A 110,889-nucleotide genomic window follows, 5' to 3' on the forward strand; every position below is an offset into this window, starting at 1 on the left:
GGCCGTCGCCGCCGCGACACCGGCGGCGACGGCCTGCCGGACGGCGTCCCATCCGCTCGGGCTCGCGGAGATCTCGTCGGGGGGTGGGCAGGCGCGCTCGGGCGCCTGCTGAGCAGTCGTCATGGGCACGAACATTAGAGATCACCACCGACAGATCGAGGAGGGGCTTGCCGGAGGCGGGAGCGGGTAGGAACCGGCGCGCCCGGCCTTCCGCCCGCACCGGGACGGAGGCGCCAGGCGTTCGCCGCGGATGGATGCCGAGTGGGGGAGCACGGTTGGCGCACGAGTTCCGGGTGTGGGCGCCTGAGCGCGAACGGGTGGAGCTGGTCCTCGGGGAGCGCCGGCTCCCCATGCGGCCTGCCGCCGGCGGCTGGTGGGAGCGCACGGTGGAGGAGGCCGGGCCGGGCACGGACTACGCGTACGCGCTGGACGGCGGCCCGCCGCGGCCCGATCCGCGCTCGGCGTACCAGCCGCACGGCCCGCACGGGCCCTCCAGGATCGTCGACCACGCCGCCTTCCCCTGGACCGACGCCGCCTGGCGGGGCACCCCGCTGCCCGGCGCGCTCCTGTACGAGCTGCACGTCGGCACCTTCTCGCCCGAGGGCACCTTCGACGGCGTGATCGAGCGCCTGCCGCACCTGGCCGCGCTGGGCGTGGACGCGATCGAGCTGATGCCGGTCGCCGAGTTCTCCGGCCGCCGCGGCTGGGGCTACGACGGCGTCTCGCTGTACGCCCCCCACCACGCCTACGGCGGCCCCGACGGCATGAGACGCCTGGTGGACGCCTGCCACGCGCACGGGATCGGCGTCGTCGTGGACGTCGTCTACAACCATCTCGGCCCTTCCGGCAACTACCTGCCGGAGTTCGGCCCGTACTTCACCGGCCGCCACACCACCAACTGGGGCGACGGGGTCAACTTCGACGGGCCGGGCAGCGGCGAGGTCCGCGCGTTCGTCATCGACAACGCCCTCATGTGGCTGCGCGACTACCACTGCGACGGCCTGCGGCTCGACGCCGTGCACGCGATCGCCGACCACTCCGCCGCGCACGTGCTGGAGCGGCTCGCCGAGGAGGTCGCGGAGCTGGCCGCGCACGTGCGCCGCCCGCTGTTCCTCATCGCCGAGAGCGACCTCAACGACCCCCGCTTCGTCCGCTCCCGCGAGAGCGGCGGCTACGGCCTCGACGCCGCGTGGGCCGACGAGTGGCACCACGCCCTGCACGCGGCGCTGACCGGCGAGCGCGACGGCTACTACGCGGACTTCGGCCCGCTCGGCCTGCTCGCCAAGGCCCTGCGCCAGGCTTGGGTGTACGACGGCACGTGGTCGCCGCACCGCGGCCGGGTGCACGGGAGGTCACCGGCGGGGCTGTCCGGGCACCGGTTCGTCGTGTGCGCCCAGAACCACGACCAGGTCGGCAACCGGGCGCGGGGCGAACGGTCCGGCGCGCTCATGAGCGAGGGACGGCTGCGGGTCGCCGCCGCGCTGCTGCTCACCGCCCCCTTCACGCCGATGCTGTTCCAGGGCGAGGAGTGGGGGGCGCGCACCCCGTTCCAGTACTTCACCGACCACGAGGACCCCGAGCTGGGCCGCGCGGTCAGCGAGGGCCGGCGCAGGGAGTTCGCGGCCTTCGGGTGGGAGCCCGGACAGGTGCCCGACCCGCAGGACCCCGCCACGTTCGACCGCTCCCGCCTGGACTGGGACGAGCCCGGCGAGGAGCCGCACGCCGGGCTGCTCGCCTGGCACCGCGAGCTGATCGCGCTGCGGCGGCGGCTGCCCGCGCTCACCGACGGCCGCCTCGACCGGGTCCGCGCCGACTGCGACGAGGCCGCCGGGCTGGTGTCCGTCGAGCGCGGGCCGGTCCTGGTCGCCGCCAACCTCGGGGACAGTACGCGGGTCGTGCCCGCCCGTGGCCGTGCCCGGCTGCTGGCCGCGTCCGATCCGGGGATCACGCTGTCCGGGGACGACCTGACCCTGCCACCCGACACCGTCGCGATCCTGGGAGGCTGAGCCGATGACCGACGCGTGGGGGATCGACCACGAGTACGAGGACGCCGCCGGCCGCCACCAGCGGGTGCCGCCCGAGACGGTCGCCGCCCTGCGCGCCGTCATCGGCGCCCCGCCCGACCTCGGCGGCGACGGCCCGGGGGAGCCGGGGGTCGGGGGCCGCGGCGGTCCTGGGGAGCAGGGGACCCGGGCGCGGGGGCGCGGCGGCCCTGCGGAGCCGGAGACCCTGGTGATGCGGCGCGGCGACCAGATCGGGATCGCCGACCTCGTCCTGGAGGACGGCGCCGAGCTGCGCGTCGACGGCGCGCTCCCGCCCGACCTGCCGTACGGCTACCACACGCTGCGCCGCCCCGGCGAGGACACCGCGCACCGGCTCATCGTCAGCCCCGGCCGCTGCCGGCTGCCCGACCGCAGGGCCTGGGGGTGGGCCGTGCAGCTCTACGCGGCGCGGTCCCGTACGAGCTGGGGCGTCGGCGACCTCGCCGACCTGCGCAGGCTCGCGGGCTGGGCGGCGGGGCACGGCGCCGGGTTCCTCCTGGTCAACCCGCTGCACGCCACCGCGCCGGTCGTCCCCGTCCAGCCGAGCCCGTACTATCCGGCAAGCCGCCGCTTCCACAGCCCGCTCTACCTGCGGATCGAGGACGTGCCCGGCGCGGCGGCGGTCCTGGACGAGGAGACCGCGGCCCGCGGGCGCGCGCTCAACGACCGGCCCGAGCTCGACCGCGACGCCGCCTGGCGGCTCAAGCTCGCCGCGCTGGAAGGCATCTATGCCGCCGCGCCGCCCGGCGGCGACTTCGAGCGGTGGCGGGCCGGCCGTGGCCGGGCGCTGGAGGAGTTCGCCACGTGGTGCGCCCTCGCCGAGCGGCACGGGCCGAGCTGGCGGGCCTGGCCGGCCGAGTACCGCCGCCCGGACGGCCCCGCCGTGGCCCGCTTCGCCCGCGACCACGCGGACCGGCTCCGCTTCCACGCCTGGCTGCAGTGGCTCGTCTCGCGGCAGCTCGCCACGGCCGCCGCCGAGCTGCCGATCATGCAGGACCTCCCCGTCGGCGTGGACCCGGACGGCGCCGACGCCTGGTCCTGGCAGGATCTGCTCGCCGAGGGCGTCAGCGTAGGCGCGCCCGCCGACGAGTTCAACGCGGCCGGCCAGGACTGGGGCCTGCCGCCGTTCGTGCCGTGGAAGCTGCGCCGGGCCGGGTACGCGCCGTTCGCCGAGAGCGTCCGCGCCGCCATCGCCGCCTCCGGCGGGCTGCGCATCGACCACGTGATGGGCCTGTTCCGCCTGTGGTGGATCCCTGCGGGCGAGAGCGCAGGACGGGGCGCCTACGTCCGCTACCCGGCCGGCGACCTGCTCGACATCGTCGCCCTGGAGAGCCACCGGGCCGGCGCGCCCGTGGTCGGCGAGGACCTCGGGACGGTCGAGCCCGGCGTACGCGAGACGCTCGCCGGGCGCGACCTGCTGTCCTACCGCCTGCTCTGGTTCGAGCGGGACGACCCCGCCTCCTGGCCGGAGCGAGCGATGGCCGCCGTCACCACCCACGACCTGCCGACGGTCGCGGGCCTGTGGGACGGCGGCGACCTGGCCGAGCAGCGCCGGCTCGGGCTCGAACCCAACGAGGACGGCTCGCGCGCCCTGCGCGGCGCGCTCGCCGCCCACGGCGGCCTCGAACCGGACGCCGGCGCCGCCGACGCCGTCCTGGCCGCCTACCGGCGGCTGGCCGAGGCGCCGTCGCTGCTGCTGACGGCCACCCTGGACGACGCCCTCACCGCGCCCGACCGCCCCAACATCCCCGGCGCCGACGGCCTGCGCCCCAACTGGCGGCTGCCCCTGCCGGTGCCGCTGGAGGAGCTGGAACGGCTGCCCCTGCCCCGCGAGCTGGGCGAACTACTGTCCGGCGCGGTCCGCGGCAGCGCGAAAGGCGCTCTCGGGCGGTGAACGGCCCCGGTCAGCCGATGTTCCAGACGGAGGAGATCCGGTCGTTCCAGCCGCTGGGGACGAGGTTGGGGACATCGGTGTTCGGCGGGACGAAGAAGGAGCTGCCGGAGAAGTTGATGTGCTCGTAATAACGGACGGCGCAGTTCGTGCCGCCCAGTGAGCTGATCTCGTCGTTCCAGTCGTGGACGTGCAGCGGCCCGTGGTGGACGCCCCTCAGGTCGTTGTACGCATGCCCCGCCGCCAGCCAGAACCAGTCGCCGCCGTAGTCGACGTGCTCGAACATCTGCACCTCGCCCTGCGTCGGCGGACGGGGGTCGGCCATCGCCGCCCGCAGCTCCGCCGCCGCCCACAGGGCGCCGTTGAGCGCGCTGTCGTCGGTGAGCGCGACGAGCCGGTTGGCCCCGTAGACGTAGGTGAGCGGCCGGCCGTCGTAGCGGGACAGGTCGGCCGGATCGTGCTCGACGCCGTCGAGGACGACGGCCATGGCGGGCGCCCGGTGGGTGACGGGCTGTTCCGTCCCGGCGGAACGGGACAGCACGCGGGCGGGGTCCATCCGCGCCGGCGCGGCCGAGCGGGGCGCGGCGAGCGCCTTGCCGACCAGCTCCTGCAGCGTGCCGATGCCCTGCTCGCGCAGCAGCGCCAGGACGTCGTCCTCGGCGAGGCCGCCGACGTGGCCGGAGAAGTCGAGGAACCGCTCGACGTGGCGGCGGGCCTCGGGGGTGATCTGGGTGGCGGTCATGAGTGCCTCCTTCGTGGCTGGTGTCGCTCCTTCATGGTCGGGAAGGCGGGCGTCCGGGACAGCCCCCCAACATTGGGGATGGCGTCAGGCGGTGAAGGCCGCCATGAGCTCGTCCCTGCCGCCCGCCCCGGTCTTGCGGAACAACGCCTTGAGGTGGTCGTGGACCGTGTGCGCCGACACGCCGAGCACCCGGGCGACCTGCTTCGGGGCCGCGCCCCGGCACAGCAGCTCCAGCACCTGGCGCTCGCGGGGGGTGAGGCCGTACCAGTCGCAGAAGGAGGGCAGCACCAGCGCGCCCGCCGGCGACTGGATGACGACGGCCACCTCGCCCTCGCCCGCCGCGTCCAGGGGCTGGGCCTCGATCATCAGCCAGCGGCCGAAGCCGGCGGGCGGCGCGCACACGAACGGGCGCCCCCCGCCGGGCCCGCCACCGACGTTCTCCCGGGCGTTCTCCCTGGCGTCGAGCGCGAGGGCCGTCACCAGCGCCGGCATGAGCCAGCCCGGCGTGCCGGGCCCGTCCGGGCCGCTCATCCGGTCGAACCAGGCCCGGGCCTGCGGCGTCACCGTGCGGATGCCCTGGCCCTCCGCCACGATGACCAGCCCGGCGGGGAGCGGGGGGACCGTCGGCGCGAGCGGGCCCGCCGTGACGTGCCGGCGCAGCAGCGCGATCAGCGCCGGGCCGAGCCGGACCGCCCGGCGCGCGTCGTCCGCCGAGAACGGGCGGGAGCCTTCGGCCCGCACCAGCCCGAGCAGCCCCCACACGCCGTGGCCGTCCCGCAGCAGCAGCCGGAGCTCCGCGGCGGCCCCGCCCGCCACGAACGCCGTCCGCGCCCCCGCGCTCTCTCCCGCCGTCCCGCCGCCCGCTCCTTCCGCCGTCCCGCCGGCGATGCCGACCGGGGCGGGCCGATCGGCCAGGGCCGACGGGCGGCAGGGGTCGCCGTGCGCGGAGCGGTGGGCCAGCAGGGACCGCACCAGCTCCTCCTCGTAGCGGTGCCAGAAGCTGAACGACCCCTGCCCGAGCCCGGTCGCCGGGCTGGTGCCCACCAGGCGCAGCGCGTCGTGGCCCACCCAGGGCCGGATGGCCGCGGAGATCGCCGCCCTCAGCTCGCCGGCGGCGATGCCCCGGCCCGTCATCGTACGCAGATCATGAAGCAGGCGATCCGGTGTCACCCGGTCAGGTGAACACGGACGGTCACGCTCCGCAACCGGATTGTCGCCGACGGAATATGGTGACGTTCCAAAATGAGGTTTTTGCGCAAAACCACCGAGTGTTGTTCGATCTTGCTCCATCCTGGCCCGTGACGACGCCGCCACGTAAAGGAGCTCAATGATCAACCGACATCGGACGCTGCTCACGGCAGTGACCGCCCTGGTCACGCTGGGGACCGTCGCCGTCGCCCCGGCGCGGGCGTCCGCGGCCGCGCCGGTCAGCGTGACCTTCGCCGCGACGGAGGACGTCTTCGTCAGCCAGGCCGAGCCCGCCAAGAGCTTCGCCACCGCCACCTGGCTGAGCGTGTGCGGCTCCGGCTGCGGCAGCGCCACCGCGGGTCAGCGCCTGGCCCTGGCCCGCTTCAAGGTCATCGGCATCCCGGCGGACGCCGAGGACGTCAAGGTCACCCTGGACGTCGTCTCGGCCAGGACGACCGCCACCACAATCTCCGCCCGCGAGGTCACCGGCTCGTGGACCGAGGCGGCCACGACCTGGAACACTCGCCCGACCGTGGCCTCCGAGGTGGCCGGCTCGCACACCGGGTTCACCGCCGGGGCGACGGCCAAGCTGGACGTCTCCTCCGCCGTGGACGGCGACGGCACCTACGACTTCGCGCTCACCGGGACCTCCGACACCACGACCGTGCTCATGTCCTCCCGCGAGACCGGCGACCGCGGGCCGAAGCTGACGGTCACCTACACGCCGGGCTCCGGGGACGAGCAGACCTCGGGGCCGCTGCCGTTCACGCTGCCGGGCACGGCGGCGCTGCGGGCCTCGGGCAAGAAGGTGTTCGCGCACTACTTCACGCCCTACCCGGTCTCGCTCGACAACGCCGCTCCGGAAAACGATTACTACGCCCGCAACTACCTCAAACCGGAAGGGGAGAGCGGCAAGCACGCCGCCTACGGCGGGCTGCTGCGCGACCGGCCGGCCGGCCGCGCCCCCCTCACCGGCGACTACGCGCTGGCAGACCTCAAGACCGAGGTCAAGCAGGCCATCGCCGCAGGACTGGACGGCTTCACCGTGGACATCCTGTCGGTGACCAGCGCGCACTGGACGCGGGTGCAGAACCTCGTCAAGGCCGCCGAGGCGGTCGACCCCGGCTTCAAGATCGTGCTCATGCCGGACACGAACGGCCTGGCCTCGGTCGACGCCGCCACGCTCGCCGCGGCCATCGCCAAGCTGGCCGGCTCGAAGTCGGTCCTCCGGCTCGCCGACGACCGCCTCGTCGTGGCCCCGTTCAAGGCCGAGGGGCGGAGCGCCGCCTGGTGGGCCGACTGGATGAAGACCATGGAGAGCGCGCACGGCATCAAGGTCGCCCTGGTGCCCTGCTTCCTCGACTTCGGCAAGAACCGCGACGCCTTCGCCCCGATCAGCTACGGCTTCTCCAACTGGGGCGGCCGCAACCCCGCGGCGAACGCCAACCTGACCGCCAACATCACCACCGCCCACGGCCTGGGCAAGATCTGGATGCAGCCGGTGTCCGTCCAGGACGAGCGGCCCAACCAGGGCGTCTTCGACGAGGCCGGCAACACCGAGAACCTACGGGCCACGTGGAAGGGCGCGATCGACGGCAAGGCCGACTGGGTGCAGCTCACCACCTGGAACGACTACTCCGAGAACACCCAGTTCGCCCCCTCCAGGAACGCCGGATGGACCTACCTGGACATCAACGCCTACTACCTGACCTGCTACAAGCTCGGCTGCCCGAAGATCACGAATGACGTGGCCTACCTCACCCACCGCGTCCAGCCGGTCGCGGCGGCGCCCGCGTACGCGCAGACCAAGCTGATGAAGCTGCGTGGCGGCAGCACCGCGGCCCGCGACACGGTCGAGGTGCTGAGCATGCTCACGGCCGCGGCCAGGGTGTCGGTCACGGTGGGCGGCACGACGCAGACCTACGACGCGCCCGCCGGGGTGTCGGCCCGGACGTTCCCGCTCAAGCCGGGAACCGCTTCGGCCACCGTCACCCGGAACTCGGCGACGGTGGCGAAGGTCGTCTCGCCGTACACGATCAGCGCGACGCCATACGTCCAGGACCTGCACTACCGCGCCGTCTCCAGCGACCGCTGAGCTGATCTACAACGTAAAGGCGGCCGCCGGGTGATCACCTTCGCCTGGCGGCCGCCAGGTCCGGTGGCGGGCTCGCGGTGATCTCGCCATCCAGCAGGGCCGTCCCCAGCGGGGTGCGGGTGTGCAGGACGGCGGTGCCGTCGCGGCGGGTCTCGATCAGCCCGGCCTCGCGCAGGACGGTGGCGTGCCGGCTGGCGGTGGCGGGGGAGACGCCCAGCATGCGGGCGAGCTGGGTGGTGGTGGCGCCGTGGTCGAGCGCCTGCAGCGCGGCCGCGCGGCTGGCGCCCATGAGCGCGCTCAGGCCCGCGCCGGTCCGCCGGGCGGCCGGCCGCCACCGGTGCCGCTGCTGGATCGGGTAGATCAGCACGGGCGGCAGCCCGGGGTCGGCCATCGACAGCGGCGTGCGCTGGCAGAAGTACGACGGCACGAGGCGCAGCCCGCGTCCGCCCAGCGTCAGGTCCTGGTCCACGACGTAGTCGACCTCGAGGACGGGCGGCGTCCAGCGCACCAGCGGCCCGAGCCCGGCGAGCAGCGCTTCGACGCCGCCGCCGAGCACGTCCCTCGCCCGGCTTTCGCGGTCGGCGGCGAACGCGGCGTCGATGGATTCCTGGAACGGGGCGACGGCGGCGGCGTGGTAGTCGCGGAGGGCGTCGGCGAGCCCGCCGACCGCGCCGGTGTCGCCCTCGGCGAGCGGCCTGGCCCAGCCGGGCAGCGGCCGGTGCCGGGCGAGCCGGCCGAGCTCGGTGGCCAGCCGCCGCCTGGGGGTGCGGCGCAGCGCCTCCAGCCCGTGGCCGAGGCCGCGGCCGGCCTCGTACGGGGTGAGGAAGTCGGGGAAGTACGGCCCGGCAGGCGCGAGCACGTCGAGCAGTTGCGCGCCGGACCGCATGCGGGCGGTCCTGGCCGGCTCGGCGTGCAGGGCCGAGAACCAGGGACGGAAGGTCAGCGGGCGCACCCGGTCGCGGAGCCGGAAGCGGGTGAAGACGACCTCCCAGAGGGGGTCGGGCTGGTCGGCGAGGGTGACGCGGGCCAGGTCGCCGGCGGTGAAATGGATCCTCAGCGTCCCCATCCGGTCCCTCACGCCTTGACTGCGCCTGTCACCTCGTACGACACCATGGGCGCACTGGACCGTCAACCCGAAATATGGCATTTGTCGTGTTTGCGGCCAGAGGTAAAGGCTCTACCGCACGGCCCCTCCCGCCGGACACCATCGATCGCGTCGGAAGGAGGCGACCCCCCGTGAGGATCCCGCGTTCCGCCCGCCGCCTGACGGCCGCCGTGGCCGCCGTGTGCGGGCTCGTCCTGGCCCTGGCTCCCCCGGCGGCCGCCGCGCCCGCCCCCGTCACGGTCGGGCCGCTGCCCGTCAGCGCCGTCGCGCCGATGGGCGCCGAGGCCGCCGCGCAGACCGCCCGCGCCCGCGCCGGCCGGGCCCGCGCCGCCACCCCCGCCGGCGCCGCGCGGGAAGGGCACGCGGGGACACTGGCCGCCCGCCGTTTCCACGAGCTCCAGCTCAACCTCTGCAACAGCGGGCACGCGGGCTGCTATGCCGGGGGTCAGGCCGTCTACGAGGGCGGCGACCTGATCTACTACCTGGCGCCCGACCTGGTGACGCTCAACGAGATCTGCGCGGGCGACCTGCCGGCCTACCTTCAGCCGTCGCTCGCCGAGGCGTGGCCGGACGACTGGACGTACTCGCTGTTCTACCCGGCGCTGAACAAGCAGACCGGCGCGCCGATCACCTGCACGAACGGCGACAGCTTCGGCAACGCCGTGCTCGGCCGGGTCCCGGCCGCGCTCTGGCAGGGCGTCAACGGCTGGGCCGGCGAGTACACCACGCAGGACGGCGGCAACGAGAAGCGCACGTTCGCCTGCGCGTACGCGATCGGCGACCACCTGGCGTGCGCCACCCACCTGAGCTCGTCCAGCGAGCCGATCGCGCTGGCGCAGTGCCGGGCGCTGATGTTCAGCGCGGTGCCGGCGATCAGGTCGGCGGAGGGGATCTCGGGCCGGACCGTCGTCGGCGGCGACTTCAACCTCGAGTACGACACCTCGGACCCGGAGAACGCCCAGAACTGTGTGCCGGCCGGCCACGTCCGCAAGGGCGACGGTGACGTGCAGCACGTGATTTTCAGCAACGACCTCACCTTCGGCAGCACCGGCAAGTACGGCCTGAGCCACACCGACCACGACGGCTTCCTGGTCCGCCTGACGAAGCCTTAGACGCGGTCTTGGACGCGGCCTCGGAGGCGGCCTCGGAGGCGGGGGCGGGCGTGAGCCCGGGGCGCGCGGACGGCGCGACCCCGGGCTGCGCTCATGCGCCGCTCTCGGCGGCCACCGGAACCGGGACCGCGGGAACCGCATCCACGGAGTCCGAGTCCGCGGTAGTCGAGTCCGCCGGAACCGACGCCGCGGGAACCGGGTCCGACGGGCGCGAAAGGACGGGATGGAGGGCCCGCCGCTCGGGACGGCGCGGGCGCGGGATCGGCAACCGGTGCGTCGCCCGGTGTCGCGGGCGCCGGCGCGGGGCGTGCGGAGTGCTCGCGGTGCCAGCAGTGCTCGGGGTGCTTGGGGTGCTCGCGGGGGAGCCGGGGCGTTCGACGTCCGCGGGAGCCGGGGAGCCGGTTCCGGGGGAGACGCCTTCGGGGGTACGGGGGCCGGATGCCGGGGCGGAGGAGTCCAGCAGCGTCTCCTCCAGGACCTGCATGAGCATCAGGCCGATCAGGGCCAGGATCGGGATGGCCAGTGCCACGACGAGGATGATGTTCACCTCCCACGGAACGTCGCGTCTTCGCCCGCCCTGCCGGCCGGGCGTCGTGCGGCCACTACCTCGGATAATTCCAAATAAACCGGACATTTTGCGGGAACGAGGAGAGCCCTGCCCCAGGACACGAAGAAGGAGCCGACATGGCCGAGCAGCGTGACGTCATCGAGGTGCTGACGCACGACCATCGCGAGGTCGAGCAGATGTTCTCCGAGCTCGAAGACATGCGGGGCGCCATCGGCGAGCGGCCCAAGCTGCTGGCCGAGAACGTCGTCATCGAGCTCGTCCGCCACTCCGTCGCCGAGGAGCAGTACCTCTACCCGGCCGTGCGCGAGCACGTGCCCGGCGGCGACGAGCTGGCCGACGACGAGATCGCCGAGCACGCCGCGGCCGAGCGGACGATGAATGACCTCGAGCACCTGGAGCCCGGCGACGACCGGTTCTGGCCCGTGCTGGACCGGCTCATGGCCGAGGTCCGCCACCACCTCCGCGAGGAGGAGGACGAGCTGTTCCCCCGCCTGCGCGCGGCCTGCGACCAGGAACAGCTCGAAGAGCTGGGCGCGAAGGTCGAGCGGGCCAAGAAGACGGCCCCGACCCGCCCCCACCCCTCCGCGCCGGACACCCCGCCGGTCAACCGCCTGCTGATGCCCGGCGCCGGGCTGGTGGACCGCATCCGCGACGCCCTCACCGGCCGCGGCCGGTCCTGACCGGGCCCGGGGTCACCACGTCCCCGGCGGGGGACCGACGATCGGCTCCGAGGGGCGGCCGTCCACGCCGACCGGGACCTCGCCGTGCAGCATGACCCGGTGCATCACGCGCGGCTGCGCGAGATGCCCGGTGTCGGCGGGCGCGAGGTGCATGGTGGCGCGGTTGTCCCAGAACGCCACGTCGCCCGGCTCCCACCGGAAGCGCACGGTGTACTCCGGGCGGGTCGCCTGCCCCAGCAGCAGCTCCAGCAGCGGCCCGCTCTCCAGCCTGGAGACCTCCGCGACGCGCTCCAGGTAGTAGCCGTTGACGAACAGCACCCGTTCCCCCGTCTCCGGATGGACCCGGACCAGCGGGTGCAGGGTCGCGATCTGGTGGGAGAGCAGGTGCCGCAGGTAGGCGTCGTCGCGGGCGCGCGGCTGGTAGCCGACGCCGAGGCGGTGCTCGGCGCGCAGGCCGTCCACGAAGCGGCGCACCGGCTCCGAGAGCCCGGCGTAGGCGGCGGCCAGGTTCGCCCACGTCGTGTCGCCCCCGTACGCGGGCACGCTCTCGGCCCGCAGGATCGTCGCGGCCGGCGGGTCGATCCGCGCGCCGTGGTCGCAGTGCCAGCCCCGCAGGTGCGAGTGCCGCCGCCGCTCCAGCCACTCCTCGCGTTCCATGCCGTACCGGCCGGCCAGCTCCAGCCGGTCGGCGGTGGTCTCGACCTCGGGGAACCCCTCGGGCGACGCCGAGCCGCGCCGGCTCAGGACGATCGGCTCGCCGAAGCGGCGGGCGAGGGCGACGTGCCCGGCGTGGTCGAGCCGCTGCCCGCGGAAGAACACCACCTTCCACCGGTGCAGCGCCTGCCTGATCGCCGCGACGGCCGCGTCGTCCGGCCCCTCCGCCAGGTCCACTCCGTCGATCTCCGCGCCGATGTGCCCCGCCACCGGCCTGACCCGTACGCCCGTCTCCGCCGTCACGCGGCATCTATACCCCGCCGCTTTGCCGGAACATGCACCCGTACGGGCGGGTCGATGGTTTTCCGTCGATCTACGGCCGGGAACGGGACGATCTGCGACCCACGGACGAGACGGACGAGGCGGAGGCGGTGACATGCCGAGCAAGGAGCAGGTGCTGCGGCTGCTGGGCCTGGGGCACGGCTACGGCGAGATCGCCCGGCGGCTGGACGTCCCCGCCGGGCAGGTGTACCTCGTCGCGACCGGCATCCCGGCCGACGGCGGCGGCACCGTCACCCGCGCCCAGCGGCAGCGGCCCGGCATGCTGCGCTCCCGCACCCAGCGCCTGGTCAACCCGCGTGAGGTCAACCCCGTCGCACGGGAGGACGTGCACGCCTGGGTCCGCAGCAGGGCCCGGAGCGAGCGGGCCGCGGAAGCGGGCCGATGACGATGAAGCTACCTGGGAAGCTACCTGGCGGGCTGGGCTCCTGGCCGCTCCTGCGGCAGCTCACCGGCCCCGACCGGACCGGCCGGGGCGCGGCGGTGCGGTCGGCGCGCACCGACCACCTCACGGCGCGTACGGCCACGGCCGACCGCGTGGTCAAGTCGGTGTGCCCGTACTGCGCGGTTGGCTGCGCGCAGAACGTCTACGTCAAGGACGAGCGGGTCGTGCACATCGAGGGCGATCCCGACTCCCCGGTCAGCCGGGGCCGGCTGTGCCCCAAGGGCGCGGCCACGCTCCAGCTCACCACCGGCGAGAGCCGTATGTACCAGGCGCTCTACCGGCCGCCGGGCGGCGCCGACTGGCAGGAGATCGACCTCGACCAGGCCATGGACATGATCGCCGACCGGGTCATCGGCACCCGGCGGGCGACCTGGGAGTGGGAGAAGGCCGGCAAGCGCACCGCCCGCACGATGGGCATCGCCAGCCTGGGCGGCGCCACGCTGGACAACGAGGAGAACTACCTCATCAAGAAGCTGCTCACCTCGCTCGGCGTGGTGCAGATCGAGAACCAGGCCCGCGTGTGCCACAGCTCCACCGTGGTCGGGCTCGGCACGTCGTTCGGGCGCGGCGGCGCGACCACGTTCATGCAGGACCTCCAGCACTCCGACTGCGTGATCATCCAGGGCTCGAACTTCGCCGAGGCGCACCCGGTCGGCTTCCAGTGGGTGATGGAGGCCAAGGCGCGCGGCGCGGTGATCATCCACGTGGACCCGCGCTTCACCCGTACCAGCGCGCTGGCCGACCTGCACGTGCCCATCAGGGCCGGCTCCGACGTGGCCTTCCTCGGCGGGATCATCAATCACGTCCTGAGCAACGAGCTGTACTTCCGCGAGTTCGTCCTCGCCTACACCAACGCGTCCACCATCCTGCGCGAGGACTACCGCGACAGTGAGGACCTCGACGGCCTGTTCTCCGGCTTCGACGCGACCCACCGCCACTACTCCAGCGAGACCTGGCAGTACGACGGCATGCTCACCGTGGCCGCCTCCGGCCGGCGTGACGAGGCCTACGACACCGACTACGACGAGCACGTGGCCGGCGGCTCCGAGACGCACGGCGCGATCGGCCACTCGATGGAGGGCACCCCGCGCCGCGACGAGACCCTGACCGACCCGCGCTGCGTCTTCCAGGTGCTGAAGCGCCACTTCGCCCGCTACACGCCGGAGCTGGTCGAGCGCGCCTGCGGCATCCCGCCGGAGCTGTTCGAGCAGGTGTGCCGCCACCTGACGGAGAACTCCGGGCCCGAGCGCACCGCCGAGTTCGTCTACGCGGTCGGCTGGACCCAGCACAGCGACGGCTCCCAGTTCATCCGCACCGCCTGCATCCTGCAGCTCCTGCTCGGCAACATGGGCCGGCCCGGCGGCGGCATCCAGGCGCTGCGCGGGCACGCCAGCATCCAGGGCTCCAGCGACATCCCGACCCTGTTCAACCTGCTGCCCGGCTACATCCCGATGCCGCACGCCCACCGGCACGAGACGCTGAACGCCTTCCTCATGGCCGACGCCGCGCACAAGGGCTACTGGGCCGACATGCCCAACTACCTGGTCAGCCTGCTGAAGGCGTGGTGGGGGCCGTCGGCCCGCGCGGACAACGACTTCCGCTTCGACTGGCTGCCCAGGCTCACCGGCAGCCACAGCACGTACGACACCGTGATGGCCCAGCTCGAAGGCTCCTGCAAGGGCTACTTCCTGCTCGGCGAGAACCCCGCCGTCGGCTCGGCCAACGCGAAGATGCAGCGCCTCGGCATGGCCAACCTGGACTGGCTGGTGGTGCGCGACTTCAGCCTCATCGAGTCGGCCACCTGGTGGAAGGACGGCCCGGAGATCGAGACCGGCGAGCTGCGCACCGAGGACATCGGCACCGAGGTGTTCTTCCTGCCCGCCGCGACCCACACCGAGAAGAGCGGCAGTTTCACCAACACCAACCGCATGCTGCAGTGGCACCACCAGGCCGTCGAACCGGCCGGCGACGCCCGCAGCGAGCTGTGGTTCATGTACCACCTGGGCCGCATCATCCGGGAGAAACTGGCCGGCTCCACCGACCCGATGGACGCGCCGGTGCTCGACCTCACCTGGGACTACCCGGTCGAGGGTGACCACGGCGAGCCGGTCGCCGAGGCCGTGCTCGCCGAGATCAACGGCTGGAACGAGCACGGCGACCCGCTGCCCGGCTACTCCGCGCTCAAGCCGGACGGCTCCACCTCGTGCGGCTGCTGGATCTACTGCGGCGTCTACAAGGACGGCGTCAACCAGGCCGCCCGCCGCAAGCCCGCCGAGGAGCAGAACTGGATCGCCGCCGAATGGGCCTGGGCCTGGCCGGACAACCGGCGGCTGATGTACAACCGGGCCTCCGCCCGGCCCGACGGCAGCCCCTGGAGCGAGCGCAAGAAGCTCGTCTGGTGGGACGCCGCCCAGGGCCGCTGGACCGGCTACGACGTGCCCGACTTCGACGCCACCAAGCCGCCGGACTACCGGCCGGCCCCGGACGCCACCGGCCACGACGCGCTCTCCGGCATCGACCCGTTCATCATGCAGGCCGACGGCAAGGGCTGGCTGTTCGCCCCGTCCGGGGTGGTGGACGGCCCGCTGCCCGTCCACTACGAGCCGCAGGACTCGCCGGTGCGCAACCCGCTCCACCCGGACCAGCAGCGCAACCCGGCCCGCATGCTGTTCCCGCACGAGCACAACCGCGCCAACCCCAGCGGCGACGACCCCGGCGCGGCGCTCTACCCGTACGTCGTCACCACCTACCGGCTGACCGAGCACTTCACCTCGGGGGCAATGAGCCGCACCGTGCCCTACCTGGCCGAGCTGCAGCCGGAGATGTTCTGCGAGGTCTCGCCCGAGCTGGCCGCCGAGCGCGGGCTCGTGCACGGCGACTGGGCCACGATCGTCACCGCCCGCAACGCCATCGAGGCGCGGGTGCTGGTCACCCGCAGGATGCCCGCCCTGCACCTGGACGGCAAGGTCGTGCACCAGATCGGGCTGCCGTTCCACTTCGGGCCCAACGGGGTGGTCACGGGCGACGCCGCCAACGAGCTGTCGTCGATCACCCTCGACCCGAACTCCCACATCCAGGAGGTCAAGGCGTTCTCGGCCGACATCCGGCCGGGCCGCCGCCCGCGCGGCCCCGGCCTGACCTATCTCGTCCGTGACCAGCAGCTCCGGGCGGGCGTCACCGAGCACACCGGCATGGAGATCTGATGAGCGCCGACCCGGCGACCGCGAGCGGCTACACCACCCACCCGCAGCGGATGGGCTTCTTCACCGACACCAGCGTCTGCATCGGCTGCAAGGCGTGCGAGGTGGCCTGCAAGGAGTGGAACCACGTCCCGGACGACGGGATGACCTTCACCGGCATGTCCTACGACAACACGCTGAGCCTGAGCGCCGACACCTGGCGGCACGTCGCGTTCATCGAGCAGCCCGAGCCGCTCGGCCGCCAGGAGCCCGGCGTCGGCGGGATGGACTTCCGCTGGCTCATGGCCTCCGACGTGTGCAAGCACTGCACCCACGCGGCCTGCCTGGACGTCTGCCCCACCGGCTCGCTGTTCCGCACCGAGTTCGGCACCGTCGTCGTCCAGGACGACGTCTGCAACGGGTGCGGCTACTGCGTGCCCGCCTGCCCGTACGGGGTGATCGGCAAGCGGGAGAGCACCGGTGTCGCGGCCAAGTGCACGCTGTGCTACGACCGGCTCGGCGTCGGCCAGGAGCCGGCCTGCGCCAAGAGCTGCCCCACCGACTCCATCCAGTTCGGCGAGCTGGACGAGCTGCGCGAGCGCGCCGCGCGCCGGCTGGAGCAGGTGCGCGCCGCGGGGGTGGACTCCGCCCGCCTGTACGGCCACGACCCGGACGACGGCGTCGGCGGCACGGGCGCGTTCTTCCTGCTGCTGGACGAGCCCGAGGTGTACGGGCTGCCGCCGGACCCGGTGGTGACGACGAGGGACCTGCCGTCGATGTGGCGGCAGGCGGGCATCGCCGCGGCCGTGCTGCTGGCCGGCATCGCCGCGGCCACATGGGGGAGCCGTACGTGAGCGAGGACCGACCGGGCGACCAGACCGACGTCCGCATGGACGACGACCTCGCGCTGCGGCCCGAGCGCGAGGCCGTCGTGGGCTCGGCGGGCGGACGCGAGCCGCGCGGCGACGGGCGGCGCGACAGGCGTGAGGGCCGGTGGCGGGGTGATCGGCGGCGCGGCGAGCGGGCGATGGTTCCTGAGGCCGACTTCCGTTCCTACTACGGGCTTCCGGTGCTCAACGAGCCGACGTGGCACGACTACGACATCGCCGGCTACCTGTTCCTGGGCGGCCTGGCGGGCGCCTCCTCGATCCTGGCGGAGGCGGCCGAGCTGACCGGCCGGCCGCTGCTCGCGCGGGCCGGCAAGGTGGGAGCCCTGTGCGCGATCGGCGGCTCCTTCTACGCCCTCATCCACGACCTCGGCAAGCCGGCCAGGTTCGTCAACATGCTGCGGGTGTTCAAGGTGACCTCGCCGATGAGCGTCGGCACCTGGATCCTCAGCGCGTACGGCCCGCAGGCCGGGCTCGCCGCGGTCACCGCCGTCACCGGCCTGTTCCCGCGCCTCGGCCGGGCCGCGAGCGCCGGGGCAGGGCTGACCGGGGCGGCGGTCGCCACGTACACGGCGGTGCTGGTCGCCGACACCGCCGTCCCGCTCTGGCACGACGGGCACCGCGAGCTGCCGCTGCTGTTCGCCGGGTCGGCCATGGCCGCGGCCGGCGGGCTCGGGCTGCTCGCCGCGCCGCTCGCCGAGGCGGGCCCGGCCCGCGGCACGGCCCTGCTCGGCACCGCGCTGGAGGCCGCCGCGGCCCTGCGCATGGAACGCCGGCTCGGCCCGGTCGCCGAGCCGCTCAAACAGGGCAAGGGCCGCCTGGCCCGGCTCGGCGAGGTGCTGTCGGCGGCGGGGGCACTGCTCGGCGCGACCGCCGGCCGCCGCAGCCGGGCCGCCGCCGTCGTCGCGGGCGCCGCGCTGCTGGCCGGCTCCGCCTGCACCCGGTTCGGCGTCTTCCACGCGGGCGTCGCCTCGGCGAACGATCCCGCGTACACGGTGGAGCCGCAGCGCGCCCGGCTGGCCGCGCGGGAACGGCAGGAGAACGGCGTGCGTGAGTAGGCGTTTCCCGGGCAGGAACCATCGCCATGGACCCCCTCGGCATCCTCGCCCTCGTCGCCCTGCTCGCCGGCATCCTGGTGGCGCTCTCGCAGAAGGTGTGGCCGGTCGCGCTGCTGTGCACCGGCCTGTTCCTCGCCGTGCTCTCCGACGCCGGGATCATCGCCGGCTGACCCCGCCGCCGGGGCGGCGGCGCTCTCCTCGGGCGAACGTGCGCCGTACGAGGTTGACGACGACCACGCCCAGCAGGAACCCCTCCATGAGCTTGCCGAGCAGCCGCCACGGCCCGTCCGGCGGCGCGTCCGCGTCGCGGCGGGCGGCCCGCCCCTTCGTGTCCCCGGCGTTGCCCATCAGGCCCCCGTTCCCCCGGCGTGCTTCTCCCCATCCGGTAGCCTGCCCCGCCTGACCGGCCGCATGCCGGGGCCGGGCGGCTCGCCACGCCAGCGATCTGGGGAAACTTGTCCCTGCTTGCCCGAGACGCGATCATGGAACTGCTTCCCCCGCCGACCTCGTCACGGGAGGAAGCCGTGCCCGCGAGCCGAATCGAGCGAACGTGACCGCCGCGCTCGGCACCGCCGCCCTGGGGTGCGGGCTGGCGGCCTCGCTGGTCTCCGCTCTCGCCTGGCATCGCGGCCGTCCCGCGGCCCTCGCCGTACGGGCCGGGCGGGCCGCGCTCGGGTGCGCGGCGCTGGCCGTGGCGCTCCAGGTGGCCGGGCTGATCGGGCACGAGCCGAGCGGGCACCAGGGGCACGGAGTGCCGCTCTCCGACACGGTGACGAGCCTGTGGTCGGCGCTCGAAGCGTCGCTGCTGCTGTGGCTGCTCGCCCTCACCGGCGTCGCCGCCGTCGCGGGGCGGCGGCACCGGCCTGGCGACCGGCTCCGGTCCGTCGCGATGGCGTCCGTCATGCTGGTGTGCGCCGTGTTCTTCGCCGTCAGCGCCCTCACCGGGCGGCCCGTCGTCCCGGCCGCCGCCGACGGGCCAGGCCCCGGCGCGCTGCTGCACCTCGGCTCGGCCGCGCTCGCCGTGCCCTTCGGCCACGGCGTGGCCTGCCTGGTGACCGGCCGGACCGAGATCGGGACGATCCGGCGCTGGACGCTGGCCGCCTGGGTGCCGCTGACCGCCGGGATCGTGCTCGGGGCGTGGTGGTCGTACCGGGCGCTGGGGTGGGGCGGCTCCTGGGAGTGGGACCCGGCCGAGAACGGGGCCCTGATGCCGTGGCTGCTGGCCACCGCGCTGCTGCACGCGGCCCCGTCACGCGCGATGCGGCCCTGGGTGGCGCCGCTGGCGCTGGCCGCGTTCCTGCTGGTGCCGCTCGGGATGTTCCTGGCCGCGAACGACGCCACGCCGCCCGGGACGGCGCTGCCGGTGACCGTGCTGCCGGTGACCGCGCTCGCGGGGGCCGCCCTGCTGGGGGTGCTGGCGGTGACGCTCGTGGGGGCCCGCGCGCTGCTCGCCCGGCGCGAGCCCCGCCACCCCGCGTGCCCGGATCCGCTGCTGCTGCTCGGCTGCACGCTGCTCGCCGTGCTGGCCGGGACGGTGCTGCTCGGCCTCCTGCTCCCGCCGGCCGTGGAGCTGCTGCGGGGCGAGCGGCCGGAGGCGGGACCGCCGTACTACGAAGGGACCCTGGTCCCCGGCCTGCTGGCCCTGCTCGCCCTGATGGGCGCCGCCGCCCGCGTCCGCCACCCGCGCGACGGCACCGCCGCGGGGGAGCGGCATGACGGCACGGCCGCGGGGGAGCGGCATGACGGCACGGCCGCGGGGGAGCGGCATGACGGCACGGCGCTGGGGGAGTGGCGCGACGGCACGGCGCTGGGGGAGCGGTTCGGGGGCGCCGCCGCAGGGGTGGGGCGTGGGCTGGCCTGGCCGCTGGGCGTGGGTGCCGGCACCGTGGCCGCACTGGCGTTCACCGGGCCGCCGCCGGTCATGGCGCTGGCCGCGTTCGGGCTGGCGGCGTTCGTGCTGGCCGCGGTCGCCGGGCGGCTGCTCGCCCGGACCGGCGGCGAGCCGATGGGGCTGCGCCGCGCGGGCGGGCTCGTGGCGCACGCCGGGATCGCCCTGGCCGCCGTCGCCGTCGCCGCCTCCTCCGGCTACGCCGAGGAGGCCACGGCCCGGGTGTGGACCGGCGGATCGGTCCTGGCGGGCGGCTACACCGTACGGCTCGAAGCGGTCGAGCGCGACGCCCACGCCGCCGCGACGACGATCATCGCCGTGGTCAGCGCCGCCCGCGAGGGCACGGTCGTGGACGTCCTGCGCCCGTCGCTGACCACCTACCCCGCGAGCGGCGGCCCGCCGGTCGCCCGCCCGGCCGTCCGCAGCGTGCTCCTCCACGACCTGTACGTCTCCGTGACGGACGCCGGCGAGGACGGCAGGACGGCGGTGCTGCGCGTCGCGGTCAACCCGTTCATGAGCCTGCTCTGGGCGAGCGGCGCGATCATCGCGCTGGGCGGCCTCCTGGCGCTCATCGGCGGCCGGGGCCGCCCCCGCACGCCGCCTCCCGGCCCAGCCTCGGTGCCGCGCCCACGGCGGGCGGCGGCGATGTGACGCGGGACGCGTGGGGGCCGTCAGGCGCAGGGGGTCCTGGCGTCGTCCGGGCTCGTCAGCAGCGACGCGGCGGCGGCGACGTCCTCGGCGGCGCGGAAGTGCTTGTCCAGCCCGGTCACGAGCAGGAGCCGCGACAGCCGGGGACGCAGCCCGCTGAGCACCAGCCGCCCGCCCGCGGACTCCACCGCGTTCGAGGCCCGGATCAGCGCGTTGAGCCCCGAGGAGTCGCAGAACTCCACCGCGGCCATGTCGGCCACGACCAGCGGCGGCGCGGCCTGCGCGATCGCCTCCGACAGCCCGTGCTGGAACTCGTCGGCCGAGGCGAGGTCCAGATCTCCTGCCGCGCTCAGCACGGCGACGCCGCCCTGTTGAGTGACGATCCAGGAGAAACCGGATTCATCCGCGTCTGCGTGCATCATGACGTTCCTCCGTCTAGCCGGCCTGCCTGCACCGGTGCGCGGCGGCCTGGTCCATCTTTGCACAGTGCAATAAGGGCAACGAGGACGAACGCGCACGCGCCGCCCTGTCGAGACCGGGTCACGGCTTCGTCCTCACCAGCTCGGCGAGCGCCTCCTCCAGCGTTTCCCGCGTCTCCACACCGTCGAGCGGCCGGGCCGGCTCGGGCTGGGCGGCGACGATCAGCCGGCCGCCGGCCTCGCGGGCGTGCCGCCCGGCGGCGGCGATGATGAGCAGGGCCTCGGCGTCGATCTCGCCCGCCCTGCGGGCGTTGAGCACGACGAGCGGGACGCCGCGCAGGGCCAGGGCCGTCGTCAGGCTCCGCCGCAGCACGAGCACGTCCGGCCCGGTGAACGAACCGACCAGGTCGAGGACCACGACCGTGCCGCACACCCACGGGCGCACTCGGGACGAGGTGCCCTCTCCGTGTGCGGAATCGGATGTCATCGTGAGCTTCCTCTGCGGGCACGGCGAAACGACGCCGACCAGACTTCCCGGCTCACCTGCAAGCCACCGTAGCAGAGCATTGCCTGATGCAAGAATGCCCGCCTCCGGTGCGTTCCCGCGTTTCCGCTGGTGCACATGGGGCAGTCGGCGCTCGTGCAGGACGACGGGGTACAGGGCGACGGGGTACAGGACGACGTGGTGACCGTGACGCCGTGCGAGGACGGTCCGCTGCTGGTCCGGGGCGCGTTCATGCTGGTGACTCAGGACGGGGAGCCGATCGACCCGGGGCGGGCCACGGTGGCGCTGTGCCGGTGCGGGGGCTCGTCGACCAAGCCGTTCTGCGACGGCACGCACAAGGCGATCGGCTTCCGCGCCTCCAGCGCGCCGGACCCGCCCCCCGCCGCCTGACGGCGCAGCCATCGCGGCGAGTGGGCGGCGACCTTGAGCCTGCGCCCGGCGTACGGGACCCCGCCGCGCAGCGCGGCGGCGACGGCGAGCCAGCTGCACGTGCCCCGCTCCAGGATCCACACCGGGGCGAACAGCGACGCCTCCCACGGGAACATCCGCCGGCCGCCCGCGCGCCGCCGTCCCGCCTCGGCCAGCGCGACCGCGACGGCGGCCCCGGCGGCGGGCAGCCCCGGCCTGCCCCGCAGGAGCGCGGCGGCGCAGGCGGGCAGCACCGACAGGAACAGCGCCAGCCGCACCGGCTGCGCCAGGTCGTCGTACGCCTGCCGGACCCGCTGCCCCCAGAAACGGGACGCGGCGGGCGGCAGGCGGCGCACGTACAGGCCGGGAGGCGCCAGCTCGACCCCGCCGTGGGCGCGGACGGTGCGGATCAGCTCCAGGTTCTCGAACAGCACGTCGCCGTCGTAGCCGCCCATCCGCTCGAAGAAGGAGCGGCGCACGCCGAACGTGCCCGGGTAGTCCGTTCCCACGGCCCGGTTGAGCAGGGTGCGGGCGGTGTCCCAGCGGGCGTGCCAGGGCAGCGGGGAGAAGTAGTTCTGGGGGCGTACCAGGTCGGCGTGGCCGAGCAGGCGGCGGACGGCGGCGAGCCCGTCGGCGTCGTAGCGTACGTCGTCGTCGGCGATCACCACGTGCTCGGCGCCGGCCAGCCGCATGCCCGTCAGCACTCCGGCGACCTTGCCGTTGGCGCAGGTCAGGCCGGGGTCGGGCGGCACGTGGACGGCGAGGCCGCGCCAGCGGCGGGCGTGCCGGGCGAACAGGGCGGGCGGGCTGCCGTCCACGACGACGATCGCGGCGTGCCGGGACAGGCGGCGTAGGTACGCGGTCAGCTCGTCGAGGCCGTCGTCGTCGTCCCAGCGCAGCGGCAGGACGTAGGCGAGCTCCGGCGGGCGAGGGAAAGGCGTCGGACGGCGGAAAGGCATCGGACGACGGGAGGGCATCGGGCGGCTCCGGGCAGGCGGCGGACGGTCGTGTGCGTACGGCGCCGGACCGCCCCGGGGGGTCGGCGATGCTCCTGCCGTCTGGCGATACGGCCTGCCCGGGCACGAACCGCCCAAACGGCTATGATCTTCGCCATGACCGCCCTGCGCCCGCTCACGGACGCCGACGCCGCCGTGATCGCCTCCTGGATCGACAGCGGCGACGCGCTCGTCCTGTGGTCCGGGAAAGCCGGCTTCACCTGGCCGTTCGACGGCGGGCAACTGCTCGATTTCCGCGCCGCCGACCCCGCCCGCCGGCTCCTCGTCGCGCCGGGGCCGGACGGCCGGCCGGTCGGCCACGTCATGCTCCGCCCCGACGGCACGCCCCGTTCGCTCCGCCTCGGCCTGGTCCTCGTCGCCCCCGGGTCCAGGGGGCGCGGCCACGGCGAGGCCCTGGTCCGCGCCGCACTCGATGCCGCCTTCTCCGACCCGGACGTCGAGCGGATCACCCTGGGCGTCTACGCGCACAACCACGGCGCCAGGCGGCTCTACGAGCGGCTCGGCTTCCGCGAGGAGGAGGTCCACGCCGGCTCCGTCCAGGTGGGGGAGACGTGGTGGACGTCCGTCACCATGGCCCTGTCCCGGCCGGCCTGGCTCAGCGGGTGAGCACCTCGAGGTCGCCGGAGTCGCTGGAGACCTTGATCGAGCGCGGCGCCGACGCGTCGTTGGCGGCGGTGATCCGCTTGTCGCCGGAGTCGGTCCTGGCCTCCACCCGGTACGGCCCCGCGGGCACGCGCACCACCGTGTGGCCGGAGTCGGTCTCGGTCGTCACCGCGTCCGGCTGCCCGGCGAACTCGAGCGTCATGTCCCCCGAGTCGGACGTCGCCGTGACCCGGCCGCCCGCGAGGCCGTCGGCCTGGATCGTCCCCGAGTCGGAGCGCACCCGCACCTCGCCGGACAGCCCCGTCAGCGTCAGGTCCCCCGAGTCGGAGCCGACCTCCACCCGCACGCCCTTCGGCACCTCCACGCGGTAGCTCACCTCGCACTCGACGCCGACCGCGCCCAACCCGAACGTGTCGGGGCAGTCGTAGGCAAGATCCAGCGTGCCGCTCCGCACCTCGTGGCGGGTCTCCGGCTTGTTCTTGCGCCAGTGAAGCCGCTCGGTCACCCGCACGGTGCTCCGGTCCGAGCCCAACAACTCCACGGTGCCCGAGTCGACCTCGACCCGCAGTCCCGTCACCTCGCCGGGCACCTCGTAGGAGGACCTGGCCTGGGACGCGGGGCCCGCGATCCCGCATCCGGCCGCCGTCGCGGTCAGCCCCAGCACGCCTGCGATCAAGGTCGTCCTCTTCATGGTCATGTCGCTCGATTCTGGCTCGACGGACCGTACGTCACCGACTCTAGGGACGGGCCGTCGAGCCCGGCATTGCCGCCGTCCCCCGATGGATGGTAGGGAAAGCCCTACCATGGGCGCGGCTGGGCGCGCAGCCGGCGCAGCATGCGGGCGTCCTGGAAGCCGACCGCGCGGGCGGCCGCCTCTACCGTGGCGCCCTGGCCGATCAGGTGCTCGGCCCGCTCGCGCCGCAGGAGCTGCTGGTAGGCCAGCGGCGTCAGGCCGGTCGCCCGCGTGAACAGCCGGGTGACCGTGCGCGGGCTGCATCCCGCGGCGGCGGCGAGGCCGGACAGGGGGAGCGGCTCGGTGAAGCGGGCGTCGATGAGGTCCTGGACGCGGTGCACGGCGTCGCTGAGGTGGGCGCGGTGCCTGAGCATGGCGCTGGCCTGCCGCTCGTCGCCGTTGCGGCGGGCGTAGACGACCATCTCGCGGGCCACCCGGGCGGCCGCGCCGGGGCCGTGGCGGGTGGCGACGAGGTGCAGGGCGAGGTCGATGCCGCTGGCGATGCCCGCCGAGGTGATGACCCTGCCGTCCTCGACGTAGAGGACGTCGCGCACGACCGTCGCCTTCGGGTAGCGGGCGGCCAGCTCGTCCTGCAGCTCGTGGTGGGTGGTGCAGCGCCGCCCGTCGAGCAGCCCGGCGCGGCCCAGCGCGTCGGCCCCCGCGCACACGCTGGCCACCGTGCCCCCGGCCGCGTGGTGGGCGCGCAGCGCGTCCAGCGCGGCCGGGCCGAGCTCGCCCCATCCGGCCGGCGTGGGGCTCGCCCGCCAGCCCGGCACGACGAGCAGGTCGCCGGCGGCCGGCTCGGGCCAGGTCGTCCCCGCCGTCAGCGTGAGCCCCTGCGCGGTGGGGACGGACGCGCGCTCGGCGACGTAACTCAGCGTGTAGCCGAGGCCGAGGTCGCCGGCCGTGGAGAAGACCTGGGCGGGGCCGGCGAGGTCGAGCAGGTGCAGCCCGGGCACGAGGACGAAGGCGACGCGGGTCACGATCCGGTCAGCCTACCGGGCTCGGCGCCCCGGTCAGCTCGGCGACCGTCCTGATCGTGGCGAAGCGGCCGGCGAGCGCGTACTCGGTGCGCTCGACGATCGCCTCCACGCCGAGCGTGCGGGGGTCGGCGAGGATCTCCTCCACCGACGCCCCGGGCGGCGCGTCGCGGTGCGGGATCGGCGTCGTCGCGGTCGCGTCCGTGACGAAGGAGACGCCGAAGCCGAGGTCGTTGCCGATCCTGGCGGTCGTCTCGCAGCACTGCTCGGTGCGGATGCCGCACACGACCAGCTCGCCGACGCCGTGCCGGGTGAGGATCTGCTGCAGGTTGGTGGTGGTGAAGCAGTTGTGCGAGGTCTTGGTTATCCGTTCCTCGCCGGGCAGCGGGGTCAGGCCGTCCATGAGCCGGACGTACCCGAGCGCCGGGTCGAAGGCGTCGCCGGTGCCGGGCTCGCTGTGCAGCACCCAGACGACCAGGTCGCCCTCGGCGCGGGCCACGTCCACCAGCCGGGAGACCGGCCCGGTGATCCCCGGGTTGTACGCGGCCCGCCACAGGGGCCGCCGCAGGAAGGACTGTTGCACGTCGATGACGAGAAGCGCTCTGTTCACGCACCCAGTCTCGGCCGCGCCGCCGCCCCGCCGTAAGGCAGGATCGGGCCCCGATGCGGACGGATCCGGTCACGGCATCGGGGCTGTGCGAGGATCACGGACGACCAGGAAGGAACTCCTTGCCATGCCGACACCCTGGGCCACGCACCTCGACGGCCGCCCGGCGACCGCCGAGGACCTCGCCCCGCTCGCCTTCGCCGGCGACGCCCACTTCACCGCCATGCAGGTCCGCGGCGGCCGCGTACGCGGTCTCGACCTGCACCTGGCCCGGCTGCGCCTGGCCTCCGCCGAGCTGTTCGGCCGCGACCTGGACGACGAGCGCGTGCTCTCCTGCCTGCGGGCGGCCGTCGCGGCCGGCCCGCCCGATCTGTCGCTGCGGGCCACCGTGTACGCCGCCGAGCAGGGCTCGGGACTGCGGATCCTGGTCCGCACCGGGCCGCCCGCGACCCCGCCGGAGGGCCCGCTGGCGCTGGCGGTGGCCGAGCACGAACGGTTCCTCCCCGCCGTCAAGCAGACCGGCGAGACGGCGAAGGCGTACTTCCAGCGCCGCGCCGTGGCGGACGGCTACGACGACGCCGCCTTCGTCGACCGCCGGGGCCGCCTCAGCGAGGCCACCATCTGGAACCTCGCGTTCTGGGACGGCTCCGCCGTGGTGTGGCCGGTGGCCGGCCGGCTGGAGGGCGTGACGATGGCGATCCTGCGCCGCCGGCTCGCCGCGAGCGGCGTCCCGCAGGCCGACCGCGAGGTCACCGTCGCCGATCTGCCCGGACTGTCCGGGGCCGTGGTCATGAACTCCTGGACGCCCGGCATCCCCGTACGCCGCGTCGGCGATGCGGACCTGCCCGAGGCCGGGGCGTTCGTGAAACTGCTGCACCAGGCATATCTGGACGAGCCGCTCGCCGGACTGGAAAAATCTTGCTCCCCCCGATGAGTTTTTCTGTCAGCGCGGGTCCATAGAGTGCGAGCGTTTCTCATAGGAGGCAATGATGCGAGACTTCAAGACCCACACCCTTGACGTGCCCGGCGCGGTCCTGCACTACGAGGTGCGCGAAGCCGTCGAGGAGTCGGGCAAGCCCGTGCTGCTGCTGGTCGGCTCGCCCATGGGGGCCGCGGGGTTCGCCGCACTGGCCGAGCGGCTGCCGGAGCGCACGATCGTCACCTACGACCCGCGCGGCGTCGGCGAGAGCCGCAAGACCGGCGAGCCCGGCGAGAAGTCCACCCCCGAGCAGCACGCGGACGACCTGCACCGGATCATCGACGAGCTCGGCGGCGGGCCCGTCGACCTCTTCGGCAGCAGCGGCGGCGCGGTCAACGCGCTGGAGCTGGTGTCCCGGCACCCTGAGCAGGTGCGCACGCTCGTCGCGCACGAGCCGCCCGCCGCCCAGGTCCTGCCCGACCGCGAGCAGGCGCTGGCCGCCATCAAGGGCATCGGCAGGACCTACGAGCGGGACGGGTTCGGCCCGGCGATGGCGCAGTTCATCACGATCGTCGGGCTGAAGGGCGAGATCCCGGCCGACTTCGCCGACCAGCCCGCGCCCGACCCGGCCATGTTCGGGCTGCCGGCCGAGGACGACGGCAGCCGCGACGACGCCCTGCTCGGGCAGAACCTCATCAGCTGCACCCACCACGAGCACGACTTCGCGGCGCTGCGGGCCGCCTCGACCCGCATCGTCATCGCCGTCGGCGCCGAGTCGGAGGGGGAGATGGCCTGCCGCGGGGGCCTGGGGGTCGCCGAGCGCATCGGCGTCGAGCCCGTCACCTTCCCCAGCAACCACGGCGGCTTCCTCGACGACACCTTCGGGATGCCGGGCGACCCCGACGGCTTCGCGCTGAAGCTGCGCGAGGTGCTGGAGGGCTAGGAGCTCGCTGCCCGGGGCCGGAGGACCACTCCGGCCCCGAGCGTGATAACGGGTGGGCCGGAGCGTCTGGGTTCTCTAGGGTTGGGCGTGGTTCGACCATGTCCCCCCTCCTAAGGAGACGTTCGCGTGAAGAACAAGCTTCTCGCCCCGCGAACCGGCCTCATCGCCGCCTTCGCCATGGCCGCCACCCTGGTCACGGCCTCCCCGTCCGGCGCCACGACGGTGAGCACCACCACCAGCGCCACCACGGCGAGCACCACCACGACGGCCGCGGCCCGCCCGCGCAACGGCGCCATCCTGTTCGACCGCATCAGCGGCGGCCGGGGCGTACTCAAGATCAAGAACGGTCTGCGGACCGACGGCGTCGTCATCCTGGTCCGGGGCAAGACCAAGGCCATCAGCATCTACGTCCGCGCCAAGTCGACGGCGAGCATCAAGGACGTGCGCGACGGCACCTACCGGCTCTACTTCACCACCGGCTACGCCTACAGCAAGTCCCGGCACCGCTTCACCCGCGCCGCCACCTACCAGCGCTTCAACGACCGGCTGCGCTACTACACGACCGCCACGGCCTCCCGGATCTACACGCTGACCCTGCACCCGGTGCGGGGCGGCAACGCCGGCACCCAGCACGTGAACCCGAAGGACTTCCCGGCCTGATAGTACATTTCCCGCATGCTGACCCATGAGCGGGAGATCACCGAGCCCGTGGACCTCTGCCTGCCCGACGGCCGCCTCAATCCGGCGGCCGTCGGCTGGACCCGACGCCCCCTGCACCGGGCCGAGCTGCGCGGGTGGGGCCGTCGCAAGCGCTGGGAATACTGGGGGATCGTGACGCCGACCCACATCATCGGGCTGGTGGCGTCGTCGCTCGACTACGCCGGCGTCCACGGCGTCTACGTGCTCGACCGCGCCTCCCGCGCGGAGGTGAGCCACGACGCCGTGGTGCCGCTGGCCCGCGGCGCGCGGTTCCCGCAGGTCAGCGGGGCGGGCCCGGTCCGGGTCGCGGGCGGCGGCGTCCGCGTCGAGATCGACCAGGAGCCGGGCGGCACCCGGCTGCGGGCGTACGCGCCCGATCTGACTCTGGACCTGGAGATCCCGCTGCCCGAGGGCCACGAGTCGCTGGGCGTCGTGGTCCCGTGGGGGCCGCGGCGCTTCCAGTACACCGTCAAGGACGTCGGCCGGCCGGTGCGCGGCCGGCTCGTGCTGGGCGGCGCCGAGCACGAGGTGGGCGAGGGCGCGTTCGCGGTCCTCGACCACGGGCGCGGCAAGTGGCCGTACTCCGTGGTCTGGAACTGGGCCGCCGGCCACGCCCCCGGGCTGTCGGTGCAGCTCGGCGGCAAGTGGACCGACGGCACCGGGTCGACCGAGAACGCGCTGTTCGTCGACGGCCGGCTGCACAAGATCGGCGCGGAGCTGGAGTGGGTCTACGACCGCTCCGACTGGCTCAAGCCCTGGCGCATCGCGGGCGATGGCGTCGAGGTCGAGTTCACCCCGTTCCACGAGAAGATCTCGCGTACGGAGCTGGGCGTCGTCGGCTCCGAGACGCACCAGTGCTTCGGCCACTTCGGCGGCCGGGTCAGGGCCGGCGACGGCTCCTGGGTGACGCTCGACGGGCTCACCGGCTGGGCCGAGGAGGCACGCAACCGCTGGTGACCCGCCCCCGCGCGGCAGCGGCGGGCGCGGGCCGTATGCTCGCGCCAGGGAGCGGCCGCACGGCCGCGTCCGGGTCCGATGGAAGTCCGCGGGACGCACCGGTCGAAACCCCGGGGCGGGCCCGCGGGAAGTCTGCGGGAAAAAGGAGCGCCGTGACCGACATGCTCGCCGCCCGGCTGCACGTGCCCACCAACGAGCTGCGCATGGAGCGCGTCCCGGTCCCGGAGCCCGGCCCCGGGCAGGTGCGCGTCGCGGTGCGCGCCGCCGGGGTGTGCCTGTCCGACGTGCACCTGCTGGACGGCACCCTGCGGCCCGCGTGGCTCCCCGGCGACACGGTCACGCTCGGGCACGAGGTGGCCGGCGTGATCGACGCGCTCGGCGCGGGCGTGGACGCCTGGACGACCGGGCAGCGGGTGCTGCTCCAGGCCGGGGAGCTGGACCTGCGCGGCGTCGTGCTCACCCGCGGCGTCGACTACGACGGCGGCTACGCCGAGTACGCCCTGGCGAGCGCGACGACCGTGGTGCCGATCCCCGACGGGCTGCCGTTCGAGCAGGCGTGCGTCATCCCCGACGCCGTCTCCACGCCGTGGGCCGCCGTGACCACGACCGCCGCCACCCGGCCGGGCGACGCCGCCGCCGTGTGGGGCGCGGGCGGCCTCGGCGCGCACGCCGTGCAGCTCCTGCGCCTGGTCGGCGCCGCCCCGGTGATCGCGATCGACCCGCTGCCCGCCGCCCGCGAACGGGCGCTCGCGCTCGGCGCCGACGCCGTGCTCGACCCGGCCGACCCGAAGCTCCGCGACACCGTCATGGACCTGACCGACGGGCTCGGCCTGGACGTCGCCCTCGACCTCGCCGGCGTCCCGGCCGTGCGCGAGCAGGCGCTGACGGTGCTCGGCCCGGCCGGCCGGCTCGTCGTCGTGGGCCTCGCCGGGCAGCCCATCACCATCCCGAACGACATCGGCCTCGCCTACTTCCGCCAGTCGGTGCTCGGCCACTACGGCTCCGCGCCGCAGGACGTCCAGCGCCTGGTCAGGCTGGCCGGGCGGGGGCGGCTGGACCTGAGCGGGTCCGTCAGCGACGTGCTGCCGCTCGCCGAGGCCCCGGCCGCGCTGGACCGGCTGGCCCGCAAGGAGGGCGACCCCGTCCGGCTCGTGCTCGTCCCCTGACCCGGCGTCTGACCCTGCGCCGCCGGGATCAGGGCTGGTCCTCGTCCGCCCGCGTCAGCAGGTCCTGCTCCAGGACCGCGTCGAGCTGGAGCTCGCGGTAGCCCGCCTCCTCGAACAGCACCGTCAGCCGGTCCTCGCCGCGCTGGATCACCTGGCCGGGACCCCACGTACGGTGCTCCACCCGCGCGTGCAGCGGGAACGGCCCGCCGCCGGGCGCGGGGGGCCGCGCGGCCGTTCCCGCCCGGCAGTTGTCGCAGTTGCCGCACGGCTCCGGCAGGTGCTCGCCGAAGTAGCCGAGCAGGAAGCGGCGGCGGCAGTCCTCGGTCTCGGCGTAGCGGCGCATCATCTCCAGGCGGGTGCGCTCCACCTCGCGCCGCCGCTCGGCCAGCTCCCGCGCCAGCGCCGCGGCCTCGGCCGGCTCGGGCGCGCCTGGCACGGGGTCCACGCGCCGGGTGCCGAGCCGGGCCGTGCCCACCCGTTCCAGCAGGTCGAGCAGACCCGTCAGGCGGCGCGGGGACAGGCCCGTACGCTCGCGCAGCTCCTTGCGCCCGGCGCCGGGCCCGGCCGCCACGACCGCCGCGGCCACCTCGGCCAGCGTCCCGGCGTCCGGCACGCCGCCGGTGAAGTAGCGCTGCAGCCCCAGGTCCTCCGGACGGTAGAACAGCACCGCGGCGGCCGGCTCGCCGTCCCGTCCCGCCCGGCCGATCTCCTGGTAGTACGAGTCCGGCGACCCCGGCGCCTCGGCGTGGAAGACGAACCGCACGTCCGGCTTGTCGATGCCCATCCCGAACGCGTTCGTCGCGACCACCACCTCCAGCCCGCCGCCCATGAACCGGTCGTGCACCTCGTCCCGCTCCCGGCGGCGCATCCCTGCGTGGTAGGCCGCCGCCCGCACGCCCGCCTCGTTCAGCAGGTCGCTCAGCTCGCCGGTGCGGCGGCGCGTGGTCGTGTACACGATCCCGGGCCGCTCCTGCTCCGCCACCGCCGCGACGATCTCCGGGGCCGGGTCGGCCAGCATCCGGCGGACCTCCAGCGAGATGTTCGGCCGGTCGAAGCCCTGCACGAGCTCCACCGGGTCCCGCATGCCCAGCCGCTCGACGATCTCCGCCCGCACCGGCGGGGCGGCGGTCGCGGTGAGCGCGGCGATCACCGGCCGGCCCAGCGCCTCGGCCACCGACCCGAGCCGCAGGTAGTCGGGGCGGAAGTCGTGCCCCCACGACGACACGCAGTGGGCCTCGTCCACCACCATGAGCGACGGGCCGGCGGCCTTCAGCTCGTGGATCACGTCGGGCCGGGCGAGCTGCTCGGGCGCGCAGAACAGGAACTCCGTCTCGCGCGCCCGCAGCGCCTCGAACGTGGCCGTACGCTCCCGTGCCGAGGTGCGGGCGTCCAGGCTGGCCGCGTCCTCGTCGTGCTCGCGCAGCGCCTCCACCTGGTCGCGCTGCAGCGCGATGAGCGGCGACACCACCAACGTCGGGCCCTTCAGCAGCAGCGCCGGCACCTGGTAGATCGCCGACTTGCCACTGCCCGTCGGCATCACCGCGAGCGTGTCGCGGCCCTCCGCCAGCGCCGTCATGGCGGCGAGCTGGCCCGGACGCAGCTCCTCCAGCCCGAGCGCCTCCCGCGCCACCCGTTCGCACTCCGCCGCCGCCTCGCCCATGTCCCCACCTCGCCTGTCTTCCTCGTCCCACACCCCTGCCCGCCGGTCCCGCCTCCAGCCCCCCGGGGCGCTGGACGCCCGGAACCGGGCGGATGCGAAGATCGTGGGATCGGCGTGACGGAGGTGCGGTGATGCCCATCTGGCTGGAGGCGGGGCTCTGGGGTGCGCTCGCCGGAGGCGCGCTGCTCATCGGGGCCGCGATCGCCTGGTTCCGGCGCGTCCCGCCGCGCGCGATCGCCACGATCATGGCCTTCGGCGCCGGCGTGCTCATCGCCGCGCTGTCGTTCGAGCTGCTGGACGAGGCCGAGCGCACCGGCGGGCTCGTCCCGACCGCGGCGGGCTTCCTCGGCGGGGCCTGCGCGTACGTGGCCGCCAACGCGCTGCTCGCCCGGCACGGCGCCCGCCACCGCAAACGCTCCGGCGCCCAGCAGCCCAGCGAGGCCGACGTCCAGGGCAGCGGCGCGGCGATCGCCGTCGGCGCCCTGCTCGACGGGGTGCCCGAGTCGGTGGTGCTCGGCCTGTCGCTGCTCGGCGGCGGCGACATCGGCCTCGCCGTGGTCGCCGCCGTCTTCATCTCGAACGTCCCCGAGGGCCTGTCCAGCGCCGCCGGCATGAAGCGGGCCGGCCGCGGCCCCGGCTACGTCTTCGGCATCTGGGGCGGCATCGCCCTGGCCAGCGGCCTGGCCGCGATGCTCGGCAACCTCGCGCTGGAGTCGGCCTCCCCGGCCACCATCGCCGTCATCATGGGCGTGGCGGCCGGGGCCATCCTCGCGATGGTCGCCGACACGATGATCCCCGAGGCGTTCGAGAACGCCCACCTGCTGACCGGCCTCATCACCACCGCGGGGTTCCTCACGGCCTTCGCCGTCGAACGGCTGGCCGCCTGACCCCCGTCAGGGGGACAGGAACATCGGGTTGTCGTGGCACGTCCCGTCCGGGCGGCGGCGTACGGACGAGATGGCGTCGCCGAACTGCCACTGCTGCTCGTGCAGGTCGTAGAGGCTCTGTCCAGGCAGGACGCAGTACGACCTGCCGCGGTAGGTGTCGTGCTGGTAGACGACCCAGGCGTTGACGTCCTGGTTGACGATGGAGCTCACCCGGTCGCCCCCCGAGCCCGAGATGTCGCCGTTGGTGGCCGTGAACGACCAGGAGGTGCCGGCGAAGCCGCTGTCCTGGAACAGCACGAGCGGCCCGGCCGCCTGAGCCGGGACGGTGGCCGCCGTCACGGCGACCACCGCCGCGGCCGAGACCGCCGCGGCGATGCGGATGTTCCTGTGCATGGTGGTGCCCCCGTCGAGTAGTGGTCGGTCTTCCTACTCCCGCTGGGCGTTCCAGCACGTTCCACCCCGTTCCACGGACCCTGCTAAAATGGAGCAACACGTCGAGCCTTTCCGGCCGGAGCCGTCTCCGCAGCCCGGGGAGGCTTTTTTCATGTCCATTCAGCAGAACACCGCAGGAACGTGGCGGCTCGGCGGCGAGCTGCCGGTCAACAGGATCGGGTTCGGCGCGATGCGCCTGACCGGCCGCACCGCCTTCGGCTCCCGGCAGGACCGGCCGACGGCGGCCGCCCTCCGCGAGCGCGCGATCGCCGTGCTGCGCCGCGCGGTCGAGCTCGGCGTCGACCACATCGACACCGCCGCCTTCTACTTCTCGCCCCTCCTGTCGGCCAACGAGCTGATCAACCGGGCGCTCGCCCCCTACCCGGACAACCTGGTGATCGCCACGAAGGTCTGGGCGGGCCGCGACCCGTCCGGCGAGTGGTGGTGGGCCCGGCCCGAGCAGCTTCGCGGCCAAGTCGAGGAGAACCTGCGCCAGCTCGGCCGCGACCGGCTCGACCTGGTGAACCTGCGCGTCCCGCCGAGCCACAGGGACGCGCCGCTCGCCGAGCACTTCGGCGCCCTCGCCGAGCTGCGCGAGGCCGGGCTCGTCCGGCATCTCGGGCTCTCCAACGCCACCGCCGCGCACCTGGCCGAGGCCCGCGCCATAGCGCCCGTCGCGTGCGTCCAGAACGCCTTCGGCATCGGCGCCCCGGCCGCCGAGCGCGAGCTGCTGCGCGCGTGCGGCGAGCAGGGCATCGCGTACGTGCCGTTCTTCGCCATCGCCGGCGCCGGCCGGGAGGCGGGCGCGCAGGCGGCCGAGGACGAGCGGGTGCTGGCCGTCGCCCGGGCGCGCGGGGCGACACCGGCGCAGGTCAGGCTCGCCTGGACGCTCGCGCAGGGCCCGCACGTCCTCGCCATCCCGGGCACCGGCGACCCCGTCCACCTGGCCGAGAACGTCGCCGCCGGAGCGCTGCGGCTGTCCGCCGAGGACCTGGCCCTCCTGGGCTGAACCGCCTGCGGCCCGCTCACTGAACGCCGAAAGTCTCCTCCAGGTAGGCCATCGCGCCGACCGGCTCCTCGGCGAAGAACATCAGCTCGGTGAGCGGGCGCGGCAGGAAGCCCTCGTCCTCCATGCGCTGGAACTGCTGCTTCAGCCCGTCGTAGAAGCCGGCCGTGTTCAGCAGCACGACCGGCTTGTCGGTGTGGCCGTGCTTCTTCAGCTCCAGGATCTCGGTCGCCTCGTCCAGCGTGCCGGTGCCGCCCACCATGATGACCACCGCGTCGGCCTTCTCCAGCAGCAGCCGCTTGCGTTCGGCCAGGTCGGCGGCGATCACCATGTCGTCCACGCCGCGGCGCGCCTTGTGCGCGAGGAAGTGCACCGACACGCCCATCAGCCGCCCGCCGGCGGCGTGCACCCCGTCCGCGACCACCTTCATCAGCCCGGCGTCCGAGCCGCCCCACACCAGGGTGTGCCCGCCCTTGCCGATCAGCTCGGCGAGCTCGCGGGCGGGGCGGGTGTAGGTGTCGGCCAGGTCGGCGGCGGAGAGGAAGACGCAGATGTTCATGCGCACACCCTAGGCCCGCCGCGTCCGCCGGAGAGCCGTCAGGGACCGGCCCCGACGCGGGTGCCGGTGACCAGCTCGGGGTGGATCCGGACGACCACCCCGATGTCCTCGCCCGGCCACGGCCGCAGCAGGCGCAGGGCGCGGGCGATCTCCTCGTCGCTCTCCACCAGCCCGGCGCGGCCGGTCAGCACGATGCTCCACCCGTGGCGGGTCGCCGTGTCCAGCACGTCCGCCTCGTACACGACCGGCGCGACCTGGGAGAGCAGCGGGACGACCGGGCAGTCCTCCGGCAGGCCGACGAGCACGTCCTCGCCGTCCATGACGTGGCTGACCAGCCGGATGCCGGGCAGGGCGCGGCTGATGAACACGAGCCTGCCGAAGGTCACGTTGCCGAGCAGGCGCAGGCCCTCCGGGCGGGACAGCGGGCGGCTGACGGTTCTTGGCTGGGTCGATCGGTACGGCACACCGAAACCTTCCTGCAGCCGGCCCCGCCGCCGGTAGGGACCAAAGTCCCTTGTTCGGGACGCTCCGGGTCACCCCGCCCGCGCCCGGCCCCGGCGGGCGCGATAGAAGAGTGGCCATGCCGTTCCACCCCGAGCTCGCCAGGAAGCTGGCGCCGCTGCGCGGCGTGACCCGCGAGGACCTGGCCACGGACCCGGAGGCGCAGCGCCTGTTCGCCGAGTACGTCCGCGACCCGGCCGAGTGGTCCCTGCCGGCCGGCGTCACCGTCGAGGACGTCACCCTCGACGGGCCGCACGGCCCGATCCCCGTCCGCACCTACCGCACCACCGGCACCCCGGGCAGGGCCCTGCTGTGGGCGCACGGGGGCGGGTTCGTCTTCGGCGACCTGGACAAGCCCGAGGCCCGCGTGGTCAGCGCCGAGCTGGCCGCGCGCACCGGCGCCTTCGTCGTCTCGGTCGGCTACCGGCTGGCCAGGGACGGCGTGCGCCATCCCGTGCCGATCGACGACGTGGACGCGGCCTGGCGGTGGCTCACCGGCGAGGCCGCGCCGGGGGTGCCCGCCGCGCTGGGCGGGGCCAGCGCGGGCGCGGCGCTCGTCCTGGCCACCGCCCTGCGCGCCCGCGACCGCGCACCCGACGGGGGAAGCGCCCCGGACCTGCTGCTTCTCGCCTATCCGTTCGCGCACTACCCGAACCCGGCCCTCGACGACGACGTGGCCGCCGAGATGCGCGAGCTGCCGCCGTTCACGCGCTTCCACCCGGCCGACGTCGAGCGGATGGTCCGCGCCTACGTGGGCCGGATCAGCGACGTCCCGCCCGACGCGCTGCCCGGCGCGGCCCGCCTCGACGGCCTGCCCGCCACCCGCATCCTGCTGTCGGAGTACGACGACCTGCGCGCCTCGGGCGAGCTCCTGGAGCGCCAGCTGCGCGAGGCCGGGGTGCCGGTGAGCACGTACCTGGCGTGCGGCATGCCGCACGGGCACCTCAACCGGACCCCGGCCCTCGACGAGGTCGACGCCTCGCTCGGCTACTTCGCGGCCGCGCTCGCCGCCGGCTGACCGCCCTGCTCCGCCGTCTCCGCCGATGTCTCCGCCGGGGCGGGGCGGCGCAGGACGGTGACCGCCACCGCGAGGGCCGCGACCAGCAGCCCGGCCGCGATGCCGAACGCGAGCCGGTACCCGCCGGTCAGCGCCTCCGCCTGCGACGTCCCCGCGGCCAGCAGGTCGCCGGTGCGCCCGGCGGCCATCGTGGACAGCAGCGCGACGCCGACCGCCATGCCGACCTGCTGGGTGGTGTTGAACAGCCCGGAGGCGAGCCCCGCGTCGCTCTCCCGCGCCCCGGACATGCCGAGCGTGGCCAGGGCGGGCAGCACCAGGCCGCCGCCCGAGATCAGCAGCATGGGAGGCAGCAGGTGGACGGCGTACGCGGCGTCCGCCGGCACCTGGGACAGCAGCGTCATGGCCGCCACCAGCATGGCCAGCCCGGTCACGAGCACGGCGCGGGCGCCGAACCTGGCGGCGAGCCTGGCGGAGGCGAACAGCGAGATCGAGCCGATGCCGACCGCGGCCGGCAGCATCGCCAGGCCGGTCTCCAGCGCCCCGTAGCCGAGCACGCGCTGCATGTAGAGGGCGACGAGGACCTGGAAGGCGAACATCCCGGACAGGGCCAGCATCTGCGCGAGGTTGGCCCCGACGACGTTGCGCGAGCGCAGGATCCGCAGCGGCATGAGCGGCGTGCGGGCCGTGGCCTGCCGCGCGACGAACCCGCCGAGCAGGGCCAGCGAGAGCGCGCCGAGGCCGAGCGTGTGGGCCGACAGCCAGCCGTGCTCCTCCACCTTGACCACCGCGTAGATGCCCAGCATCAGGCCGGAGGTGACCAGCGCGGCGCCGAGGACGTCCGCGCCGGCCCGCAGCCCGGCCCCCCGGTCGGCGGGCAGGGCGCGCAGCGCGAGCGCCAGGGTGACCACGCCGATCGGCACGTTGACCAGGAAGATCCACGGCCAGCTCAGGCCGTCGGTGAGCACCCCGCCCAGGACCTGCCCGATGGACGCGCCGGCCGCGCCGGTGAAGCTGAAGATCGCGATGGCCTTGCCGCGCTCGGCCGGCCCGGAGAACAGCGTCACCAGGATGCCCAGCACCACGGCACTGGCCAGCGCGCTGCCCACGCCCTGGAGGAAGCGGGCGGCGATGAGCACGCCGGGGCCGGTGGCCAGGCCCGCCAGCAGGGAGGCGGCCGTGAAGATCGCGTTCCCGGCCAGGAACATCGCCCGCCGCCCGATCAGGTCGCCGAGCCGCCCCGCCAGCAGCAGGAGCCCTCCGAAGGGGATCAGGTAGGCGTTGACCATCCAGCTCAGACCGGCGGCCGAGAAGCCCAGGTCGTGCTGGATGGCCGGCATCGCCACGGTCACGATGCTGCCGTCGAGGATGGTCATCAGTCCCGTCGCGGACAGCACTCCCAAGGCTGTCCAACGCGAGTCGAGCATGTTCCGCACAGGTCTCTCCCGTCTCGTGACAGGTGAGACCTTAACAGATAGTTCCGTTGTAGACGATCCTCTTTGGACCTATTTTGCGCGCTCCCGTGCCCTGCGGGCCTGCACCGGGCCTTCGACGGGGGCGGCCAGATGGCCGGTGACCAGGCGGTTCAGGGCGCGGACCAGGACCTCGCGCTCGTCGTCGGGCAGCGTCTGCAGGGCGTCGCGGTGCACGCCGTCCACGACCTCCTGGCTGCGCCGGGCGATTGCCGCGCCCTTCTCGGTGACCGCGATGATGCGCGCCCGCCGGTCGGTGCTCGACGGGCGGCGCTCGGCGTAACCGGCCTTCTCCAGCGCGTCCACCGTCACCACCATCGTGGTCTTGTCCATGTCGCCCAGCTCGGCGAGCTGGATCTGGGTGCGTTCCGCCTCCAGCGCGTGCACCAGCACGCAGTGCATGCGCGGCGTCAGGCCGATCTCGGCCAGCGCCGCCGCCATCCGCGAGCGCAGCGCGTGGCTGGTGTGGTCGAGCAGGAAGGACAGGTCGGTCTCGGCGCGGGCGGGTGCCATGGCGGTCATGTTCCTCAGCGTACCCACACCGTCCCGCTGCGGATTATCCGTGACCTGACTATGCGCCGTCGGCCGGGGCGGGGGAGCGCAGGGCGGCCTCGGCGATGCGCAGCGCCTCCTCCGCGCCGAGCCCGAGCGCGGCAACCGTGGCGGCGTAGTCGGCGGCGGCCCGCCGGGCGCGTTCCCGCGTCTCCTCGCCGGCCGCCGTCACGAACGACCCGGCCCGCCCCCGGGTCTCGATCAGCCCCGCCTCCTCCAGCTCCCGGTAGGCCCGGCCGACCGTGTTCACGGCGAGCCCCAGGTCGGCCGCGAGCCGCCGGATGGTCGGCAGCCGCGCCCCCACGGCCAGCGTCCGGTCGTGGATCTGCCCGGCGAGCTGGGCCCGCAGCTGCTCGAACGGCGGCACCGGCGAGCCCGCGTCGATGACGATCATCCCAGGCTCACGATCCGCCTGGCCATGGCCGCGCTGTCCGGCGTACGGGTCTGGATCACGACGAGGGCGGCCAGCCCCAGGAGCACCAGGCTGAGCGAGGCGGCCCGCCACCAGCCGGGCGCCGTGCCGAACAGCAGCACCATCGGCAGGCACCACACCGTGCCCGGCGACGTGCTCTCGCGGGCGTCCTCGATCCGCATGATCACGTCGGCGGTCAGCGACAGCTCGTCCTCGGCCACCACCGGCCGCGCCAGCAGGTCGCGCACCTGGAGGAGGGCGACCGCCCCGACGCCGGCCAGGGCGACGAGCAGGACGAGCGCCGCCTGGCGGACGCCGGCGCCGTCGAGGGTGAGCGCGCTTCCCGCCAGTGCCAGGGCCGCCGCGTACGTGCCCGCGGTCCAGAGGGCGTACGGCCGGCCGAGCAGGGCCCGCCAGCCGGGCTGCACCGGGTGCGCGGCCCGCCGGGCCAGCGCCGCGCCGGCTCCCCGGTCGATCCGGCGTACCCATGCCTCCAGCAGGGTCCGCGTCACCAGCAGCGCGGCGACCAGCCCGGCCAGCATCAGCAGCGGCCACCACGTCCAGGACTCCGATCCCGGCCCGCCAGGGGCGGCCAGGAAGAGGTTCAGCTGCGCCAGCGCCGCCGCGATGATCAGCACGGCCAGCATGAGGTGGTCGGCCAGCCGCGCGCGGCGCCGCGCCGCCAGCCGGGCGGCGAGCAGCGGCGTCGGCCGCGCCTCGCCGAGGCCGTGCCGGGCCAGCCAGTCCCCGGCCTGGCGCACGTCTCCGGGCCGTACGCGCACCCCTGGCCCGCCTGTTCGCTCGTCCGTCATGACCCGCTCCCTTCTGTCGCAAGCTTTGTCTCAATATAGTGAGACAAAAGGTGCGACAAAGTCAACGGGCGAAAATCTGGTTGCCCGGCTTCTGGCCGCTCCCGTAAGGTCGGGGACATGCGCCTTTACCTGTGATCCGCGCTCAGCGGCGACCAACCCGACGTCTCAGTTCATCCCAGACGCGGCAGCCGTGCGTGTTGCCCGACCGGCGTGAGCCGCGTCCCCGATCCCGGTGAAGGAGCTTCCTCATGCGTGCCCGCTCAGGCAAGACCAGCAAGAACGACAAGACCCTGCCCGGCCTCCCGGCGCCCCGGCGGCTGCCGAAGCTGCCCGCGCGGCCGATCGCGCCGCCGCGCCGCATCCCGTCCAAGGGTCGCTGACCTGCGACGACGACGCCGCCCCCGCCCCGTGCCGGCGGGGGCGGCGTCATGTCCGCCCCACCCGCGGCAAGATCGTCGCTAGATTGCGGGGATGGCCTTACCCCTCCGGCGGACCGGCGCGATGATCCTCGCGGCCGGCCTCGCGCTCACCACGACCACTCCCGCCCTCGCCGCGGCCGACCGGGTCCTGCGGGTCTACCAGGACAACATCGAGAACCTGGTGCGCAACAACCCCGACGGCACCTGCACCCGCGTCTCGGGCCCGGACCACCTCACGTCCATGCTGGTGGACGACGACGGCAGGACCGGCACCAGCGGCGTCCGGCCGCCCGACCTGCTGATCGTCCAGCAGGTACGCGGCGCCGGCCAGGCCACCGCCTACGCCGACCAGCTCTCCGCCAAGTTCGGCTACCCCGCGGGCACGTACCAGGCGATCGTGGCCTGGGACGACCCCGAGCCGTGGGGCGGCAGCCACAAGTGCAGCGTCCAGTCGCTCGGCGACCTGAAGAAGAAGCAGACCAACGGCATCCTCTACAACACCCGCACGCTGAGCCTCGCCGCCGGCGACGTGTCGAAGTACTGGAGCGCGGGCTGGCTCAAGCCGGGCACCGCGTACGCCGGCGGCGCCGGCTGCACGCTCTACAAGCCGCCGAGCAACGACGACGGCAGCGCCTACGCCCACAAGTGGAAGCGCACCAGCGCCATCGCGGCCCGCTTCACGATCAAGGAGACGGGGACGGCGGTCTTCGCCGCCACCCTGCACCTGCCGGAGCAGAACGGCGCGAACGCCTGCGGCGGCGCCGGCTCCACCGGCATCGGCGGCACCGGCATCCACGTCGGCGCGGACGCCACGAGCCTCATGAACGCCTCCGCGATCCGCGTGCTCGGCGTGGACGCCAACCGCACCGGCATCGCCCGCACCGCCCTGTCCGGCTTCGGCATGACCGGGTACGGCGCGAAGCCGACCATGGGCTCCAGGAAGATCGACTACCTGTTCGTCAAGGGCACGGTGCGGCCGTCGGCCGTCGACCACACCGTGAGCGGCACCAAGTCGGACCACCTCGCCCTGTACGCGTTCATCGACTACTGAATCGACCACTGAGTCGGCCACTGGATCGACTACCGGACGGCGCTCCCTGACACCGGGCGCCAGCCGGGCGGCGGGTCCTCGCCGGTCACCCCGTCCACCGCCTCGCGCAGCAGGTCGGCGTGGCCGGTGTGGCGCCCGTACTCCTCGATCACGTCGCAGAGCAGCCGGCGCAGGCTGAGCCGGCGCCCGTCCGGCCAGGCGAGGTGGACGAGCCGGCCGGGCCCGCCGTCGGCCAGCGCCTCGCCGACCCGTGCCCGCGAGCGCTCGACGGCGGCGTCGTAGAGCGCGTAGAGGTCCTCGGGGCGGTCGGCGGCGGCCGAGGTGAAGTCCCAGCCGGGGTCGGCCGCCCAGTCGGCGGCGTCCCACGGCGGGCCCAGCGGCGCGCCGCTCAGCCTGGGGCCGGACATGTGGTCCTCGACGAACGCGAGGTGCTTGAGCAGGCCGCCCAGCGTCAGGGACGAGGCGCCGACGCGGGCCCGCAGCCCGGCGGCGTCGAGGTCGTCGGCCTTCCACCGGAAGGTGGCGCGCAGCCGGTCGAGGGCGCCGACGAGGTGCTCGGCCTCGGTGCCGGCGACCGGCGGCTCCCACCAGGGGTCGTCGTGAGTCATGAGGCCACCGTAGAGGCCGTTCCGGACGTTCCGCTGCCGGTAAAGGTCGGGTCTGTGGCTCCCCTCGTAACTTGAACTGTTCCAGTTTAGGGGGATATGTTGTGGGCATGGCGTCCGACTTCGAGGTACAGCTCCGAGCGGCCTCGCTGCGCGTGACCCGGCCGCGGCTGGCAGTGCTCGGGGCGCTGCGCGACCACGCTCACGTCGACACCGACACGGTGATCTCCCTGGTAAGGGCCGAGCTCCCCAGGGTCTCCCACCAGGCGGTCTACGACGTGCTGCGCGCGCTCACCACGGCCGGCCTGGTGCGGCGCATCGAGCCCGCCGGCGCGGCCGCCCGTTACGAGTTGCGGGTGGGGGACAACCACCACCACCTCGTGTGCCGCTCCTGCGGCATGATCGCGGACGTCGACTGCGCCGTCGGCGAGGCCCCTTGTCTCACCGCCTCGGACGACCATGGCTTCGTGATCGACGAGGCGGAGGTCGTCTACTGGGGCACCTGCCCCGACTGTACGAACCAACGCAGTGCCCAGTGATTTGGCAGTTCGGAAGGAAATAGATGAGCGACACGCAGGACAACAGGCCATCGAGCGCGCAGGGCGTGGACCGCAAGGAAGCGGCCGGCTGCCCGGTCGCGCACGACTCGGTGACCTCGCACGGCAGCGAGAGCGAGAACCCGGCGATCGACTCGCCGAGCGCCAAGAGGCACGGCCGTCCGCGCACGAACCGCGACTGGTGGCCCAACCAGCTCGACCTCTCGATGCTGCGCGCGCACTCGTCCAAGAGCAACCCGCTCGGGCAGGGCTTCGACTACGCCAAGGAGTTCGAGAAGCTCGACGTCGAGGCGCTCAAGCGCGACATCACCGAGGTGCTCACCACCTCGCAGGACTGGTGGCCCGCCGACTTCGGCCACTACGGCGGCCTGATGATCCGCATGAGCTGGCACGCCGCGGGCACCTACCGCATCCACGACGGCCGCGGCGGCGCCGGTGACGGCGGGCAGCGCTTCGCCCCGCTCAACAGCTGGCCCGACAACGCCAACCTCGACAAGGCCCGGCGTCTGCTGTGGCCGGTCAAGAAGAAGTACGGCCAGAAGATCTCGTGGGCCGACCTGCTCGTGCTCGCCGGCAACGTGGCCCTGGAGTCGATGGGCTTCAAGACCTTCGGCTTCGGCTTCGGCCGTAAGGACGTCTGGGAGCCCGAGGAGATCTTCTGGGGCCCCGAGGACGCCTGGCTCGGCGACGAGCGCTACGTCTCCGAGAGCGAGATGGTGCCGGAGGTCGGCGCCACCGAGATGGGCCTCATCTACGTCAACCCGGAGGGCCCGCGCGGCAACGCCGACCCGGCCGCGGCCGCGCACTTCATCCGCGAGACGTTCGGCCGGATGGCGATGAACGACGAGGAGACCGTCGCCCTCATCGCCGGCGGCCACACCTTCGGCAAGACCCACGGCGCCGGCGTCGCCGACGACCACGTGGGCCCGGAGCCGGAGGGCGCGCCGCTGGAGGCGCAGGGCCTCGGCTGGCTGAGCACGCACGGCAGCGGCAAGGCCGGTGACACGATCACCAGCGGCCTCGAGGTGACGTGGACCGACGTGCCCACCCAGTGGAGCAACCGCTTCTTCGAGATCCTCTTCGGCTACGAGTGGGAGCTCACCACGAGCCCCGGCGGCGCCAAGCAGTGGGTCGCCAAGGACGCCGAGGAGATCATCCCCGACCCCTTCGACCCGGCGAAGAAGCACAAGCCGACGATGCTGACGACCGACCTGTCGCTGCGCGTCGACCCGATCTACCGCGAGATCTCGCTCCGCTTCCTCAACAACCCGGACGAGTTCCAGCTCGCCTTCGCCAAGGCCTGGTACAAACTGCTGCACCGTGACATGGGCCCGGTCAGCCGCTACCTCGGGCCGTGGGTTCCGGAGCCCCAGCTGTGGCAGGACCCGGTGCCGGCCGTCGACCACGAGCTCGTGAGCGACGCCGACGTGGCCGCGCTCAAGGAGCAGATCCTGGCCTCCGGTCTCACCACCGCGCAGCTCGTCACCACCGCGTGGGCCTCGGCCGCGAGCTTCCGCTCCACCGACAAGCGCGGCGGCGCCAACGGCGCGAGGATCCGCCTTGAGCCGCAGCGCAACTGGGAGGTCAACCAGCCCGAGCAGCTCGCCGCGGTCCTGCCCGTCCTCGAGGACATCCAGCGCAAGTTCAACGAGGGCGGCGGCGCGAAGATCTCGCTGGCCGACCTGATCGTGCTGGGCGGCTCGGCCGCGGTCGAGAAGGCCGCCCAGGAGGCCGGCGTGCCGGTGACGGTGCCGTTCCACCCGGGCCGCACCGACGCCTCGCAGGAGCAGACCGACGTCGAGTCCTTCCGCGTCATGGAGCCGCGCGCCGACGGGTTCCGCAACTACGTGCGGGCCGGCGAGAAGACCCAGCCCGAGGTGCTGCTCGTGGACCGGGCGTACATGCTGGACCTGACCCCGCCGGAGATGACCGTCCTCGTCGGCGGCCTGCGCTCCCTCGGGGCCAACTACGGCGGCGCCAAGCACGGCGTCCTCACCGACCGGCCCGGCGTGCTCACCAACGACTTCTTCGCCAACCTGCTCTCCCCGGGCACCCGGTGGAAGGCGTCGGAGTCGGAGGAGAACGTCTACGAGATCCGCGACGCGGCCACGGACGAGCTGAAGTGGACCGCCACGGCGGTCGACCTCATCTTCGGCTCCAACTCGCAGCTGCGCGCCCTCGCCGAGGTCTACGCCAGCGACGACGCCCGCGAGAAGTTCGTCACGGACTTCGTCGCGGCCTGGACCAAGGTCATGGAGCTCGACCGCTTCGACCTGGCCTGATCCGCACCACACCGCCGAGCCCGGCCGATCACGATGATCGGCCGGGCTCGCCCGGTCTGTGTGGTCCGGGCAACGCCACCGGTCACTCGTCCGGCTCGTGCACGGTGACGGCCTGGCTGGCCTCTGCTGCTCCGGTTCGGCTGTCGCCTCCCCATCGCACGGTGTAGGTGTACTCACCGACGTCCGGGGTGTCGTCGAACATGTACGACCCGAAAGCGGTGATCCCCTCCTGCCACCGGACGGTGTCGCCGTCGGCATGGCGGGTGCGCTGGATGGTGATCCAAACCTTGCGCGGCGGAGTGGTGCCCTCGGCCTGCAACTCACCGCTGAATGTCAGCGCGTTGCCGGCGACCGCGCTCGTCGGCCCGGACAGCGTCAGCGTGGTGCCGTACCTGACCGCAGCGGTGGCCGAGGCCTTGCTCCACCGGTGCCCTGAACCGCCGTCCCAGCGCACGGTGTAGGTGATCTGCCCGCCGACGGGTGGCGTGTCGGTGAAGGTGAAGGTCCCGTCCGCCGCGGACGTCGCGGGGGGCAGTTCCGCGCTGGTTCCGTCAGGCAGGGTGCGGGTCACGGTGAGTGGCCGCGCGCCCGGAGCCGTTCCGTCGGCGAATGCCAGCCGGCCTGTCAGGGTGAGCGGTTCACGCGCCGTCCCGCCAGGCGCGGCAGTCAGCGTCAGTGTGGACGGGGGCAGTGTCACGTCGTGGAGCCGCCACAGGATCAGCTGGTCCGTGGGCGTCTTCAGCAGGCTGAAGACGTCCCGGCCCGAGAACGCCACGCTGCCCCGCACCACTTCGCCCACAGGCGTGTCCTCGGTGCGGATCACCGCCCCCGAGGCCGCGTCGTACAGCGTCATCGCCGTGCCGATGTCCCGCGCTCCCGCGATGAAGGATCCGTCGGAGCTGATGGCGACGGCCATGGGATAGCCGTCGAAGGAAGGCCCCTGGTAGCCGCGTACCTTCGTCAGAGTAGTAGCGTTCCAGACGTCGAACGAGTACGGGATCGCGAAGGCCGAGATCACGTGCGAGCCGTCCGGAGTGACGGCGACATCCGCCAGCCGATGGTTGTCCTGAGCGTGCCCGTCGATCTCGCCGCGTAGGACGGGATGAGCGCCGCTCAGGTCGTAGACGAACAGATCGGTCGGACTACCTGCGCCTTCGCCGACCACTAGCGTGTCTCCCGCCGCGGCGAGGAGCGGGCCCACCGGGAGGGGATTTCCGAACGGCGACGGTTGTGGCACCGCCGCCGACAGGTCGAGGCCGAGAACACCCTTCTCCCCGCCGCAGCCGCCGTAGCCGACCCACAGCCGCTCACCGGTGAGTGCCAACGTCGACGGGCACGGGAAGTCGGAGAGGTCGATACGTCGAGTGATCTCCCGAGTCGCGGTGTCGATCTCGGCCACCTCGTTCGAGCCTTGCGATGCCGTGTACAGGCGGCTGCCGTCGGCCGTCATGGCGAGGCTGAACGCATCGGAAAGGCCGGTGACGACGCCCTCGATCTTGCCGGTGGTGTCCGCCACGACGATGCGGTCGCCCGCGGCGACAGCGACCTTGCCGCCTCCGACGACCAGATCAGCGTTGCTGCCGGTCACGCCGAGGTCGGTCATCGAGTCCTCGGCCGTGGCCGTGGAGGCCAGGGCGACGAGGAAGCCGAAGGCCATGGTCAGCACGCCGCCGAAGGCGAGCCGGGCGAGCCCGCGACTGCCCGGGGACAAGAAGCGCACGTGGTTCTCCGCTCGTGACAGATGGATGAGGAACGGAACAGCTTGATCAACTCAAAGGACGCGCCACCGGTCAAGATCTGAAGCGGCATCCGCCCTTCCGGCAGGGCTGTCCTCGATGATCTTCGGGGCTGGTCGGCGCTCGCCGACCAGGTGGCCGTTCGATCTCCACCAAGATCGAACGAGGCCACGTCTGTGCTTAGATCTCCTGATAATTCAGCACAGCTGTCGCGGCCCTCTGGAGCCACCTTTGATCCGTCGCCTCCTCCACGCCCTCCCGGTGGCCGCGATCCTCATCGGCGCCTGGTGGGGTTACGGCGCGCTCACCGCACAGTCGGACGCGGCCCTGCGCGCCCAGCGTCCCGTCTGGGAGCGCTGCCCCGGCAGCCTCGACGTGCAGTGCGCCCGCATCCAGGTCCCGCTCGACCACGGCGCACCCGAGGAGCACACGATCGACCTGGCGCTCGCACGGCTGCCCGCCCGCCATCCGGAGCAGCGGCTCGGCTCGCTCGTGGTCAATTACGGCGGGCCCGGCATCTCGGGTGTCAGGTCGTTCCTCTGGGATCCGGAGCCCTTCAACGGGCTGCGCGCCCGCTACGACATCGTCGCCTTCGACCCGCGCGGCGTCGGCGAGAGCAGCCCGCTGAGCTGCCGCCCCTCCGGCGAGCCCCTCCCTTATCTGCGGGTGGACCGGACGCCGGAGACACCGCAAGAGATCACGGCCCTGGTCAAGGCCAGGAACGAGTACGCCGACATGTGCCGGGAGCAGGAGAGCTTCCACCTGCCGCATGTGACGACCAAGGCGACCGCCCGCGACCTGGACATCCTGCGATCCGCGCTGGGCGAGTCCAAGCTCAACTTCCTCGGCTCGTCCTACGGCGGCGGCCTCGGCGCCGCTTACGCCGAGCTGTACCCGGACAAGGTCGGGCGCATGGTCCTGGACGCTCCGGCCACCAGCCACACGCCATCCCTTCACAGCGGCACCGCCGTTTCCGACGAGTCGATCAGAGCCTTCGTCGAGGACTGCGCCGGACGGCCGGACTGCCCGCTGGGACACGAGGTGGACGCGGGGCTCGAAACGCTCAGGGCGTTCGTGGCGGGGCTCGACTCTCGTCCCCTCGACGTCTCCGGCGACAGGCTCGACGACGCCGCGGCCGTCGAAGGCATCCAGCAGCTGCTGCGCGACGACTGGCCCGGACTCCGCACGGCGCTGGCCAAGGGACTGAAAGGCGACGGCTCGCCGCTCCACGCCGCGGCCACGAGCCTCAACGGGGACGTGTTCTTCTCCCGTGACGCCCACGCCGCGATCTCCTGCGCCGACGACGCGGCCCGGCCCGATCCCGAGGACGTCGCGCGGCAGGCCGAGATCGCGCGCCGCACGGCGCCCATCACCGGTGCCCTGACCGTGTGGAGCGCGCTGTACTGCCAGGGCTGGGACCCGGTCCCGGGAGCGGCTCTGCCGAGCCGGCTGTCCGACGGACCCGCGAAAGTGCCGCCCATCTTGGTGGTCGGCGTGGACGGCGATCCCGTCGTCTCCTACGAAGGGGTGCGGGAGCTCAGAGCCACGTTGACCGGCTCGGTGCTGGTCACGCTGCGCGGCCACGGGCACACCGCCTACAGGAGCGGGCTGCGCTGCGTGAACGAGGCGGTGGACGCGTACCTGCTGGAGGGACGGCTCCCCGCCGCTGACGTGGAGTGCGGGCCGGCGGACGACGGCGGGAGCTAGCCGCGCCCCGGCGTCCGAGCACCGAACCGGAGCCTGGAACGCCGGCCTGCGTCAGACCTCGTGGCGGAGCGGGCTGAGCCAGATCGGTATCCAGCTGAGCGCCATGAGCGCCGCGCCTGCCCACATCGCCGTCCCGATGCCCCAGACCTCGCCGAGAAGGCCCGCCAGCAGGCCGCCGACGCCGACCGCACCCATGAGGATCAGGCGCATGGTGGCGTTCATCCGGCCGAGCATCGGGTCGGGGGTGACCTTCTGCCTGAAGCTGACGAGCAGCACGTTGTTCACTCCTGTCCGGAAGGACAAGATGCCCCACGCGGCCGCCGAGATCCAGACGCTCCAGCCGACGAACGGCACCAGCAGTGCGAACGGCGCGGTGGTCAGGCCGACGATCCACACGGCCCGCCCGTGACCGAACCGTCGCCCGATCAGGTGAGCCGTCGAGGAGCCGGCCAGCACACCGAGCCCGCCGACGGCAAGGTAGGCCCCGAGCACCCAGGCGGGATGCCCGAGCTCGTCGACGAGCAGCACGGGCAGCAGCGTCGAGCAGAGCGGGAAGGCGAGGTTCGTCATGCCGCCTTGGGCCGCGATGGCGGTGAGGACCCGGTGGCCGAAGAGGAATCGCACCCCCTCGCCGATCTGCCGTCCGAGTCGCTCGCCGGGCACGGGGGCGGGCGCGGGCTCGGGCTTGCTGATCCGGCACAGCCACACGGCCGACCACAGGTAGGTGAGCGCGTCGAGCAGGATCGCCACCGGCGCGCCCGCGAGAGCCACCAGCACCCCGGCGGAGCTTCTGCCGCCCACGTCCATCGCCGCGTTCGTGCCGACGAGCACCGAGTTCGCGGCGGTGAGCCGGTCCCGGCCGACCAGGTGCGGGACCGTGCTCTGCGAGGCGACGTCGAAGAAGAGCGTGCCGACTCCCGTCGCGACGGCGACGCCGTACAGCTGGGTCATCGTGAGGGCGTCCAGCCACCACGTGACCGTCACCGACAGCAGAAGCGCGGCGCGGACCAGGTCCGTCGCGATCATCACCGGGCGGCGCCTGACCCGGTCCACCCATGCTCCGGCGGGCAGGCCGAGCACGAGCACGGTGATGGTGGTGAGGGCGCTGAGCAGTCCCACTTCGCCGGGCCCGGCGTCGAGGGCGATCACCGCGAGCAGGGGCATCGCCACGTAGCCGACCTGGGTACCGAACTGGCTGACCGCCGACGCCAGGTAGAGGTTTCTGAAGGAGGGGTCGTGCAGGAGCGGAGGCTCGGCAGCGGTTGTCATGCCGTCTAGATGCTGGAATCGTCGGTCCGGGCGCTATTGATTAAGCAGAGGACGAATCGGATGGGCCTTGAGCTGACGTTCACCGCACGGGATGCGGCCAATGTCCGTTTCGCGGTTTCTCCTCTGTGGGAGGTCGTCGCCAGCGTGCGGGTGGTGAAGAATCCGGCCGCGCATGCCGTGCTCAAGCCCTGGGCCGAACGGGTGCGGCGGCGGCTCGCCGATGTCGACTGGCGGTTGCTGTCCGACCTGGTGCCGGTGCCGACGATCTCGATCGTCGGCTTCGTCTGTCCGCCGCCCGCGACCTCCGTGCCCGACCTGGAGGTCGAGCTGGCCGGAATGGCGGCGATGGCACCCCTGGTCCAGGAGGGATTCGACGCCTGGGACGGTCCGCGCACCCGAGCACTCCAAGAGCTCTACGCCGACCCCGTCGGCGGCCTCGAACGGCTGGCCGAGGAGATCCGCGGCTACTGGGAGGCGGCCATCGCGCCCTACTGGCCGCGCGTACGGGCCTTGCTCGAAGGCGACGTGCTCTACCGCGCCAGATTGCTGGCCGAGGGCGGCCTGCGGCGCATGCTCAGCGACCTCGACCCCGCCGTGACGTGGGAGGGGGAGACACTGCGCCTGCCCAAGACCGTCTGTGAAGGTGTGCGCCCGCTGGGCGGCCTGGGACTGTTGCTCGTGCCATCGGTGTTCACCTGGCCGCGTGTCTTCTCCATCACGTCCCCGCCCTGGCAGCCCACGATCCGCTACCCCCCGCGCGGCGTCGCGACGCTCTGGGAGCGCCGCGAGAGCGACCCGCCACAGGCGCTGGCCGCCGTGCTCGGCCGGACCCGCACCCGGCTGCTGGCCGAACTCGACCAGCCCGCCTCGACCAAGGAGCTGGCCGCCCGCCTCGACCTGTCGGAACCGGGCGCGAGCCAGCACCTCACCGCTCTCCGCAGGGCCGGGCTGGCCAGCGCGCACCGCACGGGGAGATACGTGCTCTATGCCCGTACGGCCGTCGCCGAGACGCTGCTCGCCGGCGACGCGAGCCCTGCACCGAGCGGTCACGAGCAGGGACGGGCGGGAACCGCCGAACTCCCCGGCCCACCCGGCGCCCACTGACGACCGAGCGCCGGGTTCCCGGAGGGTGAGCGTGTTCCGGCCGGCTCGGCACGTCACGGGTCATCGACGTTCTCGGGGTTACCTCTTGACGCAACAAATGAACGCTCTTTTAATTCGCACATGGGTCGCATCGCCGGCGTCAGCGCCGCGGAAACCCGGGAGAGGCTGCTGCTCGCCGCCGCGGAGGTGTTCGCCGAGCGCGGCTACGACGGCACGCGGGTCGCCGACATCGCCGCCGCCGCGGGCGTCAGCAACGGGGCGATGTACGCCCACTTCGGCTCCAAGGCCGAGCTGATCGTGGCGGCGCTGCGCGCCCACGGGCGGCAGACGCTGGCCAGGCTGGTCGCGGCCGACCCCGACCGTACGGCCACCGAGCTGCTGCTCGTCCTCGGCAGGAACCTGCCGCGCCGCCGCGACGCGCCCGGTTACCTCATCGTGGAGGCCCTCACCGCCGCCCGCCGCGACGAGGACATGGCCCGCCCGATGCGCGACTACGTCGGCGAGCGCGCCGAATGGCTCGCCGGGCTGGTCCGCGCCGCCCAGGACGACGGCGAGCTCGACCCCGCGCTGCCGGCGGGCGCGCTGGCCCACTTCTGCCTGCTCCTCGCCATGGGCAGCGCGCTGATCACCCCCGACCTGCACGCCGTCGAGGACGAGGAGTGGACGGCGCTGCTCACCCGCGTCGTCCGGGCGTTCGCCCCGGCAGAGAGCGGGACCCCACCAGAGAGCGGAGCACCGCAGTGAAAGTGAAGATCGACCCGGAACGCTGCCAGGGGCACGGCCGCTGCTACGACCTGGCTCCCGCGCTGTTCGCCGAGGATGACGAGGGCTACGGCCAGGTCGCCGGCGACGGCGCCGTGCCGGAGGGCGAGGAGCGCACGGCGCGCCTGGCGGTGGCCAACTGCCCCGAGCGGGCGATCGAGATCCTCTAGGAGGCGTGGCATGACCGTTGACGACCGCTTCACCCAAGGCTTCCGTGAACCCCACGAGGACGAGCCGCTCGGCACCCGCAACGAGGTCATCACCGGCCCCGTCTCCGACTGGGCGACCGACTTCTCCCACATGGAGCCGGAGTGGGCCGCGGACCCGTACCCCATCCAGGACGATCTGCGTCAGCGCTGCCCCATCGCGCACACCGACCGGTTCGGCGGCGGCTGGCTGCCCACCCGCTACGAGGACGTCGCGGCCATCGCCTACGACACCGAGCGCTTCTCGTCCCGGTCGATCATCATGAGCAACTTCCGCCCGCCCAAGGAGCTGGCCCCGGTGGGCGGCACGCCGCCGATCTCCTCCGACCCGCCCTTCCACCACGACGCCCGCAAGCTGCTGCTGCCGGCCTTCACCAAGACGGCCGTCTCCCGGATGGAGGGGCCCACCCGGGCCTTCTGCCACCAGCTCATCGACGCCTTCGAGGGCCGCGACGTCGTCGACGCCGCCCGCGACTACGCCCAGCACATCCCGGTCCGCGTCATCGCCGACATGCTCGGCTTCCCGCAGGAGGACGGGCCCCGGTTCCGGGAGTTCATCGAGAGCTCGCTCGAAGGCGTCAACCTGCCGCCGGAGGAGCGGATCGAGCGGATGGACGAGCTGTTCGACTACCTGCTCGCCCAGATCCGCGACCACCTCGACCACCCGCGCGACGACCTGACGACCTACCTCATCGAGGCCGAGCTGTACGGCCGCAAGCTCGACCCGTCCCACGTGGCCGGCACGATGGCGCTGCTGCTCATCGCGGGCATCGACACGACCTGGAGCGCTATCGGCGCGTCCCTGTGGCACCTGGCGAAGACGCCCGCCGACCGCGAGCGGCTGGTCGCCGAGCCCGGCCTGGTGCCGACCGCGATGGAGGAGTTCCTGCGGGTGTACGCGCCGGTGACGATGGCCCGGCTGGTCAAGGAGGACATGCACTGGAACGGCGTGGACATGAAGGCCGACGACTGGGTGCTGCTGTCGTTCCCCGCGGCCAACCGCGACCCCGCGCAGTTCGAGCAGGCGGACGAGGTCGTCATCGACCGCAAGGTCAACCGGCACGTGGCCTTCGGCCTCGGCATCCACCGCTGCGTGGGCTCCCATCTGGCCAGGATGGAGCTGCGGGTGGCGCTGGAGGTGTGGCTGGAGCGGGTGCCGGAGTTCGGGCTCGCCGACCCGGCCGGGGTGACGTGGGCGGCCGGCCAGGTACGCGGCCCGCGCAGCCTGCCCCTGCGCCTCGGCCGCCCGTAGGAGGCGGGGCCGGGAGCCGTCCGGCGTGGAAAGCGGATGACGGGGCACATCACAGCGGGACCGTCCGGTTCCCCCGGGATCGACCAGCGCTGAGGTGAGGCCAGAACATGCCGTCCGTCGTACTGATCGGCACGCTCGACACCAAGGGCGAGGAGTACGCGTGGCTGCGCAACCGGCTCGTGGAGCTGGGCAGCGACGTCGTCGTGATCGACGTGGGCGTGGGCGAGCACGGGGACACCCTGCTCGCCGACGTCCCCGCCGGGCGGGTCGCCGAGGCGGCGGGCGCGGACCTGCGGGCGCTGCGGGAGGCGGGCGACCGGGGCGCGGCCGTCGCCGCGATGGGGGAGGGCGCGGCCGTCGTCGTCGACGGGCTGCACGGCGACGGCCGGGTGGACGCCGTGCTGGCGCTGGGCGGCAGCGGCGGCTCCTCGATCGCCGCGCGGGCCGTCCGCGACCTGCCGATCGGGCTGCCCAAGCTCATCGTCTCCACGATGGCGGCCGGGGACGTCTCGCCCTACGTCGGGGCCAGCGACGTCACGATGATGTACAGCGTGGTCGACATCGCCGGGATCAACCGGCTCTCGCGCGCCATCCTCGGCAACGCGGCGGCCGCCGCCGCGGGCATGGCGCGGGCCTACCAGCTCGCCAAGGCCGTACAGACCGCGGGGCTGCCGGACCGGCCGCTGATCGGGGCGTCGATGTTCGGGGTCACCACCCCGGCCGTGGACGCCGCCCGCGACCGGCTCGCCGAGCTCGGCTACGAGGTGCTGGTCTTCCACGCCACCGGCTCCGGCGGCCGGGCCCTGGAGGGCCTGGCCGGCAGCGGCATGCTGGCCGGGGTGCTCGACCTGACCACCACGGAGCTGGCCGACGACCTGGTGGGCGGCGTGCTGTCGGCGGGTCCCGACCGGCTCACCGCCGCCGGGCGGCAGGGCGTGCCGCAGGTCGTCGCGCCCGGCGCGCTCGACATGGTGAACTTCGGGCCGCAGGACAGCGTGCCCTCCGAGTTCGCCGGCCGTCTGCTGTACGCGCACAACCCGACCGTGACGCTGATGCGCACCACGCCGGAGGAGATGGCCGAGCTCGGCCGCCGCGTGGCCGCCAAGCTGCGCCGGGCGCGCGGCCCGGCCGCGCTGTTCCTGCCCCGGCGGGGAGTCTCCGCGCTGGACGCGCCCGGCGGCGCGTTCGCCCGCCCCGAGGCCGACGCCGCCTGCTTCGAGGCCCTGGTCGAGGGCCTGCGCGGCTCCGCCGTCGCCGTCGAGGACCTGGACATGCACATCAACGACCCCGCCTTCGGCCGCGCCATGGCCGACCGGCTGCACGAGCTGATCACCGGAGGTGCCTCTTGAACCGGCAGGACGTCCTTGCCAGGCTGCGCGCGACGGTCGCCGCCGGCCGGTCCGTGATCGGCGCGGGCGCCGGCACCGGCCTGTCGGCCAAGTGCGCCGAGGCCGGCGGCGTGGATCTGATCATCATCTACAACTCCGGCCGCTACCGCATGGCGGGGCGGGGCTCCCTGGCCGGGCTGCTGCCGTACGGCGACGCGAACCAGATCGTCGTGGAGATGGCCGCCGAGGTGCTGCCGGTCGTCCGGGACACGCCGGTGCTGGCCGGGGTGTGCGGCACGGACCCGTTCCGTGTCATGCCGTACTTCCTCGACCAGCTCAAGGCCATGGGCTTCGCCGGCGTGCAGAACTTCCCGACCGTCGGCCTGTACGACGGCACCTTCCGGCAGAACCTGGAGGAGACCGGCATGGGCTTCGACCTGGAGGTCGAGCTGATCCGGCTGGCCCGCGAGCGTGACCTGCTCACCGCCCCCTACGTCTTCGACGAGGAGCAGGCGCGGGCCATGACCGAGGCCGGGGCCGACGTGCTGGTGCCGCACGTCGGGCTGACCACCAAGGGCAGCATCGGCGCCGGCACCGCGCTGAGCCTGGACGAGGCCGCCGAGCGGGTGCAGGCCATGCGGGACGCCGCCGTCGCGGTCCGGCCCGACGTGCTGGTGCTCTGTCACGGCGGGCCCATCGCCGAGCCGGAGGACGCCGCGCACGTGCTGGCGCGTACCGAGGGGGTGGCCGGGTTCTTCGGGGCCTCGTCGGTGGAGCGGCTGCCGACCGAGCGGGCCATCACCGAGCAGGTCCGCGCCTTCAAGTCGCTGCGCCCGGGGGCGTGACGAGGGGCCGCGCGGCCGGCTCGCCCAGCATGGAACGGGATGGAACGCCCTCCCCCCGGACGCTCGCACCACACCGGGAGGGATCTCATGGGGACGACACCGCGCCCGACCGCCGGACTGGCGGAAGTGAAGGAACGCCAGCGGCTCGCCTGGGAGTCCGGCGACTACGCCCGCGTCGGCGTGACCCTGCAGCCGATGGCCGAACGCCTCGTCGAGGCGGCCGGTGTGCGCGCCGGGCAGCGCGTGCTCGACGTGGCCTGCGGCCAGGGCAACGCCGCACTCGCCGCGGCCAGGCGCTTCGCCGAGGCCACCGGCCTCGACTACGTGCCCGCCCTGCTGGAGCAGGGGCGCGTGCGGGCCGCCGCCGAACGCCTGGAGGTGGCGTTCGCCGAAGGGGACGCCGAGGCGCTGCCGTTCCCCGACGCCGCCTTCGACGTCTCGCTCAGCACCGTCGGCGTGATGTTCGCGCCCGACCAGGAGCGGGCCGCCGCCGAGTTGCTGCGCGTGACCCGGCCCGGCGGCACGGTCGCGCTGGCCGCCTGGACGCCCGACGGGCTGGTGGGCGAGATGTTCCGGACGATCGGCAAGTACGCCCCGCCCCCGCCGCAGGTCCGCTCGCCCATGCTGTGGGGGACGCCGGAGCGGCTGCGCGAGCTGTTCGGCGGCGAGGTCGAGTGGACCGCGCTCACCACCCGTACGTTCGAGTTCGCCTTCCACTCGCCCGAGCACTTCGCCGAGTGGTTCATCGCCTACTACGGGCCGATCCACCGGATGGCGGGCACGCTCGACGAGGACACCCGGCGCGGCTTCGCCGCCGAGCTGGCCGGGGTGCCGGTCGCCTTCAACCGGTCCGGCGACGGGACGCTGCTGGCGGCCGGCGACTACCTGGAGGCCGTCGGGACCCGCCGCTAGACCAGGGCCAGGTAGGCCGCGAGCTCTCCGGCGGAGTCGGTGGCGATCCCGACGTACCCGTCGGGCCTGATCAGGGTGTGCCGCCTGCCGCCGTACGGCTCGGCGGGCGCGTACGCCCGCACCTGCGGCCCGCCGGGGACGGCGGGCGCGGGGTCCGGCGACAGCAGGGTGAAGTGCGGCCCTCTCAGCAGGTCGAACATCCGCGCCCGGCGGCCGTCGGCGAGCCGCACCGGCCCGTCGGGCACCCGGTCGCCGCCGGCGCGGGCCAGCGTGCCGCCCCGGTAGCCGAGCCGGAGCTGGTAGGTCTCCTCGTCGCGCCGGAACGTCTTCCTGTCGTGCAGGCCGGTGCTGAGCCCCAGCACGCGGGCCGCGATCGGGCGGCGCTCCTCCTCGTAGGTGTCCAGCAGCGCGGCCGGCGCGCCGGAGAGGGCGCGGGCGAGCTTCCAGCCCAGGTTGTACGCGTCCTGCACGCCGGTGTTGAGCCCCTGCCCGCCCGCGGGGGAGTGGACGTGCGCGGCGTCCCCGGCGAGGAACACCCGCCCGGCCCGGTAGCGGTCGGCCAGCCGGATGTTGACCCGGTAGAGCGAGGACCACGACAGCTCGGTGACCCGCGCCCGGCGCTGCATCGAGCGCTCGGCGAAGACCCGCTGGAACCCGGCCAGGGTCAGGTCGGGCGCCACGCCCGGCCGGAGCGGCGCGAGGAGCTGGAACGTGCCGGCGCCCGCCATCGGGTAGAGCGCCAGCATGCCCTGGCCGGGCCGGAGCCAGACGTGGATGTGGTCCCGGTCGAGCCTCTCCACCCGTACGTCGCCGAGCATCATGCGCTCCTCCTCCCGCGTCTCGCCCGCGAAGCCGATGCCGAGCGCCTTGCGCACCGGGCTGCGGCCGCCGTCGGCCGCCACGAGGTAGCGGGCCCGGACCGTCGCGCCGGTGCCCAGCCGGGCGGTCACGCCGTCCGCGTCCTGCTCGAAGCCGGTCAGCTCCGCGCCGTGCTCGACCTTCCCGCCCAGCTCCGCCAGCCGCTCGCGCAGGACCTCCTCGGTGCGCCACTGCGGGTGCATCAGCACGGTCGGGTACGGCACCGCCTCGCTCGCCGCCGCCCGCCGGTGCATGCGGCCCTGGTACAGCGGCACCCTGCCGACCCTGACCCGCAGCGGCGGGTACGGCGCCGCCGTCGCCAGCACCCGCCCGATCACCCCGAGGTCGTCGAGGATCTCCAGCGTGCGCGGCTGCAGCCCTTTGCCCTTCGACCCGGCCGAGGGCTCCGGCGCCCGCTCCACCAGGCGGTGCTCGATGCCGCGTCTGGCCAGCTCCACCGCGAGCGTGAGCCCCGTGGGCCCGGCGCCGGCGATGAGCACGTTCGTGTCGTCCGTCATGCGCCCCACGGTGCCGGGCGCCGCTGCCGGATCTCTGTCAGCCCGCTGCCGGGGCGCCCGCGCGGAGCTGGCTGCGCAGGTCCACGGCGCGGTGCAGGTAGTGGGCGGCCAGCATGGGCCGCCCGGCCGCCCGGTACAGCTCGCCGAGCGCCTGGAAGGCGTCCGCCTCGCCGCTGCGGTCGCCGAGCTGCTGGAAGATCTCCAGCGAGCGTTGCAGCTCGGCCGAGCCGTGCGAGCGGTCGCCGCGCGCCGCGTGCAGCCCGCCGAGGCTGCGCAGCGCGTACGCGCCGCAGTGCCGGTCGCCCAGCGTCTCGAAGATGTCCAGCGCCCGCCCCTGGAACCGCATCGCCTCGTCGGGCTCGGCGGCGAGCGTGTGCAGACGGCCGAACTGCATGGACACGCAGCCCTCGCGGTGGTCGTCGCCCAGCTCGCCGGCCAATCGCAGCGCCTCGCCGAGCCAGCGGGACGCCTGCCCGAGGTCCTGCAGCGACAGGTGGACGCGGCCGATCGCCTGCCGCGCGTACGCCTCCCCGTCCGCGTCGCCCTCGGCCAGGAACATGGCCAGCGCGTGCCGGAACCAGCCGAGCGCCCGCCGGTGCCGGCCGGAGAACTCGTCGGCGGCGCCCAGCCCGCAGATCGAGATCGCCTCGCCGCGCGCGTCCCCCAGCTCACGGAAGATCACCCGGGCGCGGCGCAGCATGCCGGCCGCCTCGGCGTAGCGGTCCTGGTAGATGCTGACCTGGGCGAGGCCGCGCAGCATGGCGGCCTCGCCGCGCCGGTCGCCCGCGGCGGCGGCGCTGTCCAGCGCGACCTGGTGGGTGAGCCGCCACTCCTCCAGCCGGCAGTGCAGGTCGAAGTAGGGGACGAGGGTCGCGGCCAGCCCCCACGCCGCCTGCGCGGGGCCGTGGCTCGCGGCCAGCCGTACGGCCTCGACCAGTGCCTCCCGTTCGGCGTCGAACCAGGTGAGCGGGTCGGCGGTGAGGCGGCCCAGCAGCTCGTCGGCCGGGCGCCAGCGGGGTGCGGCGCCGGCCGGGACGCTGAACAGCGTGGTCGGCAGGCGGGCCGCGGCGTGCTCGGCGGCGCTCGTCCAGCCGCCCAGCACCCGCGCCAGGGCTTGGCGCTCGGCGTCGCCGTCGGCGCGCTCGCGCGCGGTGCAGCGCACCAGGTCGGGCAGCCGGTAGCGGGGCTGGCCCAGGGGATCGGTGCCGACCAGGCGGAGCAGGCTGACGTCCACGAGCGCGTCCACGACGGCGTCGCTGCGGTGCCGGTCGAGCACGGCGTCGGCCACCCAGCCGGGTACGGTCCCCGGCCCGAGCAGGCCGAGCGCGCGCAGGGTCAGGGCGGCCTCGCCGGGCAGGCGGCGGTAGCTGAGCTCGACGGAGGCGCGTACCTCCAGGTCGCCGGCGCGCAGCTCGTCCAGCCGGGTGCTCTCGTCGTCGAGCCGCCGGCGCAGCTCCTGCAGCGACCAGCCGGGACGGGCGGCCAGCCGCGCCCCGGCGACGCGGAGCGCCAGCGGCAGACCGGCGCAGGCGGCCACGATGGTCCGGGCCGCCTCCGGCTCCGCCGCCACCCGGTGCGCCCCGGCGATCCTGGCCAGCAGCTCGCCGCCCTCGGCGGGGGTGAGCGCGTCCAGCTCCAGCAGGACGGCGCCGGGCAGCTCGGTGATGCGGCGGCGGCTGGTCACCAGGACGGCGCAGCCGCTGCCGGGTAACAAGGGGCGCACCTGGGCGGCGTCGGCGGCGTCGTCCAGGAGGACCAGCACGGGGCGGCCGGCGAGGAGGGAGCGGTAGAGCGTGGCGCGCTCGTGCGCGGAGGCGGGCAGCGCGCTCTCGGCCACGCCCAGCGAGCGCAGGGCCTCGGCCAGCAGGTCGGCGGGGGCGGCCGGGGCCTCGGCCGTGCCGCCCAGCGACAGGTGGAGCTGGCCCTCGGGGTAGGCGTCGCGGACGGCGTGCGCACAGTGGACGGCCAGCGCCGTCTTCCCGATCCCGGGCGGCCCGGTCACCACGACGACCACCGGCGGCCCGGACGGCGGCAGGGGAGCCGGTTCCGACAGGAGGCGGGTCAGGGTGGTCACGTCGGTGGCGCGGCCGGTGAAGTCCGGTACGTCGGCGGGGAGCTGGTGCGGCACGGGCGGCTGGTAGCCGAGCCGGGCCGGCTCCTCGTCGGCGAGCACGGCCGCGTGGGCGTCGCGCAGGTCCGGTCCCGGCTCTATGCCGAGGTCGTCCACGAGCTGCCGCCGGATCTCGGTGTAGGCGTGCAGCGCCTCCGCCCGCCGCCCGCCCCGGTGCAGCGCGACGATGAGCCGCTGCCACAGATCCTCCCGGTACGGGTGCTCGCCGATCAGCCCCCGCAGGTCGTCCACGGCCGCCGCGTACTCCTCGCGGGCCAGTTTCGCCTCCGCCAGCTCCTCGGCGGCGGCCAGCCTGGCCTGCACCAGGGCGCGCAGCCGCCCGTCCCACACCGGGCTGGCGGGCAGGTCGGACAGCGGCGTGCCGCGCCACAGCGCCAGCGCGTCGCGCAGGTGCCGGGCCGCCTCTCCGGTGCGCCCGGCGGCCCGCGCCCGCTCCACGAGCTCCTCGAACAGCAGCATGTCGAGCTGCCCGGCCGCCAGCTCCACCGCGTACCCGGAGGGGTGGGTGACGATCCGGCCGCCGGCGGCGGAGACGGGGCCGCGCAGGGCGCTGACGTACGTCCGCAGGTTCGCCACCGCCGACGACGGCGCCCGCGCCGGCCACAGCACCTCGATGAGCGCGTCCGAGCCGACGATCTGGTTGGCCTCCAGCAGCAGCGAGGCCAGCAGCAGCCGGGGCTTGCGGCCGGCGACGCGCAGCGCCTGGCCCGCCCTGCGGACCAGCAGAGGTCCCAGGACGCCGAAGTTCGGCTGGTCAACCACTACGAACGCACCTGCTCCTCCGGTGGCGCCGGAGCGCCTGTACGTCGGGTCGTCGTTCATGCCGGTTCGGTCTTTATACCGATTTTGGAGGTTCTCTGTATGCCGTACCCGCAATCTTGGTCGCCAGCAGAAAGCGCAGCACCAGCTGATCCAGAAAGGATCCGTATGAGATCCACGCGGGTACTTACGGTGGGCTTTGTCCTGCTTGCCGGGCTCATCGGCGGCCAGACCGCCTCGGCCGCGCCGACCTCGGCATCGGACCCGAACGACCCGCCGAACCAGGTGAAGGTCCCGGAGGTGTCCACCCTGGCCGCGCCGAGCTTCCAGCTCCCGTTCCCCTGCGGCCAGTCGTGGACCGGCAACTCCAGCAACAGCAGCGCCCACCAGTCCTACGAGATCGACTTCAACCGCGGCAGCACCGCGGACGCCGACCTCGGCGACACCGTCGTGGCCGCCGCGGCCGGCACCGTCGTGATCTCGGCCCACCAGGGCTCCGTCAACGGCTACGGCAACCTGGTCAAGATCGACCACGGCGGCGGCTGGACGTCGTACTACGCCCACCTGAACGTGCGCTCGGTCAGCGCCGGCGCCCAGGTGAAGCAGGGCCAGAAGATCGGCACGGTGGGCAACACCAGCAAGCCGGGCAACAACATCAGCCCCCACCTCCACTACGAGGTCCGCGAGGGCGACGGCTACCCGGGCAACATCCGCAAGGCCGTCTTCGGCGGGACCACCTTCGGCTACCCGACCCAGACCCTGACCTCCAAGAACTCCTGCTCCGGCAGCACCAACCCGCACACCCCCGAAGAAGTGTGCGGCTCCGGCTACAAGGTGATCGACTCGGCCGCGCTGGGCACGGCGGGCACCGCGTACCTGCTGTACAACTCCGGCAACGGCTACAACTGCGTGGTCACGCTGAAGAAGACCTCGCTGGGCACCGCGACCGCGACCAGCGCCTATCTGGAGGTCCAGGGCAAGGCGCGGGTGACCGACAGCGGCAACTTCGCCTACTACGCCGGTCCGGTCCGCGCCGCGGCCGAGAACAAGTGCGTCAAGTGGGGCGGCAAGGCCGGCTCGTCCAGCTACGACAGCCCCTTCGAGCACTGCGGCTGATCCCGGGAGCGATCCCGTGGCCGGCCCCCGGCCGGAGCGGCCGCCGCCCCCCTCCACACCCGCGGCGGCCGCTCCTTCCCCCCGAACCCCGTTGAGGAGAACTCCGTGCAGTCCCGACTCCGCCGCCGCGCCGCCGTGCTCCTGGCCGGCGCGCTGATCCCGCTCGCCGCGCCGCCCGTCACGGCGCACGCAGCCCCCGCCGCCCGCACGGTCACGGCGGGCGCGCTGGCCACCGCGTTCGCCGGCGCCGCGGCCACGTACGAGGTGCCCCGCGACCTGCTGGTGGCCCTCGCCTACGCAGAGACCCACCTGGACGGGCACGACGGCGCGCCCAGCGCCAGCGGCGGCTACGGCGTGATGCACCTGGTCAGCAACCCCGCCAACCGCTCGCTGGAGCGCGCGGCCACCCTGACGGGCAAGCCGGCCGCCACGCTGAAGAAGGACGACGCGGCCAACATCGCGGGCGGCGCCGCCGTGCTCCGCGCGCACGCCGACGACCTCGGGCTGAACGCCGCCGCCCGCAAGGACCCGGCCCAGTGGTACCAGGCGGTCGCCAAGTACGGCGGCGCCGCCTCGGCCGACGTCGCCCGCCTGTACGCCGACACCGTCTACGACCTGCTGGCCGCCGGCGTGCGCGCCACGACGCCCGCCGGCGAGACGGTCACCGTGCCGGCCCGCGCGGTGCAGCCGCAGCGCGGCCCGTACGCCAAGGCCGAGGACCTCGACGCGCCCAACACCCTGGCCGCGGCCGTCGACTACCCCGGCGCGACCTGGGCCGCCGCGAACAGCGCCAACTACGCCGTCTCCAGCCGCCCGTCGAGCGACGCGATCGACCGCATCGTCATCCACGTCACGCAGGGCTCCTACGCCGGCACCATCTCCTGGTTCCAGAACCCCAGCGCCAAGGTCTCGGCCCACTACGTCGTCAAGTCCTCCAACGGCGCCATCACCCAGATGGTGCGCGAGAAGGACCGCGCCTTCCACGCCGGCGACTACAACCGCCGCTCGGTCGGCATCGAGCACGAGGGCTACGTCAGCGACGCCTCCTGGTTCACCGACGCGATGTACCGCGCCTCGGCGGCCCTGACCAGGAACATCGCCGACCGCTACGGCATCCCCAAGGACCGCTCCCACATCGTGGGCCACAACGAGGTCCCCGGCGCCGACCACACCGACCCCGGCTCGAACTGGAACTGGTCGACGTACATGAAGTACGTGACCGGCAGCACCACCCCCACCAACCCGCACACCCCCGAAGAGGTCTGCGGCTCCGGCTACAAGGTGATCGACTCGGCCGCGCTGGGCACGGCGGGCACCGCGTACCTGCTGTACAACTCCGGCAACGGCTACAACTGCGTGGCCACGCTGAAGAAGACCTCGCTGGGCACCGCGACCGCGACCAGCGCCTATCTGGAGGTCCAGGGCAAGGCGCGGGTGACCGACAGCGGCAACTTCGCCTACTACGCCGGTCCCGTTCGCGCCGCGGCCGAGAACAAGTGCGTCAAGTGGGGCGGCAAGGCCGGCTCGTCCAGCTACGACAGCCCCTTCGAGCACTGCGGCTGAGCGTCCGTCACGTCAGGCGGCGGTTCACCGCCTCGCTCACCATGGTCACCGCCGCCGCGCTGCCGGGCAGCACGTTGACCAGGGTGAAGAAGGCGTGCATCTGGCCGTCGAAGCGCCGGGACTCCACCGGCACTCCGGCGGCCCGCAGCCGCTCGGCGTACGCCTCGCCCTCGTCGCGCAGCACGTCGTGCTCGGCGGTCAGGACGACCGCGGGCGGCAGCCCGGACAGGTCGGCGGCACGCAGCGGCGAGGCGTCCGGGTCGGCGCGGTCGGCGGGGTCGGGCGCGTAGTGGTCCCAGAACCACACCATCGAGTCGCGGCTCAGCATGAGCTGGTTCGCCGGGTCGGTGTAGGAGCCGTTGTCCAGGTCGCAGTCCGTCACCGGATAGACCAGCACCTGCAGCAGGATCTCCGGCCCGCCCTCGTCGCGGGCGCGCCGGGCGGTCACCGCGGCCAGGTTGCCGCCCGCGCTGTCCCCGGCCACCACGATCGGCCGGCCGGGGAACGTGGCCGCGGCCCAGGTCAGGGCCGCGTAGGCGTCGCGGGCGGCGGTGGGGTAGCGGTGCTCGGGGGCCAGCCGGTAGTCCACCAGCACCACCGTGCAGCCCGTGCGGGCGGCGAGCTGCCGCCCCAGGGTGTCGAACTCGTCGATGCCGCCGATCACCCAGCCGCCGCCGTGGTAGTAGAGGAGCACGCCGCGCGGCGTCTCCGACGGGACCAGGACCCGCGCGCCGAACGAGCCGCCGTCCTCGCCGTCGATGACCGCCTCCTCGACGCGCACCATCTCCGGCCCGGGGCCGTAGAGATCGCGGAGCGCGGCGAACGTCATGCGCGCCTCGTCCGGCGTCATCTCGTGCAGCGGCTTGACCCCGGTGTCGCCCATCTGCAGCAGGAACTGGGTCGTCGCCTCGTCAAGGGCCATGCACGCACCTCACTGCGGGAGCCGGGAGCGGTGGGGGACACCCGTGAACGCCTCCCCAACGTAAGGTCCGGGCCCCGCCGCGTCAACGGACGGTGCCCGTCCGTTTTCCCGGCCCGCCGAACCGTTCACCCGGCCCGCCCGTGACGTCCTCCGGCGCGGGCCGATCGCCGTCCGGTCCGCCGGCCCGCCCGGCCGCCATCTGACCCGGACGGCAATTTGTCACGGAGCACACCGGTCGTTGTTTCCGGAAACTTTCCGGCAAATTGCTGTCATCGGTGATCCCTATTGGCGCGCTGACCCGCGTGAACGTCAACAACTCGCGCAGCAACATAGCAGCCTTCCACCCTCTTGACACGCGTCAAGCGGGCCCCTAAGTTGCCGCAATATTAACGGATCTTCGCGAAAGTTTCGGTTGGCGACATGACGGCCGGAAGGATGGCATGAGGGGTCAGGAACCATTCGACGACACCGGCCCGACTTCGGTGCTGGTCCAGAAGGCTGAGACCGGTTTTCCCGACCCCACTGGGAAAACGCTTCCCAACCGTCGGGAAGGCCGGGCCCGGACGGGCTCCTGGCGGCGCGCGCTCGGCCGCGACTGGCAGCTCTACACGCTGGCGGTGCTGCCCCTGGCGTTCTTCGTGCTCTTCCGCTACGTGCCGATGCTCGGCAACATCATCGCCTTCCGCAAGTACGAGCCCGGCGGCAGCCTGTTCGGCGAGACCTGGGTGGGCCTGCGCTACGTGAAGATGTTCCTCGCCGACCCCTCGTTCTGGAACGTCTTCACCAACACCCTCGTCCTCGGCGCGCTCACCCTGCTGTTCTGCTTCCCGCTGCCGATCGTGCTGGCGCTGCTGCTCAACGAGGTGCGCAACGCCAAGATCAAGCGGTTCCTGCAGTCGGTGTCGTACCTGCCGCACTTCCTGTCGGTGGTGATCGTGGCCGGCCTGGTCATGCAGCTCGTGGCCATCGACGGGCCGGTGAACCAGCTCGTCAAGGCCCTCGGCGGCGAGCCGACCGCGTTCATCCAGAAGCCGGAGTGGTTCCGTACGATCTTCGTCTCCTCCGAGGTCTGGCAGACGGTCGGCTGGGGGACCATCCTCTACCTGGCCGCGCTGACCACCATCGACGAGCAGCTCTACGAGGCCGCGCGCATGGACGGCGCCGGGCGGTGGCGGCAGATCTGGCACGTCACCCTGCCCGGCATCCGGCCCACGGCCGTCACGCTGCTGATCCTCAACATCGGCACCTTCATGACCATCGGCTTCGAGAAGGTGCTGCTGCTGTACAACCCGCTGACGTACCCGACCGCCGACGTCATCACCACGTTCCTGTACCGGATGGGCGTGGAGTCCAGCAACCTCAGCTACGCCGCCGCGATCGGCCTGTTCGAGGCGCTGGTCGGCGTGGTGCTGATCGTGTCGGCGAACCTGATCTCCCGCCGAGCAGTAGGGACGAGCCTGTGGTGACCTTGGACCGCACCCGCGGCTACCGCGTCTTCCAGGGGATCAACGCCGTCATCCTGACCGGCGTGGTGATCGTGACGCTGTACCCGTTCGTCAACATCGTGGCGCGCTCGTTCAGCGAGGAGCGCTACATCGTGGGGGGCCAGGTCAACCTGATCCCGCGCGGGTTCAACATCGAGACGTACAAGCTGGTCGTGTCGGACCCGATGTTCTGGACGAACTACCGCAACACGGTGGTCTACACGGTCGTGGCGACCGCGATCGCGATGTTCCTCACGACCTGCTACGCGTACGTGCTGTCGAAGAAGCACCTGAAGGGCCGCACCTTCCTCATCTGGGTGGCGGTCTTCACCATGATCTTCTCCGGCGGCCTGATCCCGAACTACGTGCTGGTCAACAGCCTCGGCCTGACCGACACGATCTGGTCCGTCGTCCTGCCGAACGCCATCAGCGTCTTCAACCTCCTGGTCATGAAGACGTTCTTCGAGGGCCTGCCGCGGGACCTGGAGGAGGCCGCCGCCATCGACGGGCTCAACACCTACGGCGTCCTGTGGCGGATCGTGCTGCCGCTGTCCAAGGCGGTCATCGCGACCATGGTGCTGTTCTACGCGGTCTCGTTCTGGAACTCCTGGTTCACGGCGTTCCTCTACCTCAACGACGGCGACCTGTTCCCGGTGACCATCTACCTGCGCAACCTCATCGCCGGCGCGACCGGCGCGGAGGCCGCGGGCGCGGGGATCGCCGAGGCGTCGGCCGCCGCGGCCAACATCCAGGCCGTGACGATCATGCTCACCGTGCTGCCGATCCTGGCGGTCTACCCCTTCGTCCAGAGGTACTTCGTCTCCGGCGTCATGCTCGGCGCCGTCAAGGGCTGATTCCTCCGTACCGTCCCTCACCAAAGGAAGCTCCCCCCATGCGCGACATCTCACGGCGTCAGGCGATCATCGGACTGGGCGCGTTCACGCTCGTGCTCGCCGGCTGCGGCGAGGACGAGACTCCGAAGAAGGCCGCCGACGTGTCGGGCAACCGGGCCGCCGCGATGGCCAACTACGGCGTCAACCAGCAGTTCAAGGCGACCGAGCCGATCTCGTTCGACGTGCTCTACAACAACCACTCGTTCTATCCGAACAAGAACGACTGGCTGCTCTGGCAGGAGCTCACCAAGCGCACGAACGTGACGCTGAAGCCGGTGGAGGTGCCGCTCAGCGACTACGAGAAGAAGCGCGGCCTGCTCGTGGGCTCCGGCCAGGCCCCGCTCGTCATCCCGAAGACCTACCACCCGCAGGAGGAGGCGTTCGTCGCCTCGGGCGCGATCCTGCCGGTCAGCGACTACTTCGATCTCATGCCCAACCTCAAGGACAAGATCGCCAAGTGGAACATGGGCCCCGACCTGGACACCCTGCGCCAGGCCGACGGCCGCATCTACCTGCTGCCGGGCCTGCACGAGGAGGTCTGGGTCGACTACACGCTGGCCGTCAGGACCGACATCCTGGAGAAGCTGAAGCTGGAGGTCCCCAAGACCTGGGACGACCTCTACACGGTGCTGAAGGCGATGAAGGCGGAGTATCCCGACCTCTACCCGATGACCGACCGCTGGGGCGTGCCGACGCCGGGCGGCAACCTGCTCAAGCTCGTCGCCCAGGCGTACGGCACCAAGGGTGGCTGGGAGTACCAGCACGCGACCTTCGACACCGCGAGCGGCAAGTTCGTCTACACCGGCGCGATGCCGCAGTACAAGCAGATGATCGAGTATCTCGCCAAGCTGGTGAAGGAGAAGCTGCTCGACCCGGAGAGCTTCACCCAGCAGGACGAGCAGGCCAAGCAGAAGTTCAACTCCGGCAAGTCGTTCGTCATCAGCACCAACGCCCAGACGATCATCAACGACTACCGGCCGACGTTGACCAAGCTCGTCCCCGACGCCAAGATCGCCAAGATCCCGGTGCCGATGGGCCCGGTCGGCGAGTACAAGATCGGCACCCGCCTGGAGAACGGCGTCATGATCTCCAAGAAGGCGCTGGAGAACAAGAACTTCGTCGCCATGATGCAGTTCATCGACTGGCTCTGGTACTCCGACCAGGGCCAGGAGTTCGCCAAGTGGGGCGTCGAGGGCGTCACGTACACCAAGGACGGGTCCGGGGCGTACCAGCTGGCCAAGGACGTCGACTTCGTCGGGCTCAACCCCGGCGCGCCCAAGCACCTGCAGAAGGACTTCGGCTTCTCCAACGGCGTGTTCGCCTACGGCGGCACCACCGCGCTGCTCAACTCCACCTTCTCCCCGGAGGAGCTGGAGTTCCAGAAGGTGATGAACGCCCGCAAGGCGTGGCCGATCGAGCCGCCGCACCCGTTCAACGAGGAGGAGCGCGAGCAGGCGACGCTCTGGGAGACCCCGCTGAAGGACTACGTCACCCAGCAGACGCTCAAGTTCATCCTCGGCGAGCGCGACCTCGGCGAGTGGGACGCCTACGTCAAGGAGCTGGAGGGCAAGAACATGACCTCCTATGTGAACCTGGTCAACACCGCCTACGAGCGTTTCAAGAAGGAGCACGGCTGAGCGCCATGAACACCCGGACGGGGGGAGCGGCGGCCGGATCGCGGTTCGGAGAGGGGCCGCTCTCCCGCGCCGCCGCGCTCATCTACACCCTGATGGTCGTCGAGGCCATGTTCCTGCTCGCCGTCGCGCCGGGCCTGGCCGCGCTGACCCTGCTCGGCGGCGACGCGAGCAACGTGCCGCTGGCGGCGCTGTGCGCGCTGCCGCTCGGCCCCGCGCTGTCGGCGGCCCTGTACGCGCTGCGCCGGCGCAGCCGGGACCTCGCCGACCTGCGCCCGGCGGCGGCGTTCTGGCGCGGCTACCGGGCCAACGCCGCCGGGGCGCTGAAGATCTGGGCGCCCTGGCTGGCCGGCGTGGCGGTCGTCGGCACCACCCTGGCCAACTTCGGCGCGGCCGGGGTGCCCGGCTGGTGGGCGGGGCTGCTGGTGCTCGTCGCGCTCGGCGGCCTGCTCTGGGCCGGCAACGCGCTGGTGATCACCTCGCTGTTCGCCTTCCGCGCGGTGGACGTGGCCCGCCTGGCCTCCTACTTCCTGCTGCGCCACCCGAAGGCGGCGCTGGCGAACACGTCCCTGCTGGTCGTGGCCGCCGGCGTCACGATGATCGGCACCGAGCTGCTGGCGGCGCTGCTGGCCTCGGCGTTCGCGGCCGCGCTGCTCAGGAACAGCCGGCCGGTGACCGCCGAGGTCGAGGAGCGCTTCACCGCCTGAAGCTCAGTGGATGCGGCGGCCGCGCGCGTCCGGGACGCCCGACTTGCGGAAGAAGTAGGTGTTGACCTGGTCGCGCCACTCCTCGGCGGAGCGCTGCTGCTCGGCCAGCAGCTCCGTGACGCGGGCGTGGTACGCCGGGTCCACCAGCCCCGAGCCGTCCAGCTTGTCCCAGTGTGCCCGCATCGCTGAGACCTCCTCGACCCCGGCGAAGTGCGTGTCGTAGATGTGCTGGATCACCGTCGAGCCGCCGCGCAGCACGTGCCCGTACGGGACGTGGTGGAAGAAGAGCAGCAGCTCGTCCGGGCAATGCTCCAGGGACTCGTACACGTCGGCCCACGGCCGCGGGTACTGGCCGGTGAAGCCGGTGCCCGTGGCCCGGGTGCGGTCCACGCCGACGCCGTCGCGGTCGGCGAAGTGGTAGGTGCCCCACGGGGTGTACTCGTAGCCGTCCACGTCCGGGCCGTAGTGGTGGCCGGGGCGGACCATGAAGCCGACGCCCAGCGGGGCCGTGTAGCGCTCGTACGTCCGCCACGACCCGTCCATGATCGCGTGCAGCGTGCCGCGCAGCTCATCCGCGGTCGCGGGGAAGGTCAGGTCCGCCCACTCGTCGAGGATGGCGGCCGGGTCCAGGCGGGGGTCCCAGGCGAGCCGGCCGAAGGCGTACAGGTTGGCCTGGGCCAGGGGATGGCCGGTCCAGTAGGGGTCGTCGCCCGCGTTGGAGACGGCGACCAGCCCGCCCCCGTGCACGGCCACGTCCGCGACGGCGCGGCCCTCCTCGCCCCACGGGCGGAAGGCCAGCAGCTCGCTCCACATCGGCGCCAGGTAGCACACGTGCCGCTGCTGGCCGGTGTACTCCTGCGTCACCTGGAGCTCCACCGCCAGCTTCGTGGCCGGCATGGCGGCGATCACCGGCGAGACCGGCTCACGCGGCTGGAAGTCCATGGGGCCGTGCTTGACCTGGAGGATCACGTTGCCCGCGAACCGCCCGTCGAGCGGGGCGAAGTGGTCGCAGGCGGCGCGGGCGCGGTCGGTGGAGCGGTCGCGCCAGTCCTGGCGGTGGTCGTAGACGAACGCCCGCCAGTGCACCACCCCGCCGTGCGGGGCGAGCGCGGCGGCGAGGACGGCCGCTCCGTCGGCGTGGCTGCGCCCGTACGCGAACGGTCCCGGCTGCCCCTCGGAGTCGGCCTTGACCACGAACCCGCCGAAGTCCGGCACCGCCGCGTACACCCGGTCGGCGGCGGCCGCCCACCACCGGCGCACCTCCTCGTCCAGCGGATCGGCGGTGGGCAGGCCGCCGAGGACGACGGGGGAGGCGAAGCCGACCGACACGTGCGTCCGGATCCCGTACGGGCGCAGCTCGGCAGCGATGGCGGCCACCTCGCCGAGGCGGTCGGTCAGCAGGCGGGCCTCGGTGGCGTGCACGTTCACGTTGTTGATCGCGACGGCGTTGATCCCGGCGGCGGCCAGCAGCCGGGCGTAGGCGCGCACCCGCGTCAGGTCCTCGCGCAGCTCCCCGTCGCGCCAGAACAGCGAGCCGCCCGCGTAGCCGCGCTCGACCTGGCCCATCACGGGGTGCACGGCGATGTTGTCCCAGTGGTCGAGCATGCGCCGGGCCGTGGCGGGCGCGTGCCGCTCGACCGGCCGGTCCTCGGGCGCGAAGGCCGTCTCGCCCAGGCGTACCAGGTGGAACAGCCCGTACAGCAGCCCGGCGGGGGCGTCTGCGACGACGACGGTGACGCCGTCGCGGCGGGCCAGGGCGTACCCTTCCGCGCCGGTGGGCCCGGCCTCGGCGGCGACCGCCCGCGCCGGCTCCGGCAGGCCGTCCGCGCCGCTCAGCGCGAGCACGCAGCCGGCCGGCCCCGCGCCGGCCTGCCCGCCGCCGTGGCGGGCCGTGGCCGCCGCGACCTCCTCGCGGACCGTCTCCACCAGCGCGCCCTCGCCCAGCACGAGAACCTGGCGCGAGCCGATCGCCCGGAACGCCTCCGGCGGCAGCCACGCCGGATGCACGTCGGTCAGCTGAGGAACGGTCACGGGACTCCTCCGGGTGACGAACACATTGATCAGTCCGAATCTACCGAAAGGGGATCATCGTCGCAGTAGTCTGCCGACGTGCGCGTACGAGGCGACGACGGGCGAGAGCCGGGATCGAGGTCACCGGCTGATCCAGGGGGGCGCGCGTGAGGGTCACCATCGTCGGCGGTGGCGGGTTCCTCGGGGGCGAGCTCGTGCGGCAGGCCGGGGCGGCCGGTCACCGGGTGGCCGCCACCTGCTTCAGCCGTCCCGGGCGGGTGGCGGAGGCCGAGTGGCGGCCGCTCGACGTCCGCGACCGGGACGCCGTGGCCGCCGTGCTCGCGGCGCTGCGCCCCGACGTCGTCGTCAACGCCGCCTACCGGCAGGACGACTGGGCCACGACGGCGACCGGCGCCGCCCACGTGGCGCTCGCCTGCGCCGCGCAGGGGGCCCGCCTGGTCCACGTGTCGAGCGACGCCGTCTTCTCGGGCAGGGCGGTCACCTACGCCGAGGACGCCGAGCCCGACCCGATCTCCCCGTACGGCGCGGCCAAGGCGGCGGCCGAGGTGGCCGTAACCGCCATCGACCCGGCGGCGGCGGTCGTCCGCACCTCCCTCATCATCGGCGACGGCGGCTCGCCCCAGGAGGCCCGGGTGCACGCGCTGGCCTCGGGCCGGGCGGACGGGGTGCTGTTCACCGACGACGTACGCTGCCCCGTGCACGTGAGCGACCTCGCCGCGGCCCTGCTGGAGCTGGCCGCGTCCGGGCAAGCCGGCGTCCACCACGTGGCCGGCCCCGACGCGGTGAGCCGCCACGAACTCGGCCGCCTGATCGCCTGCCGCGACGGGCTCGACCCGGCCCGGCTGCCGGCCGGCCTGCGCGCCGGGTCGGGCGTGCCCGGCCCCGCCGACGTACGCCTCGACTGCACGGCGACCAAGCGACGGCTGCGCACCAGGCTGCGCGGCGCCCGCGAGTTCCTCCGCGCCACCATCTGATCTTCAAGCCTTCTCCGGCGGGCCCGGCGTCCGCCGCGCGTGCTACATTGAATGAACGTTTACTCAACGAGGTGAGGGTATGGCCAGGTCACGAAGCGAGCAGGCGGTATGGCGCCGGGAGCAACTGCTGGACGCGGCCTTGCGCGTGTTCGCGGAGAAGGGCGTGGACGGGGCCACGGTCAAGGACGTGGCTCAGGCCGCCGACGTCACCCCGGGCCTGCTGTACCGCTACTTCGACAGCAAGGAGGCGATGGTGGAGACGCTGCTGTCGGAGCGGGGCTTCCTGCCGCGCCTGCGGGAGCTGCGCGTACAAGATCACGACGCCCGGCCCGCCGTCGTGGTGCTGGCCGAGCTGCTGGAGGCGTTCGACCGGCTGCTGGCCGACAACGCCGAGCTGATGGCGGTGTTCTTCAGCACCGTCCAGGCCCGCGCGCCGCTCGCGGCGCTGGTCGGCGAGGGGCAGCGGCTCATCGGCGACTTCCTGCTCGCCCGCATCGACGCCGGCGAGCTGCGCCCGCACGACACGGTCACGGCCGCCAGGACCCTGTTCGCCACCGTCGCCGTCAACCGGCGGCTGGGCACCCCCATCGACATCGCGGCCCTGGTCGGGCTGCTGTTTCCGGAAGAAGGATGAGATGCGCGCACAATGCTGTGTCGTCGGCGGCGGCCCCGCGGGCATGATGGCCGGGCTGCTGCTGGCCCGTCAGGGCGTCGAGGTGGTCGTCCTGGAGAAACACGCGGACTTCCTGCGCGACTTCCGCGGCGACACCGTCCACCCCTCCACCCTGCAACTGATCGTCGAGCTGGGCTGGATCGAGGAGTTCCTGGACCTCCCGCACGCCAAGATGCCGCAGGTGGCGGTCAACATGGGCGGCCGGGACGTCACCTTCGCCGACTTCAGCCGGTTGAACGTGCGCTGCCCCTACATCGCGTTCATGCCGCAGTGGGACGTGCTGGACTTCCTGGCCGGCAAGGCCACGGCCTACCCCTCCTTCCGCCTCCTGCGCCGCGCCCGGGCCACGGAACTGCTCACCGACCGGGGGAGGGTGACCGGCGTCCTGGCCGACACCGCCGACGGTCCCGTCGAGGTGCGGGCCGACCTGGTGATCGGCGCCGACGGCCGCCACTCCACCGTACGGGCCCGCGCCGGCCTCACCCCCGTCGCCTCCTCGCCTCCCATGGACGTGCTGTGGTTCCGCCTGCCCCGCCGCCCGCAGGACCAGGTGCCCTTCTTCCAGGGCGGCAAGGGGGCACTCATCTCCATCGACCGCGGGGACTTCTGGCAGCTCGCCTACGCGATCCCGGCCGCCGCCTTCGACGAGCTCAGGACCGCCGGGCTGCCGGCGTTCCGAGACCGGGTGGCGCACCTGGCCCCGGCCCTGCGCGACCGCGTGAAGGAGATCCGCGACTGGGAGGCGGTGCACCAGCTGAGCGTACGGGTGGACCGGCTGCCCCGCTGGCAGCGGCCGGGTCTGCTGTGCATCGGCGACGCCGCCCACGCCATGTCGCCCGCCGGCGGCGTGGGCATCAACCTGGCGGTCCAGGACGCCGTGGCCGCCGCCAACCTGCTGGGCCCGCTCCTCGCCCGGGGCGGCACGCCGCAGGACGCCGACCTGGCCCGGGTGCAGTCACGCAGAGAGCGCGCCGCGAGGATCACCCAGGCCTTCCAGCTCGGCATCCTGCGCGACCTCTATCCCAAGGACCTGGGCGACGACACCACCCGGCACGTGCCTGCGATCTTCACGGCGTTCCGGACGCTGCCGCCGCTGCGCCACCTGATGGGCCGCTTCATCGGCCTGGGCGTCCGCCCGGAGCACATCGCCGCATGACGGTCGGGCGGCCGGTGTGCGATCGCTTGACGTGGAGGCAAGTCTGCAAGTTAATGTGAACATGAAGTCAAGCGAGTGGATGCAGATCGGAGAGCTCGCCGAGCGGTTCGGCCTCGCCCCGCACGTCCTGCGCCACTGGGAGGCCATGGGCCTGCTGACCCCCGCCACCAGGGTCAACGGCCGCCGCCGCTACACCCGCGACCACGTCGTCCGCGTCCTGACGATCGTGCGCGCCAAGGCGGCGGGCATGAGCCTGGAGCAGATCAGGGACGTCCTCACCGTCTCCGGTCAGGCCGAGCGCCAAGCCCTGCTCCAGCGGCACCACGCCGAACTGGAACGCCGCCTCCAGGAGATCGCGGCATCCAAGGCGCTGATCGAGCACCTCATGCTGTGCACCGCCGACGACTTCACCCAATGCCCCGACTACCGACGGATGGCGGAGAGCGCGGCCGCACTCCACGATCTCGGCAAGGACGGCTGCGTGATCCGAGAACGCGGCTAGCGGGCGATCAGCTTGTCGAGGGTGAGCGGCGGCGCCGGCGGCAGCGGCACGGCGTGCTCGGCCCGGAACGACTGCAGCAGGTAGGCCACCAGCCGCCGCGACGCCGCCGCGGCCTCCTCCTCGGGCCCGGTGGCGATCGCGCAGTTGGCCTTGAGCAGCAGCATCAGGTCGGCCATCGCGAAGTCGGCGCGCAGCCGACCGGCCGCCTTGGCCCGCCGTACGACCTCGCCGAAGTGCTCCTCGACCCGCGTGCGCTCGCGCTCGTAGTCGGCCGCCTCGGGGAACGCCGTCAGGAACGCCTCGGTGAAGCCCCGGTCGGCGACCTGCATCGCGCACACCTTCTCGATCGCCGCGCAGAACCCGCGCCAGGGGTCGGGGTCGGCCAGCGCCTCCTCCACCAAGGACGCGCACGCGGTCAGCTCGTCGGCGAACACCTCCGTGATCAGCGACTCCCGCGAGGGGAAGCGCCGGTAGAGCGTCGCCATGCCGACCCCGGCCCGCCGCGCGACGGCCGCCATCGGCACGCCGAGCCCGCGCGCGGCGAACGCCTCCCTGGCCGCGTCGAGGATGCGCTGCCGGTTGTCCCGCGCGTCCGCCCGCAACTGAGAGGGATGACCAGGCATGTTTCTCACCTTAACGTAAATGGACAGCACTATCCGTTTAGTTGGCTAGCGTCCCGTTCATGGACACAGCGAGTGAGATGCGCGCGGCCCTCTTCGACCGGTACGGGCCCCCGGACGTGCTCTACGTGGGCGAGCTCCCGAGGCCGGTCCCGGCCCCGGGCGAGGTGCTGGTGCGTGTGCGCGCCGTCAGCGTCAACGGCGGCGAGCTGTACGGGCGGGCGGGTCGGCTGCGGGCGGTGACCGGGCTGATGGGCCGCGGCTTCCCGAAGCGCGTCGGCCTCGACCTCGCCGGGGAGGTCGTCGCCGTCACCCCCGGCGTACGCGGGCCCAAGGTGGGCGACCTGGTCTGGGGCGGGCCGGGACGGACGTTCGGCACCGCCGCCGAGTACGTCGCCATCCGCCCCCGCCACCTGTCCCCGGCCCCGGCCGGCCTCGACCCGGCCGAGGCCGCGGCCCTCGTCGTGGGGACCACGGCGATCACCGCCCTGCGCGACAAGGCGCGCCTCCAGCCGGGCGAGCGCCTGCTCGTACGCGGCGGCAGCGGCGGCGTGGGCGTCGTCGCGGTGCAGCTCGGCCGGGCGCTCGGCGCCCACGTCACCGCCCTGGCCGGGGCGCGCAACCTCGACCTCGTACGCGAGCTCGGCGCGCACGAGGCCCACGACTACCGCACCACCGGCCCGGCCGACCTGGCGCCCTTCGACGTCGTCCTGGACACCGTGGGCACCGAGCACCCCGCCTACCGCCGTCTCCTGACGCCGCGCGGCCGGATGGTGGCGATCGCCTTCGACCTCGACCGGACCGCCGCGTCGCTGGCGTACGTCGTCCTCTCCGCCGTGCACGGCCGGCGGCGGGTGCGCGTCTTCAGCGGGACCCAGGACCACCGGCTCCTCGCCGACCTCGCCCGCTACGTCGAGTCCGGCGCGATCAGGCCGGTCGTGGACACCGTGTACCCGCTGGCGGACATCGCGGCGGCGCACCGGGCCCTGGAGGCGGGCGGCGTGCGGGGCAAGGTCGTCGTCCGGCTGGACTGAGCCGGAGGGCTCAGCCGGTGACGAGCGCGTTGACGACCAGCGTCTCCTCGCCCGCCGCGCCGTTCACCCGCAGCGACACCTCCCAGGCGCCGCTCATCAGGAACAGCTCGCCCTCGGCGACGAAACGGCCCGGCGCCGTCGCACGGGCGGACAGCTCCGACGTGGCGTGGCCCATGCCGGTCATGACCGCTGAGACCGCCACCGTGTAGGCGTCGCCGGAGGTCACCCCGACCTCGACGGTGATCGGGCCGGTCGTGGGCCTCTCGATGACGACGGTGGCGGCGTAGTGGGCGCCCGCGATCGACGCGCGCAGCGGCTCGGCCGCCGTGCCCCGGCCCACGACGAAGATCACCACGGCGGCCGCGACGAGGGCGGCGGCGATCAGGGCCCGCCGCCTCATCGCGCGTTCTCCTGCGCGCTCACCTCTACCGTGAACGGCACGGTCACGATGCGGTCGGCCAGCGCGTACTGGACCCAGGCCAGGTAGCGTCCCTCGGCCGGGAAGCTGAAGGTGAAGCGCAGCCGCCGGGAGCCCGGCGAGCCCATCTCGTGCACGTGACCGAGGAAGGCGCCGTCGCGGTCGCGGACGATCAGGTGCCCGGCCATGCCCAGCCACGGCCGCACCGGGCCGGTCGCGTCCATCTCGATGGTCGCCGGCCGCCCGGCGACCGGAACAGCGGGCGTCACCACCGGCACCGCCCCGCCCGTCACCGCGCCACCGCCCACGTCGCCGCCCGTGCTGTCGCTCGCATCGCTGCCCGCGCCGCCGCCAGTGCTGTCGCTCTTGCCGGCGTTCGCGTCGCTGCCCGTGCCGTCGTCGGCGGTTGACTGCGCGCCTGAGCGGTGCACGTCGAAGCTGGCCGCCAGGAGCTGGCCGCCGGAGTCCTCGCGTTCCAGCTCGGCGTGCGCGAGGTAGCGGCCCGGCCGGTCGGCGCGCAGCCGGACCTCCAGCCGCCCCGGACCGGTGCGCAGCGGATGGACGTGGCGGAAGTAGCTCCCGTCCTCACTGGTGACGACCAGATGGGCGAGCGCCTCGTGGTGGGCGGTCAGGTCGTCCACGGGCCGCCCGGTGGAGCCGTCCACCAGATCCACCCGCAACGTGAACTCCTCTCCCGCGACCGGCCGCGCCGGCTCCGTCGCCACCCGTTCCTGCACGTACGGCCGCCCCCCGCCGGCCAGGGCGGTGACCGGCGGCGCGGCCCCGTCGGGCGGCCCCGGCGGCACCATCGGCTCGAACACGATGACCATCGCCGCCACCGTCACCCCCGCCGCGGCCCCGGCCGCCACCGCCATCGCCGGCCCCGGCCGGGCCAGGGCCCCGGTGAGCAGCCCGCCCACCAGCAGCACCCCGGCCACGAAGAACCCGCCGTAGATCAGGAGCTCCGCCCCCGACCCCCGCTCCACCAGGACCCGGAACGGCACCACGGCGCTCTCGCCGCCCGCGCGCAACGTGAGCACGTGCGGCCCGGTCCGCTCCACCCGCAGCTCCGCGTAACGCGGATCGGCCGCCGCCACCGCCTCGCCCGTCACCGTCCGCCCGTCCTCGGCCGACCGCACCTCCAGGGCGACCGGCAGGCCGGTGACCGGCTGGTAGGCGATGATCCCGATCCGCAGCGGGCCGGGCACCCGCGTGGTGCCCTTGACCACGACCGTGAGCTCCGTGCCCGCGATCGTCTGCGCGATGCGCAGGTCCGCCCCGGCCGAGACGTTGTGCGCCGCGGCCGGGGACGCTCCCGTCGACAACAGGGCCGCCAGGAGCGCGGCGAACGCGAGCAGCCGGGCGAGCCTCATGCCTTCTCGACGCCGCCGCCCGTGCCGACCGCGCCCCCGCCGCCCGTACCGGCCTCGGCCCCGCCGGCTGGGGCGGGCACGGTCGCGTTCGGCAGGAACAGCACGCCGAGCACCAGCCCGATCAGCCCGGCCACGATCGGCGCGCCGGTCCACAGCTCCGGCACGGCCGGGAGGCCGCCGCCCGCCGCCGAGGCCGCCCCGATGTACAGCGCCCACGTGGCGAAGCCCGACAGCCCCGCGAACGTCCAGTACTCCCGGCGCCGCGCCGCCGACGGCCGCAGCCACCGGATCAGCAGGTCGCCCACCAGGCCCCCGCCCACCACGGCCAGCAGGACCGGCAGGTTCCCGAACTCGGTCTGCGCGCCCGACATCAGGGTCGCCACCGCGTACATGAGGGTCATCGCGCCGAAGGGCAGCTCCCAGCGGCGCAGGAGCAGCAGCACCGGGGTCAGCAGGATGACGTTGCTGATGACCATCGCCGTGGCCAGCCGCTCGGCCCCGCCGTCGTCCATGATGGAGAACGCCTCGACGATGCGGGCCGGCCGCCACTGCATGGCGTCACCGTACGACAGGAACAGCGACACCAGCGTGGTCGCGAACGCGAGCCCCACCAGCGCGGGCAGCAGCCGCCCGAGCGCCGGGCGCGCGCCCACGTCGGGGGCGTTCCAGGCGGAGCGGAGCGGCGTGGTGATGATGAGCAGCATCGTCGTGATCAGCCCCAGGTGCGACGGGCTGAACAGGATGTCCACGGTCGTCTCGATGCCGAGCAGCGTGTGCCACATCATGTCGGCGAAGCCGAACGCGGCGAATGCCGGAATCGCCACGAGTCCCGCCAGATATCCGCGCGGCACGGCGGCGAGGCCCTGCCGGCCCGCGCGTACGTTGCGCCACGCCTGCCACACCATCCAGCCGGACACCGCCGCGAATCCCGAATAGAAAACGGCGTGCCAGGGGGTGAAGAACGTCTCCAGCTCGCCCGCGAGATTGGTGTGCGCCCAGGCGTCGATCATCAGGCCGATGCCGAACCACACGCCCAGCAGCGCCGTGACGAGGTCCGTCCGTGGGCTCACCCAGTCCCGGGGCTCGCCCGTGTCCACGAGCAAGCGTCGTAAGCCGACATTCGCCAATGCCATCACAAAAGCCTCCCTTCGCTTCCTTCGATCCTTCCAGACGCGGCCGAAAGACGAGCGCCCGTATTTCGCTTCGTAAGTGACATGGCGTCATCCCGGAATTGCTTTGCGTGGAAATGACGCGATGTGTTTTCGGCGGATGACGGAACGTCGATTTCCGGACCGTTCCCAGCAATGCGGTGTGACGCATGTCACCCTCCCGATGGTCACGTCCGCGCGTCGCTGATCGTCAAAAGGGTGTCCTCCGCACGGGGGCGAGCTGAAGGAGTGATGGGAAATGACGCACACCGAGTTGCGCGCGGTCGCCGAGGGCCGGGTGCTGCTGCCCGGTGACGACGGGTTCGAGCAGGCGTCCAGGCCGTGGAACCTGTCGGTGGAGCAGCGGGTGGCGGCCGTGGTCGAGGCGGCGGGGGCCGCCGACGTGGCCGCGACCGTCGCGTACGCGCGCCGCGAGGGGATCGCCGTGGCCGCCCAGCCGAGCGGACACGGCGCCTCCGGCGCCGCCGACGGCGTGATCCTGCTGCGCACCGGCGCGCTGGACGAGGTCGGCGTGGATCCGGAGGCGCGCACCGCCCGCGTCGGTGCGGGCGCGAAATGGGGCAAGGTGCTGGCGGCGGCCGGCCCGCACGGCCTCACCGGCCTGGCCGGGAGCAGCCCCGTGGTCAGCGTGACCGGCTACACCCTCGGCGGCGGCCTGAGCTGGTTCGGCCGCCGGCACGGTTTCGCCGCCGACAGCGTGCGCGCCTTCGACGTGGTCACCGCCGACGGCGAGCAGGCCAGGGTCACCGCGGACTCCGACCCCGACCTGTTCTGGGCGCTGCGCGGCGGCGGCGGCGACTTCGCGCTGGTCACGGCCGTCGAGTTCGACCTGTACCCGGCGCCCGCCCTGTACTGCGGCCGCATGATGTGGCAGGGCCACCGCGCCCGCGAGGTGTTCGACGCCTTCCTGGAGCTCACCGCCGAAGCGCCGGACGAGCTGACCGCCTGGTTCGGCCGGGTACGGCTCCCGCAGGCCCCGTCCATGGTCGGGATCGACGTCGCCTTCCTCGGCGACGAGGCCGAGGGCCGGGCGCTGCTGGCCCGCCTCGGCCGGATCGGCGACCTGGCCGTGGACGACCGGGGTCAGGTCGCGGTGGCCGACCTGGGCGACATCGCCGGCGACCCCACGGACCCCTCGCCCGGCCGCGGGCGCACCGAACTGCTCACCGCCGTGGACGAGGTGACCGCCAAGGTGCTGGCGGAGGAGCCGGTCGAGCCGATGTTCGGGCTGCAGGTGAGGCACCTCGGCGGCGCGCTGGCCGCGGACCGTCCCGGCGTGGGGCCGAGCGGGCCGGTCACGGAGCCGTACCTGGTCTACATGTTCGGGCCGGCGGCCGAGCCCGCGCAGGCGGCGGCGGTCGGCGCCCGGCAGGCCGCGCTCGCCGAGGAGCTGGGCGGGGTGGTCAGCGGGCGCAAGCCGTACACGATGCTGGGCGTCGGCGAGCGGGCCGAGCAGGCCTTCCCCGCGGCGACGCTCGACCGGCTGAGGGAGATCAAGCGTGCCCGCGACCCGCACGGCGTGCTGCGCGCGAACTACCCCGTCCTGGGGTAGCCGGACCGGTCGTCCGGCCCCTCAGGACGGAGGGGTCAGACGGCCGTCCCCTCGATCTCGGCGCTCGACACCGCGAGGACGCCCTCGACCTCCGCCAGCTCCGCGATGAGCGGGCCGATCGCGCCCGAGCCCTGCACGACCAGCCAGATCGAGATGACGTGCGGGTCATGGCCCTCGCGGTGGCGTTCCATGCTCAGCTCCGCGATGACGAACCCCCGCTCCGTGCACAGGGACAGCACCTGCCGCAGCGCCCCCCGGCGGTCCAGGTACGTCACGCGCAGCCGCGCCTGGCTGTAGCGCGAGCGCGCCAGCCGGGCCTCCAGCGGCGGGAAGCCGAACGCCACGAGGAAGTGACCGGCGGTCACCACGACGGCCAGCAGCCACAGGCCGGAGCCGGCGGCCATGCCCACCGCGCAGGTCAGCCAGACCACCGCGGCCGTGGTGAGACCCCGCACCGCGTCACGCCGGACGAAGATCAGGCCGCCGCCGATGAAGCCGATCCCGGACACGATCTGGGCGGCCACCCGCGAGGGGTCCAGCGTGACGTGTTCGCCGAGGACGTCGGAGAAGCCGTGCTTGGACACGATCACGATCAGCGCCGAGGCGAAGCCGACCAGCGTGTGCGTACGCAGCCCGGCGCTCTTCTGCCGGGATTCACGCTCCAGCCCGATCAGCGCGGACAGCAGCAGGGCCAGGGCCAGCTCACCCAGCTGGATCCAGCCCTGCCCGGCGAACCATTCCGCGGCGCCGGCCGCCCCCATGCCGACCATTCCCATCCGGGCAGGTCTCCCCGCGACCGGCCCCGCTCACACCCCGTCAGGAGGGGCGGCGCTGCGCAGGAGCAGCAGGGCGCTGTCGTCCGTACGCCGCTCCTCCTCGCCGGCCGCCGCGATGAGGTCGTCCGCCAGGTCGTCCAGCGAGTGGCCGGGGGCGGGCGCGAACCGGGCGGCCAGGGCGGAGATGCCGTCGTTCAGGTCGCCGCCGGGCACCTCCACCAGGCCGTCGGTGTAGAGGGCGAGGGTCGCCCCGGGCGGCACGTTCACGGTCGTGGTGGCGTACTCGGCGTCCGGGTCGATGCCGAGCAGCAGGCCGGAGGCGGGGTCGATGATCTCGGCGGAGCCGCAGGGCAGGCCGAGCACCGGTGGCAGGTGCCCGGCGCTGGCCAGGAGGGCGACGCGGCGGCGCAGGTCGAAGGCGACGTACAGGCAGCTCGTGAAACGTTCGGGGGTCTGCGCGGTGAGCAGCCGGTTGGTGCGCGCGAGCACCTCTCCCGGGCTCGTGCCGGCCGCGGCGTGGGCGCGGATGGCGGTGCGGGCCTGGCCCATCAGCGCGGCGGCGGTCATGTCGTGGCCCTGGACGTCGCCGATGACCGCCCCGGCCAGGCAGTCGTCGAGCCGGATCAGGTCGTAGAAGTCGCCGCCGATGTCCATGCCCGGCGTCAGCGGGACGTAGCGGGCGGCCACCTCCAGGCCGGGGAACGCGGGCAGGTCCTTCGGCAGCAGGCTCGACTGGAGGGACTGGGCGAGCTGGTGCTTGTGGTCGTACAGCCAGGCCCGCTCGAACGCCTGGGTGACCAGCCCGCCGATCGCGCTCAGCATGGCCCGTTCCTCCGCGCCGAACTCGTGCGGGCGGTCCCACGCCAGCAGGCACATGCCGATCGAGCGGCCCAGCGCCACGAGGGGCAGCATCGTCCAGGCGTTCATGCCGCCGGTGGGCCCCGCCTCGGGATGGGCCGCGCGGAGCTCGTCCTCGCTGCCGTAGAACGCCGGGGCCGCCTCGTCGCCCTGCGCCACGAGGCCGACCGGGCGCCCGTTGAACGACTCCAGGTCCTCCGGGCCGTAGCCGCGCGCGGCCACCACCCGCATCCGGCCGCTGTCCCAGGTGAGGATGGCCATCGCCTGCGCCTCGCAGGCCGGCAGGACCCGGTCGGCCACCAGGGCGACCACGTCCTGCGCGGTGGTCGCCCTGGCGAGGGCGGTGGCGAGCTGCAGGAGGTCGTGCAGGCCGGTCACGCCGGTCCGGTCGCCGGCGTCCTCGGCGACGGGCCCGTGGTCGTCGGCGGGCGTGATCCGCAGCGTGACGCCGGGCAGGCTGGGATAGCAGTGGAACGACAGCAACCGCCCGTCAGGTCTGCGGGCGGTGAACGCCGTGGGCCGGTGGCTGATGATCGCCGAGCGGTAGCCGTCCTCGTGGACGGGGTCGTCCAGCCAGGGCAGCGCCTTGCAGAAGCGCCTGCCGAGCATCTCCGACGGCCGGCAGGCGAGCAGCTCGGCCGCCGCCGCCGTCACGAGCGTCACCTGGCCGTGCCCGTCCAGATGGCAGTAGCCCTCCGGCAGGCTGCTGAGGCAGCTGATCGCGGTCAGCCCGGCGTACGGGCCGGGTGGGTGCGCCCGGACCGGGTCCAGCACCCGGGGCTGCGGATGCGGGGCGACCGGCTGGCCGCGCGCGTGCGCCTGCTGGAGCAGCTGACCCATCCGCGCGCCGACGTCGTCGATCACGTCGCGCAGGCGCCGGGGGAGCTCGCTCTCGCCGCCGGTCGGCCAGCCCAGGATCAGAGCGCCCCAGGCGGCCCCGTCGGCGCACAGCGGGACGGCGGCGAGGCCGAAGTGGTAGGGCAGCGCCAGCGCCGCCGCGGGGAAGGCACGCGCCAGGGCCACCCGGTCGCCGAGCCAGAGCAGCCGCCGCTCGCGTACGGCGAGCGCGACGGGCGCGGGGTCGCTCGTCCGCAGCCGCGCCCACGCCTTGGCCGTGGCGACCGGCACCCCGACCGAGGCCTCCATGTTCAGCAGCCCGTCGCCGGGATCCAGGACATAGACGGCGCCCAGGTGGGCCCCGACGCTGAACACGGCCTCGATCAGCAGGTCGTCCAGGCGGGACGACGCGATCGCCGCGCCCGGGATCGAACCGCTGTCACCCGGCCGCACCATGGCTGGTCCGGCTGCACGTCATAGGGCCAGCCTACGGGCGGCCGGGTATCCGGCTCGTCAAGACCGCCCCAGGCCCGCTCAGGGCCCGCCCGCGGGCGTCACCTGCGGGGAGCGGCGGTGCTCTCGCGGACGACCAGCTCGGTGGCGAGCTCGATCCGGCTCTGCGGCAGCGGCTCGCCGTGCGCGAGCGCCAGCAGCATGGTGGTGGCCGCCGCGGCCATGGCCGTGAGCGGCTGTCGGATCGTGGTGAGCGGCGGAAGGGTCCAGCGTACGGACGGCAGGTCGTCGAAGCCGACCACGCTCAGGTCGTCGGGGATGCGCAGGCCGAGCCGGTGGGCCGCGTGGTAGACGCCGATCGCCTGGCCGTCGTTCGTGGCGAAGATGGCCGTCGGCGGATCGGGCAGCCGCAGCAGCCGCTGCGCCGCCGCGAGGCCGCCCTCGATGAGGAAGCTGCCGCAGGCGACGAGATCGGGGTCGGCGGGCACGCCCGCCATGTCCAGGGCCGTGCGGTAGCCGTCCAGCCGGGCCCGGCCGGGCAGCGCGTAGCCGGGGCCCGTGATGACGCCGATCCTGCGGTGCCCCAGCTCCAGCAGGTGGCGGGTGGCCGCCAGCCCGCCGTTCCAGTTGCCCGCGCTCACCGACGGGATCCCCCTGCCGGGGTCGTCGGCCGGGTCCAGCAGGACGAGGGGGATCTCGCGCCGGGCGAGCCGCTCCCGCTGCGTCTCGTCGAGGCTGGAGAACACCGCGATCACGCCCACCCCGGTCGTACGGCGGCGTAGCACGCCCTCCAGCCAGTCCTGCTCCGCGGGGTCGGAGCGGTGCAGCTGCGACACCGACACCGTGAGCTGGTGCTCGCGCGCCACCTCCTCGACGCCCTTGATGATCTCGACCGGGTAGTCGCCCTCCAGCGCGTGGAAGACCACCTCGACCACGGCGGCCGGCGCGGGCCGCCGGCGCTGCCTGCGGTAGCCGTGCCGCCTGATCAGGGCCTCGACGGCGGCCCGCGTCTCCGGCGAGACCTCGGCGCGGCCGTTGACGACCTTGGAGACCGTGGCGGTCGAGACCCCCGCCAGCTCGGCGAGCTGCGCGAGGGTGAGGGGGGTCGACTCTGCGGTCATGACCGCAGTTTAGCCACGAGGGCGCGGCGGGCGGCCGTGGTCGGTGTCCGGTTCGCCGGGTAGTGCCGGCGCGGCGGAACCGCGCCGCTCGGCGGTCACCGCCGGATCAGGGGTTCTTCCCCATCGCCTGGCGGATGACGTCGCGGACCCGGTCCATCATGGCGGCCGGAGTGCCCATGAGGATGTTCTTCTTCGCCGACTCCACACCGGGGTGCGGGTGCGTGGGGGCCATGGCCTCGGCCGCCTTCACGCCCGCGGCCATCACGCGCCGCTCGGCCTTGGTGGTGTGGGCGTACAGCTTGGTGAACTCGTAGCGCTCCTCGGCGCGCGCGTGCGCCTCCACCGCGGCGCGCAGCATGAGCAGGTTCTTCATGAAGTCGGGCGCGTCCGCCCCTGCCCGGTCCATGCGCTGCAGCAGCTCCTTGGCCTCGTGCTCCTCGGCCAGGCGGTCGTCCACGATGCCGTCGCCGCCCTCGAACGCGTGCCGCGCGCGTGGGTGGACGATCTCCTCCTCGGCCGTCTCGTGCACGGCCAGCAGCCGCACGAGCCGGGTGAACGCCTCCGCCCGCCGGTCCGCGGACGCCTGCTCGACCTCGTCGAACAAGTTCCTGATCATGCCGTGCTGCGCCTGCAGCAACTCGATGACGTCCGCCTCGGCCATCTTCTCCGGCGCGGTCTGCTGTGCTGTCATGATCGTCCTCTCTCGGTCACGCAGCGTGCCTACCCCTGCACCCGGCCGCCACGCGGGGCATTACCAACTCGCGGTGAACGGTGACCTGTCCCCGGGGTGGCCCGCAGCGCAACGGACTGACCGCGGCGGCGGAAGGTCGGGCCGGGGGCGTTACCGGCGTGATCTGGCGGGCAACCGCTCTGCATGCTGCGCAACGTGATGAAAGGCGCTCTGGGCGGGACGGCCGCCACCGCCACGATGAGTCTGGTCATGCTCGCCGGGAGCCGCATGGGGCTCATGCCGGACCAGCCGCCCAAACGCATCGTCCGGGCGATGCTGCCCGGTCACCGGCACCGGGTCAAGCCGGGGGAGGGGGTCGCGGGGGCGCTCGCCCACTTCGGTTTCGGCATCACCGCCGGCTCCCTGTACGGGCTGCTGACCCGGGGACGGCACACCCCCGCGCCGCTCGGCGCCGGCTACGCGCTGGCGATCTGGTTCTCCAGCTACCAGGGCTGGATCCCGCGGCTCGGCATCCTGCCGCCGGCCGGCAGGGACCGCCCCGGCCGCCGGGCGGTCATGATCGCGGGACACCTGGTGTACGGCACCACGCTGGCTCTCGCGCTCAACCGGCTCAACGCCCGCACCGGCGACTCGGAGCCGTCCTGACCGGCGCCGTCAGCCCAGGGACTGGACGCGGTAGACCGCGTGCCCCGAGGCGCTGTTCGGGTCCTCGACGGCGGTGACCAGGCCGAGCGGGCCCATGAGCTCGTCCAGGGCGCGCGAGGCGCGTTCCCGGTCGAGCCCCGACCGCCGGGCGATCTGCTCCAGGTCGCCCGGCCCGGCGGGGCCGCTCTCCAGATAGGAGACGGCCTGGAAGACGGCCGCCTGGTCGCCGTTCAGATCGGCGATGCCGTGATCGGGCTCGCTCATGGCTCTTCCCCTCCGCGTGCCGGCGCCGACGCCTGCGCACCTGCCCGGCGGCGGAGGGCCGAACCCTCTCGAGCGGCGGTACCCGTGACGACCACGACGCGACCGCCCTCCAGCAGGCAGGGCATCGGGTCAAAAGAACCTCAAGTCCGCTTGCGGGGCGCCGGGCGGGGCAGCGGAGCCCGTGGCGTGACGGGGTCGGTGATCCCGGCACGCGGCCTTGCCGGAGGAGAGGATCCCGCGAATGACCACTGTGACGGCCGACGCCTCCGGGCGCTTCGAGATCGACGGCGTCCTCGGCGTCAATCGCCTCGGCTACGGCACGATGCAGCTCACCGGCCGCGGCGTGTGGGGGCCGCCGGACGACGAGGACAACGCCGTACGGGTCCTGCGCCGGGCGGCGGAGCTCGGCGTGACCCTCTTCGACACCGCCGACTCCTACGGCCCGCTGGTCGCCGAGCCGCTGCTGCGCCGCGCCCTCGCCCCGTACGACGAGGACATCGTCATCGCGACCAAGGCCGGGCTCACCCGGCAGGGCCCGGACCAGTGGACACCCGTCGGCAGGCCGGCCTACCTGCGCCAGCAGTGCGAGATGAGCCTGCGCGTCCTCGGCGTCGAGCGAATCGCGCTGTTCCAGCTGCACCGCGTCGACCCCGACGTGCCGATCGAGGACCAGGTCGGCGAGCTGAAAGCACTCAAGGACGAAGGGAAGATCGCGCACATCGGCCTGTCGGAGGTCAGCGTCCAGCAGATCGAGCAGGCTCAGGCCGTCGCCCCGATCGCCTCGGTCCAGAACCTGTACAACCTGGCCAACCGCTCCGCCGAGGACGTGCTCGACCACTGCGAACGCCACCAGATCGCCTTCATCCCCTGGTTCCCGCTGGCCACGGGCAGCCTGGCGAAGCCGGGCGGGCCGCTCGCGGACCTCGCCGCCCGGCTGTCGGCGACGCCGTCGCAGCTCGCGCTCGCGTGGCTGCTCCGCCGCTCGCCCGTCATGCTGCCCATCCCCGGCACGTCGTCCGTCGAGCACCTGGAGCAGAACGTCGCCGCCGCGGGCCTCCAGCTCAGCGAGGACGACGTCGCCGAGCTGACCTCGGTCGTCGCGTAGCCCCCGATCAGGGGACGCGCAGCGCCAACATGGCCACGTCGTCGTCGTTGTCCTTCGGCCGCACGCCCTCCAGCAGCAGGTCGCAGAGGGCGTCCAGCGGCTGGCGGGCCAGGTCGGCGGCCCGCCCGCGCAGCCGGCCGAAGCCCTCGTCGAGGCTGTGCGTACGGGACTCGACCAGCCCGTCGGTGTAGAACAGCAGGGCCGAGCCCGGCGGCAGCTCGATCTCGGCGTCGGCGCGCGTGGGCCGCAGCCCGGTGCCGAGCAGCGGACCGTGCCCCGCCTCCAGCAGACGGGTCCGCCCGTCGTCCTCGACGAGGAGCGGCGGGGGATGGCCGGCGTTGGCCCAGCGCACCAGCCAGCGCCCGTCGTCGGTGTGCTCCAGGTGGGCGAGGACGACGGTGGCCATCGTGACCTGAGCCATCCGCATCACCGCCCGGTCCAGCCGGTCCAGGATCGTGCTGGGCAGCTCCCGCTGGGCTCCGGCGTAGGCGCGCAACATGTTGCAGATCTGCGCCATGCCGGCGGCCGCGTCGAGGTCGTGGCCGACCACGTCGCCGATCACCAGCGCGGTGCCGCCGCCCGGCAGGTGGAAGGCGTCGTACCAGTCGCCGCCGACCTGCGAGGCATGAGGCGCGGGCACGTAACGGGCGGTCATCTGCACGCCAGGCACGACCGGCAGCTGCGGCAGCAGGTGGCGCTGCATGGTCTCGGCCACCCGGCGCTGCCGCTCGTACAGGCGGGCGTTGTCCAGGGCCAGCCCGGCGCGGCGGGCGATGTCCTCCACCAGCAGCAGGTCGGCCGTGGTGAAGGCGCCCGGCTGGTCGGCCCGCCCGAGGGTCAGCGCCCCCACCACCTCGCGCACCCCGCGGATGGGCGCGATGCACGCCGAGTGCATGCCGGTGGCACGGAACAGCTTGCGCTGCGCGACCGCGATGCGCGAGTCGGGCGTCCCTTGGTAGGTCTCGGGGCCGACCAGCGTCGCGGTGACGCCGCGCAGCGCCCGCGACAGCGGCATCGGCGACTCCTCCGGCACCGGCGGCATCGGCCCCTGGAGGTCCTCCCGGTGGATCACGACGCCGTTCTCGTGGTGCGCCACCACGGCACGCGACACGCCGTGGTCCTCGGTGAGCAGGTCGACCACCGCCCAGTCGGCCAGCAGCGGCACCGTGAGCCGGACGAGCTGGCGCAGCGTCTCCTCCACCTCCAGGCTGGAGGTGAGGGTCGTGGTCGTCTCCGCGAGCAGGGCCAGCCGGTCGAGCTCCGACATCGAGGCCGACGCGCCCTCCGGCCCCGGCGGGGCGGGGACGGCCGTCTCGGTCCGGTAGAAGATGACCAGCGAGCCGGTGCGTCCCGCGCCGACCTCGCACGGGGTGAGCAGCCAGGACACCGGCAGCAGCGTGCCGTCCCCGCGCTCGAACCACTCCAGCTCCCCCTGGCCGCTGCCCCCGGCGAGAAGGGGCTGCCGCATCGTGCACCGGCTGCGGGGCAGGCTCTCGCCGTGCCGGCCGCGATGCAGCAGGTCGTGGGCGTCCCTGCCGAGCAGCTCGTCGGCCGTACGCCCGAGCAGGCGCTGCGCCTGGGCGCTGACCTCGATGATCCGGCCGCGGTCGTCCACCAGGTAGGTGCCGGCCTGGCGAAGCTCACGCAGCTCGTGAGGCCGCCAGTCCGCTGCCGTCCGGCACAGCCGCTCGTCGCCGTCGGGCGCTTCCATGGGAGCACTCCCTTTCCTCCGCGGCCTCCGGTCCGAGGGCTTGCCTATCATCCTCGGCCGTCTGACGCACACTCCCGCAGTGATCGCCGGGTCCGGAAGGGACGATCGAGCACGGATCAGTACGCTCGTACACATGATGCCTGAGGGAAATCGGTCCCACGCCCCCACGGACGACCCGTGGACGCGTCTCCGACCCTGAAGAAGCCCGAGCGGACCCGCCGCTCACCCTGCTGATTCCGGGTGCTGAATCCGGGTGTTGAATCCGTGCTGGTTCCCGCGCCGGACCGCCGCCCGCCCGCCCCCGTCGCCGTGATCGGAGAGCCGATGCCCGCTGCCGCCCCTCCCTCCGCGCCCGGTCGCCAGGCGCGCCAGGCCCGTGCCGCCGTCGCGGCGCTGTTCCTCACCAACGGCGCCGTGTTCTTCAACGTCGTCCCGCGCTACCCGCAGATCAAGGCCGACCTCGGCGTGAGCAACGCGGTCTTCGGCGGCGCGGTGGCCGGCTTCCCGATCGGCGCGCTGCTGGCCGGGCTGCTCGCCGGGGTGTTCGTGCGCAGGTTCGGCTCGGCCCGTGTGGCGGTGTTCGGGACCGTCGTCACCACGCTCGCGATCCTGGCGATCCCGTTCGCGCCGAACTGGATCGTCTTCGGCGGCGTGCTGTTCGTCGTGGGCGCGCTCGACGCGGTCGTGGACGTCGCGCAGAACGCGCACGGCCTGCGGGTGCAGCGGCTCTACCAGCGTTCCATACTCAACTCGCTGCACGGGGTGTGGAGCATCGGCGCGGTGCTCGGCGGCCTGATGGGCTCGGCCGCCGCCGGGCTCCGCCTGCCCCTGGCGGTGCATCTCGGGATCTCGGCCGCGCTGATCAGCGTCGTCGCCGTCGTCGCCCACCGGTTCCTGCTGCCTGGCGGGGAGGACGCCGAGCGCGCCGCCGCCCCGCCCGCCGGCGACGGCCACCCGCCCGCCGGCGACGGCCACCCGCCCGCCGCCGACGGCCACCCGGCCACCGCCCACGGTCGCCCGGCCGCCGTCGACGACGGCGATCCGGTGGCTGCGGCCGGGCGGCGGTCGCTCGCGCGGCCCGCCGTGTGGATGCTCGCCGCGCTCGGCCTGCTGGCCGCGTGCGGCGCGCTCGTCGAGGACGCCGGCGCGTCCTGGGGCGCCCTCTACCTGACCGGCCTGCACGCCGACGCCGCCACCGCCGGACTCGCCGTCGTCGCCTTCCAGACCGCCATGACCATCGGCCGGCTGTCCGGCGACCGCGTGGTGGACCGGTTCGGCCAGCGGACGGTGACCCGCCTGGGCGGCCTCCTGGCCGCCGCCGGGATGGGCGCCGCGCTGGCCGTGCCGTCCGTCCCGTCGGCGCTGGCCGGGTTCGTCCTCGCCGGGCTCGGCACGGCCACCCTCGTGCCCGCCGCCATGCACACCGCCGACGAGCTGCCCGGCCTGCCCCCCGGCACCGGCCTGACCGTCGTGAGCTGGCTGCTGCGCGGCGGGTTCCTGCTGTCGCCGCTGCTCGTCGGGTTCGTCGCCGACCTCGTCAGCCTGCGCGTCGGCCTGCTGTCGGTGGTCATCGCCGGGCTCGTCACCTTCGTCCTGGCGCGCGTCCTGGTGAACGACGCCGGACGCTAGGACGCCGTCAGCTTGGCGAAGTCGGGGGCGTACACCGTCATCCAGTGCGGGCGCAGCCGGTAGTAGACCACGTCCTTCTCCCAGTCGAAGGCGTCGGCGCCGTAGAAGTCCTTGAAGTACGCGAGCAGCTCCGGCCAGTCCGGGTGGGGCTCGCCGTCCAGGGGATTGAGGACCTCCACCGTGCCGTGCGCGAACACACCGAGGTCCTCCCCGCGCAGGTGCGCGACGCTGGCGGCGGGACGGGCGGCGAGGTGGCGGGCCTTGGCGGCGTCGCGCGAGGTGCCGAAGTGCCACCTGCCGTGCAGGAAGTGCCCGTCCGCGCCGCTGATCCGCGGCTCGCCCTTCGCCGTCACGGTCGACAGGGCGAGCGTGCACATGCCGGTCAGGACCTGGGTGAGCTGCTCGGCGGCGAGCGTGCGCTCGGAGACGATCGAGCGGAGGTGCGTGGTGGAGCGGGAGAGCGAAGCGTCGAGGAGGGACTGGAGCTGCTTCAGCTCTTCTGGTGTCTCGTGCATCGAGGTCCTTGGTTCGGTGTCGTACGAAAGCATCAACCTTCTCCCCGAAACCCGACACCTGCTGTCATGTTATCGCGGATGTGGTGTAGTGATCTTCGTCCGTACCGGCAGAAAGGACCACATGCCCGAGGAATCGATCAACCGGCGCAGGCTCATCACCATGGGTTCGGCGGCGGCCGCGAGCGCCCTGTTAGGTCCGTCGCTCGTCCCGGCCGAAGCCCGTGCGGCGGCGACGTGGGAGAACCTCGTCGAGAAGTCCTCCTTCGCCGGCGCCACGGCCTTCGCCCAGGAATGGAACCACGGCTATCCCTGGGGCGACGTCCACAACGGCGCCGCCAGGATGCTCAGCGGCAAGGTCTCGCTCTCCGGCGGTGTGCTCACCCTCACGGCCACCCGGCTCGCCCAGCCTGACGGGCAGAGCGCGAGCCCGCCGCACGCGCCGCTCTGGTACCACTCCGGCGCCGTCCACGCCAAGGAGCAGATCGTCGTCAACGACCAGTTCCCCGAGTACGACATCGAGGGCGAGTTCCGTACGCAGACCGGCCAGGGCATCTGGCCCGCCTTCTGGACCACCGGGATCGCGCCGGACTGGCCCCCGGAGAGCGACATCCTCGAGTACGTCGGCGACTCCACGAACCTGTTCAACACCTGGACCAAGGACGCCGGCGAGAACGACCCCGCCGAGCGCACGCGGCTCAGCGGCCACGACCCCGACGCCTGGCACAAGTACCGGCTCTGGATGGAGAAGGACGGCGACGACGTCCTGCTCGACTACTACTTCGACGGCGTGTGGCAGGCGACCCACCGGGGCGTGGGCTGGGCCGGCGTACCGCAGTACCTGATCATCAACCTGCAGATGGGGTCCTGGGCCTCCGGGATCGAGCCGGGCGACGCGCTCTGGAGCCGGCAGCCGGGCCCCTCCGGCAACTCCTACTTCCGGGCGCGCAACGTGTGGTTCGGCCGCACCCGCGCCTGGTGACGCCGGCGCCCGTCCGGTGAGCTGACGACCGTCCCGGCCCGGGCCGCCGGGCCGGGACGAGATCGGGTCTAGGCGACTTTCCTGTGTGCCATTACGTTCCTTACAGCACCATCGCGGGGGAATTGTCGCGTCCCGTCAGACCCAAAAGGAATGGCATGAGATCACGTCTGCTCGCCGCACTCACCACCGTGACCCTGGCCTTGGCCGGCGCCCTCACCGTCGCGCCCGCGCCGGCCTCGGCGGCGCTCGCCGTGCCCGACATCCCGCTGGCCGGCGTCAAAGCGCACCTGACCCAGTTACAGAGCATCGCCACCGCCAACGGCGGCAACCGCGCCCACGGCCGGCCCGGCTACCTCGCCTCGGCCAACTACGTCAAAGGCCGCCTCGACGCGGCCGGGTTCACCACCACCCTGCAGTCGTTCACCTACAACGGCGCCACCGGCTACAACGTGATCGCCGACTGGCCCGGCGGCAACGCGAACGACGTCCTCATGATCGGCGCCCACCTCGACAGCGTGACGGCGGGTCCCGGCATCAACGACAACGGCTCCGGCAGCGCCGCGATCCTGGAGACCGCGCTGGAGGTCTCCCGGCAGGCGCTCCAGCCTGCCAAGCACCTGCGCTTCGCCTGGTGGGGCGCCGAGGAGCTGGGACTGCGCGGCTCGCAGTACTACGTCACCAACCTGGCCGCGACCGAACGCGCCAAGATCAAGGGGTACCTCAACTTCGACATGGTCGGCTCGCCCAACGCCGGCTACTTCATCTACGACGGCGACAACTCCGACGGGGTCGGCTCCGGCCCGGGCCCGGCCGGCTCCGCCGAGCTCGAACGGGTGCTGCAGGACTACTTCACCTCGATCGGCGTGCCCACGCGCGGCACCGACTTCGACGGCCGCTCGGACTACGGCCCGTTCATCTCCCAGGGCATCCCGGCCGGCGGCACCTTCACCGGCGCGGAGGGCGTCAAGAGCAGCGCCCAGGCGCAGCTGTGGGGCGGCACGGCGGGGCAGGCCTTCGACCCGTGCTACCACCGCTCCTGCGACACGACGGCCAACATCAGCGACACCGCGCTCGACCGCAACGCCGACGCGATCGCGTACGCGGTCTGGACCATCGCCACCGCCGTGCCCCCCACCGTGGTCTGGTCGGACGACTTCGAGACCGACCGGGGCTGGACGACCGTGGCCGGCACCGCCACGAGCGGCCTGTGGGAGCGGGGAGACCCCGAGGCCACCACCTCCAGCGGCGCCAAGCAGCTCGGCACCACGGTCAGCGGCGTCAACGACCTGGTCACCGGCCGGCTGGCCGGAGCGTCGGCCGGCGACCACGACGTGGACGGGGGCCTGACCTCGATCCAGTCGCCGCCGATCACGTTGCCGGCCGGGGCGCCGAAGCTGTCGTTCTCCTGGTACCTCGCGCACGGCAGCAACTCCTCCAGCGCCGACTACCTGCGGGTCAAGGTGGTCGGAAGCACGACCAGCACCGTGTTCCAGCAGCTCGGCGCGGCCGGCGACCGTGACGGCGCCTGGGCGGTCGCGACGGTCGACGTGTCCGCGTTCGCGGGCCAGAGCGTACGGGTGCTCGTCGAGGCGGCCGACGCCTCGACCGCGAGCCTGGTGGAGGCGGGCGTCGACGACGTGAAGATCCTCCTGTAGCGGGACCGGCGGGGGCTGCGGCCCCCGCCGGATTGCCGTTCATATAACCATCTGGCAATATGTAGGGCATGAGCGCCTACGCAGCCTTGGCGGAGCCGCACCGCAGGCGGATACTCGACCTGCTCCGCACCGGTGAGCGGCCCGCCGGTGAGCTGGTGGAACACCTCGACCTCAGCCAGCCCGGCGTGTCCAAGCACCTCAAGGTGCTCCGCGAGGCCGGGCTCGTCGCCGTGCGCACGCACGGCAAGCAGCGCGTCTACTCGCTGCGCCCCGAACCCCTCGCCGAGGTCGCGGAGTGGCTGGAGCCCTACCGGATGCTCTGGTCCCAGCGTCTCGACGCCCTGGAACGACACCTGGAGGACAACCCATGACCGACGGCACCCTGGAGACCATCGGCGGCCGCCCGGCGCTGCGCTTCGAGCGCGTGCTCGCCTTCCCGGTCGAGCGCGTGTGGCGGGCCGTCAGCGTGCCGGACGAGCTGCGGGCCTGGTTCCCCGCGGCCGTCGACTGGACGCCGGCGGTCGGCGAGACCTTCGACGCCGGCGGCGCGACCGTCGAGGTGACCGAGGTCGATCCGCCGCGCCGCCTGGCCTGGACGTACGCCGGCCAGCCGTACAGCTTCGACCTGACCGCCGAGGGCGACGGCTGCCGCCTGGTCTTCGTGCACGTCATCGACGACCTCGGCCTCGCGGCGCAGACCGCCAGCGGGTGGGACGCCTACCTGTCGCGGCTGGAGCCGTACCTGTCGGGCCGGGCCGTCACCGAGGAGGAGGCTCACCAGGGCTGGGCGGAGACGCACGAGCGTTACGCCGCCCGCTTCGGCGTCGACCCCGAGCCGGGCCGCCGCTTCGCCGCCGCCCTGCGCGGGGACGGAGACGCCGGCGCATAGTGGGCCTGTGCCGGCGCGCGGGAAGCGGGCATGCTGAAGGGCCGGACGAGGTGTCCGGCACGACGCGGCACGCACTGGCGGTGGCATGAGCAACTTCCTTCCCGAGCCCGAGCCCGAGCTCGGCGAGGCGGCCCAGCGGCTCTACGACGAGGACCTGGCCGACAACGGATACGTGATGAACCTGTCCCGGCTGTGGGCCCACCAGCCGGAGGCGCAGGAGAAGCTATTCGGCCTGATCGGCGAGGTCGCCGCGGCCGGCGGGCTGACGCTGCGGCAACGCGCCGTGCTGGTCACCGCGTGCGCCTCCACGATCGGTGACTCCTACTGCTCACTGGCCTGGGGGACCAGGCTGGCGGCGGTCGCCGGGGCCGAGACGGCGGGCGGGCTGCTGCGCGGCGACGACGCCGGGCTGGAGGAGCCCGAGCGCGCGATGGCCGCGTGGGCGCGGAAGGTGGCCCGCGACCCCAACGCCACCCGCGCGGAGGACGTCGAGGAGCTGCGGGCGGCCGGGTTCGGCGACGGGCAGATCTTCGCGATGACGGCGTTCGTCGCGTTACGGCTGGCGTTCTCGACGGTGAACGACGCGCTCGGCGCCCGCCCCGACGCCGCCCTGCGCGCGGCGGCGCCCGAACCCGTGCGCCGCTCCGTCACCTACGGCCGGCCCGCCGAGACCGCCCCGTAGCGGCCGTCCGATGAGTTTCCGCGCCGCCGCCGGTCTGCACCGGCATGACGACTTACGCGCTCATCCACGGCGGCGGCGGAAGCGCCTATGACTGGCATCTGGTCGAGGCCGAGTTGCGCGACCGCGGCCATGACACGGTCGCGGTGGACCTGCCGACGTCCGACCCCGAAGCGGGACTCTGGGAATATGCCGACGCCGTCGTCCGGGCGGTCGCCGGGCGCGGGCCGCTCGTGGTGGTGGCCCACTCCTGGGGCGGCTTCGTCGGCCCGCTCGTCTGCGCGCGCGTGCCGGCCGCCGCGCTCGTCCTGGTGACCGCCATGATCCCGGCTCCCGGCGAGCCGCCGGGTGACTGGTGGGAAAGCAGCGGGCGGCCCCCGTCCGACATCGACGACGAGCACGAGCTCTACTTCCACGACGTCCCCCGCGACCTGGCCCGGCGGGTGCTGGACCACGACGGCGCGCTCGCCGCCCACATGAACATGGACCGGGCGTGCGCCGAGCCCTGGCCCCTGCCGGCCTGGCCGGACGTGCCGACGCGATACCTGCTCTGCCGCGACGACCGGCTCTTCACCCCGGACTTCGTCCACCGCCACGTCGGGGAACGGCTCGGCGTCACCCCGGACGAGATGCCCGGCGGCCACATGGTGATGCTGTCGCGACCGGCGGAACTGGCCGCCTACCTGGCGGGAATCCTCGCCGCCGCCCCCTGACGCCACGACGGCCGCCGGTTTGTCGGTCGGTCCCGCCATACTCACCGCTGACGATCAAGAAGACCGGCACGGCGTGGAGGTATCGGCATGACCGCACACGAGGGCGACGAGGACCGGCTGACCTGGCCGGCGGCCTGGCTGCGCGCGCTCCATCCCCGGCGGGGCGGCGTCGAGGTGGCGGTGAGACGGCTCGACCCGACCGCGCCCGACCGGCTCGCCGCGAGACTGGACGGCCACCGTCAGCAGGTCCTCGACGCGCTGGCGCGCTGCCCCGACCCCGAGCTGCGCGCGGCCGGCCTCGCCTGCGTCGGGGGCGAGTCCCCGGCCACGCCTCTCGGCGCGGCGGTGGTGGCCGAGGTGGTGTCCGCGTCCCTGCCGTACGAGGACCGGACCTGGCAGCCGCTGCTCGCCGACGCCTGGCTGGCGGGACCGGGCCCGGCGTTCGCGGCGTCGGCCGTGGCCGAGCAGGCCTGCCTGAACCCGGTGCCCACCGAGCACGGCTGGCTGGTCCGGCGGCTGGACGACGCGAGCACTCCCATCCACTGGATCGCCTGGAAGCGGATCGAGGCCGCCGCGCGGGTCCGCGCCGCCCTCGCGGCCGCGCCCGACGCCACGTACGCCGAGGCCGTCGCGGCGCTGGCCGCATCCCGTGACGGCGGGCTGCACCACCGGGTGGCCGCCTCCTTCCTGGCGCCCACCGAGACCGCCTGGGTCGAGGCCGACTGCGCCGAGGTGAGCAGCGTCAACCCGCGGCTCTCCGTCCGCATGCTCGCCGCGGTCGGCACGCCGGAGCAGGCCGCGCTCGTCGCCGGCCACGTGCACGGCTCCGACGTGCTGCACTCCCTGACCACGCCCGCCACGCTCGTCGACGGCCTGGGCCCGGCGGCCGCCCTGCCGCTGCTGATCGGCTGGTTCGGCCAGTACTACGACGCCGACAGCGAGCGCCGGCTGCTGGACGTGCTCGCCGACCTGCCGGGCGACGCCCCCATGCAGGCCATCCTCGACCGCATCGACGCCAGACACGCCCAGCCCGCCTTCCTGCACGCGGCGGCCCGCTTCCCGCGCCGGGCGATGCGCCTGCTCGCCGCCGCCCAGGGCAAGGCCGTGGACGGGCTGCTGCGCGCCCACGTGCTCGCCCACCGGGACCTGGTGCCCGAGGTGGTCCCGGCGCTCGGCCAGGCCGCCGCCCAGCGGATCGGCAAGATCGCCTCGGCCCCGGCCGTCGCCGTCGCGCCGCCGGAGGCCCTGCCCGAGGTGCTGGTCAGCCCGCCGTGGACCCGTCCGCGCACGACGCGCAAGCCGGTCGTGGTGAGCGGCCTGGCCTGCCCGGACGAGCGTTCCGTGGTGTGGGGGCCGGGGGAGCGGGACGCCTGGCTCGCCGCCCCGCCCGACCACTGGCGCCGGGTCTACGGCCGCACCTGGAAGGACATCGCCGACGGCCGCGGGCGGTACGACTGGAGCGACGTGGTCGCGCTGTTCATCGCCGGGCCCGAGGAGCTGGCCGCGCCGCTGATCTCCACCTGGCGGCTTGGCGACCACTGGCACTGGGGCACGGCCGACTGGCTGCCCGGGGTGGCCGCCAGGTTCGAGCTGGCGGCGCTGCCCCTGCTGCTGGACACCGCCCGGCACAGCCCGAGCGGCGCCGGCCCGTCGCTGCTCCCGTTCGCCGCACCGGAGATCGCCCTCCTCATGGCCGACTGGCTGACCCGGCTGAAGTCCGTCCGCGCCACCGCGCTGGCCTGGCTGTCCCGCCACCCCGACGCGGCCGCCAGGGCGCTCGTCCCCGCCGCGCTCGGCAAGCCGGGCGCGGCCCGCCGGCAGGCCGAGCGGGCGCTCACGGCCCTGGTCACGGCCGGCCATCACGACGCCGTCACCCGGGCCGCCGCCGGCTACGGCCCCGCCGCCGAGGCCGCGATCGGCGACCTGCTCGCGGCCGACCCGCTCGACGCGCTGCCCGCCAGGATGCCCGTCCTGCCCGAATGGACGGACGTCGCGGTCCTCAGCCCGATCCAGCTCCGCGGCGACGCCGGCGCCCTGCCCGCCGAGGCGGCCCGCCACGTCACCACCATGCTGGCGATCTCCCGGCCCGGCGAGCCGTACGCCGGTCTCGACGCGGTGCGGGAGGCGTGCGACGCCCGCAGCCTCGCGGACTTCGGCTGGGCGCTGTTCCAGCGCTGGCAGGCGGCCGGCCACCCGTCCAAGGAGAGCTGGATCATGGACGCGCAGGCGCTGATCGGCGACGACGAGACCGTACGCCGGCTGGCTCCGCTGATCAGGGCCTGGCCCGGCGAGAACGGGCACGCGCGCGCCGTCGCGGGCCTGGACCTGCTGGCCGGCATCGGCTCCGAGGTCGCGCTGATGCACCTGCACGGCATCGCGGAGAAGGTCAAGTTCGGCGGGCTGAAGAAGCGGGCCCGCCAGAAGATGGACGAGGTCGCCGCCGAGCTCGGCCTCACGCCGCAGGAGCTGGCCGACCGGCTGGTGCCCTCCTTCGGGCTGTCCGCCGACGGCAGCCTCACCCTCGACTACGGCCGCAGGCGGTTCGTCGTCGGCTTCGACGAGCAGCTCAAGCCGTACGTCACCGACGCCGCGGGCAAACGGCTGAAGAACCTCCCCAAACCGGGCGTCAACGACGACCCCGAGCTCGCGCCCGCCGCCCACCGGCGCTTCGCCGGGCTGAAGAAGGACGTGCGCGCCGTCGCCGCCGACACCATCCGCCGTCTGGAGCGGGCCATGGCCGACCGGCGCCGCTGGAGCGCCGCCGACTTCGAACGGCTGCTCGTCGGGCATCCGCTGCTCTGGCACATCGTCCGCCGCCTCGTGTGGGGCCGCTACGACTCCTCCGGCCGGCTCGCCGGCGCCCTGCGCGTGGCCGAGGACCGCACCTTCGCCGACGCCGCCGACGACCCGCTGACGCTGCCCGGCGACGCCGTCGTCGGCGTGGCGCACCCGCTGGAGCTGGGGGAGGAGGTGACCGCCTGGGCGGAGGTGTTCGCCGACTACGAGATCCTGCAGCCGTTCCCGCAACTGGGCAGGGAGACCTACACCGCCGACGAGGCGCTGCTGGCCGAGATCCGCGCGGCCAAGATCCCCACCCACGCGGTGCTCGGCCTGGAACGGCGCGGCTGGCGGCGGGGCCACCCCCAGGACGCCGGCTGGCAGGGCTGGATCGAGCGGGACGTCCCCGGCGGCCGCACCGTCACCGTCAGCCTCGACCCGGGCGTCGCGATCGGCTGGATCGACATGGACGAGACGCAGACGCTCGTGGACGTCAGCCTCGACGGCCTCGACCCGATCACCGCCTCCGAGATCCTGCGCGACCTGAAGGAGATCACCAAATGAGCGAGCGCGCACAGCGGCCCCCCGCCGAGGTCCGCCACGCCGACGAGCTGGCCCGGCTGCGCGAGCACGACACCGACGACCGGCCGCCCGGCTGGGCGCTCAGCCTGCGGGCCGCCCGGCGCTTCATCCTCGGCGACGACGCCCTGGGCGTCAGCCGCAAGTTCGTGGGCGACCCCTCGCTCATCGACCGGTCCCTGGTCGCGCTCGCCACCCAGCGCGGCCTGATGCTGGTGGGGGAGCCGGGCACCGCCAAGTCGCTGCTGTCGGAGCTGCTCGCCGCCGCCGTGAGCGGCACCTCCACGCTCACCGTCCAGGGCGGCGCGGCCACCACCGAGGACCAGATCAAATACTCGTGGAACTACGCGCTGCTGGTCGCCGAGGGCCCGTCCCCGCGGTCGCTGGTGGCCGCGCCGCTGCTGCGCGGCATGGCCGAGGGCAAGGTGGTGCGGTTCGAGGAGATCACCCGCTGCCCGCTGGAGGTGCAGGACTGCCTGCTGTCGCCGCTGTCGGACCGGGTGCTCGCCATACCGGAGCTGACCGGCCCCGAGTCGATGGTGTTCGCCCAGGAGGGGTTCACCGTCATCGCCACCGCCAACACCCGCGACCGCGGCGTCAACGAGATGAGCGCCGCGCTCAAGCGCCGTTTCACCTTCGAGACCGTCTTCCCCATCGCCGACTTCGACACCGAGCTGCAGCTGGTGGAGTCCGAGGCCACCGCGCTGCTGCGCCGCTCGGGCGTCACCGCGCCGCCGCGCCGCGACGTGCTGGAGGTGCTCGTCACCACCTTCCGCGAGCTGCGCGAGGGCCACAACGCGCGCGGCGACGTCACCGACCGGCTGTCCGGCGTGATGAGCACCGCCGAGGCCGTCTCGGTCGCCCACGCCGTCGGGCTGCGCGGCTGGTTCCTGCGCGGCGAGCCGGGCACCGCCGCCGACCTGGTCGCCTGCCTGGCCGGCACCGCCGCCAAGGACAGCCAGGAGGACCTCGCGAAACTCCGGCGCTACCTGGAGCGGCGGCGGCACGGCGACCAGTGGAAGGCCCTGTACGACGCCCGTCACCTCCTGCCGGGCTGACGATGACGGTCACGTTCCTCGGCGTGCGGCACCACAGCCCCGCCTGCGCCCGGCTGGCCGCCGACACCATCGCCGCCGTACGGCCCGCGTACGTGCTGGTCGAGGGCCCGGCGGACATGAACGACCGGATGGACGAGCTGCTGCTGGGCCACCAGCCGCCGATCGCGGTCCACACCGGCTACCGCGCCCCCGGCCGCCGGCACGGCTCGTGGACGCCGTTCTGCGACTACTCCCCGGAGTGGACGGCGCTGAACGCGGGCCGCGCCGCCGGCGCCGAGCTGCGCTTCATCGACCTGCCCGCCTGGCATCCCGCGCTGGCCGGCGTACGCAACCGGTACGCCGACGCCGAGGCCCGCTACGGCGAGGTCACCGCCCGGCTGTGCCGCGACTTCGCCGTGGACGACGCCGACGCCCTGTGGGACCACCTGTTCGAGATCGAGCCGGCCGACGGGCTGGCCGAGCGGCTGGCCGTCTACTTCGACCTGCTGCGCGGCGACACCGAGGCGGGGCCGGACGACACCGCCCGCGAGGCGTACATGGCCCACTGGGTCAGGGCCGCCGCCGCCCACGCGGACGGGCGGCCGGTGGTCGTGGTCACCGGCGGTTTCCACCGCCCGGCGCTGATCCGGCTCGCCGAGGACGGGGACCGGAGCTGGCCGGAGGTGCCGCGGCCGCCCGACGGCGCGACGGCCCGCAGCTACCTGGTGCCGTACTCGTTCCGGCGGCTCGACGCCTTCGACGGCTACCAGGCGGGCATGCCGTCGCCCGGCTACTACCAGCACCTGTGGGAGCACGGCCCCGCCGGGGCCGGCCGGCTGCTCGCCGAGACGGTCGTCGCCCGCCTGCGGGCCCGTCGCCAGCCGGTCTCGACCGCCGACCTGATCGCGGCCCGCGCCGCCGCCGACGGGCTCGCGCTGATGCGCGGCCACCGCCACCCGGCCCGCGTGGACGTGCTCGACGGCCTGGCCGGCGCGCTCGTCAGCGAGGCGATCGAGACGCCGCTGCCCTGGGCGAGCCGCGGCCCGCTCCAGGCCGGCGCCCATCCGGTCATCGTCGAGATGATCGCCGCGCTCAGCGGCGACCGTACCGGCCGGCTGCACCAGGACACCCCGCTGCCGCCGCTGGTCCACGCGGTCCTCACCGTCCTCGGCGAGCCCGGCGAGGAACGCCTCGACCTCGGCGAGGAGGCCGGCCGCGAGCGCAGCCGGCTGCTGCACCGGCTGCGCGTGCTGGGCATCCCCGGCGTGCTGCGCATCTCGGGGCCGAGCCCGGCGGGCGGCACGGAGCTGACCGAGCGGTGGGAGCTGTCCGACTCCGAGGACCGCCTGCCCGCCCTCATCGAGGCCGGGGTGTACGGCGTCGATCCGCAGGAGGCGGCGGCGGCCGTGCTCGCCGGGCGCGTCCCCGGCGCGGACCTGGACGAGCTGGCCGGCGTCCTGCTCGACGCGGCGCTGTGCGGCGTCGGCGAGCTGACCGGGCAGGTGCTGGACGACCTGGCGCGGGCCGTCGGCCGGGCCGCCGACCTGGGCGCGCTGGGCCGCACCCTCGCCGTCGTCCTCGCCATGTGGCGACACGGCGAGCTGTTCGGCACCAGCGGCAGCGACCTCCTCGGCGCCGTCGTACGGGCCACGGCGGAGCGGGCGCTGTGGCTGGCCGAAGGCGTACGCGGCGGGCCCGCGCCGGCCGACCTGCGGCGGATCGAGGCCATGGCCGCCGTCCGCGACGCGCTCAGGCACGCCGGCCCGCCGCTCGGCCTGGACACGGAGGCGGCGCTGGGCGTCGCGGACCGGGTGGCCGCCTGCCGGGACGCGCCGCCCGACCTGCGGGGCGCGGCGCTGGGCCTGGCCTGGTCGCTGCGCGGCCACGCCGCCGGCGACCCCGGACGGGCGGTACGCGGCGCGTTCGTCCCCGCCACGGCGGGCGACTGGCTGGCCGGGCTGTTCGCGCTCGCCCGCGAGGAGGTCCTGCACACCGCCGGCGTGCTGGAGCTGCTGGACGAGCTGGTCGCGGCGCTGGCCGACGACGACTTCCTGGTGGCGCTGCCCGCGCTGCGCCAGGCGTTCGGCTTCTTCCCGCCCCGCGAGCGGCACCTCATCGCCACCCGGCTGACCGGGCTGCGGGGCGGCGGCGCGTCTCCTTACGACCTGATGAGACTGGACGCGGCCCCGGAGCTGGTGGCCGCCGGCATGGCGCTGGACGAGCGGGTCGACGCCGCACTGCGCAGGGAAGGACTGATCCCCCGATGACCGACCCCACGCTCGAACGCTGGCGGCTGCTGCTCGGCGAGCCGGGCGCCGCCTGCCTCGGCGGGCAGCCGCTCAGCCCCGGGGCCGCCGCCCGCGACGCCGCACTCGACTGGCTCTACGGGCGCGACGAGGACCTCCGCAGGCGCGGCGTACGCCGGCAGGGCGGCACCGGGCCGTCGTCGCTGACCACGTTCGGCTGGCTCGACGACATCGCTCGGCTCTTCCCCAAGGAGACCGTCGAGCGGCTGCAGCGCGACGCCGTCGAACGCTACGAGATCCACGACATCGTCACCGACCCCGACGTGCTGGCCCGCATCGAGCCCAACCCCGCGCTGCTCCAGGCCGTGCTGCGCACCAAGCACCTGATGAACCCGCAGGTGCTGCGGCTGGCCAGGCGGATCGTGGAGCAGGTCGTACGGCAGCTCATGGAAAAGCTCGCCACCGAGGTCCGCAGCGCGTTCACCGGCGCCAGGGCGCGCCGGGCCGGGCGACTGCGGCGGGCCCGGGACTTCGACGTGGTGCGGACCGTCCGCGCCAACCTGGGGCGCTACCAGCCGGAGACCGGCAAGCTGGTGATCGAGACGCCGCTGTTCTTCTCCCGCACCCGCCGCCACCTCCAGCCGTGGCAGGTGATCCTGCTCGTCGACCAGTCCGGGTCCATGGTCGAGTCGGTCATCCACTCGGCCGTCACCGCGGCCTGCCTGTGGGGGCTGCCCGGCGTGCGCACCCACCTCGTCGCGTTCGACACCGAGGTGGTGGACCTCACCTCCGACGTCGACGATCCCGTGGAGCTGCTGATGAAGGTCCAGCTCGGCGGCGGCACCGACATCGCGCGCGCGGCGGCGTACGGGGCCGGCCTGGTGGAGCAGCCGCGCCGGGCGATCGTCGTGCTCATCTCCGACTTCTACGAGGGCGGCGACCCGCACCGGCTCGTACGGGTCGTGCGCGGTCTGGCCGAGCAGGGCAGCAAGGTGCTGTGCCTGGCCGCGCTCGACGAGCAGGCCGACCCCGCCTACGACCGGGAGCTCGGGCAACGCCTGGCGAACGCCGGCGCGCACGTGGGCGCCATGACGCCCGGCGAGCTCGCGTCCTTCGTCGCGGAGCACGTGGGCCGATGAGGACCGACCTGCTCGCGCTCACCACCGACTCCCTGGCCGCGCTCACCAACCGCGGCCTGGTCAAACGGGCGGCCAAGGAGGCCACGCCGGAGCTGCGGCTCGACGCCGACGGCACCGTGCACGGCGGCTTCCCCGGCGGCCCCGACACGAGCCTCCCGCCGGGGGGCCTCGACGCGGGCCACTGCACCTGCGGCGCGACCGGCGTCTGCCGGCACGTGATCGCGGTGATCCTCACCTACCAGAGCCAGCACGCCGCCCCTGCCTCCCCGGTGCCGGGTTCTGACGCCTCTGGTTCTACGGAGCCCGGTTCCGCGACGCTCGGCCCCGCGAAGCCCGCGTCTGTGGCGCCGAGTTCTGCTGCGCCCGGTTCCGAGGTCCCCGGCTCCGCAGCGCTCGGCTCTGCGGAGCCTGGTTCTGCAGTCCTCGGCTCAGCGGCGCCGCGTTCTGGGGCGCCTAATTGTGCGGCGCTCGGCTCAGCGGTGCCTGGTTCTGCGGCGCTTGGCTCACCGGCCGCGCAACCGTCCGGGACGCCCGTACTGCCGGGGGAGGAACCAGCGCCCTGGTCGCCGGGACAGGTCACCGACGACGAGCTTGCCGCCAGGCTCGGTGCACGGCTGATGAGCGCCGCCCGCCGCACCGAGCGGGCCGGCTACACCGCCCGGATCCGGCGGGCGACCCCCGCTGAGCCGGTGCCGCAGGTCGAGCTGCCCACCGCGACCGTGCGCTTCCTGGTTCCCGGCGACCTCGGGTTCGTACACACCGACGCCGTCGCGGGCAGCCGTGACGACGTCATCGCCCTGGCCGTGTGGGCGTTCCGGGTCGCCGACGAACTGCACCCCGGCGTTCCCGACGCCCGGGTCGATGTCGGCGGACAGGCCGTGGCCGGGGCAGTGGCCGGGCTGGAACGCGCCCTCACACTGGCCGGCACCGTCCTGCGCGAGGGCGCGGCGCACCTCGGCCAGGGCCTGGAGGCGACCGTCGCCGACGTTTCACGCCACCTGGAGGCCGACGGGCTGCGCTGGCCGCTGCTGGCCGTCGGCGATCTCGCCGAGCAACTGGCCGCCTACCGCGACCGCGCCGCCCACTACCGTCCCGAACTGCTCGCCGGGCACCTCGCCGAGCTGCACGCCCGTCACCGCGCGGCGACCCGCCAGGACGTCGCCCCGCGCAGCAGCGTGCTCGGCACCACCGAGGCCGCCGAGACCCCGCTGCGCCGGGCCCGGCTGGAGGCACTCGGCTGCCGGGTCCGCGCTCTCGGCGACCGGCGGATCGCCGAAATCTACCTGGCCCACGCCGACGCCGCCATGGTGCTGGTCCTGCGCCGCCAGTGGGAGGGCGACGACGACGGGGCGGCGCTGGCCCGGCGGCGGATCGCCACGTCCACACTGGCCGGGCTGGCCGCCGGCACCGTGGTCACCGAGTCCGCCGTACGCAGCGCCAGCCGTACGGTCAGGCTGGCCACCGGGCGCGTCTCCAGGACCGAGGTGAGCGCGTCGCGGGGCGACTGGGACGCCCTGCCGCCGTCACTCAAGGTGACGGATCTCGAAGTGCTCGGCCGCGAGCTCGACGCCCTCCCGCTTCGCCCCGTCCGGCCGCGCGTCGAGGCCGAGCTCGTCAGGGCCGTCGCCGTCGCGGGGGTCGAGTCCATCGCGTACGCGCCCGGCGACCAACGGCTCGATGCCGTCGTCGCGGACCGGGCGGGCAATCTCGCCACGGTCAGCGCCACCCATGCCGCCGCCGCGCCCGGCCGGCTCGACGCGCTGGCCGCCGTACTCGCCGGGGAGGAGGGGGAGCCGCGCTTCGTCAGCGGCGTCGTCGGCAGGGCTGGGGGCGGCCGGGCTGGGGGCGGCCGGGCAGGGGCCGGGATCGTCATCGAGCCGATCGGGCTGGCGGCCGGCGACCGCGTGATCGTCCCCGACCTGCGGCCCGCCACCGGCGGCACGCTGACGCCTACATGGGACGAGGAGCCAGAACCACCGCTGACCGCCGCACTGACCCACGCCCGCGCGCTGCTCGCCGAGGCCGCCCACCACGGCCTGTCCCACCTGCCGCCCACCTACGACACCCGGCTCGACGCCGCCGCGCACCGGTTGACGGTGCTCGGCCTGCACCGCGTCGCGGCGGCCCTCACCGCCTTCGCCTCCGCCCGCACCACCGGCTCCGCCGAAGCGGCCGACCGAACCTGGGCCGACGCCTACCTGCGCGCGGAGATCGCCCTGGAGCTGAGCTGAGGACGTAGGACGTACGACGTCAGGGCCGTGACGCCGGGCCCAAGGCGTCAGACCCGGGATAAGGCCGGGAGACGTCGGGCCTGAGAGCGTCAGATTCGGGACGACGCCGGGAAGCGTCAGGCCCGAGCAGGCCGGGAGGCGTCGTGCTTGGGGGCGTCAGGGCCGGGACAAGGCCGGAAGCCGTCGTGCCGGAAAGCGCCAGGCCTGAGCAGGCCGGGAGACGTCGGGCCCAGGCGCGTCGGCCCGGGAAAGGCCGGCAGACCCCGGACCCGAAGGCGTCCGGCCCGGGGCAACGCCGGGAGACCTCACGACCCCGGGCGTCAGCGTTAGTGGAAGCGGGACAGTAGGTCGTCCACTGCCGCGAACCCGGCCACCACCTCGGCGGCCGGCCGTTCGCGTCGCACCAGGCCGACCGCCTGCCCCGCGTACACGTACGCGGCGTCGTAGTCGCCGTCCCGCCGTGCGGCCGTCAGTTCGGCCCGTGCCGCCTCGTCCGCGCCCAGCTCCTCCTCCCTGCCGTGCCACCGGTCGAAGAAGGCGTTGCGCAGGGCCCGCCCTCCGTACTCGGGCGGCCAGGCCAGGCGCTGGGCCACGTCGAAGACCCGCCCGTACGCGGTGCCGGTCTCGGCGGCGGCCAGCACCCGCGCCCGCGCCGGCCCGGCGAGGGTCGTCTCGGCGCAGCCGAGGAACGCCGTCCCCGCCCACCCGCCTTCGGCGCCCGCCGCGAGCACGGCGGCCAGGCCGCGCGCCGTGGCGATGCCGCCGGCCGCGAGCACCGGGACGTTCACCGCGTCCAGGACGCTCTGCAGCAACGGCAGCGTCGCCACCTCGTCGCGCCCGTGCCCGCCGCCCTCGCCGCCGCGCGCCACGACGACGTCCACGCCGGCCCGCTCGGCGGCCAGCGCCTCCTCCGTGGTGCCCGCCTGGACGGCGACGGTGATGCCCGCGCCGCGCAGCGGCTCCACGTACGGGCCGAAGTCGCCGTAGCTGACGGAGACGAGCGCGGGACGGGCGGCGAGCACCGCGTCGAGCTGCTCCGGACTGTCCGGCAGCGCCCACGCCATCAGCCCGACCCCGTACGGCCGCCCGCTCCCGGCGGCGACGGCGGCCTGCTCGGCCACCCACGAGCCCGGCGCGTTCGCCGGCACCCCGAACATGCCGAGCGCGCCCGCCGCGGACACGGCCGCCGCGAGCCTCCCGTCGCTCACCCCCGCCATCGGCGCCCCCACCAGCGGCACGTCCAGCCCGAACCGATCGGTCAACCACGTACGCGGCATCGCTCTGCTCCTTCGTCTCACCCGGCAGCGACGGAAACTGTCGTACCCGCCTGCGACACTTCCGGCATGCTGAACGTGGATGAGCTGCGGCCGCTGCTGCGTGCCGCCTGGGGGCCGGACACCTGCGATCCCGCGAGCCTCGACGAGTGGCGGCCGGACAACCCGGCGAGGGGCCAGTGCGGGACGACGGCGCTGGTGGTGCAGGACCTGCTCGGCGGCGACCTCATCCTCGGCGAGGTCCACGTCGACGGGGCCAGGACCTCCTACCACTACTGGAACCGGCTGCCCGACGGCACCGAGACCGACCTCACGGCCGAGCAGTTCGGCTCCGACGAGGTCGTCTCCGGCGGCACCGTCCAGCAGCGGCCGCCGGAGGGTCCCCGGCGCTGCCGCGAGCAGTACACGCTGCTGCGGCAGCGGGTGCTGGCCGCCCTGCCCTAAGGGGCCCTGGAGGCCCTGGGGAGCCTGGGTGCCCTGAGGGTGAGGGCCCCTCGGGGGCCTGAGGGGTCTGACGGGCGAGGGATCTGAGGGGTCTGAGGGGCAGTGAGGGGTCTGAGGGGCACTGAGGGGTCTGAAGGGCACTGAGGGGTCTGAAGGGCACTGAGGGCCGAGCCGCTACGGCCGTGACCAGGGCACGAGGAGGTCGCTCACGGCCGACAGGATCGCCCGGGTGAACGGCGACACGCTCGCCGGCCCGTGGAAGGGCCGCGTCCCGCCCCCGGTCACCCCCTCCAGCGTGCCCAGATCGGCCCCGGGATGGCAGGCGACGTCCGGCCCCGGCAGGTCGGCCAGCAGAAACTCGCCGTCGTCGCAAGCGGCCTGCGCCGGATGCGCGGCGCGCCGCACCCAGCGCGCCCGCCCGTCCCGGTCGAGCCGGTAGACGCCGGAGCCCTGCCCGCCCGCCATCCGCGCGGGCGGGCCCTCCGCCAGGCGCAGCCGCACCGCGAACGGCCCGCCGGGCTGGGTGGCGCGCAGCAGCGTGAGCTGGTTGAACTCCGCCGCGTCGCCGAGCCAGCCCACCGGCCGGCCGAGCATCACCGCGAGCTGCCCCAGCACGAACGGCGGCAGCCCCACCGCCTGCTGGTTGGCCGCCTCCACCTCGTCGCGCCGCTGCCGCCGCCACCGCAGCGCGGTCAGGTAGATCCGCTCGTCCGGCGTGAGGAGCGCGTCCAGGCCGAACATCCCGGCGGCCCCGTACCTGCGCCAGGCCCAGAGCGCCACCCGTTCGGCGCACTCGATGAGCAGCGCGGCGGCGGGCGCGGGCCAGGGCCGCGACCAGTCGGCCCCGGCGGCGCTCACTGGGCCGGCGGACCGCTCGGCGACGCCGGTCGTCAGGTGCGCGGGCCGGTCGGCGTACACCCGGACGCCGCCCCTGTCGTCCGGGACGCTGAGCACGGTGATCGCGACCGGCCAGCCGTCCACGTACGCGGCCACCCGGTACGGCCCGAGCAGCCGCGCCGCGCGGCCCATGTCACCCTCCCCGGACACGACCACCGTGCCGCTCCCGCCGGGCCCGCCCGCCTGCACCACCACCCGCTCGGTCCCGACCGCGCGGCGCAGCTCGGCCGGCGACGGCAGCCGGTCCACGTGCACGCTGCGGACCCGCGACACGACCGGCACCCCGGCGGCGCGCAGGAGGTCGTCGAGGAGCGGCTTGGACTCCAGCGTGACCCGTACGCCGGGATCGATCGAGGCGGCCGTGCTGCCGGGACCGGTCAGCTCGTCCAGCCGGACGTCCGCGCCGCCGGTGACGACGACCGGCGGGCGGTCCAGCTTGAGCAGGTGCCTGGCGGCCTCGTGGCGCACCCGGCGCGGCCAGCCGTGGCGCTCGGCCACCGAGCGGACGCGGGTGCGGTCCTCGGCGGCGACGACCAGGTCCGCCAGGGCGGGGTCCCAGGCCGCGTAGCAGCCGATGGCGAGCGCGGGCCGCAGCGCCGCCACGGCGGACGGGCCGGTGTAGCCGGTGCGCAGCGCGCTGGTGCACCGGTCCACGACGACCAGCGGCCGGCCGCCCAGGACCTCCTCCCGCACGGCCTCCGCGTCCCACCGCGCCGCCCAGGGGTCTTCGTCCGAACGTCTGTCCCGCACCACGCCGGGGTCGCGGTCCCTGTCGACGACCGCGCCGGTGTGACGGGACGATCGTTTCTCCGGCTCTCCGTACATGTCGCCGCCCCCGCCATAAATCGTCCTTCGGAATGCTGTGTCACGTTCCGCACTATTGACGGTGCTCTGCGTGGAGCGCAGAGTCGAGGGCACCAGGATGTGAAGCGATGTGAAGCCGCGATGCCGCCCCGCCGCACCCACCCCGTCGCCAACCGGGCCCTGGCCGCGCTGATCGAGCAGGCCGCCTGGACCCACGCCGCGCTCGCCCGCCACGTCAACGCGGCCGCCGCCGCGAACGGCGACCCCCTTCACTACGACCGCTCGGCCGTCGGGCACTGGCTGACCGGCACCGTCCCGCGCCCGGAGGGGGTGGTCGCGGTGCTGGAGGCGTTCCGGCGGCGGCTGGGCCGTCCCGACCTCGCCGCGGCGCACCTCGGCTGGCCGGACCCCGGCGCCGCGCCGCCCGACGACCCCTGGCACGGCGATCCGGTGGCCCGCCTGGCCACGCTGGGGGAGGACGACCTGCTGAACCGGCGCGCGGTGCTCACGGCGGGCACGTTCACGCTGGCCGCGCTCTCGAGCCTGGCCGCGGGGACGCGCGTCCCGGCCGCCGCGAAGGTCGCCGCCGGGGTGGCCGCGCGGATCACGTCCGGCGGACGGGCTCCGGCCAGGGCGGGCGCGGCCGACGTCACCAGGATCCGCGCCGCGACCGCCGGCTTCGCCGACCTCGACGACCAGTACGGCGGCGGCCACGCCCGCGCCGCCGTGGCCGCCTACCTGGCGCGGGAGGTCACGCCGCTGCTGCACGGCACGACCGGCCGCCGCCGCCCCGACCTGTTCGGGGCGGCGGGCGAGCTGAGCTATCTGGCCGCGTACATGGCGATGGACGCGGGCGCGAACGCCCTGGCCCAGCGCTACTACATCAGCGCCGTCCGGCTCGCCGACGAGGCCGGCGACCTGGTGTCACGCGCGACCGCCCTGCGGAGCATGGCCGTGCAGGCCGCCGAGCTGGGCCACGACGAGGAGGCGCTGGCCCTGGCCGAGGCGGCCGCCTCCGCGCTCGGCGGGCACGGCCCGCCGCGTACGCAGGCCTGGGTCACCGGCATGCGCGCCGAGGCGCACGCCGCCGCCGGCACCCGCCACGACGCGCTGAGCCTGCTGCACCGTACGGAGACGCAGCTCGAACGCGCCGACTCCCGCCCCGAGTCGGAGTGGACCGGCAACTACCGGCGCGAGTCGCTGGAGCACCAGATCGGGCTGACCCTGACCAGGCTCGGCGACCACGCGGGGGCGGCCCGCCATTTCGCCGCCTCCATGGACGCCCGCCGCCCGGTCGAGCGGCGCACCCGCACCCTCATCGGGCTGCGCGCGGCGCACGCGTTCCTGCGCGCCGGGGACGTCGAGCGGGCCGCGGTGACCGTGCTCGGGCTGAGCGAGGACGTCCGGCTGGTGGCCTCCGCCCGCGTCCGGGGCGAGCTGCGCGCGCTGCGGACGGCCTGGCAGCCGTACCGCAAGAGCACCCTCGTCGCGGAGGCCGACCGGGCGGTGCGCGGCGCGTGAAGGACCGCGCGCCGGCTAGACGTCGCGGGTCCAGAGGGTGAGCAGCTCCTCGGCCGCGGCGGTGCGCGGCGTGACGCTCTTCTCCTCGTGATCCACCTCGATCTCGACGGGACGCAGGTCGGGGACGAGCCCGCTGCCGAGCGCCTGCTCCTCGGGCAGGTCCTCGTGCGGGCCGGGCCGCCACCAGTAGACCTGCGGGGTGAGCGGGTGCTCGCCCTGCTCGACATGCGTACGGCTGAGCGACTGCATCGTCTCCATCGCCGCGACCAGGTGCACGTCGCCGATGGCGTGCACCAGCACGTACTCCGGGACGGGGAACGACACCAGTGCGCCCAGCCCCACGTGCGGCAGATGCCGGTCGAGCACGTGCGCGTGGGCGCCGATGTAGCGGTGGGTCTGCCCGATGTGCATGATGGGCACGCCCCAGAGCTGATGGGTCTCGACGTAGTGCGGCTCCCGGTGGATGGAGGCGCGCAGCGCGGCGCCGAACACCTCGTTCTCGGTGCGGTGGCC

100 protein-coding genes and 1 pseudogene (1 of these 101 cut by a window edge) are annotated in these 110,889 nt (G+C 73.9%); 61 read left to right on the plus strand and 40 right to left on the minus strand.

All coding sequences use genetic code 11. From position 1 onward, the window contains the following. The first annotated feature begins 254 nt into the window (after positions 1-254). Positions 255-2,006, plus strand: coding sequence for a malto-oligosyltrehalose trehalohydrolase (gene treZ / locus ACBR40_RS03020; protein WP_371247271.1), 1,752 nt, complete (start codon positions 255-257; stop codon positions 2,004-2,006). A 4-nt stretch (positions 2,007-2,010) separates the two neighbouring features. Next, on the plus strand, positions 2,011-3,936 hold the full coding sequence (gene malQ, locus ACBR40_RS03025) for a 4-alpha-glucanotransferase (RefSeq protein ID WP_371247272.1): 1,926 nt from the start codon (positions 2,011-2,013) through the stop codon (positions 3,934-3,936). Between the two features lie 10 nt (positions 3,937-3,946). Here malQ and ACBR40_RS03030 read toward each other — a convergent pair whose 3' ends face one another. Then, on the minus strand, positions 3,947-4,675 hold the full coding sequence (locus ACBR40_RS03030) for a peptidase inhibitor family I36 protein (protein ID WP_371247273.1): 729 nt from the start codon (positions 4,673-4,675) through the stop codon (positions 3,947-3,949). Between the two features lie 84 nt (positions 4,676-4,759). Then, positions 4,760-5,809: a response regulator transcription factor gene (locus tag ACBR40_RS03035; protein WP_371247274.1), complete on the minus strand. Its 1,050-nt coding sequence runs from the start codon at positions 5,807-5,809 to the stop codon at positions 4,760-4,762. 193 nt (positions 5,810-6,002) lie between these two features. Between ACBR40_RS03035 and ACBR40_RS03040 the strand changes: the two genes are divergently transcribed. Continuing rightward, positions 6,003-7,958, plus strand: coding sequence for an endo-1,3-alpha-glucanase family glycosylhydrolase (locus ACBR40_RS03040; RefSeq protein ID WP_371247275.1), 1,956 nt, complete (start codon positions 6,003-6,005; stop codon positions 7,956-7,958). A 34-nt stretch (positions 7,959-7,992) separates the two neighbouring features. On the opposite strand, the gene ACBR40_RS03045 is transcribed toward ACBR40_RS03040, so the two are convergent. Next, the gene (locus ACBR40_RS03045) at positions 7,993-9,024 is read right to left on the minus strand and encodes an ArsR/SmtB family transcription factor (RefSeq protein ID WP_371247276.1); all 1,032 of its coding nucleotides are present in this window, start codon (positions 9,022-9,024) and stop codon (positions 7,993-7,995) included. Positions 9,025-9,194: 170 nt separating this feature from the next. Between ACBR40_RS03045 and ACBR40_RS03050 the strand changes: the two genes are divergently transcribed. Both ACBR40_RS03050 and ACBR40_RS03055 read left to right on the plus strand, forming a co-directional pair. Further along, a complete protein-coding gene (locus ACBR40_RS03050; RefSeq protein WP_371247277.1) occupies positions 9,195-10,175 on the plus strand; it encodes an endonuclease/exonuclease/phosphatase family protein in 981 nt (326 codons plus the stop codon). Positions 10,176-10,859: 684 nt separating this feature from the next. After that, on the plus strand, positions 10,860-11,423 hold the full coding sequence (locus ACBR40_RS03055; RefSeq protein ID WP_371247278.1) for a hemerythrin domain-containing protein: 564 nt from the start codon (positions 10,860-10,862) through the stop codon (positions 11,421-11,423). A 12-nt stretch (positions 11,424-11,435) separates the two neighbouring features. Here ACBR40_RS03055 and ACBR40_RS03060 read toward each other — a convergent pair whose 3' ends face one another. Next, complete coding sequence (locus ACBR40_RS03060; RefSeq protein ID WP_344216518.1) at positions 11,436-12,380, minus strand: TauD/TfdA family dioxygenase; 945 nt, start codon at positions 12,378-12,380, stop codon at positions 11,436-11,438. Positions 12,381-12,513: 133 nt separating this feature from the next. On the opposite strand from ACBR40_RS03060, the gene ACBR40_RS03065 reads away from it, so the two are divergent. From ACBR40_RS03065 to ACBR40_RS03085, 5 genes are read left to right on the plus strand one after another with little or no spacing between them, the layout of a single operon-like run. Then, positions 12,514-12,804, plus strand: coding sequence for a hypothetical protein (locus tag ACBR40_RS03065; protein WP_344216516.1), 291 nt, complete (start codon positions 12,514-12,516; stop codon positions 12,802-12,804). Positions 12,805-12,806: 2 nt separating this feature from the next. Beyond that, the gene (gene fdh, locus ACBR40_RS03070; protein WP_371247579.1) at positions 12,807-16,064 is read left to right on the plus strand and encodes a formate dehydrogenase; all 3,258 of its coding nucleotides are present in this window, start codon (positions 12,807-12,809) and stop codon (positions 16,062-16,064) included. Continuing rightward, entirely contained in the window at positions 16,064-16,894 is an 831-nt protein-coding gene (locus ACBR40_RS03075; RefSeq protein WP_344216514.1) for a 4Fe-4S dicluster domain-containing protein, read from the plus strand. Before fdh ends, ACBR40_RS03075 begins: the two co-directional genes overlap by 1 nt. A 35-nt stretch (positions 16,895-16,929) precedes the next feature. Continuing rightward, the gene (nrfD, locus tag ACBR40_RS03080; RefSeq protein WP_371247580.1) at positions 16,930-17,985 is read left to right on the plus strand and encodes an NrfD/PsrC family molybdoenzyme membrane anchor subunit; all 1,056 of its coding nucleotides are present in this window, start codon (positions 16,930-16,932) and stop codon (positions 17,983-17,985) included. A gap of 26 nt (positions 17,986-18,011) precedes the next feature. Next, positions 18,012-18,155, plus strand: coding sequence for a hypothetical protein (locus tag ACBR40_RS03085; RefSeq protein ID WP_344216510.1), 144 nt, complete (start codon positions 18,012-18,014; stop codon positions 18,153-18,155). Here the strand turns inward: ACBR40_RS03085 and ACBR40_RS03090 are convergent. Then, on the minus strand, positions 18,142-18,333 hold the full coding sequence (locus ACBR40_RS03090; RefSeq protein ID WP_371247279.1) for a hypothetical protein: 192 nt from the start codon (positions 18,331-18,333) through the stop codon (positions 18,142-18,144). The two genes, ACBR40_RS03085 and ACBR40_RS03090, sit on opposite strands and share 14 nt — an antisense overlap. Before the next feature lie 202 nt (positions 18,334-18,535). Here ACBR40_RS03090 and ACBR40_RS03095 point away from each other — a divergent pair, with 202 nt between their 5' ends. Next, positions 18,536-20,524, plus strand: coding sequence for a cytochrome c-type biogenesis CcmF C-terminal domain-containing protein (locus tag ACBR40_RS03095; RefSeq protein ID WP_371247280.1), 1,989 nt, complete (start codon positions 18,536-18,538; stop codon positions 20,522-20,524). Positions 20,525-20,544: 20 nt separating this feature from the next. On the opposite strand, the gene ACBR40_RS03100 is transcribed toward ACBR40_RS03095, so the two are convergent. Together ACBR40_RS03100 and ACBR40_RS03105 are read right to left on the minus strand one after the other, a co-directional pair. Next, the gene (locus tag ACBR40_RS03100) at positions 20,545-20,943 is read right to left on the minus strand and encodes an STAS domain-containing protein (RefSeq protein WP_371247281.1); all 399 of its coding nucleotides are present in this window, start codon (positions 20,941-20,943) and stop codon (positions 20,545-20,547) included. Positions 20,944-21,061: 118 nt separating this feature from the next. Next, positions 21,062-21,427, minus strand: a complete 366-nt coding sequence (locus tag ACBR40_RS03105; RefSeq protein WP_371247282.1) for a hypothetical protein — start codon at positions 21,425-21,427, stop codon at positions 21,062-21,064. A 135-nt stretch (positions 21,428-21,562) separates the two neighbouring features. On the opposite strand from ACBR40_RS03105, the pseudogene ACBR40_RS03110 reads away from it, so the two are divergent. Next, positions 21,563-21,724 (plus strand): annotated as a pseudogene (locus ACBR40_RS03110) (hypothetical protein); the annotation flags it as partial. Here ACBR40_RS03110 and ACBR40_RS03115 read toward each other — a convergent pair. Continuing rightward, on the minus strand, positions 21,688-22,812 hold the full coding sequence (locus ACBR40_RS03115) for a glycosyltransferase family 2 protein (protein ID WP_371247283.1): 1,125 nt from the start codon (positions 22,810-22,812) through the stop codon (positions 21,688-21,690). The pseudogene ACBR40_RS03110 and the gene ACBR40_RS03115 sit on opposite strands and share 37 nt — an antisense overlap. A gap of 153 nt (positions 22,813-22,965) precedes the next feature. Here ACBR40_RS03115 and ACBR40_RS03120 point away from each other — a divergent pair, with 153 nt between their 5' ends. Continuing rightward, positions 22,966-23,475 (plus strand): GNAT family N-acetyltransferase, encoded by a 510-nt coding sequence (locus ACBR40_RS03120; RefSeq protein WP_371247284.1) that lies wholly within the window; start codon positions 22,966-22,968, stop codon positions 23,473-23,475. Here ACBR40_RS03120 and ACBR40_RS03125 read toward each other — a convergent pair. The 3 genes from ACBR40_RS03125 to ACBR40_RS03135 all read right to left on the minus strand — a co-directional run bounded on the left by ACBR40_RS03125 (position 23,465) and on the right by ACBR40_RS03135 (position 25,795). Beyond that, the gene (locus ACBR40_RS03125; RefSeq protein WP_344216497.1) at positions 23,465-24,169 is read right to left on the minus strand and encodes a DUF4097 family beta strand repeat-containing protein; all 705 of its coding nucleotides are present in this window, start codon (positions 24,167-24,169) and stop codon (positions 23,465-23,467) included. The genes ACBR40_RS03120 and ACBR40_RS03125 overlap by 11 nt on opposite strands. A gap of 101 nt (positions 24,170-24,270) precedes the next feature. Beyond that, the gene (locus tag ACBR40_RS03130; RefSeq protein WP_371247285.1) at positions 24,271-25,188 is read right to left on the minus strand and encodes a GlxA family transcriptional regulator; all 918 of its coding nucleotides are present in this window, start codon (positions 25,186-25,188) and stop codon (positions 24,271-24,273) included. A gap of 7 nt (positions 25,189-25,195) precedes the next feature. Beyond that, positions 25,196-25,795 carry an isochorismatase family protein gene (locus tag ACBR40_RS03135; protein WP_344216493.1) on the minus strand — a complete coding sequence of 200 codons (600 nt, stop codon included), beginning with the start codon at positions 25,793-25,795 and terminating at the stop codon, positions 25,196-25,198. Between the two features lie 124 nt (positions 25,796-25,919). Between ACBR40_RS03135 and ACBR40_RS03140 the strand changes: the two genes are divergently transcribed. From ACBR40_RS03140 to ACBR40_RS03160, 5 genes are all read left to right on the plus strand, one after another. Next, positions 25,920-26,726, plus strand: coding sequence for an aminotransferase class IV family protein (locus ACBR40_RS03140; RefSeq protein ID WP_371247286.1), 807 nt, complete (start codon positions 25,920-25,922; stop codon positions 26,724-26,726). 55 nt (positions 26,727-26,781) lie between these two features. Beyond that, positions 26,782-27,654, plus strand: coding sequence for an alpha/beta fold hydrolase (locus ACBR40_RS03145; protein ID WP_371247287.1), 873 nt, complete (start codon positions 26,782-26,784; stop codon positions 27,652-27,654). 126 nt (positions 27,655-27,780) lie between these two features. Further along, positions 27,781-28,314, plus strand: a complete 534-nt coding sequence (locus ACBR40_RS03150; RefSeq protein WP_371247288.1) for a hypothetical protein — start codon at positions 27,781-27,783, stop codon at positions 28,312-28,314. Between the two features lie 15 nt (positions 28,315-28,329). After that, positions 28,330-29,310, plus strand: a complete 981-nt coding sequence (locus ACBR40_RS03155; protein ID WP_371247289.1) for a DUF2804 domain-containing protein — start codon at positions 28,330-28,332, stop codon at positions 29,308-29,310. 161 nt (positions 29,311-29,471) lie between these two features. Further along, complete coding sequence (locus ACBR40_RS03160) at positions 29,472-30,476, plus strand: zinc-binding dehydrogenase (RefSeq protein WP_371247581.1); 1,005 nt, start codon at positions 29,472-29,474, stop codon at positions 30,474-30,476. A 28-nt stretch (positions 30,477-30,504) separates the two neighbouring features. Here ACBR40_RS03160 and ACBR40_RS03165 read toward each other — a convergent pair whose 3' ends face one another. After that, the gene (locus ACBR40_RS03165) at positions 30,505-32,136 is read right to left on the minus strand and encodes an ATP-dependent DNA helicase RecQ (RefSeq protein WP_371247290.1); all 1,632 of its coding nucleotides are present in this window, start codon (positions 32,134-32,136) and stop codon (positions 30,505-30,507) included. Between the two features lie 131 nt (positions 32,137-32,267). Between ACBR40_RS03165 and ACBR40_RS03170 the strand changes: the two genes are divergently transcribed. Beyond that, positions 32,268-33,023, plus strand: coding sequence for a ZIP family zinc transporter (locus ACBR40_RS03170; RefSeq protein WP_344216481.1), 756 nt, complete (start codon positions 32,268-32,270; stop codon positions 33,021-33,023). A gap of 6 nt (positions 33,024-33,029) precedes the next feature. On the opposite strand, the gene ACBR40_RS03175 is transcribed toward ACBR40_RS03170, so the two are convergent. Then, a complete protein-coding gene (locus tag ACBR40_RS03175; protein ID WP_344216479.1) occupies positions 33,030-33,416 on the minus strand; it encodes a beta/gamma crystallin-related protein in 387 nt (128 codons plus the stop codon). 151 nt (positions 33,417-33,567) lie between these two features. On the opposite strand from ACBR40_RS03175, the gene ACBR40_RS03180 reads away from it, so the two are divergent. Then, on the plus strand, positions 33,568-34,464 hold the full coding sequence (locus ACBR40_RS03180; protein ID WP_371247291.1) for an aldo/keto reductase: 897 nt from the start codon (positions 33,568-33,570) through the stop codon (positions 34,462-34,464). A gap of 16 nt (positions 34,465-34,480) precedes the next feature. Here ACBR40_RS03180 and ACBR40_RS03185 read toward each other — a convergent pair whose 3' ends face one another. Together ACBR40_RS03185 and ACBR40_RS03190 are read right to left on the minus strand one after the other, a co-directional pair. Continuing rightward, positions 34,481-35,020 (minus strand): TIGR00730 family Rossman fold protein, encoded by a 540-nt coding sequence (locus ACBR40_RS03185; RefSeq protein WP_344216475.1) that lies wholly within the window; start codon positions 35,018-35,020, stop codon positions 34,481-34,483. A gap of 38 nt (positions 35,021-35,058) precedes the next feature. Continuing rightward, positions 35,059-35,484: a pyridoxamine 5'-phosphate oxidase family protein gene (locus ACBR40_RS03190; RefSeq protein WP_371247292.1), complete on the minus strand. Its 426-nt coding sequence runs from the start codon at positions 35,482-35,484 to the stop codon at positions 35,059-35,061. Positions 35,485-35,534: 50 nt separating this feature from the next. On the opposite strand from ACBR40_RS03190, the gene ACBR40_RS03195 reads away from it, so the two are divergent. Then, entirely contained in the window at positions 35,535-36,539 is a 1,005-nt protein-coding gene (locus ACBR40_RS03195; RefSeq protein ID WP_371247293.1) for an alpha/beta hydrolase fold domain-containing protein, read from the plus strand. Here the strand turns inward: ACBR40_RS03195 and ACBR40_RS03200 are convergent. From ACBR40_RS03200 to ACBR40_RS03215, 4 genes are all read right to left on the minus strand, one after another. Beyond that, complete coding sequence (locus ACBR40_RS03200) at positions 36,509-37,912, minus strand: MFS transporter (RefSeq protein ID WP_371247294.1); 1,404 nt, start codon at positions 37,910-37,912, stop codon at positions 36,509-36,511. The two genes, ACBR40_RS03195 and ACBR40_RS03200, sit on opposite strands and share 31 nt — an antisense overlap. Positions 37,913-38,041: 129 nt before the next feature. Then, positions 38,042-38,530 carry a MarR family transcriptional regulator gene (locus ACBR40_RS03205; RefSeq protein WP_344216467.1) on the minus strand — a complete coding sequence of 163 codons (489 nt, stop codon included), beginning with the start codon at positions 38,528-38,530 and terminating at the stop codon, positions 38,042-38,044. 49 nt (positions 38,531-38,579) lie between these two features. After that, positions 38,580-38,954 (minus strand): GntR family transcriptional regulator, encoded by a 375-nt coding sequence (locus ACBR40_RS03210; RefSeq protein ID WP_371247295.1) that lies wholly within the window; start codon positions 38,952-38,954, stop codon positions 38,580-38,582. Beyond that, entirely contained in the window at positions 38,951-39,784 is an 834-nt protein-coding gene (locus ACBR40_RS03215; protein WP_371247296.1) for a hypothetical protein, read from the minus strand. Before ACBR40_RS03215 ends, ACBR40_RS03210 begins: the two co-directional genes overlap by 4 nt. A 248-nt stretch (positions 39,785-40,032) precedes the next feature. Here ACBR40_RS03215 and ACBR40_RS03220 point away from each other — a divergent pair, with 248 nt between their 5' ends. Then, positions 40,033-40,164 (plus strand): hypothetical protein, encoded by a 132-nt coding sequence (locus ACBR40_RS03220; RefSeq protein ID WP_329576677.1) that lies wholly within the window; start codon positions 40,033-40,035, stop codon positions 40,162-40,164. A 91-nt stretch (positions 40,165-40,255) separates the two neighbouring features. Continuing rightward, positions 40,256-41,254: a hypothetical protein gene (locus ACBR40_RS03225; RefSeq protein WP_371247297.1), complete on the plus strand. Its 999-nt coding sequence runs from the start codon at positions 40,256-40,258 to the stop codon at positions 41,252-41,254. 29 nt (positions 41,255-41,283) lie between these two features. On the opposite strand, the gene ACBR40_RS03230 is transcribed toward ACBR40_RS03225, so the two are convergent. Beyond that, a complete protein-coding gene (locus ACBR40_RS03230) occupies positions 41,284-41,862 on the minus strand; it encodes a DUF664 domain-containing protein (RefSeq protein ID WP_371247298.1) in 579 nt (192 codons plus the stop codon). Positions 41,863-41,969: 107 nt separating this feature from the next. On the opposite strand from ACBR40_RS03230, the gene ACBR40_RS03235 reads away from it, so the two are divergent. Beyond that, positions 41,970-42,398 (plus strand): Fur family transcriptional regulator, encoded by a 429-nt coding sequence (locus ACBR40_RS03235; protein ID WP_344216455.1) that lies wholly within the window; start codon positions 41,970-41,972, stop codon positions 42,396-42,398. A gap of 23 nt (positions 42,399-42,421) precedes the next feature. Beyond that, positions 42,422-44,698 (plus strand): catalase/peroxidase HPI, encoded by a 2,277-nt coding sequence (gene katG, locus ACBR40_RS03240; protein ID WP_371247299.1) that lies wholly within the window; start codon positions 42,422-42,424, stop codon positions 44,696-44,698. Positions 44,699-44,780: 82 nt separating this feature from the next. On the opposite strand, the gene ACBR40_RS03245 is transcribed toward katG, so the two are convergent. After that, complete coding sequence (locus ACBR40_RS03245; RefSeq protein WP_371247300.1) at positions 44,781-46,418, minus strand: hypothetical protein; 1,638 nt, start codon at positions 46,416-46,418, stop codon at positions 44,781-44,783. Between the two features lie 247 nt (positions 46,419-46,665). On the opposite strand from ACBR40_RS03245, the gene ACBR40_RS03250 reads away from it, so the two are divergent. Further along, positions 46,666-48,141, plus strand: coding sequence for an alpha/beta hydrolase (locus ACBR40_RS03250; protein ID WP_371247301.1), 1,476 nt, complete (start codon positions 46,666-46,668; stop codon positions 48,139-48,141). A gap of 51 nt (positions 48,142-48,192) precedes the next feature. Here the strand turns inward: ACBR40_RS03250 and ACBR40_RS03255 are convergent, their stop codons facing one another. Beyond that, the gene (locus tag ACBR40_RS03255) at positions 48,193-49,410 is read right to left on the minus strand and encodes an MFS transporter (RefSeq protein ID WP_371247302.1); all 1,218 of its coding nucleotides are present in this window, start codon (positions 49,408-49,410) and stop codon (positions 48,193-48,195) included. Positions 49,411-49,470: 60 nt separating this feature from the next. Here ACBR40_RS03255 and ACBR40_RS03260 point away from each other — a divergent pair, with 60 nt between their 5' ends. The 7 genes from ACBR40_RS03260 to ACBR40_RS03290 all read left to right on the plus strand — a co-directional run bounded on the left by ACBR40_RS03260 (position 49,471) and on the right by ACBR40_RS03290 (position 55,819). Then, entirely contained in the window at positions 49,471-50,514 is a 1,044-nt protein-coding gene (locus ACBR40_RS03260; protein ID WP_371247303.1) for a DUF5937 family protein, read from the plus strand. A gap of 120 nt (positions 50,515-50,634) precedes the next feature. Next, positions 50,635-51,258: a helix-turn-helix domain-containing protein gene (locus ACBR40_RS03265; RefSeq protein WP_364462375.1), complete on the plus strand. Its 624-nt coding sequence runs from the start codon at positions 50,635-50,637 to the stop codon at positions 51,256-51,258. Further along, positions 51,255-51,446: a ferredoxin gene (locus ACBR40_RS03270; protein WP_371247304.1), complete on the plus strand. Its 192-nt coding sequence runs from the start codon at positions 51,255-51,257 to the stop codon at positions 51,444-51,446. Before ACBR40_RS03265 ends, ACBR40_RS03270 begins: the two co-directional genes overlap by 4 nt. Positions 51,447-51,456: 10 nt before the next feature. Continuing rightward, positions 51,457-52,734, plus strand: a complete 1,278-nt coding sequence (locus tag ACBR40_RS03275; protein WP_344216441.1) for a cytochrome P450 — start codon at positions 51,457-51,459, stop codon at positions 52,732-52,734. A gap of 107 nt (positions 52,735-52,841) precedes the next feature. Further along, a complete protein-coding gene (locus ACBR40_RS03280; RefSeq protein ID WP_371247305.1) occupies positions 52,842-54,083 on the plus strand; it encodes a Tm-1-like ATP-binding domain-containing protein in 1,242 nt (413 codons plus the stop codon). Then, positions 54,080-54,907: a phosphoenolpyruvate hydrolase family protein gene (locus tag ACBR40_RS03285; protein ID WP_371247306.1), complete on the plus strand. Its 828-nt coding sequence runs from the start codon at positions 54,080-54,082 to the stop codon at positions 54,905-54,907. The genes ACBR40_RS03280 and ACBR40_RS03285 overlap by 4 nt, the downstream gene beginning before the upstream one ends. 87 nt (positions 54,908-54,994) lie before the next feature. Then, entirely contained in the window at positions 54,995-55,819 is an 825-nt protein-coding gene (locus ACBR40_RS03290) for a class I SAM-dependent methyltransferase (RefSeq protein WP_371247307.1), read from the plus strand. Here ACBR40_RS03290 and ACBR40_RS03295 read toward each other — a convergent pair. Both ACBR40_RS03295 and ACBR40_RS03300 read right to left on the minus strand, forming a co-directional pair. After that, positions 55,816-57,195: an FAD-dependent monooxygenase gene (locus tag ACBR40_RS03295; protein WP_371247308.1), complete on the minus strand. Its 1,380-nt coding sequence runs from the start codon at positions 57,193-57,195 to the stop codon at positions 55,816-55,818. The genes ACBR40_RS03290 and ACBR40_RS03295 overlap by 4 nt on opposite strands. Positions 57,196-57,232: 37 nt before the next feature. Beyond that, on the minus strand, positions 57,233-60,088 hold the full coding sequence (locus ACBR40_RS03300) for a BTAD domain-containing putative transcriptional regulator (RefSeq protein ID WP_371247309.1): 2,856 nt from the start codon (positions 60,086-60,088) through the stop codon (positions 57,233-57,235). Between the two features lie 189 nt (positions 60,089-60,277). On the opposite strand from ACBR40_RS03300, the gene ACBR40_RS03305 reads away from it, so the two are divergent. After that, the gene (locus ACBR40_RS03305) at positions 60,278-61,201 is read left to right on the plus strand and encodes a M23 family metallopeptidase (protein ID WP_371247311.1); all 924 of its coding nucleotides are present in this window, start codon (positions 60,278-60,280) and stop codon (positions 61,199-61,201) included. Between the two features lie 105 nt (positions 61,202-61,306). Then, a complete protein-coding gene (locus ACBR40_RS03310) occupies positions 61,307-62,764 on the plus strand; it encodes an N-acetylmuramoyl-L-alanine amidase (RefSeq protein WP_371247312.1) in 1,458 nt (485 codons plus the stop codon). A gap of 7 nt (positions 62,765-62,771) precedes the next feature. Here the strand turns inward: ACBR40_RS03310 and ACBR40_RS03315 are convergent, their stop codons facing one another. Further along, positions 62,772-63,647, minus strand: a complete 876-nt coding sequence (locus ACBR40_RS03315; protein WP_371247582.1) for an alpha/beta hydrolase — start codon at positions 63,645-63,647, stop codon at positions 62,772-62,774. Between the two features lie 479 nt (positions 63,648-64,126). Here ACBR40_RS03315 and ACBR40_RS03320 point away from each other — a divergent pair, with 479 nt between their 5' ends. Genes ACBR40_RS03320 through ACBR40_RS03335 form a run of 4 tightly spaced genes read left to right on the plus strand, consistent with a single transcriptional unit; the run spans position 64,127 to position 68,404 of the window. After that, a complete protein-coding gene (locus ACBR40_RS03320; RefSeq protein ID WP_344216423.1) occupies positions 64,127-65,152 on the plus strand; it encodes an ABC transporter permease subunit in 1,026 nt (341 codons plus the stop codon). Further along, positions 65,146-66,024 carry a carbohydrate ABC transporter permease gene (locus tag ACBR40_RS03325; protein ID WP_344216421.1) on the plus strand — a complete coding sequence of 293 codons (879 nt, stop codon included), beginning with the start codon at positions 65,146-65,148 and terminating at the stop codon, positions 66,022-66,024. Before ACBR40_RS03320 ends, ACBR40_RS03325 begins: the two co-directional genes overlap by 7 nt. Before the next feature lie 38 nt (positions 66,025-66,062). After that, a complete protein-coding gene (locus tag ACBR40_RS03330; RefSeq protein WP_371247313.1) occupies positions 66,063-67,700 on the plus strand; it encodes an extracellular solute-binding protein in 1,638 nt (545 codons plus the stop codon). Positions 67,701-67,705: 5 nt separating this feature from the next. Continuing rightward, positions 67,706-68,404, plus strand: coding sequence for a hypothetical protein (locus ACBR40_RS03335; protein WP_371247314.1), 699 nt, complete (start codon positions 67,706-67,708; stop codon positions 68,402-68,404). A gap of 3 nt (positions 68,405-68,407) precedes the next feature. Here ACBR40_RS03335 and ACBR40_RS03340 read toward each other — a convergent pair whose 3' ends face one another. Continuing rightward, complete coding sequence (locus tag ACBR40_RS03340) at positions 68,408-70,435, minus strand: alpha-glucuronidase (RefSeq protein WP_371247315.1); 2,028 nt, start codon at positions 70,433-70,435, stop codon at positions 68,408-68,410. Positions 70,436-70,581: 146 nt separating this feature from the next. Between ACBR40_RS03340 and ACBR40_RS03345 the strand changes: the two genes are divergently transcribed. The 4 genes from ACBR40_RS03345 (at position 70,582) to ACBR40_RS03360 (ending at position 73,740) form a co-directional block, all read left to right on the plus strand. Then, the gene (locus ACBR40_RS03345; protein ID WP_371247316.1) at positions 70,582-71,409 is read left to right on the plus strand and encodes a sugar nucleotide-binding protein; all 828 of its coding nucleotides are present in this window, start codon (positions 70,582-70,584) and stop codon (positions 71,407-71,409) included. Positions 71,410-71,488: 79 nt separating this feature from the next. Continuing rightward, the gene (locus tag ACBR40_RS03350) at positions 71,489-72,043 is read left to right on the plus strand and encodes a TetR/AcrR family transcriptional regulator (RefSeq protein WP_371247317.1); all 555 of its coding nucleotides are present in this window, start codon (positions 71,489-71,491) and stop codon (positions 72,041-72,043) included. 1 nt (position 72,044) lies between these two features. Next, positions 72,045-73,238: an FAD-dependent oxidoreductase gene (locus tag ACBR40_RS03355; RefSeq protein WP_371247318.1), complete on the plus strand. Its 1,194-nt coding sequence runs from the start codon at positions 72,045-72,047 to the stop codon at positions 73,236-73,238. A gap of 61 nt (positions 73,239-73,299) precedes the next feature. After that, positions 73,300-73,740 (plus strand): MerR family transcriptional regulator, encoded by a 441-nt coding sequence (locus ACBR40_RS03360; protein ID WP_371247320.1) that lies wholly within the window; start codon positions 73,300-73,302, stop codon positions 73,738-73,740. On the opposite strand, the gene ACBR40_RS03365 is transcribed toward ACBR40_RS03360, so the two are convergent. Further along, complete coding sequence (locus ACBR40_RS03365) at positions 73,737-74,363, minus strand: TetR/AcrR family transcriptional regulator (RefSeq protein WP_371247321.1); 627 nt, start codon at positions 74,361-74,363, stop codon at positions 73,737-73,739. The genes ACBR40_RS03360 and ACBR40_RS03365 overlap by 4 nt on opposite strands. 77 nt (positions 74,364-74,440) lie before the next feature. On the opposite strand from ACBR40_RS03365, the gene ACBR40_RS03370 reads away from it, so the two are divergent. Further along, on the plus strand, positions 74,441-75,394 hold the full coding sequence (locus ACBR40_RS03370) for an NAD(P)-dependent alcohol dehydrogenase (protein ID WP_371247583.1): 954 nt from the start codon (positions 74,441-74,443) through the stop codon (positions 75,392-75,394). A gap of 10 nt (positions 75,395-75,404) precedes the next feature. Here the strand turns inward: ACBR40_RS03370 and ACBR40_RS03375 are convergent, their stop codons facing one another. From ACBR40_RS03375 to ACBR40_RS03385, 3 genes are read right to left on the minus strand one after another with little or no spacing between them, the layout of a single operon-like run. After that, a complete protein-coding gene (locus tag ACBR40_RS03375; RefSeq protein WP_371247322.1) occupies positions 75,405-75,794 on the minus strand; it encodes a hypothetical protein in 390 nt (129 codons plus the stop codon). Then, a complete protein-coding gene (locus tag ACBR40_RS03380; protein ID WP_371247323.1) occupies positions 75,791-77,185 on the minus strand; it encodes a hypothetical protein in 1,395 nt (464 codons plus the stop codon). Before ACBR40_RS03380 ends, ACBR40_RS03375 begins: the two co-directional genes overlap by 4 nt. Then, positions 77,182-78,282, minus strand: coding sequence for a hypothetical protein (locus ACBR40_RS03385; protein ID WP_371247324.1), 1,101 nt, complete (start codon positions 78,280-78,282; stop codon positions 77,182-77,184). Before ACBR40_RS03385 ends, ACBR40_RS03380 begins: the two co-directional genes overlap by 4 nt. 310 nt (positions 78,283-78,592) lie before the next feature. Between ACBR40_RS03385 and ACBR40_RS03390 the strand changes: the two genes are divergently transcribed. Then, a complete protein-coding gene (locus ACBR40_RS03390) occupies positions 78,593-79,906 on the plus strand; it encodes an FAD-binding oxidoreductase (RefSeq protein WP_371247325.1) in 1,314 nt (437 codons plus the stop codon). Positions 79,907-79,941: 35 nt separating this feature from the next. Here ACBR40_RS03390 and ACBR40_RS03395 read toward each other — a convergent pair whose 3' ends face one another. The 4 genes from ACBR40_RS03395 to ACBR40_RS03410 form a co-directional block, all read right to left on the minus strand. Continuing rightward, positions 79,942-80,682, minus strand: coding sequence for an MgtC/SapB family protein (locus ACBR40_RS03395; RefSeq protein ID WP_371247326.1), 741 nt, complete (start codon positions 80,680-80,682; stop codon positions 79,942-79,944). A 30-nt stretch (positions 80,683-80,712) separates the two neighbouring features. Continuing rightward, complete coding sequence (locus tag ACBR40_RS03400) at positions 80,713-82,833, minus strand: SpoIIE family protein phosphatase (RefSeq protein ID WP_371247327.1); 2,121 nt, start codon at positions 82,831-82,833, stop codon at positions 80,713-80,715. Positions 82,834-82,931: 98 nt separating this feature from the next. After that, positions 82,932-83,951 carry a LacI family DNA-binding transcriptional regulator gene (locus ACBR40_RS03405; protein WP_344216389.1) on the minus strand — a complete coding sequence of 340 codons (1,020 nt, stop codon included), beginning with the start codon at positions 83,949-83,951 and terminating at the stop codon, positions 82,932-82,934. A 106-nt stretch (positions 83,952-84,057) separates the two neighbouring features. After that, the gene (locus ACBR40_RS03410; protein WP_344216387.1) at positions 84,058-84,642 is read right to left on the minus strand and encodes a hemerythrin domain-containing protein; all 585 of its coding nucleotides are present in this window, start codon (positions 84,640-84,642) and stop codon (positions 84,058-84,060) included. A 198-nt stretch (positions 84,643-84,840) separates the two neighbouring features. On the opposite strand from ACBR40_RS03410, the gene ACBR40_RS03415 reads away from it, so the two are divergent. Next, the gene (locus ACBR40_RS03415; RefSeq protein WP_344216631.1) at positions 84,841-85,287 is read left to right on the plus strand and encodes a DUF6789 family protein; all 447 of its coding nucleotides are present in this window, start codon (positions 84,841-84,843) and stop codon (positions 85,285-85,287) included. 9 nt (positions 85,288-85,296) lie between these two features. Here the strand turns inward: ACBR40_RS03415 and ACBR40_RS03420 are convergent, their stop codons facing one another. Further along, a complete protein-coding gene (locus tag ACBR40_RS03420) occupies positions 85,297-85,551 on the minus strand; it encodes a hypothetical protein (RefSeq protein ID WP_371247328.1) in 255 nt (84 codons plus the stop codon). A 241-nt stretch (positions 85,552-85,792) separates the two neighbouring features. Between ACBR40_RS03420 and ACBR40_RS03425 the strand changes: the two genes are divergently transcribed. Then, positions 85,793-86,656, plus strand: coding sequence for an aldo/keto reductase (locus ACBR40_RS03425; RefSeq protein ID WP_371247329.1), 864 nt, complete (start codon positions 85,793-85,795; stop codon positions 86,654-86,656). Between the two features lie 7 nt (positions 86,657-86,663). Here ACBR40_RS03425 and ACBR40_RS03430 read toward each other — a convergent pair whose 3' ends face one another. Next, on the minus strand, positions 86,664-88,367 hold the full coding sequence (locus ACBR40_RS03430) for a SpoIIE family protein phosphatase (RefSeq protein WP_371247330.1): 1,704 nt from the start codon (positions 88,365-88,367) through the stop codon (positions 86,664-86,666). Positions 88,368-88,631: 264 nt separating this feature from the next. Between ACBR40_RS03430 and ACBR40_RS03435 the strand changes: the two genes are divergently transcribed. Further along, on the plus strand, positions 88,632-89,996 hold the full coding sequence (locus tag ACBR40_RS03435) for an MFS transporter (RefSeq protein ID WP_371247331.1): 1,365 nt from the start codon (positions 88,632-88,634) through the stop codon (positions 89,994-89,996). On the opposite strand, the gene ACBR40_RS03440 is transcribed toward ACBR40_RS03435, so the two are convergent. Next, the gene (locus tag ACBR40_RS03440; protein WP_371247332.1) at positions 89,993-90,511 is read right to left on the minus strand and encodes a pyridoxamine 5'-phosphate oxidase family protein; all 519 of its coding nucleotides are present in this window, start codon (positions 90,509-90,511) and stop codon (positions 89,993-89,995) included. The two genes, ACBR40_RS03435 and ACBR40_RS03440, sit on opposite strands and share 4 nt — an antisense overlap. A gap of 121 nt (positions 90,512-90,632) precedes the next feature. On the opposite strand from ACBR40_RS03440, the gene ACBR40_RS03445 reads away from it, so the two are divergent. The 11 genes from ACBR40_RS03445 (at position 90,633) to ACBR40_RS03495 (ending at position 105,436) form a co-directional block, all read left to right on the plus strand. Continuing rightward, the gene (locus ACBR40_RS03445) at positions 90,633-91,490 is read left to right on the plus strand and encodes a family 16 glycosylhydrolase (protein ID WP_371247334.1); all 858 of its coding nucleotides are present in this window, start codon (positions 90,633-90,635) and stop codon (positions 91,488-91,490) included. 155 nt (positions 91,491-91,645) lie between these two features. Then, positions 91,646-93,145, plus strand: a complete 1,500-nt coding sequence (locus ACBR40_RS03450) for a M28 family peptidase (RefSeq protein ID WP_371247336.1) — start codon at positions 91,646-91,648, stop codon at positions 93,143-93,145. Positions 93,146-93,213: 68 nt separating this feature from the next. Beyond that, a complete protein-coding gene (locus tag ACBR40_RS03455; protein ID WP_091085867.1) occupies positions 93,214-93,516 on the plus strand; it encodes a helix-turn-helix transcriptional regulator in 303 nt (100 codons plus the stop codon). Then, complete coding sequence (locus ACBR40_RS03460; RefSeq protein WP_371247338.1) at positions 93,513-94,034, plus strand: SRPBCC domain-containing protein; 522 nt, start codon at positions 93,513-93,515, stop codon at positions 94,032-94,034. The genes ACBR40_RS03455 and ACBR40_RS03460 overlap by 4 nt, the downstream gene beginning before the upstream one ends. Positions 94,035-94,119: 85 nt before the next feature. Continuing rightward, entirely contained in the window at positions 94,120-94,716 is a 597-nt protein-coding gene (locus ACBR40_RS03465) for a carboxymuconolactone decarboxylase family protein (protein ID WP_371247339.1), read from the plus strand. Positions 94,717-94,760: 44 nt separating this feature from the next. Continuing rightward, on the plus strand, positions 94,761-95,426 hold the full coding sequence (locus tag ACBR40_RS03470) for an alpha/beta fold hydrolase (RefSeq protein ID WP_371247340.1): 666 nt from the start codon (positions 94,761-94,763) through the stop codon (positions 95,424-95,426). An 87-nt stretch (positions 95,427-95,513) separates the two neighbouring features. Continuing rightward, positions 95,514-98,768 (plus strand): DUF4132 domain-containing protein, encoded by a 3,255-nt coding sequence (locus ACBR40_RS03475; RefSeq protein WP_371247341.1) that lies wholly within the window; start codon positions 95,514-95,516, stop codon positions 98,766-98,768. Continuing rightward, on the plus strand, positions 98,765-99,841 hold the full coding sequence (locus tag ACBR40_RS03480; RefSeq protein ID WP_371247342.1) for an AAA family ATPase: 1,077 nt from the start codon (positions 98,765-98,767) through the stop codon (positions 99,839-99,841). The genes ACBR40_RS03475 and ACBR40_RS03480 overlap by 4 nt, the downstream gene beginning before the upstream one ends. A gap of 2 nt (positions 99,842-99,843) precedes the next feature. After that, positions 99,844-102,087 carry a DUF5682 family protein gene (locus ACBR40_RS03485; RefSeq protein WP_371247343.1) on the plus strand — a complete coding sequence of 748 codons (2,244 nt, stop codon included), beginning with the start codon at positions 99,844-99,846 and terminating at the stop codon, positions 102,085-102,087. Further along, on the plus strand, positions 102,084-103,205 hold the full coding sequence (locus ACBR40_RS03490) for a VWA domain-containing protein (protein WP_371247344.1): 1,122 nt from the start codon (positions 102,084-102,086) through the stop codon (positions 103,203-103,205). The genes ACBR40_RS03485 and ACBR40_RS03490 overlap by 4 nt, the downstream gene beginning before the upstream one ends. After that, on the plus strand, positions 103,202-105,436 hold the full coding sequence (locus ACBR40_RS03495) for a hypothetical protein (RefSeq protein WP_371247345.1): 2,235 nt from the start codon (positions 103,202-103,204) through the stop codon (positions 105,434-105,436). The genes ACBR40_RS03490 and ACBR40_RS03495 overlap by 4 nt, the downstream gene beginning before the upstream one ends. Before the next feature lie 326 nt (positions 105,437-105,762). Here the strand turns inward: ACBR40_RS03495 and ACBR40_RS03500 are convergent, their stop codons facing one another. Then, positions 105,763-106,713, minus strand: coding sequence for an NAD(P)H-dependent flavin oxidoreductase (locus ACBR40_RS03500; RefSeq protein WP_371247346.1), 951 nt, complete (start codon positions 106,711-106,713; stop codon positions 105,763-105,765). A gap of 66 nt (positions 106,714-106,779) precedes the next feature. Here ACBR40_RS03500 and ACBR40_RS03505 point away from each other — a divergent pair, with 66 nt between their 5' ends. Next, positions 106,780-107,154: a hypothetical protein gene (locus tag ACBR40_RS03505; protein ID WP_371247347.1), complete on the plus strand. Its 375-nt coding sequence runs from the start codon at positions 106,780-106,782 to the stop codon at positions 107,152-107,154. A gap of 174 nt (positions 107,155-107,328) precedes the next feature. Here ACBR40_RS03505 and ACBR40_RS03510 read toward each other — a convergent pair whose 3' ends face one another. Next, entirely contained in the window at positions 107,329-108,876 is a 1,548-nt protein-coding gene (locus tag ACBR40_RS03510) for a hypothetical protein (RefSeq protein ID WP_371247348.1), read from the minus strand. Positions 108,877-108,975: 99 nt separating this feature from the next. Here ACBR40_RS03510 and ACBR40_RS03515 point away from each other — a divergent pair, with 99 nt between their 5' ends. Then, entirely contained in the window at positions 108,976-110,376 is a 1,401-nt protein-coding gene (locus tag ACBR40_RS03515) for a hypothetical protein (RefSeq protein WP_371247349.1), read from the plus strand. 15 nt (positions 110,377-110,391) lie between these two features. Here ACBR40_RS03515 and ACBR40_RS03520 read toward each other — a convergent pair whose 3' ends face one another. Next, positions 110,392-110,889: the 3' portion of a hypothetical protein gene (locus ACBR40_RS03520; RefSeq protein WP_371247350.1), read on the minus strand. 447 nt of this gene lie beyond the right edge of the window; 498 of the gene's 945 nt are visible here — the last part of the coding sequence; its start codon lies off the right edge, out of view; the stop codon is at positions 110,392-110,394.

Source organism: Nonomuraea sp. AD125B (assembly GCF_041402765.1).
Taxonomy (GTDB): Bacteria; Actinomycetota; Actinomycetes; order Streptosporangiales; family Streptosporangiaceae; genus Nonomuraea; species Nonomuraea bangladeshensis.

Excerpts from the sequence above, each read along its gene's own strand:
- treZ (WP_371247271.1), top strand. The coding sequence starts at position 255 with ATGCCGAGTGGGGGAGCACGGTTGGCGCACGAGTTCCGGGTGTGGGCG.
- malQ (WP_371247272.1), top strand. The coding sequence starts at position 2,011 with ATGACCGACGCGTGGGGGATCGACCACGAGTACGAGGACGCCGCCGGC.
- ACBR40_RS03030 (WP_371247273.1), bottom strand. The coding sequence starts at position 4,675 with ATGACCGCCACCCAGATCACCCCCGAGGCCCGCCGCCACGTCGAGCGG.
- ACBR40_RS03035 (WP_371247274.1), bottom strand. The coding sequence starts at position 5,809 with ATGACGGGCCGGGGCATCGCCGCCGGCGAGCTGAGGGCGGCGATCTCC.
- ACBR40_RS03040 (WP_371247275.1), top strand. The coding sequence starts at position 6,003 with ATGATCAACCGACATCGGACGCTGCTCACGGCAGTGACCGCCCTGGTC.
- ACBR40_RS03045 (WP_371247276.1), bottom strand. The coding sequence starts at position 9,024 with ATGGGGACGCTGAGGATCCATTTCACCGCCGGCGACCTGGCCCGCGTC.
- ACBR40_RS03055 (WP_371247278.1), top strand. The coding sequence starts at position 10,860 with ATGGCCGAGCAGCGTGACGTCATCGAGGTGCTGACGCACGACCATCGC.
- ACBR40_RS03065 (WP_344216516.1), top strand. The coding sequence starts at position 12,514 with ATGCCGAGCAAGGAGCAGGTGCTGCGGCTGCTGGGCCTGGGGCACGGC.
- fdh (WP_371247579.1), top strand. The coding sequence starts at position 12,807 with ATGAAGCTACCTGGGAAGCTACCTGGCGGGCTGGGCTCCTGGCCGCTC.
- ACBR40_RS03075 (WP_344216514.1), top strand. The coding sequence starts at position 16,064 with ATGAGCGCCGACCCGGCGACCGCGAGCGGCTACACCACCCACCCGCAG.
- nrfD (WP_371247580.1), top strand. The coding sequence starts at position 16,930 with ATGGACGACGACCTCGCGCTGCGGCCCGAGCGCGAGGCCGTCGTGGGC.
- ACBR40_RS03085 (WP_344216510.1), top strand. The coding sequence starts at position 18,012 with ATGGACCCCCTCGGCATCCTCGCCCTCGTCGCCCTGCTCGCCGGCATC.
- ACBR40_RS03090 (WP_371247279.1), bottom strand. The coding sequence starts at position 18,333 with ATGGGCAACGCCGGGGACACGAAGGGGCGGGCCGCCCGCCGCGACGCG.
- ACBR40_RS03100 (WP_371247281.1), bottom strand. The coding sequence starts at position 20,943 with ATGATGCACGCAGACGCGGATGAATCCGGTTTCTCCTGGATCGTCACT.
- ACBR40_RS03105 (WP_371247282.1), bottom strand. The coding sequence starts at position 21,427 with ATGACATCCGATTCCGCACACGGAGAGGGCACCTCGTCCCGAGTGCGC.
- ACBR40_RS03115 (WP_371247283.1), bottom strand. The coding sequence starts at position 22,812 with ATGCCTTTCCGCCGTCCGACGCCTTTCCCTCGCCCGCCGGAGCTCGCC.
- ACBR40_RS03120 (WP_371247284.1), top strand. The coding sequence starts at position 22,966 with ATGACCGCCCTGCGCCCGCTCACGGACGCCGACGCCGCCGTGATCGCC.
- ACBR40_RS03125 (WP_344216497.1), bottom strand. The coding sequence starts at position 24,169 with ATGACCATGAAGAGGACGACCTTGATCGCAGGCGTGCTGGGGCTGACC.
- ACBR40_RS03140 (WP_371247286.1), top strand. The coding sequence starts at position 25,920 with ATGCCGACACCCTGGGCCACGCACCTCGACGGCCGCCCGGCGACCGCC.
- ACBR40_RS03145 (WP_371247287.1), top strand. The coding sequence starts at position 26,782 with ATGCGAGACTTCAAGACCCACACCCTTGACGTGCCCGGCGCGGTCCTG.
- ACBR40_RS03155 (WP_371247289.1), top strand. The coding sequence starts at position 28,330 with ATGCTGACCCATGAGCGGGAGATCACCGAGCCCGTGGACCTCTGCCTG.
- ACBR40_RS03160 (WP_371247581.1), top strand. The coding sequence starts at position 29,472 with ATGCTCGCCGCCCGGCTGCACGTGCCCACCAACGAGCTGCGCATGGAG.
- ACBR40_RS03165 (WP_371247290.1), bottom strand. The coding sequence starts at position 32,136 with ATGGGCGAGGCGGCGGCGGAGTGCGAACGGGTGGCGCGGGAGGCGCTC.
- ACBR40_RS03170 (WP_344216481.1), top strand. The coding sequence starts at position 32,268 with ATGCCCATCTGGCTGGAGGCGGGGCTCTGGGGTGCGCTCGCCGGAGGC.
- ACBR40_RS03175 (WP_344216479.1), bottom strand. The coding sequence starts at position 33,416 with ATGCACAGGAACATCCGCATCGCCGCGGCGGTCTCGGCCGCGGCGGTG.
- ACBR40_RS03180 (WP_371247291.1), top strand. The coding sequence starts at position 33,568 with ATGTCCATTCAGCAGAACACCGCAGGAACGTGGCGGCTCGGCGGCGAG.
- ACBR40_RS03185 (WP_344216475.1), bottom strand. The coding sequence starts at position 35,020 with ATGAACATCTGCGTCTTCCTCTCCGCCGCCGACCTGGCCGACACCTAC.
- ACBR40_RS03200 (WP_371247294.1), bottom strand. The coding sequence starts at position 37,912 with ATGACCATCCTCGACGGCAGCATCGTGACCGTGGCGATGCCGGCCATC.
- ACBR40_RS03205 (WP_344216467.1), bottom strand. The coding sequence starts at position 38,530 with ATGACCGCCATGGCACCCGCCCGCGCCGAGACCGACCTGTCCTTCCTG.
- ACBR40_RS03210 (WP_371247295.1), bottom strand. The coding sequence starts at position 38,954 with ATGATCGTCATCGACGCGGGCTCGCCGGTGCCGCCGTTCGAGCAGCTG.
- ACBR40_RS03215 (WP_371247296.1), bottom strand. The coding sequence starts at position 39,784 with ATGACGGACGAGCGAACAGGCGGGCCAGGGGTGCGCGTACGGCCCGGA.
- ACBR40_RS03220 (WP_329576677.1), top strand. The coding sequence starts at position 40,033 with ATGCGTGCCCGCTCAGGCAAGACCAGCAAGAACGACAAGACCCTGCCC.
- ACBR40_RS03225 (WP_371247297.1), top strand. The coding sequence starts at position 40,256 with ATGGCCTTACCCCTCCGGCGGACCGGCGCGATGATCCTCGCGGCCGGC.
- ACBR40_RS03230 (WP_371247298.1), bottom strand. The coding sequence starts at position 41,862 with ATGACTCACGACGACCCCTGGTGGGAGCCGCCGGTCGCCGGCACCGAG.
- ACBR40_RS03235 (WP_344216455.1), top strand. The coding sequence starts at position 41,970 with ATGGCGTCCGACTTCGAGGTACAGCTCCGAGCGGCCTCGCTGCGCGTG.
- katG (WP_371247299.1), top strand. The coding sequence starts at position 42,422 with ATGAGCGACACGCAGGACAACAGGCCATCGAGCGCGCAGGGCGTGGAC.
- ACBR40_RS03255 (WP_371247302.1), bottom strand. The coding sequence starts at position 49,410 with ATGACAACCGCTGCCGAGCCTCCGCTCCTGCACGACCCCTCCTTCAGA.
- ACBR40_RS03260 (WP_371247303.1), top strand. The coding sequence starts at position 49,471 with ATGGGCCTTGAGCTGACGTTCACCGCACGGGATGCGGCCAATGTCCGT.
- ACBR40_RS03265 (WP_364462375.1), top strand. The coding sequence starts at position 50,635 with ATGGGTCGCATCGCCGGCGTCAGCGCCGCGGAAACCCGGGAGAGGCTG.
- ACBR40_RS03275 (WP_344216441.1), top strand. The coding sequence starts at position 51,457 with ATGACCGTTGACGACCGCTTCACCCAAGGCTTCCGTGAACCCCACGAG.
- ACBR40_RS03280 (WP_371247305.1), top strand. The coding sequence starts at position 52,842 with ATGCCGTCCGTCGTACTGATCGGCACGCTCGACACCAAGGGCGAGGAG.
- ACBR40_RS03290 (WP_371247307.1), top strand. The coding sequence starts at position 54,995 with ATGGGGACGACACCGCGCCCGACCGCCGGACTGGCGGAAGTGAAGGAA.
- ACBR40_RS03295 (WP_371247308.1), bottom strand. The coding sequence starts at position 57,195 with ATGACGGACGACACGAACGTGCTCATCGCCGGCGCCGGGCCCACGGGG.
- ACBR40_RS03315 (WP_371247582.1), bottom strand. The coding sequence starts at position 63,647 with ATGGGCGACACCGGGGTCAAGCCGCTGCACGAGATGACGCCGGACGAG.
- ACBR40_RS03320 (WP_344216423.1), top strand. The coding sequence starts at position 64,127 with ATGAGGGGTCAGGAACCATTCGACGACACCGGCCCGACTTCGGTGCTG.
- ACBR40_RS03330 (WP_371247313.1), top strand. The coding sequence starts at position 66,063 with ATGCGCGACATCTCACGGCGTCAGGCGATCATCGGACTGGGCGCGTTC.
- ACBR40_RS03335 (WP_371247314.1), top strand. The coding sequence starts at position 67,706 with ATGAACACCCGGACGGGGGGAGCGGCGGCCGGATCGCGGTTCGGAGAG.
- ACBR40_RS03350 (WP_371247317.1), top strand. The coding sequence starts at position 71,489 with ATGGCCAGGTCACGAAGCGAGCAGGCGGTATGGCGCCGGGAGCAACTG.
- ACBR40_RS03355 (WP_371247318.1), top strand. The coding sequence starts at position 72,045 with ATGCGCGCACAATGCTGTGTCGTCGGCGGCGGCCCCGCGGGCATGATG.
- ACBR40_RS03360 (WP_371247320.1), top strand. The coding sequence starts at position 73,300 with ATGAAGTCAAGCGAGTGGATGCAGATCGGAGAGCTCGCCGAGCGGTTC.
- ACBR40_RS03365 (WP_371247321.1), bottom strand. The coding sequence starts at position 74,363 with ATGCCTGGTCATCCCTCTCAGTTGCGGGCGGACGCGCGGGACAACCGG.
- ACBR40_RS03370 (WP_371247583.1), top strand. The coding sequence starts at position 74,441 with ATGCGCGCGGCCCTCTTCGACCGGTACGGGCCCCCGGACGTGCTCTAC.
- ACBR40_RS03375 (WP_371247322.1), bottom strand. The coding sequence starts at position 75,794 with ATGAGGCGGCGGGCCCTGATCGCCGCCGCCCTCGTCGCGGCCGCCGTG.
- ACBR40_RS03380 (WP_371247323.1), bottom strand. The coding sequence starts at position 77,185 with ATGAGGCTCGCCCGGCTGCTCGCGTTCGCCGCGCTCCTGGCGGCCCTG.
- ACBR40_RS03390 (WP_371247325.1), top strand. The coding sequence starts at position 78,593 with ATGACGCACACCGAGTTGCGCGCGGTCGCCGAGGGCCGGGTGCTGCTG.
- ACBR40_RS03395 (WP_371247326.1), bottom strand. The coding sequence starts at position 80,682 with ATGGGAATGGTCGGCATGGGGGCGGCCGGCGCCGCGGAATGGTTCGCC.
- ACBR40_RS03400 (WP_371247327.1), bottom strand. The coding sequence starts at position 82,833 with ATGGTGCGGCCGGGTGACAGCGGTTCGATCCCGGGCGCGGCGATCGCG.
- ACBR40_RS03405 (WP_344216389.1), bottom strand. The coding sequence starts at position 83,951 with ATGACCGCAGAGTCGACCCCCCTCACCCTCGCGCAGCTCGCCGAGCTG.
- ACBR40_RS03410 (WP_344216387.1), bottom strand. The coding sequence starts at position 84,642 with ATGACAGCACAGCAGACCGCGCCGGAGAAGATGGCCGAGGCGGACGTC.
- ACBR40_RS03415 (WP_344216631.1), top strand. The coding sequence starts at position 84,841 with ATGAAAGGCGCTCTGGGCGGGACGGCCGCCACCGCCACGATGAGTCTG.
- ACBR40_RS03420 (WP_371247328.1), bottom strand. The coding sequence starts at position 85,551 with ATGAGCGAGCCCGATCACGGCATCGCCGATCTGAACGGCGACCAGGCG.
- ACBR40_RS03425 (WP_371247329.1), top strand. The coding sequence starts at position 85,793 with ATGACCACTGTGACGGCCGACGCCTCCGGGCGCTTCGAGATCGACGGC.
- ACBR40_RS03430 (WP_371247330.1), bottom strand. The coding sequence starts at position 88,367 with ATGGAAGCGCCCGACGGCGACGAGCGGCTGTGCCGGACGGCAGCGGAC.
- ACBR40_RS03440 (WP_371247332.1), bottom strand. The coding sequence starts at position 90,511 with ATGCACGAGACACCAGAAGAGCTGAAGCAGCTCCAGTCCCTCCTCGAC.
- ACBR40_RS03445 (WP_371247334.1), top strand. The coding sequence starts at position 90,633 with ATGCCCGAGGAATCGATCAACCGGCGCAGGCTCATCACCATGGGTTCG.
- ACBR40_RS03450 (WP_371247336.1), top strand. The coding sequence starts at position 91,646 with ATGAGATCACGTCTGCTCGCCGCACTCACCACCGTGACCCTGGCCTTG.
- ACBR40_RS03455 (WP_091085867.1), top strand. The coding sequence starts at position 93,214 with ATGAGCGCCTACGCAGCCTTGGCGGAGCCGCACCGCAGGCGGATACTC.
- ACBR40_RS03460 (WP_371247338.1), top strand. The coding sequence starts at position 93,513 with ATGACCGACGGCACCCTGGAGACCATCGGCGGCCGCCCGGCGCTGCGC.
- ACBR40_RS03465 (WP_371247339.1), top strand. The coding sequence starts at position 94,120 with ATGAGCAACTTCCTTCCCGAGCCCGAGCCCGAGCTCGGCGAGGCGGCC.
- ACBR40_RS03470 (WP_371247340.1), top strand. The coding sequence starts at position 94,761 with ATGACGACTTACGCGCTCATCCACGGCGGCGGCGGAAGCGCCTATGAC.
- ACBR40_RS03475 (WP_371247341.1), top strand. The coding sequence starts at position 95,514 with ATGACCGCACACGAGGGCGACGAGGACCGGCTGACCTGGCCGGCGGCC.
- ACBR40_RS03480 (WP_371247342.1), top strand. The coding sequence starts at position 98,765 with ATGAGCGAGCGCGCACAGCGGCCCCCCGCCGAGGTCCGCCACGCCGAC.
- ACBR40_RS03485 (WP_371247343.1), top strand. The coding sequence starts at position 99,844 with ATGACGGTCACGTTCCTCGGCGTGCGGCACCACAGCCCCGCCTGCGCC.
- ACBR40_RS03490 (WP_371247344.1), top strand. The coding sequence starts at position 102,084 with ATGACCGACCCCACGCTCGAACGCTGGCGGCTGCTGCTCGGCGAGCCG.
- ACBR40_RS03495 (WP_371247345.1), top strand. The coding sequence starts at position 103,202 with ATGAGGACCGACCTGCTCGCGCTCACCACCGACTCCCTGGCCGCGCTC.
- ACBR40_RS03500 (WP_371247346.1), bottom strand. The coding sequence starts at position 106,713 with ATGCCGCGTACGTGGTTGACCGATCGGTTCGGGCTGGACGTGCCGCTG.
- ACBR40_RS03505 (WP_371247347.1), top strand. The coding sequence starts at position 106,780 with ATGCTGAACGTGGATGAGCTGCGGCCGCTGCTGCGTGCCGCCTGGGGG.
- ACBR40_RS03510 (WP_371247348.1), bottom strand. The coding sequence starts at position 108,876 with ATGTACGGAGAGCCGGAGAAACGATCGTCCCGTCACACCGGCGCGGTC.